Source organism: Burkholderia sp. FW306-1C-G01B (assembly GCF_058781685.1).
In genome coordinates this window covers 364,652-479,269 of record NZ_JBYSWZ010000002.1, presented here as the reverse complement: position 1 = coordinate 479,269, position 114,618 = coordinate 364,652, and the positions used below count along the sequence as shown (strand labels likewise).

Here is a 114,618-nt window from a genome sequence, read left to right as displayed (position 1 = left end):
GCCGCAGGCAACGGGATCTCCGTTGCCGCGTATGGTGGTCAGCACAACCTCGTCGCGCGGGCGATCCGTACGCATCGCGCCGATCTCGCATCGGTGGACGGGTTGCTTGCCGCGCTGTCCGTGTGCCGGCTCGACCGACTCGCCGGCGCGGGCAGCTTCTGGGCGTACTACCTGCTGACGGGCATCGTGATCGCCGCGCCGGACGCGGTGCGCGAAATCGGCCGTCGTTTTCATGGCGACACATGGCAGACGTGGCTCGACGACGTGCTCGCGTGGCCGGCGGTCAGCCGCTTCGGGCCGAAGGAGGATGTCGCGTTCGAACGCCTGCGCGACGCGATGAGCCTGACGTCGCGATGGAACCCGATCGTCCGCGCAAAGCGGATGCGGACGCGGGCCGTGGCGACTGCCAGGTTCGGCGAAGACGCGGAGAAGGCCCGCTGACACTCGGCTTTTGCCGACATGAAGCGACATGACCTGCGCGCGAGCACCCGTTCGCGCTGAAATACGGCACCCCATTCGCGCGCGCGAGTGGGGCATGAAGCGGCGGCGCCCCTAGCCGCCACGCGCGGTCGGCGCCTCCCGCCGACCGCGCGCCATGCGATCCTGACTGACAGCGCGGCGGCGGCAGATCCGGGCCGCATCGTCCGGACGCAGTATGATTCCGCAGACGATGCCGGCGATCGATCGATCCGGAGTTCCCAACCGCCCGCACCGCCGAAGATCCGCCAAGCTTGTTGAAAGCCGGAAGCGAGACGCAGTTGCGTGAGAGCGCCGCTGCCGAACCCGCGTCCGGATCACCTTCATCGAAACGGTCAGTCAGATGTCAAAGCACAACAAAAAAATCCTTCTCCTGAGCGTCAGCGCCGGCGCCGGTCATACCCGCGCGGCCGAAGCGATCCGCGCATTTGCCGACAGCCATCCCGCCGGCATCGAAGCCACGCACCTGGACGTGATGGATTTCGTGTCCACCGGCTTTCGCAAGCTGTACACCGACCTCTACATCAAGCTCGTCAGCAGCCAGCCGGCGCTGTGGGGCTACCTGTACCAGAAGACCGACGAGGTCGATCCCGCCGCGCCGTCGCAGAAGATCCGGCGCGCGATCGAGCGGCTCAATTGCCGGCAGTTGCTCGCGGAAATCGAACGGCAGCGCCCGGACGCGATCATCTGCACACACTTCCTGCCCGCCGAACTGCTGTCGCGCGAGATCCGCAAGGGGCGCGTCGACACGCCGGTGTGGGTGCAGGTCACCGATTTCGACCTGCACAGCATGTGGGTCGTGCCGAACATGCGCGGCTACTTCGCGGCCAACGACGAGATTGCGTGGCGCATGCACGCGCGCGGCATGGCGCCCGAAACGGTGCACGTCAGCGGTATCCCGATCATGCCGGCGTTCGGCCGGCCGCTCGATCGCGCGGCCTGCGCGGCCGAGTTCGGCCTCGATCCCGCGCGACCGACGTTCCTGATGATGTCCGGCGGCGCGGGCCTCGGCGGGCTCGACGTGCTGGCGACGCGGCTGCTGGAGATGGACGCCGATTTCCAGTTGATCGCGCTGGCCGGCAAGAACCAGACGATGCTGGCGTCGCTGCAGACGCTCGCCGCGCAGCATCCGGGCCGGCTCTTTCCGCAGGGTTTCACGCAGCAGGTCGAACGCCTGATGGCCTGCGCCGACCTCGTCATCACGAAGCCGGGTGGCCTGACGACGTCCGAATGTCTCGCGATGCAGCTGCCGATGATCGTCAACTCGCCGATTCCGGGCCAGGAGGAGCGCAATGCGGATTTCCTGCTCGAACAGGGCGTGGCGCTGAAGGCCATCGACGACGATGCGCTCGTCTACCGGATCCGCGCGCTGCTGCAGACGCCGGAGCGCCTGGCCGACATGCGCCGCCGTTTGGCCCCGCTCGGGCGGCCGCTGGCCGGACGCTTCGTGCTCGATCGCGTGCTGGGACTGGAGCCTGCCGCATGAGCGTCGCGCGTTTTGTGCCGACGCGTCATACGCTGTTCGTCGTCGCATGGGTCATGTTGCTCGCGTTCTTTTTCGCGAACGTCGAGATCCAGATCGAGGGCAGCGCGGGGTGGGCCGCCAACCTGCCGACCTGGCGCATCGACAAGCACTGGCTGCTCGACATCTTCTGGGGCGGGCGCCCGATGACCGGATACCACGCGTGGGTGTTCCCGTTCGTCGCGCTGTTCTTCCACCTGCCGCCTGTGTTCAACGGGCACTGGTCGTGGCGCATCGAAGCCCGCATCATCGCGTGCATCATGGTGTTCTGGCTGACCGAGGATTTTCTGTGGTTCGTGCTGAATCCGGCCTACGGTCTTGCCCGCTTCAACCCGGCGCACGTGCCGTGGCATATCCACTGGCTGGGCGTGGCACCCACCGACTACTGGACCATGAGCGCCGCCGCGATCGTCCTGTTCATCCTGTCGCGCGAGCGCAAGCGCGCATTCCACTGAACACCGAACCAACATGAAAATTGCCTTCATTGCCGCGATCGCCGTCACGCTTGCCGGGCTCGTGCAGCCGGCATACGCGGACGCGGTTTTCGGCGTTGCGGCCCGACCGATCGCGGCCCGACCGATCCAATGGGCGCAAAACATTGCCGATGCGCGCGTGAACAACCTGCATCGCATCACGCCGACGTTGTACCGCAGCGCGCAGCTCTCGCGGGAAGACGTGCCGGAATTGCAGAAGCTCGGCATCCGCAAGGTCATCAGCTTCCGCGCGTTTCACGCGGACGACAGCATCCTGGCCGGCACGCAGATCACGATGCAGCGCATCCGGATCAACACGTGGTACATCCGCGACGAAGACATGGTCGCCGCGCTGAAGGCGCTGCGGACCGCCGACCAGGACGGCCCGGTGCTGATCCATTGCCAGCATGGCGCCGATCGCACCGGGCTCGTGTCGGCTCTGTACCGGATGGTGTACCAGGGCTGGACGCGCGAGCAGGCGCTCGATGAGTTGCAGCACGGCGGCTACGGGTTCCATCCGATCTGGCAGAACATCACGAATTACCTGAAGCACGTCGACGTCGAGCGTTTGCGGCAAGAGGTCAACAACGGCTGAGCCGGAAAGGAAAAACGCCGCTGACGGTGATCGTCAGCGGCGTTTTTAGTGGGCGTTCGGGCAGTGCGCCCGCCGTCGTCAGACCGTCTCCGGCTGCCGCACCGCCTTCGCGACGAAGTAACGCACGACGAAGCACACGAGCGGCTTCCTGCCGCGAATCTGAAGCGTGGTCATGATTGGCGCCTTGTGGCCCGACAGACTTCCTTTCTTCAGAAGCGGGGGCGAACAAGGCCGTGCACTCGTGCAACATGCGATCTGACCTCCGCACTGCCCCGGATAGTCCGCGCAGCCCCGGGGCGGTCTGATCGGCCGCTTCTTTGGTGTGGAGCTGCTTAACTCCATTATATTGTGGCTATTTGCGTAATCTTTCCGATAAGGCGCGGAATTGAGGAATTACGCCTCTTGAACCAAGGTGACATTAATTCTATAATTTTGGGTGCTAACTGGCATAGAAGGGGGTAGATACACACTATGTTGGATTTAAGCTTTAGCAAGCCGAGTGAGGTCGTCAAGCGCCTCTGCGATCGCTTGCGCACAGAGCGTTTGGCTCTGGGCATGACACAGTCGGATCTGGCCGGGCGTGCCGGCATTGGGGCCAACACCGTGTCCAACCTGGAGGCCGGGCGCAATGTTGGCTTCGAGGCCGTGGTCCGGGTGGCGATGGCGCTCGGCCGAATCAAGGAGTTCGAAGGTCTGTTCCAGCCAAAGCTGGACAGCATCGAGGACATTCTGCGCTACGAGAAAACAGCCAAGCGCCTCCGTACAAAGAGAAAGTCCAGCAATGCCTGAACAAGTGAATGTCTTCTACGAGGGCTGGGGGGAGCGATGGCATTGGGGCACGCTGGTCTCCACGACTGCCCTGACCGGTCGCCCACTGATCGTGTTCGAGTACAGCAACGAGGCCAGGCAAAGGGGCCTGGAGCTGTCTTCGTACACGCTGCCGCTGGAGGGCCATCAGTTGCGGCGAGATTTCCCAGGCCATCAATTGCAACTTCCGGGGCCTGTCTATGACGCCTTGCCAGACGGGTGGGGCATGCTGCTGATGGACCGTATGTTCAGGCGCCGTGGACTCAACACGGCCCGCATTGGCGCCCTGGAGCGGTTGGCCTATATCGGTAGCAACGCGATGGGGGCCATGACGTTTGAACCCGTCGCACCCGAAGGAGAGGCGCCGGACGTCCACATCCCGCTGCAACAGCTTGCTGCCGAAGTGCAGGAAGTGCTCCATGGTGAAGGTAGTGAGTTCCTGCAGACGTTGCTGCGGGTGGGCGGCTCGCCCCAAGGTGCAAGGCCCAAGGCCTTGGTCTATCGCGATCCGCAAACCGGTGGGTTTACCACGGCCGTCACGCCGGGCTTCGACGCCTGGCTGGTCAAGTTCCCGGCCAGAGAAGAGCATGCCGAGGTGTGCGCCATCGAGATGGTCTACGCCGAATGTCTGCGCAGATGTGGCATCGAGACCCCGGACACGCAGTACTTCAGTTTGCCCAATGGGCTGGCGGCGTTCGCCAGCAAGCGCTTTGATCGGCATGACGGATTGCGCGTCCCCATGCAGAGTCTCGCGGCGTTTACGGGGGCCGATTACCAGATTGCGGGGTCGTTGGACTACTTCAACTTCTTGCGGGCGACCCAGATCTGTACCAACGATGTGCGAGAGATGGGGAGGGCCTTCGAGCGCGCCGTCTTCAACGTCGCGTTCAACAACCGAGACGACCATCCCAAGAACTTCTCCTACGTCATGGCGCCAAATGGTCAGTGGAGACTGGCGCCGGCCTACGATGTGACCTTCTGCGAGGGACCCGGTGGATATCACCAAATGGACGTGATGGGTGAGGCACTGGAGATTTCCCGCGCACACATGCTTCGGCTTGCCGAGGAAGCCGAAGTGCCCCAGGACGTTGCCAGCAGAATGATTGACGGCATTTGCGAAGTGGCCAGCCAATTCTCAGACACGGCCGAGAACATGCACCCGCGGATTATTACTCGAGATACCTTGCGCACGATCCAAGGCCGCATCAACGAGAACGTTGCTCTGCTACGCCAGGGTCCCGCGGGCCGCGCTCACCGGTGAAGATGAACCGGCCGACGAACGGTTCAGAAGTCCTCCAGCCGTTCGCCCGGTAGCGCGTACTGCATCCGCTGGTACGGCGGGAACACTGTGGAGTATCCGGGCACCGGCACCAGATCGGTGCCGGCCAGGTGCGGGAACACGTACATGACCAGATCGGGATTGGGCAGCCGATGGAACGGGCGGTAGATCTCGTTCTGAGCCGTGTGGGTGTGAGCGCTGCCGTCAATCGGTGCGTCCTGCTCAGGCAATGGCCGGCACAACTGCTGGCGGCGTCGAGCAGCAGGCGTGCGGACTGGCCGGCTTCCGCATTCGCCAAAAGAGCGCGACGTCTTCGCGGGTTTTCGTTCTACTTGCCGCTCGTCCGCGCTTTCGGCGGTGCAGTGGCATGCGTACTCGACTGTCGTCGGCTGGTCCGCTGCCCTGAACCCCGGCAGCCTCATTTCAAAGCGCGTGCGCCCGCGAACTCATCCGGCCGATGTGATCACATGGCTGCAAGTCGGGAACTCGCTTCCGCGCAAGTCACCGTAAAAGAAACGAAAACGCCGCCAACCATCACTGCCGGCGGCGTTTCGTCAATATGCCGATGAGCGGGCAGCACGCCCGCCGTTGTCAAACCGTCTCCGGCTGCCTCACCGCCTTCGCGACATCGCGCGCGAGCGCGCCGTTCGCGACGAAGTACGGCACATCGACGCGCGCGAGCGGCTGCTTCCCACGAATCTTGTCGGCGATCTTCTCGGCGATCATGATCGTCGGCGCGTTCAGGTTGCCGGTCGTGATGATCGGCATGATCGATGCATCGACGACGCGCAGGCCTTCCAGCCCGTGCACGCGACCCGCTTCGTCGACCACCGCCATGTCGTCGTAACCCATCTTGCACGAGCACGACGGATGGAACGCAGTCTCCGCGCGGGCTCGCACGAACGCGTCGAGCTCCTTGTCGCTCTTGCAGTCGGCGCCCGGGTTCAGCTCGCGGCCGCGATAGCGGTCGAGCGCGGGCTGCCGCATGATCTCGCGCGTCGCGCGGATCGCATCGCGGAACTCGCGCCAGTCGAGCGCTTCGGCCATGTAGTTGAACAGGATGCTCGGATGCTGGTTCGGATCGCGCGAGCGCAGTTTCACGCGGCCGCGGCTCGGCGAGCGCATCGAGCCGACGTGCGCCTGGAAGCCGTGCATCTCGATCGCGTTCGAGCCGTTGTAGTTGATCGCCACCGGCAGGAAGTGATACTGGATGTTCGGCCAGGGATCGTCGTCGCGCGTGCGGATGAAACCGCCCGCCTCGAAGTGGTTGCTCGCGCCGAGGCCCGTGCCGTTCAGCATCCATTCGACGCCGATCTTCGGCTGGTTCCACCATTTGAGCGCCGGGTACAGCGACACGGGCTCCTTGCACTCGTACTGGATGTACATCTCCAGGTGGTCCTGCAGGTTCTGGCCGACACCGGGCAGGTCGAGCACGACGGGGATGTCGAGTTCCTTCAGCCACGCGCCGGGGCCGACGCCCGAGCGCTGCAGCAGTTGCGGCGATGCAATCGCGCCGCTGCACACGAGCACTTCGCGGCGCGCCTGCGCGGTCGCGCGCTCGCTGCCGCGCAGGTACGTGACGCCCGATGCGCGCTTGCCGTCGAACAGGATGCGGTCGGCGAGCGCATGCGTGACGATCTCGAGGTTCGGCCGCGCACGCGCCTGGTCGAGATAGCCGCGCGCGGTGCTCGCGCGGCGGCCGCGCGGCGTGACGGTGCGGTCCATCGGGCCGAAGCCTTCCTGCTGATAGCCGTTCAGGTCGTCGGTGCGCGGATAACCGGCCTGCACGCCCGCGTCGACCATCGCCTCGAACAGCGGGTTCACGCCCGGCTTGCTGGTGGTGACCGACACGGGGCCGTTGCCGCCGTGATAGTCGTTCGGGCCGACGTCGCGCGTCTCGGCTTTCTTGAAGTACGGCAGGCAGTCGAGATACGTCCAGTTATCGAGACCCTTGTGCGTCGACCAGTTGTCGTAGTCGAGCGCGTTGCCGCGGATGTAGCACATGCCGTTGATCAGCGACGAGCCGCCGAGCCCCTTGCCGCGGCCGCATTCCATCCGGCGGTTGTCCATGTGCGGCTCGGGATCGGTCTCGTACGCCCAGTTGTAGCGGCGGCCCTGCAGCGGATAGGCGAGGGCGGCCGGCATCTGCGTGCGGAAGTCGAAGCGGTAGTCGGGGCCGCCCGCTTCGAGCAGCAGCACCGTGACGTCCGGATCTTCCGTCAGGCGCGTTGCGAGCACATTGCCCGCGGAACCTGCGCCGCAGATGATGTAGTCGTATTCGCGTGTCGTCATGACGGGTTGTCCTCCTTTAAAACACCGGGTTGTAGCGGCCGAGCTCGACCTGCACCGACTTGATCCGAGTGTAGTGCTCGAGCGTCGTGATGCCGTTCTCGCGTCCGACACCGGATTGCTTGTATCCGCCAACCGGCATTTCGGCCGGCGATTCGCCCCACGTGTTGATCCAGCAGATGCCGGCTTCGAGGCGATGGATCGTGCGGTGCGCGCGCGACAGGTTCTCGGTCACGACGCCGGCCGCGAGCCCGTAGTGCGTGTCGTTCGCGCGGGCGATCACTTCGTCCTCCGATTCGAAATCGAGGATGCTCATCACCGGCCCGAAGATTTCCTCGCGGACGATCTTCATGTCGTCGCGGCAATCGCCGAACACCGTCGGCGCGACGTACTGGCCGCTGCCGAAGTGGCCGTCGGTCAGGCGCGTGCCGCCGGCGAGCAGCTTCGCGCCTTCGGCCTTGCCGCTATCGATGAAGCCGAGCACCTTGTCGAGCTGCGCAGCCGACACGAGCGGGCCGAAGTTGGTGTCGGCATCGGTCGGCTTGCCGACGCGGATGCGCTTCACGCGCTCGAGCACGCGCTGCGTGAACGCGTCCTTGATCGAACGGTGCACGAATACGCGCGTACCGTTCGTGCAGACCTGGCCCGAGCTGAAGAAGTTGGCGGTCACCGCGATGTCGGCCGCGCGGTCGAGGTCCGCATCGTCGAACACGATCAGCGGCGACTTGCCGCCGAGCTCCATCGTCACTTCCTTCAGCGACGATGCGCCGGCCAGCGACATCACCTTCTTGCCCGTCTCGACGCCGCCGGTGAACGACACCTTCGCGATGTCCGGGTGGCCCGTGAGCAGCGCGCCGACCGAGCCGTCGCCCTGCACGACGTTGAACACGCCGGCCGGCACGCCGGCTTCCGTATAGATTTCCGCGAGCTTCAGCGCCGTCAGCGGCGTGACTTCGCTCGGCTTGAACACCATCGCGTTGCCGGCCGCGAGCGCGGGCGCCGTCTTCCAGCACGCGATCTGGATCGGGTAGTTCCATGCGCCGATGCCCGCGCACACGCCGAGCGGCTCGCGGCGCGTATAGACGAACGAATCGGCGCGCAGCGGCACCTGCAGCCCTTCGATCGCGGTCGCGAGGCCCGCGTAGTACTCGATCACGTCCGCGCCGGTGACGATGTCGACCGCGAGCGTTTCGCCGATCGGCTTGCCGGTGTCGCGCGTTTCCAGCGCCGCGAGTTCGTCGTTGCGCTCGCGCAGCAGGTCGACCGCGCGGCGCAGGATGCGCGAGCGCTGCATCGCGGTCATCGCGGCCCATTCGCGCTGACCTTCCTGCGCGGACGCAACCGCGCGGTCGACGTCGGCCGCGCTCGCCTGCTGCACCTGCGCGAGCAGCTCGCCGGTGGCGGGATCGAAGGTATCGAAAGTCTTGCCGCTCGTGGCGTCGACGTAACCGCCGCCGATGTAGAGGCGCTGCAAACCGAATACGGACATGAGGATCTCCTTGAGGGCGACTGCGTAGCGTCAGTCGGACGCGAGCAGCAGGTCGATGTAATCGTGGGCGAGCTTCAGCGCCGCCCGGGTGTCGATGGGGCCGCCGGCGAGCGCGCCGCGCAGCCACAGGCCGTCGATCAGCGCGGCGAGGCCGCTGGCGGCTTCGAGCGCCTTCGTGCGCGGCAACGCCTTCGCGAATTCCGCGCACAGGTTCGAATGAAGGCGCCGCGTGTTGACGTGCTGCAGGCGCTTGAGCATCGGGTCGTGCATGCTCTGCGACCAGAACGCGAGCCACGTCTTCATCACGGGCGCGCTGACCTGCGTCTCGTCGAAGTTTGCGGCGACGACTGCACGCAGCCGCGAACGCGGATCCTTGCGTGCCGCCACGCGGCGGCGCGTGGTGGCCGACCACAGGTCGCGCAGCACGTGCCGCATCGTCGCTTCGAGCAGGCCGTCCTTGTCGCCGAAGTAGTGGCTGACGATGCCCGTCGAGATCTTCGCGCGTTGCGCGACCGATGCGAGCGTCGTGCCGGGCAGGCCCGCTTCGTCGATCGAACGCAGCGTGGCGTCGATCAACTGTGCGCGGCGTATCTCCCGCATTCCGACTTTCGGCATCGCGACTCCCTTCGCCCGGACGGGCCATCCATGGAAGTCGAGAGCTTAGCGGTTTTTTATTGAACGATCAATCAACAAAAAATCGGGGTCTGACGATGGCAGGGTCTTGGCGGTATGACGGATCGACCACTTGCCGCGATGTGCAGATGCGTAAAAACGAATTGAAAGAAGGTTAAGTAAGCTGGAGTTTGTTTAAAACGGTTTGCGAAAAATGGTGCAATGCACTGGAAAATTTACGGCCGCGTTTCTATTACGAAATGAAAGAGTGTGGATGCCTGTAATATTATTCACGATGTGGAATGGCGAGTGGGGGTGGTGAAGATTGGTAAATTCAGGAAGTCCGTTTTAATCAATCGATTAAAATGGAATATCGCTTTGAATTTAAAGATAAATATTGGATTTCATTATGCCAAGGAGCGCTACTCGCAAACGATTGCCAACGCCTTTGTAGCGATCCCTCATACCATATAAATTGATAAAAAAATTTGAATCCGGTGTATTCCCGGGTCGAGTAGAGGGAATCGTTGGGTGACTTGAGTCAGTAATATTGTCCGTATTAGTATGGCGCCGCACTGCGAGGAATGAATTGGCGCCGCCGGTATTTGCCGCGGTGCGTCGGCAATGGGCGCGGCGAAGGATCGCGCGCGGGGCCGGCACCCGCCATTGCGCAGCTGCAGCATGCCGCGACGTCGAGACGCCGCATCCACCGGAGAACGACGATGCCGACCGAAAAACACGTGGTCCCGCTGCCGAATGGTCTGAAGGTCTACGTCGAACGGAACGTGTTCGACCCGGCGTTCGACACGGCGATGCTCGTCAACGGCGCGCTCGCGACGACCGCGTCGTTCGGGCAGACCGTCCAATATCTGGGCGAGCGGATGAACACGATCTGCTTCGACCTGCCGTACGCGGGGCAGTCGCGCCAGCACAATCCGGGCTGCGTCATCCTGACCAAGGACGACGAAGCCGCGATCCTCCAGCATCTGGTCGAGCGCTTCGCGCCGGCATTCCTCGTGTCGGTGTCGTGGGGCGGCGTCGCCTCGCTGTTCGCGCTCGCGCGCGGCTGCCCGAGCGTGCGGCGCGCGGCGATCTGCTCGTTCTCGCCGTTCCTGAACGACGCGATGGTCGACTACGTGACGCGCGCACGCGATCACATCGCGGCCGGCGAGAACCTGAAGGCCGCGCAGCTGCTGAACGACACCGTCGGCCGCTACCTGCCGCGCATCATGAAGCTGTACAACTACCGGTATCTCACGCGCCTGCCGCGCGACGAGCAGGACCAGGTCGCGTTCCACGTCGACCAGATCCTGTCGCTGCAGCCCGAGCGCTACTTCAGCGAGTTCTCGAACATCGGCTGCGAGCTGCTGTTCCTGAACGGCGAGCGCGACGAATACACGACGCCGGCCGACGTTCGCCAGCTCGGTGCGCACGTGCCGCGCGCGCGGTTCGCGACGGTGCCGGACGCCGGCCATTTCCTCGACATCGAAGGCCGCGCGCAGCGCGAACACACGCGTGCGGCGCTGCTCGACTTCTTCTGCGACGGGTCGCCGGTCGCGGCCGGCATGGCGCACGCCGCCGCGCATGCGTGCGTGCCCGCGCCGATCCACGCGCTGTCGTCGTGACGCCGCACGTCGTGCCGTGGGCCCGGCCCGCGCACCCGAATTCCCATCCCAACGAGGCAGGCCAGCCGTGAATATCGTTCAGACCATCGCCATCGTCGTTCCCTGGGCCGCATGGCTCGCGTACTGGATCGCCACGTCGCAGGGCGTGAAGACGACCGTGCGCAAGGAGGCGTCGCGCTCGCGCACGCTGCAGTCGATTCCGCTGATCGTCGGCGGCGCGCTGATCATCCTGCCCGATCCGGCATGGCAGGCGCTCGTGCCGGACTGGCAGCGCTTCGGCCTGCAGGCGCAGTGCGGGCTCGCGGTGCTGGTCGCGGGCCTGCTCTTCTCGGTGTGGGCGCGGCTGCATCTCGGCACGAACTGGAGCGTGTCGGTCACGCTGAAGGAGGACCACGAACTCGTCCGCACGGGGCCGTACGCGCTCGTGCGTCACCCGATCTACACGGGCTGCCTGCTCGCGCTCGTCGGCGCCGCGCTGATCGGCGGCGAATGGCGCGGCGCGATCGGCGTGCTGCTCGTGTTCGCGTCGCTCGCGTACAAGGTGCGCGTCGAGGAGAGCTGGCTGACCGGGCATTTCGGGCCAGCGTACACGCAGTACCGCCGCGAAGTCGCGGCGCTGATTCCCGGCTTCTACTGATTCCCGCGAGGCGCGCGATGACGAAGATGATCGTGACCGCGATCGGCTCGGCGGGCGACGTGCATCCGTTGCTCGGCGTCGCGCGCACGCTCGCGGCGCGCGGTCACGCCGTCGTGTTCTGCACGCACGCGCCGTTCGAGGCGGCCGTGCGCCGTTGCGGTTTCGCATTCGTGCCGGTCGGCACCGCGGCCGAATACGAGGCCGCGATGGCGAACCCTGCGCTGTGGGACCCGCGCACGTCGTTCCGCACGCTGTGGCAGGTGATCGCGCCGATGCTGCGCCCGCACTACGACGCGCTGCATGCGCTGACCGACGACGATACGGTGCTCGTCGGCACGCTGTGGGCGTTCTCCGCGCGCTTCATGCAGGAGCTGCACGGCACTCCGTACGTGTCGGTGCAGGTGTCGCCGTCGACGCTGCTGTCCGCGCATGCTCCGCCGACGCACCCGCGCCTGACGATTCCCGCGCGCTGGCCGCTGCCGGTGAAGGCGGCGCTGATGACGCTGATCGAGCGACAGGTGCTCGACCGCGTATGCGGCCCCGCGCTCGACGCGGTGCGTCGCGAACTCGGGCTCGCGCCCGCGCGGCGCGTGCTCGGCCGCTGGCTGCATTCGACCGACGGCGTGCTGTGCCTGTTTCCCGGCTGGTTCGCGCCGCCGCAGCCCGACTGGCCGTCGAATCATCTGCAAAGCGGCTTTCCACTGTTCAACGACATCGCGGCGCCTGACGAAGATGCGGAACTCGATGCGTTTCTTGCGGCCGGCGAGCCACCGGTCGTGTTCACGGCCGGCTCGACGCTCGTCGATCACGCGCCGTATGCGCGCGCGGTGGCGGACGCGCTGCGCGCGACGGGCGCGCGCGGGATCCTGCTGACGCCGCACGATGCCGCGCCGGACGGCAACCGGTTGGTCGTGCGCCGCTTCGTGCCGATGCGCACGCTGCTGCCGCGTTGCCGCGCGCTCGCGCATCACGGCGGGATCGGCACCGCGGCGCTCGCATACGAGGCCGGGATCGTGCAGGTCGTGACGCCGTTCGCGCACGACCAGTTCGACAACGCGCAACGCGTCGCGGCGAGCGGCTGCGGCGTGCGTGTCGACGGTCCCGTCGACGGCGCGCGTCTCGGTGCGGCGCTGGCGCACGTGCTCGGCGAACCCGCATTCGCGGTGCATGCCGAGCGCGCGCGTGCGCTGCTCGCCGCCGCGCCGGACGGCTGTCATGCGGCCGCCGATTTCATCGAACGGTTCGCGCCGAAGCGCGGGCGGGCGACCAAGCGGGCCGATGTCGCGGTGGTCGGCGCATGAGTACCGCGTCGCCGCTTCGCGATGCGCCAGGCGCGCCGTCCGCATTCGACGTGCCGGCCCCCGCGCCGGCCGCGCCGCCGCTGCGCGGCATCCGGCTCGCGCTGCTGACGTTCGCGCTGTCGCTCGCGACCTTCATCGAGGTGCTCGATTCGACCGTGACGAACGTCGCGGTGCCGGCGATCTCCGGCAGTCTCGGCGTATCGAACAGCCAGGGCACGTGGGTAATCAGTTCGTATTCGGTCGCGGCCGCGATCGCGGTGCCGTTGACCGGCTGGCTCGCGCGCCGCGTCGGCGAATTGCGGCTGTTCGTCGGCGCGGTGCTGTTGTTCACGCTGACGTCGCTGCTGTGCGGGCTCGCGCGCGACCTGCACGTGCTGGTGATCTGCCGCGCGCTGCAAGGGCTGTGCTCGGGGCCGATGGTGCCGCTGTCGCAGACGATCCTGCTGCGCACGTTCCCGCCGGACAAGCGCACGATCGCGCTCGCGCTGTGGGCGATGACGGTGCTGCTCGCACCGATCTTCGGGCCGGTGGTCGGCGGCTGGATCGTCGACAACTTCTCGTGGCCGTGGATCTTCCTGATCAATTTGCCGATCGGACTGTTCTCGTTCGCGGTGTGCACCGCGATGCTGCGCCCCGACGCGCAGCGCGGCGCGGCCGGCCCGATCGACGTGCCGGGCATCGTGCTGCTGGTGATCGGCGTCGGCTCGCTGCAGGCGATGCTCGATCTCGGCCACGATCGCGGCTGGTTCGATTCGCCGCTGATCGTCACGCTCGCGGTGGTCGCGGCGCTCGCGATCGTGTCGCTGCTGATCTGGGAGGCGGGCGAAGCGCACCCCGTCGTCGATCTCGGCCTGTTTCGCGACCGCACGTTCTCGTTCTGCGTGCTGATCATCTCGCTCGGGATGATGAGCTTCTCGGTGGTCGGCGTCGTGTTTCCGCTGTGGATGCAGGCCGTGATGGGCTACAACGCGTTTCATGCCGGGCTCGCGACCGCATCGCTCGGCGTGCTCGCGCTCGTGTTCTCGATCCTCGTCGGGCTGCATGCGCACCGCTTCGACGCGCGCGTGCTCGCGACGTTCGGCTTCCTCGTGTTCGCGGGCGTGCTCGCGTGGGACGCGCATTTCACGCTGAAGATGACGTTCGCGCAGATCGCCGCGCCCGGCCTGATCCAGGGGATCGGGCTGCCGCTTTTCTTCATTCCGCTGACCGCCGCGACGCTGTCGCGGATTCCGGACGACCGGCTCGCCGCCGCGTCGAGCCTGTCGAACTTCCTGCGCACGTTGTCGGCCGCGTTCGGCACCGCGATGAGCGTGACGCTGTGGGACAACCGCGCGACCTATCACTACGACGTCGTGTCGCAATCCGTCACGCATGCGTCGGCGAATACGCAGCGCTTCGTGCACACGCTGAACGCGATGGGCGTGGACGGCGTGCGCGAGCTGACGACGCTGCACCAGGTCGTGATGCAGCAGGCTTACATGATGGCGACGAACGACATGTTCTGGATGGCGAGCATGACCTGCCTCGTGCTCGCCGCGATGATGTGGCTGACGCGGCCGAAGCGCGGCGCGGCGGCGTCCTTCGGGCATTGAGGAGACGAACATGACCACACTCGGCGCACTCGTGATCCTGTATCACCCGAGCGACGCGCAGCTCGATGCGCTTGGCGCGTGGAGGCACGCGTGCGACGCGTTGCTCGTCGTCGACAACACGCCGCAGCCCGATGCGCGGGCGCGCGACCTGTGTGCGCGCGAAGGCATCGCGCTGCTGCATCACGGCAACCGCGGCGGGATCGCGGGCGCATATAACGCGGGGCTCGCGGCGCTGTTTCGCGATCGCATGGATGCGGTCGCGCTGTTCGATCAGGATTCGTCGGTGCCGGCCGCGTATTTCCCGGCGATGCGCGATGTCTGCGCGGGGCTCGCGGGGCGCGCATTCCTGGCCGGCCCGCGCATCTTCGACGAGAACGCGCGCAGCTTCCTGCCCGAGCTCTCGACCAACGGAATCGGGTTGCGCCGCCTGCGCATCGAGCCGGGTACGCCGCCGCAGCGCTGTGCATTCCTGATCTCGTCGGGCTGCGTCGTATCGCGCGACGCGTTCGACGTGCTCGGCCGGTTCGACGAGACGCTGTTCATCGATCACGTCGACACCGAGTACAGCTTCCGCGCGCTCGCGCGCAACGTGCCGCTCTACGTCGTGCCGTCGCTGGTGCTGCCGCACCGTATCGGCGCGAAGCAGCGTCATGCGATCGGCCCTTTTGAAATGACGTCGATGAATCACTCGTGGCAACGGCGCTACTACAGCGCGCGCAATGCGGTGCAGCTCGGGATGCAGTACGGGCTGCGCTTTCCGGTGGCGATCGTGCCGAACCTGCTGACCGTGTGGCAGGTCGTGCAGATCGCGCTCGTCGAGCGCGACAAGCGCGCGAAGCTCGCCGGCATCCTGTTCGGTGTCGCCGATGGCCTGTTCGGCCGGCTCGGCCCGCTCGAACGCACGCGGCCGCGGCTGGCTGCACGCGCGCAGCGCATTCAGCAGGGGTGAGGGGCGCGATGCGGCGTGTGAAGAAAGCGGCGGGTTTGGCGTGTGGCGTTCAACGCGGCTCGATGATCGCGGCGGCGGCCGTGCTGCTGGCATTGGGCGGATGCGTGCCGTCGGGCTTCCTGCCTTCGCTGTCGCTGCGCGCGCCGGCCGGCGATGCGCTCGCGCACACGGCCGGCCCCGGCGCGAACGGCGCGTGGCCCGCGCCCGACTGGGTGAAGCAGTTGCAGGATCCGCAGCTCGACGAGCTGGTGACGGAGGTATCGCAGAACAACCCCGATCTGCAGGTCGCGCAGGCGCGGCTGCGGATCGCGCAGGCACAGCTTCAGCAGTTCGATTCGCTGACGGGGCTGACAGGCACGGCTGGCGCCACGATCAGCCGCGCGCGGATGCCGAAGCCGGGCGACGACGTCGCCAACGTGTCGGTCAGCGGCTATCGCGTGCCGGTCGAGATTTTCGGCGATCCGAACGTATCGCCGTCGTCGGTGTTCGTCGGGCTGAACTACCAGCTCGACCTGTGGGGGAAGAACCGCGCGGCGACGAAGAGCCTGATGTCGCTGCACGACGCGGCCGGCGTCGAGGCCGAACAGGTGCGGCTCACGCTCGCCGTCGCGATCGTCACCGTGTACTGCCAGCTCGACCAGGCATACGCGGTGCGCGACCTGCTGCAGCAGAAGCTGAAGATCAGCCAGCGCGTGACGGCCGTGCTGCGCGAGCGCACCGCGCGCGGCCTCGACAACGCGTACGACGCGAGCGACGCATCGATCAAGCGCAGCCGCCTGCTCGAACAGATCGCGCTGAACGACGAGCAGATCAAGCTCGCGCAACTGCAGCTCGGCGTGCTGTCGGGCCGCGGCCCCGAGCGCGGGCTCGCGCTGCAGCGTCCGCGCGTCGGCGCGTTCGCGGGCAGCGCCGTGCCCGCGCGGCTGCCGGCCGACCTGCTCGGCCGCCGGCCCGACATCGTCGCCGCGCGGCTGCGCGTCGAAGCCGCGTTCGCGAACGCCGATTCGACGCGCGCGCAGTTTTATCCGGACGTGAACCTCGTCGCGCTCGGCGGCGTGTTCGCGCTCACGCCTGCGTCGCTGTTCTCGCGCGATTCGCTCGCGGGTTCCGTCGGCCCCGCGATCTCGCTGCCGATCTTCGATCGCGGTCGGCTCAAAGCGAAGCTCGGTGCGGATGTCGCGCAGGCCGACGTCGCGATCGGGCTGTACAACAAGACCGTCGACGACGCGCTCGGGCAGGTTGCGCAGATCGTCACGTCGCTGCAAACGTCGCAGACGCTCGTCGCGCAGCAGCAGGACGCGGTGGCGGCCGCGCAGAAGATCGTGCAGATCGCGGCCGACCGCCACCGGCGCGGCGTGCTGATGCAGAAGGATGTCGATGTCGCGGATCTCACGCTGATCGACGAGCGCGCGCAGATGATCGCGCTGCTCGGCCGGCAGCGGACGCTGCGCGTCGGGCTGATCGGCGCGTTGGGCGGCGGATTCGATGCGGGCGCAACGGTTGCGCAGGCGCCGGCCGTGCATCGGGCGCGCAGCGGGGCGGCGAGGCGCGTCGCAGCGACCGCTGCGGCCCTTGGCGCGGCTGCGAATCGGGCGGCGGCGGCGGGTACGTCGAACGACGCGCGCCCGGGGAGCGCGGCAGTGCCGCCGGTTACCGGCACGGCGAGTTCCGCCCCGGCACCGGCACCGGCACCGCGCGACGACGCGGCGCGCCCGTCGACGGTCGGTGCGACCAACCCCCGCGGCACGCCGGTTCTCGCGCGCACGGCATCGGCGAGCCCGGCGTCGGGCGCGTCGGTCATGCCGGCGATACCCGTCTTCCAGCACGATCGTCTGATCGTTACGCAAAGCGACTGATGCACCACGACAACCTTCATACCGCCGCGCAGCCGGCCGCGCTGAACGATCCGGCACTCGATGCGCGCCGCGCGACGCGCCGCAAGCGCTTCACCGTGTTCTTCGCGGTCGTGCTGCTGGCCGCGCTCGCATGGGTCGCGTACTGGCTGTTGAGCGACCGCTATTACGAAGATACCGACGACGCGTATGTCGCGGGCAGCATCGTGCAGGTCGCCGCGCAGATTCCGGGTGCCGTGACCGACGTGCTGGTTGCCGATACGCAGGCCGTGCGCGCCGGGCAGACGCTCGTGCGGCTCGACGACACCGAGGCGTCCGTCGCGTTCGCGCAGGCGAAGGCGCAGCTCGCTCAGGCGGTGCGGCAAGTCGCTAACGCGAAGATCTCGAACACGATGTACGTCGAGGCCGTGAACGCGCGGCGCGCCGACCTGTCGCTCGCGCAGCGTGCATGGGTTGCGCGCTCGGGCGCGTCGGTCGAGATCGTCGCGCCCGAGGAGCTGGCGCGTGCGCGTGCGGCGGTGGCCGGCGCGCAGGCGAATCTCGCAGCCGCGCAGGCGCAGCTCGATGCCGCGCGCGCGCTCGGCAGCAAGCTGCCGGTCGACGAAAGCCCGGCCGTCGTACAGGCGGCCGCGCAGTTCAAGCTCGCGTACCGGAACCTGAAGCGCACGACGATCGTCGCGCCCGTCGACGGCACGATCGGGCAACGTTCGGTGCAGGTCGGCCAGCAGGTCGGGCCCGGCGTGCCGCTGATGTCGGTCGTGCAGTTGAACCGGCTGTGGATCGAGGCGAATTTCAAGGAAGGGCAGATTCGCCACATGCGCGTCGGGCAGCCGGTCGAGATCGTGTCCGACCTGTACGGCACGCGTGTTGCCTATCGCGGCCGCGTGCAGGGCTTCTCGGCGGGCACGGGCAGTGCGTTCTCGATGCTGCCGTCGCAGAACGCGGCCGGCAACTGGATCAAGGTCGTGCAGCGCGTGCCGGTGGTGATCGCGATCGATCCGCGCGATCTCGCCGCGCATCCGCTGCGCGTCGGGCTGTCGATGCGTGCGACGGTCGACACGCACGACCGCAACGGCCATGCGCTCGACAGCGAGCCGCCGACGCCGGCCGTCAGCACGCGCGTGCACGACGGCGTCGCGAGCGAGGCCGAAGCGGCCGCCGCGGCGATCATCCGCGAGAATCAGGGCGGGTAACGCCTGCCGAAAAGTGGAGGGCAGGCCGCCATGGGCGGTCCGACCCCCGGTATATCCCGCCGCACACTGACTTTCCGTCGTTTCCCGCCCGGTTTTCGTATTTCCGCCATCGATGTCGGCGCCGTTCAAACGCATGTCGCGTTTGAGACATCGGCGCCCCTGCCTCCGGGACTACTCTCGAACAGCACGTTGCGTGCGCGCCGCATTCGCCGGCGTGCCGCCGCGCCATCCAACGAGACATGGAGACAATACGATGAGCAGCAATCGAGGTGTCGTCTATCTTGGACCGGGCCAGGTCGAAGTCCAGAAAATCGATTATCCGAAGATGGTCGATCCGAGCGGCCGCGCGATCGGCCACGGCGTGATTCTGAAGGTGGTCAGCACGAACATCTGCGGTTCCGACCAGCACATGGTGCGCGGCCGCACGACCGCGCCGGTCGGCCTCGTGCTCGGTCACGAGATCACGGGCGAAGTGGTCGAAGTCGGCCGCGACGTCGAGACGCTGAAGATCGGCGATCTCGTGTCGGTGCCGTTCAACGTCGCGTGCGGCCGCTGCGCGATGTGCAAGGACACCCATACCGGCGTGTGCCTGAACGTGAACCCGTCGCGTGCCGGCGGCGCATACGGCTACGTCGACATGGGCGGCTGGATCGGCGGCCAGGCCGAATACGTACTCGTGCCGTATGCCGATTTCAACCTGCTGAAATTCCCCGACCGCGACCAGGCGATGGCGAAGATTCGCGATCTGACTTGCCTGTCCGACATTTTGCCGACCGGCTATCACGGCGCGGTGAGCGCGGGCGTGAAGCCGGGCTCGACGGTCTATATCGCGGGCGCGGGCCCGGTCGGGATGGCGGCGGCCGCATCGGCGCGCCTGCTCGGCGCGGCCGTGACGATCGTCGGCGACATGAACGCGGAGCGCCTCGCGCATGCGAGGGCGATGGGCTTCGAGACGGTCGACCTGTCGAAGGACGCATCGCTCGGCGAACAGATCGAGCAGATTCTCGGCGTGCCCGAGATCGATTGCGCGGTCGACTGCGTCGGCTTCGAGGCGCACGGCCACGGTTCATCGGGCCACTCGGAGGAAGCGCCCGCGACGGTGCTGAACTCGCTGATGGAAATCACGCGGCCGGCCGGCGCGATCGGCATCCCGGGCCTGTACGTGACCGACGATCCGGGCGCGAAGGACAAGGCCGCGCAGCACGGCAGCCTGAGCATCCGCTTCGGCCTCGGCTGGGCGAAGTCGCATTCGTTCTTCACGGGCCAGACGCCGGTGCTGAAGTACAACCGCAACCTGATGCAGGCAATCCTGTTCGACCGGCTGCCTATCGCGAAGATCGTCAACGTCGAAGTGATCTCGCTCGACCAGGCGCCGGAAGGCTACAAGAAGTTCGACGGCGGCGCGCCGCGCAAATTCGTCATCGACCCGCACGGCTTGCTGGCGGCCTGATGCGCTAGCGTTCGACACGCGCAACGCGCAACGCGCAACGTGAAACGGGCGGCTCCGGAAACGGGCCGCCCGTTTTCGCTGTGGGCGCGAACGGCCGGACCGCACGCTCAGTGGCCGGCATAGAGCTTCGCGATGTCGGTTTTGTCGGATGCGTTGCGCCGCGCGTGGCCGTGGCCATGGCCATGGCCGGTGTGCAGGCTCACACGACGGATCGCATGCGTGCGATGCGCGGGATCGCGGCTGCGTCGCCAGTCTTTCACGCGAACTACCCTGGTGTGGGGCCGGCCGGGCTCGCGAATCGACGGCGCGGCCTGCGCAACCGGCATTCGGTTTGCGGGTTCGCCGGCGCTCGGGCCGTCGCGTTGTGGATTGGCCGCCAGTTGCGTTCCGTCAGTCGAATGAAACGGATAGACGGGCACCGGCAACACCGGCAACACCGGATCGGGCGATGCATGCAGGCCGGACTCGGCCGCTGACGCTGCAGGCGTATCGGAGCCGCGACAAACGGGATCGGTTTTGCATATCCGGTCGGCCGTCACGTAGCCACCGACCAGCAGCATGAGCGTCAGGATGCTCAGGATCGGTGCGCTCGATGCGCGAGGCTGCCGGAAGGCCGCGTTGCGCAGCGTACGCTCGACGCGCGACGACCACGTGTGGAAGGACCGTGGCGCACCTATGGCGTGAGCGTCGTCCGATGCGCGGCGAATCGGATCGAACGGCCAGTTCCATCGGCCGCAGACGGGGCAGTGTTCGAGTGCGCGAAACGCCACGAAGCCGCATGCCCTGCAGCGGCAGCAAGCGGTATGTCGTGATTCGGCACGCGTGTTCAGCACGGCGCGCCAGGCATCGCGCGCGCGGACGTTCCGGATGGGCAGGACTCGCATGGTTCGAAGCGGCACGTGTCATTAACGAGACGAACAGTCGCCGACGAGCGTGTTTTTTTCGAATGCGGCAATCGATCCACGCGCGCCGTCAGCCAGCGGAGCGCGCGTCGTCGACTGTCGTTCGCATGCGGTGCTCATGTGATTCTCCATAACATCGGACGCGTTGAACACGTTCGTCCGCGGCTGCCTTCCGCTTCATTTTTTGTCGCTCGCGCGCGAAACGCAAGGAGCATGTCGGTCTTCGCGATCCACACGTTCCACGCTAACCGTCGTGCCGCTGCCGGGCCGCCAGCGTTCCGATGGTTTCCATCGCGCGCTCGACGGCGGGCGTCCACGGCCGGCCGTAGTTGAGCCGCAGATAACGGCGGAATCCGCCGGTCGCGGAAAAGATCGGCCCCGGCGCGATGCTGACGCCGCTTTCCATCGCATCGCCGAACAGGTGCATCGCATCCACGCGCGGCGGCAGTTCGATCCACAGGAAATACCCGCCGTGCGGCGCGAACACTTCGGTGCCGTCCGGAAAATACGCGCGAACGGCGGCGAGCATCTGCGCCTGGTGCGCGGCGAGATTGCGCCGCAGTTTCCGCAGGAAGCGGTCGTAGGCGCCGTCGCGCAGGTAGCTCGAAATCGCCATCTGCGCGGGCACGTCGGCCGCCGGTGCGCTCGCGCCTTTCGCCTGCCGGATCTGCCGCACGTAGCGTCCGGCCGCGACCCAGCCGATCCGGAACCCGGGCGCGAGACATTTCGAGAACGAACCGCAATGCAGGACGAGCCCGCTGTTGTCATACAGTTTCGCGGGGCGCGTGGGCGCCGTGCCGAAATGCAGTTCGCCGTATACGTCGTCCTCGATCAGCGGAACGCCGCGCGACGCGAGCAGGTCGATCAGCGCGTGCTTGCGCTCGTCGGTCAACGTCGCGCCGGTCGGATTGTGGAATGACGTCATGAACCAGCACGCGCGCACCGGATGCGTATCGAGCGCTTCGGCGAGCGCGTCGAGATCGAGACCGGTGCGCGGGTCGACCGGGATCTCGACGGCTTTCAGGTGCAGGCGCTGCACGGCCTGCAGCACCGCGTAGAATGCCGGTCGCTCGATCGCGACGATGTCGCCGGGGCGCGTCAGCGCCTGCAGGCTGAGCGTCAGCGCTTCGAGCGCGCCGGTCGTGATGATGATCTCGTCCATCGGCAAGGCCGCGCCCGCGTTCAGGTAGCGCAATGCGATCTGGCGGCGCAGCGCGTCGTTGCCGGGCGGCAGGCCGGACAGCAGATTCGTGCGGTCCATGCTCCGGGCCGCCGACGCCACGTAGCGCCACAGGCTGCTCATCGGGAACAGCGAATAGCTGGCGAACGCCGAGCCGAGCGGGACGATGTCCTCGTGCTTCAGGGAGTCGAGCAGGCGGAACAGCGGATCGTCGTCGCCGGTTTGTGCGGCGGCCGGCTTGCGCGGGGGATCGTGACCGAATCGTACGTGTTTGTCTTCGAGGTTCGCAACGAAATAACCGGACCGCGCACGCGCGACGATCAGACCCTCGCTTTCGAGCGCGTAGTACGCGCGAAACACGGTGGACGGGCTCACGCGATGCGCACGGCACGCGGCCCGCACGGTGGGGATGCGCGCACCGGCCGCCAGGTCGCCGCGCCGGATTGCGTCGGCTATCGTCTGCGCCAGCGCCGCATATCGCTTCATGCCAGCCCTCCGGCCGCTCGGGCCTTGCTGAAAAAAGAGTAGCACGGCACCCGTCGCGCGCAATTGCGCCCCAATCGCTGATCCGCAAGTTTTTGATGGACTTTGATCCTTTTCTTTCGTCTGACAAGCGGGCATGCTCTCGCAAGTTCTATTCCCGACGTCTGACTATGAAGGAGTCCACGCTGCCCGGCGGCTGATCCGTGACTCTTGCGCGTCCTGCGCGCGACCTTGTCTGCGGCGTCCTTACCTTACCCGGAATCATTCAGCGTGAAATCGAAGACCCTCATCGCGGGCCTGGCGGCCGGCCTCGCCCTCAACCTGTTCAGCGGCGCCGCCACGGCGGCCTGCGTCAGCAATCCCGCGGCCCAGCCGAACGCGACGTTTCCCGCCGCGCTGACCGGCAAGCTCGTCTATCACAGCTACGTGAAGTACGGCGACGGCACGAGCCAGCTGTTCCTCTACGACTTCTCGGCCCGTACGCTGACGCAACTGAGCAAGAGCACGTGGGGCATTACCGATCCGATGAACGGCGTGTTCAGCCCCGACGGCAAGTGGCTCGCGTTCATGGGCATCAGCAATGGCGCATGGAACGTGTTCATGCTGCAGCTCGGCGCCGGCACGCCGCCCGTCAACATGACGAACAGCACGGGCGCCACGCGCAACGAGGACCCCAAGTTCAGCACGGACGGCAAGACGCTCGTGTTCAAGCAGAACGGCGACGTCAAGCAGGCCACGCTGTCGTACACGAGCGCGGGCCCGGCGTTCACGTCGGTCGTGAGCCTGACGAACGCACCGGCCGGCGCCGAATACTCGATGCCGTTTCTCGCGCCGGACGCGAGCGCCGTCTACTACGCGACCGGCACCGGCTCGAGCATGGGGCTGATGAAGCGCACGATCGCGACCGGCGCGACCGCCGTGTTCGATCGTCCGGCCGGGCTGCAGACGTACTACCCGATCGTGCGTGCGGACGGCATGGTGTTCTACGCGCGCTGGAAAGACAGCGGCGGGGCCGACCAGATCTATTCGAAGACCGCGGACCCGGCGTCGACGCCGAACGCGTTGTCGCTCAACGACTGCGTGAGCAACAACTCGGATCCGGCGCCGGTGAGCGGCACGAACTACCTGTTCTTCTCGTCGACGACGGCGGGCGGCTACCAGCTTTACGTCGGCGACGTGACGACCGGCCAGCGCTGGAGCCTGTCGCAGTTCGGCGTGAATGCCGATACGACGAAGGCCAAGCTCGGGTCGAGCTACTACGGCGGCCCGGCCGCCGCGCAGCCGACGCTGCTGTCGCAAGGGCGTCCGGCTGCCGCATCGGCGAGCTACAACGCGTCGCTCACGCCCGACAAGGCGTTCGACGGCAACACCACGAGCACGCGCTGGGATTCGCCGGAAGGCACCGGTGTCGATCCGCAATGGATCTCCGTGGATCTCGGCGCGCCGAAGACCATCAGCAGCATCGATCTCTACTGGGATGCGGGCGCGCTCGTCTACCAGATCCAGACCTCGAACGACAACGCGAACTGGACGACGATCTACTCGACGAACAACGGCGTATCGTACGGCCATGTGACGCTGCCGAACCTGAAGGCGAGCGGCCGCTACGTGCGGATGCTCGGCACGAAGCGCGCGACGCAGTGGGGTTATTCGCTCGACGAAATGCAGGTGTGGGGATCGTAAGCGCGAGCCGGAAGCGGCCTTCAAGGTCGCTGCATAGTGTCGGCACTGCTGGAGTGATCGCCGATACGTCGCAGATTCCGGTGTCTCGATGTTTTGGGAAGTCGATAGGTATGCATTCCATCAATCGCGGGAGCTAGGCTGGCCGGACGAATAGAGACGCGTGAGAACGCGCTGGAACGGCAGGAAGAAGGCGGCCCGCTTTGCGCGGGCCGGCAACTGCATCGTGTAACGTCAGTGCGTCTTAGGTATCGGGTTTAGGTTCGGGCAACAGTGGTCAGGGCATCCCGGACTAACGTTCACCTCGACACGCTGCCCCGATTGTCCGAACTCGTCCGGCTTGAAAATGTGACCCATGAAATCGCTTTTCTCGCCACGGATCGAAAACTGGCCTAGTGCAGTCATCACGTTTTCCGCCCGTCGCGTTGCAAGCTGCTGCGCGTCCTGCTCGTTTTTTTCGGCCAGTCCTACGAGCCACACCGTATCGATGATCGGAAAGCGCTTGTGCAAGTCGCTAGACCACGCCGATAACCTCGATAGTTCGGTCGGAAAAATAGCACTCGAATCAGTATCGAAAACAATGTCGATGTAATGGGCGGGCATGTTCGACGGACCGTCACACGCGAATGCCGTATGTGTGCAGCTCAACGCGAGCGCGACGGCAGTTACCAATTTAGTCAATGTCAACGACGTACCCCGCAATGCTGTCGGCGTTGGGATAAGAACGTTTGCATACGCGGACGTTTCGTTCCATGGTCGTCAATTGATGGCTTTACTTCGTGGCGTAACGCGTGGATCGTTACACATCCATGCACAGCTACCTTTACATATCGGTGTAAATTCCACGATTACCTGATGAATGTTGACTGTGCCGTCGGGCCGTTTCTCCACCATTTCATCGGTAAATGTCTTTTTGTCGACGAAAATATTTTCGGCGCTGATGCCAAGTTTTCGTAGGTAAGATATCGTATTCTCGGTGCGTGCATCCTTTAGCTTCTCAATGTCTTTTTCATGGATATAAGCGCCGGCAATTACGATTGCTTTAATTTTTACATCAGGCCATTTTTTGGCTTCAATAGCGCTATTCGCTATCGTCACTCTGTCTGCATTGGAAAATGTGGTTTTGTTGAATGGAAATTGCACCAGCGCTTCCTCGCCTATCGTACATGCAGTCGCAGCGCCGGACAGCATTGACGACAGCGCGAGAAGGTAGGCTGCAAAGCCGGATTTTAGTGGATTTCTGTTCATTATTTGACTATCTTGTCAAAGGTTGCAATGTAGCCGGTGATGCTGTCCGCGTTCGTGATGGCGAGATCTGGGTTCTGCATCGCAAATACTCGCATCCCAATTTCCGTGTCTCCATAGATGACGTCATCGGAATTGAATGTGTCGGTGTAGTGCGTACATTCGTGAATCAGAACCTTTATTTTTGCTGCATGGTACAGCTCGCCAAACGAATCGCTGCAAAATTTAGAATAGATGGCGATGACCCGTTTATGGGAGTCGGGTTTGCATACGGCGGCATGATTTCGGCCGTTGTCCGGTACGACCGAGCAAGTTAGATTCTTGCTAACTCGGCTGTCCCATCGAACAATTTTTTCAGGAACCAGATCGTGCATCGCGGCAAGCAATCGTGGTAGTCCGGAAGATAACGTGCTGCGAATCTGTGCGTCAGCACGTCCAAAATAGATAGTGGCGCGCGCTTGTTCGTTCGCGTCCCATCGCGCTACCGCTGCAATCCGGTCTTTAATCAGCCTGACGGCCGCGTCGCGTGCGCGCATAACGGTCTCTGCGAACTGCTCATTGCTCATGTTTGGGCATATCGGCGTCGTGTTGATGTCGACATATACCTTAGAGCCGGGCGTCGTGTTTGTCGTGACCGTGTTGTGTACCAACACGTAGTCGTCGTCAGGATTCGGCATTTCTGTTCCTCGCAATCTCGAACTTGAGCGATTCCGCATGCGCGGATATAACGCGCTGCGTATGGCCTGTTGCGTCTGTCTTGCCGGTAAATACCTTTCCGGATGATAAGCGAATCCGATAGCGGACATTCGCGAGCGGTCGTCCGCTATCTGCATCGCGCAACACGTATTGTTCGTCGTGGATGCTCGATGCCGGCGCGTGTCGCGTGGGCGCAAACACAGAGCGCGCGGCGAACGGGTTCGCCGCATTGCGGCCGCCGTCGCCACCGTAGAAGATTGTGCTGTCGCTACCCGCGATTAGTCGGTTTTGCCCGCATGGACAGAGTACGGCGTCACCCTCGAGAGCAACACATCGCCCGTGGTGAATCATGCGCTGCGCACTGCCCACTATCGGGAATGTCCCCTCGCAATTTCCGCATGTCGCCTTGTCGCCATCCAGGGCTACCTGTTTGCCGTGATTGAACATCGTCGACGTAACGGCGATGACGATGCCGCCCGTTGTCGTCGGGTCGCCGTTCCTGACTGCTCGTCGGCTCATAGTCGTTTCCTCAATCGAAGTTGGTAAAGACCCAATCGGCTGACTCGGGGTCATAGATCGCGAATTGATCGATCGCAGCGCCTTCAACAACGATGGTCGATGGCATATGTGCCAGTGCTTCGGCCTCTGCATCGGCTATCTGATCAGCGGTCCACGTATCCATTGCGTCAAGCGTCTCGCTGAACCCCGGATAGTCCGGCCCGTAGATACGCTGTTTCGATGCGTTCGACCACGCTATCGGGGAAGCGGATAGTGAAGTGGTCGCGATGTTCGACCGGTACATAGAAGGATGCAGACGTGTAGGTCATTAGCGGATGACCCGCATCGGAAACCACTAAGCGACCCTCGGTCGCTCCATAGGCATAGTTCACGGCGACCGACAGTCGGCCATGCTGTTTCATAAAACGGCGGGTATCGACTTGCCGGAAATCGATTGGCCAAAAGTGATCGTCGCCGAGCACGAGTGCTCGGGAGCCCATGACTGCGTCAAGGGGCGAAAGGTATGTGCAAATGAACGGATCGCCAGTGCAGATCATTTGCATGTTGCCGCTATACATTGGATCGGTTGCATTGGGCGAACGGATCTGCGTGGTATGTAGATGCTGCACCATCGCGTAAATCGGGATCGAAGAGTGAAGAAAATACGGACAATCGGTGTGTTCTTTTCCTGTCATAGGCTCGGACATCCTATGTATGAACGAGCTATGGAAGGTCGCCGGTAACGATTGGTTTGTATATAGGACGAGTATGATTTATCGTTAGGAATGCGACTAAAGATAAGATGAATTGCCGATCGGCAATGCTGAGGTGAAGGATGAACGATCGATCGAGTATGGACGTCCACGAACCGAACGGGATGGTATGCCGCAATCTCGGATCTGATCGTTTGCTGTCGGCACTGCATGTCCACAAGTGGATGCAACTTGGTTCATGGAGCGCCGACCCAACGCATTGGGGACTCGATATTCAGCGTGTGCGGCGGAATGGATCGACTGCGACTGCGACGACCTGGAGATGGGCATGCTGCGCCGCATCGACGAATCAATCGCAGCCAACGGTGTGCGCAACGCGGTCGTGATGGCGTTGTGTCCTGTTCACTCAATCGAGGTTCGCGCTGCGCTCGATGCCAGAGAGGTTGCGACTCCAAGCAGACTGCGAACGCATGGCCGATGTGATTGCGCCTGTCGTCGCGCCGGGCGACGGTGTATGCGATCAGGTTATGGACGCGGAATTTCTGCTTTCGGAAATTTCCGGGCTTGGACGGGCGGCGCTGATTGGCGCCGCCCGGATCCCCGGAGAACGCCTCCTCTCAAACGAAAATGCCGTTCAGTTGATTAACTGAACGGCATCAGGATTCAAGGCCGCATGATTTTTTACCGCGCAGCGCGCGGTTCACGCATGCAGCACATGCGTCGGAAACGCCGGGCTCGCACTGGCCGCACCCTGCGCGAGCGGCGCGACCTGCTTGCGGCGCTCCCTCGTCGGCGCGACGCCGAACGAGTCTCGATAGCTCTTGCTGAAGTGGCAAGCCGACTGGAAGCCGCATGCCATCGTGATGTGCATGATCGACATGTCCGTCTGCAGCAGCAGCTCGCGCGCGCGGCGCAGCCGCAGTGTCAGGTAGTAGTGCGTCGGCGTCATCCCGAGGTGTTCGCGGAACAGCCGCTGCAATTGCCGCTGCGACATGTTCGCGAGTCGCGCGAGTTCCTCGCGCGACAGCGGCTCCTCGATGTTGTTTTCCATCAGCGAGATCACTTCGAACAGCGACTTGTTCGCCGAGCCGAGGCGCGCGACGAGCGGCATGCGTTGCTGCGCGCTGGTGTCGCGCACGTGTTCGACGATGAACTGCTCGGCGATCTGCGTGACGCGCGCGGTGCCCACGCGCGCGGCGATCAGGTTCAGCATCATGTCGAGCGGCGCGACGCCGCCCGTGCACGTGATGCGGTCGCGGTCGATCACGAACAGTTCCTTCAGGAAGCGCGTATCCGGAAACTCTTCCTTCAGCGCCGACATGTTTTCCCAGTGGATCGCGCATGCATAGCCCGCGAGCAGCCCCGACTTTGCGAGTGCATAGGTGCCCGTGCACAGGCTGCCGAGCGGGATGCCGGAGCGCGCGAAGCGGCGCAGCGTCGACAGATGGGCAGGCGTGGTCGCGCGCTGTACGTCGACACCGCCGCACACGAACACGATGTCGGGCTGCCCGACGCATTCGGCCGGGCCCGTGTCGACCGTGAGGCCGTTGCTCGCCGTGACCGGGCCGCCGTCCGGGCTGATCACCGACCACCGGTAGAGCGGCTGGCCGCTCAGATAGTTCGCCATCCGAAGCACCTCGATCGCATTGGTGAACGCGATCATCGTGAAGTTCGGTAACGGCATGAACGCGAAGTGGGACAGCGACGCTGTGCGGTCGGGCGACATGGGGAGCTTCCTTGAATCTCTAATAGCTATAGGCCCGAGGCACCGATCGGGCTGCGGTATTGTGTGAGCGAGCGCAACAAGCGTGCCATACGGCTAAACCCTAGCTCCATACGTTGTCTGGGCGTAAGGCCGATGCTGCACTGCACCGTATCCGGGATACGTCGCACTTCGATCGGGCGGCACAGGCACTGCCGAAGTGCGTGTCCATAGGTGAACAGCCGTCGCCGTTTTTGTCGGTCACCCGAAAAAGCACGACCGATCACTTGTATAAAACGGACGCGCATGGCGGAAAAGGTAAAGAACGCGTCTAAATTCATCAATCCGCCGAAAATCCGAACGACAAGAATAGAGCCGTCGGCAGCCTTGCACTGGACAAGCAGGAAACCCAGGCAGAGCGGGCCTTGAGCTTCGGTTTCAGCCCTTTATTCTTCGTCACGGACGCACTATGTCGAACACCCAGTCTTTCTTCTCGCAGCCCCTTGCCGAGCGCGACGCGCCGGTGCGCAGCGCCATCCTGAAGGAACTCGAGCGTCAGCAGTCGCAGGTCGAGCTGATCGCGTCGGAAAACATCGTGTCGCGCGCCGTGCTCGAAGCGCAGGGCTCGGTGTTGACCAACAAGTACGCGGAAGGCTATCCCGGCAAGCGCTACTACGGCGGCTGCGAATTCGCGGACGAAGTCGAGGCGCTCGCGATCGAACGCGTGAAGCAGATCTTCAATGCCGGTTATGCGAACGTGCAGCCGCACTCGGGCGCGCAGGCGAACGGCTCGGTGATGCTCGCGCTGGCCAAGCCGGGCGACACGGTGCTCGGCATGTCGCTCGATGCGGGCGGCCACCTGACGCACGGCGCGAAGCCGGCGCTGTCGGGCAAGTGGTTCAACGCCGTTCAGTACGGCGTGAACCGCGACACGATGCTGATCGATTACGACCAGGTCGAGGCACTCGCTCACGAGCACAAGCCGAACCTGATCATCGCCGGCTTCTCGGCGTATCCGCGTGCGCTCGACTTCGCGCGCTTTCGCGCGATCGCCGACAGCGTCGGCGCGAAGCTGATGGTCGACATGGCGCACATCGCGGGCGTGATCGCCGCGGGCCGCCATGCGAATCCGGTCGAGCACGCGCACGTCGTCACGTCGACCACGCACAAGACGCTGCGCGGCCCGCGCGGCGGCTTCGTGCTGACCAACGACGAGGACATCGCGAAGAAGATCAACTCGGCGGTGTTCCCCGGCCTGCAGGGCGGCCCGCTGATGCACGTGATCGCCGGCAAGGCGGTTGCGTTCGGCGAAGTGCTGCATGCGGACTTCAAGACCTACATCGACAACGTGCTCGCGAACGCGCAGGCGCTCGGCGAAGTGCTGAAGGCCGGCGGCGTCGATCTCGTCACGGGCGGCACCGACAACCACCTGCTGCTGGTCGACCTGCGCCCGAAGGGCCTGAAGGGCGCTCCGGTCGAACAGGCGCTGGAGCGTGCGGGCATCACCTGCAACAAGAACGGCATCCCGTTCGACACCGAGAAGCCGACCGTCACGTCGGGCATCCGTCTCGGCACGCCGGCCGGCACGACGCGCGGCTTCGGCGTCGCGGAGTTCCGCGAAGTGGGCCGCCTGATCCTCGAAGTGTTCGACGCGCTGCGCGCGAACCCGGAAGGCGATCACGCGACCGAACAGCGCGTGCGCCGCGAGATCTTCGCGCTCTGCGAGCGCTTCCCGATTTACTGATCGACACCGACAAGACTCAAGCGAGAGGCAGATATGAGCACGCTGCATCAGGACAGCATCATCATCGACGGACTGAACATCTCGAAGTTCGAGAAGCCGGTGTTCGAAGACATGCGCAAGGGTGGCATCACGGCCGCGAACTGCACGGTGTCGGTTTGGGAGAACTTCACCAAGACCGTCGACAACATCGGCGTGATGAAGAAGAAGATCCGCGACAACGGCGAGCTGCTGACGCTGGTGCGCACGACGGACGACATCTTCCGCGCGAAGAAGGAAGGCAAGACCGGGATCATCCTGGGCTTCCAGAACGCGCATGCGTTCGAGGACAACCTCGGCTACATCGAGGCGTTCCACGACATGGGCGTGCGCGTCGTGCAGCTTTGCTACAACACGCAGAACCTGGTCGGCACGGGCTGCTACGAGCGCGACGGCGGGCTGTCGGACTTCGGCCGCGAAGTGATCACCGAGATGAACCGCGTCGGCATCATGGTCGACCTGTCGCATGTGGGCGGCAACACGTCGTCGGAAGCGATCGCGTTCTCGAAGAAGCCGGTGTGCTATTCGCACTGCCTGCCGTCGGGCCTGAAGGAGCATCCGCGCAACAAGAGCGACGAGCAGCTGAAGGAGATCGCCGATGCGGGCGGCTTCGTCGGCGTGACGATGTTCGCGCCGTTCCTGAAGCGCGGGATCGAGGCGACGATCGACGACTACATCGAGGCGATCGACTACGTCGTGAACCTGATCGGCGAAGACGCGGTCGGCATCGGCACGGACTTCACGCAGGATTTCGCGAAGGAATTCTTCGACATGCTGACGCATGACAAGGGTCGTTATCGCCAGCTGACGAACTTCGGCAAGGTGATCAACCCGGACGGCATCCGCACGATCGGCGAATTCCCGAACCTGACCGCGGCGATGGAACGCGCGGGCTGGAAGGAGTCGCGCATCCGCAAGATCATGGGCGAGAACTGGGTGCGCGTGTTCAAGGACGTGTGGGGCGCATAAGCGTCACGCCGGCCGGACAGCCCCCAGCGATTCAACAATAAAAATCGGGACGTGCCCGCGCAAGCCGCGCGGGCACGCGGACGATGTCATGCCTGCGCGCCGAGACGCGCGGCCATTTTCCTCACGGAGTCACCACGATGCAACCGCAACTGCCGATCAACGTCGATCCCGATACCGGCGTCTGGACCACCGACGCGCTGCCGATGCTGTACGTGCCGCGCCACTTCTTCACAAACAACCACGTCGCGGTCGAGGAAGCGCTCGGCGTCGAAGCGTATGCCGAGATTCTCTACAAGGCCGGCTACAAGTCCGCATACCACTGGTGCGACAAGGAAGCGAAGCTGCACGGCCTGACCGGCATGGCCGTGTTCGAGCACTACCTGAAGCGCCTGTCGCAGCGCGGCTGGGGCCTGTTCTCGATCATCGAGGCCGATCCGGCCAGCGCGCGCGCGAAGATCGAGCTGCGCCACTCGTCGTTCGTGCTCCAGCAGCCGGACAAGGAAGGCAAGCTCTGCTACATGTTCGCCGGCTGGTTCGCCGGTGCGATGGACTGGGTCAACGACACGACGCCGGAAGGCAAGGGCGCGCCGCGCGCGCAATCGAAGGAAGTGCAGTGCGCGGCCGAGCATCACGACCACTGCGTCTTCGAAGTGTCGCCGATCGCGCATTGATGCCCTGATTCACCGACACCGAACAACACCCGCAACACGAGACATTCGAACGCCAGAGGTCGCCTGCGATGCGTTATCCCCACCTGTTCAAACCCATGCAGCTGAACCAGCTGACGCTGCGCAACCGGATCGTCAGCACCGCGCACGCCGAGGTGTATGCCGAGCCGGGCGGCCTGCCGGGCGACCGCTATATCCGCTACTACGAAGAAAAGGCGAAGGGTGGCGTCGGCCTCGCGATCTGCGGCGGGTCGAGCCCGGTGTCGATCGACAGCCCGCAGGGCTGGTGGAAATCGGTGAACCTGTCGAACGACAAGATCATCGATCCGCTCACGCGTCTCGCCGACACGATGCACAAGCACGGCGCGAAGATCATGATCCAGGCGACGCACATGGGCCGCCGTTCGTCGTTCCACGGCGAGCACTGGCCGCACCTGATGTCGCCGTCGGGCGTGCGCGAGCCGGTGCACCGCGGCAACGCGAAGATCATCGAGATCGAGGAAATCCGCCGCATCATCGGCGATTTCGCAGCAGCCGCGAAGCGCGTGAAGGCCGCCGGCATGGACGGCATCGAAATCTCGGCCGCTCACCAGCACCTGATCGACCAGTTCTGGAGCAAGCGCTCGAACCACCGCACCGACGAATGGGGCGGCAGCCTGGAGAACCGCCTGCGTTTCGGCATCGAGGTGCTGACGGCGGTGCGCGAGGCGGTCGGCAAGGATTTCTGCGTCGGCCTGCGCATGTGCGGCGACGAATTCCACGAGGACGGCCTCGATCACGAGGCGCTGAAGGAAATCGCGCAGGCGATGTCGGAGACGGGCCTGATCGACTACCTGAGCGTGGTCGGTTCGGGCGGCGACACGCACAACACGATCGCCAACTGCATGCCGCCGATGGCATTGCCGCCGGAGCCGTTCGTGCACCTCGCGGCCGGCATCAAGTCGGTCGTGAAGATTCCGGTGATGCACGCGCAGAGCATCCGCGATGCCGGCCAGGCCGAGCGCCTGCTCGCGAACGGCATGATCGACCTGGTCGGCATGACGCGCGCGCAGATCGCCGATCCGCACATGGTGATCAAGATCCGCGACGGCCGCGAGGACGAAATCAAGCAGTGCGTCGGCGCGAACTACTGTATCGACCGCCAGTACAACGGCCTCGACGTGCTGTGCATTCAAAACGCCGCGACGTCGCGCGAAGCGACGATGCCGCACATCATCGAGAAGTCGCGCGGCCCGAAGCGCAAGGTGGTGGTGGTGGGCGCCGGCCCGGCGGGCCTCGAGGCGGCGCGCGTCGCGAAGCTGCGCGGCCACGACGTCGTGCTGTTCGAGAAGAACGCGGAAGTGGGCGGCCAGGTGATGATCGCCGCGAAGGCGCCGCAGCGCGAACAGATGTCGGGGATCATCCGCTGGTTCGACATGGAAACCAAGCGCCTGGGCGTCGATCGCCGCCTCGGCGTCGCCGCCGACGAGAAGATGATCATGGCCGAGAAGCCGGACATCGTCGTGCTCGCGACGGGCGGTTCGAGCTTCACGTGGCAGGTGCCGGGCTGGGGCGTGGCCGAGGGCCTGGCCGTCAGCTCGTGGGACATCCTGACCGGCAAGGTCGAGCCGAAGCAGAACGTGCTGCTGTTCGACGGCGTGAGCACCCATGCGGGCGCGGGCGTGGCCGACTTCATGGCGAGCCGCGGCTCGAAGGTCGAGGTCGTCACGCCGGACGTGAAGGTGGCCGACGATTGCGGCGGCACGACGTTCCCGATCTTCTATCGCCGCCTGTACGCGCTCGGCGTGATCCCCACGCCGAACACGATGCTCGACCGCGTCTATGAAGAAGACGGCAAGAAGATCGCCGTGCTGCGCAACGAGTACACGGAAGAACTGGAAGAGCGTGCGGTCGACCAGGTGGTGATCGAGAACGGTTCGTCGCCGAACGACGAGCTGTACTGGAAGCTCAAGCCGGAATCGCTGAACCGCGGCCAGATCGATCCGCACACGCTGTTTGCGGCCGAGCCGCAGCCGTGCCTGTCGGAAGAACTCGGCAACGGCCGCTTCCTGCTGTTCCGTGTCGGCGACTGCATCTCGATGCACAACGTCCACGGCGCGATCTACGACTCGCTGCGTCTCGTGAAGGATTTCTGAAGATGAATCCGTCCCTCCTCATTACCGCACTGTTGTGGCTGTCGGTGGCGGGGCTCGCGTTCGCGGTCGCGAAGCGTTCGTCCTACTGGCGTCTCGGCCGGGCCACGGCGCCCGGTTCGTTCGGCGTCGCGAACCTGTTCGCGATTCCGAAGCGTTATTTCGTCGACCTGCACCATGTGGTCGCCCGCGATCCGTACATCGCGAAAACCCACGTCGCGACCGCCGGCGGCGCGATCGGCGCGCTCGCGCTGGTATTCGTCAACTACGGTCTTGCGATCTATTCGCCGTGGCTCGACAAGCTGATCTTCCTCGCGGCGCTCGCGATGCTGGTCGGCGCGGTGTTCGTGTGGCGCCGGCGCGCGGCGAAGGACGTGCCCGCCCGCCTGTCGCGCGGCCCGTGGAATACGCTGCCCTGGATGCTCGGTTCGTTCGCGCTCGGCCTCGTGCTGTTCATGCTGGTGCCGACCGGCGCGATGTCGGGCGCGTTCGCGGTGCTCTGCGCGCTGCTGATCGGCATCGGCGCGTTCACGATGACGGTCGGCGCCGCGAAGGGCGGCCCGATGAAGCATGCGATCGCCGGCCTGCTGCACCTCGCCTTCCACCCGCGCCAGGAGCGCTTCGCGGCCACGCGCGAGTCGTTCACCGGCAACGGCACGGCCACGCCGCCGACCGCACTGAAGCTGCCGGACATCGAGCATCAGGAGTACGGCGTCGCAAAGCCGGTCGAATTCCGCTGGAACCAGCTGCTGAGCTTCGACGCGTGCGTGCAGTGCGGCAAGTGCGAAGCCGCGTGCCCCGCGTTCGCGTCGGGCCAGCCGCTGAACCCGAAGAAGCTGATCCAGGATCTCGTGGTCGGCATGGCCGGCGGCACCGATGCCGCGTACGCGGGCAGTCCGACTCCGGGCCTCGCGGTCGGCCAGCATCGCGGCGAGCCGAACGGTCCGATCGTGTCGGGCCTGATCGAAGAGCAGACGCTGTGGTCGTGCACGACCTGCCGCGCGTGCGTGCAGGAATGCCCGATGCTGATCGAACACGTCGACGCGATCGTCGACATGCGCCGCAACCGCACGCTCGTGCACGGCTCGGTGCCGGGCAAGGGCCAGGAAGTACTGGCGAACCTGCGCGAGACGGGCACGATGGGCGGCTACGACACGGCCGCGCGCTACGACTGGTCGGTCGACCTGAGCGCGCCCGTCGCGCAGCCGGGCAAGCCGGTCGACGTGCTGTTCGTCGCGGGCGAAGGCGCGTTCGACATGCGCTACCAGCGCACGCTGCGCGCGTTCGTCAAGGTGCTGAACAAGGCGGGCGTCGACTACGCGGTGCTCGGCTCGACCGAGACCGACACGGGCGACGTCGCGCGCCGGCTTGGCGACGAGGCGACGTTCCAGCAGATGGCAAAGCGCCTGATCGGCACGCTCGGCACGCTGTCGTACCAGCAGATCGTGACGGCCGACCCGCACGTGATGCACAGCCTGCGCAACGAATACCGTGCGCTCGGGCTGCGCGTGACGGTCAAGCACCACACGACCTATCTCGCCGAACTGGCCGACAGCGGCAAGATCGCGCCGAAGGCCGTCGAAGCGCTGCGCGAGAAGCGCACCACGTATCACGACCCGTGTTATCTCGGCCGCTACAACGGCGAGACGGAAGCGCCGCGCAAGCTGCTGAAGACGATCGGCATCCAGGTCGTCGAGATGGAGCGCAACGGCATGCGCGGCCGCTGCTGCGGCGGTGGCGGCGGTGCGCCGCTGACCGACATCCCCGGCAAGCAGCGCATTCCGGACATCCGCATCGCCGACGCACGCACGATCGGCGCGGACGTGGTCGCGGTTGCGTGCCCGAACTGCACGGCGATGCTCGAAGGCGTCGTGGGCCCGCGCCCCGACGTGCTCGACGTGGCCGAACTCGTTGCCGCCTCGCTGGAGTGAATCGATGAATACGATCAAACGAATCGATCCGCGCCGGCCGTTCATCATCACGGCCGCGGGCCTGAAGCGCATCACGCTCGGCGAGGAAGGCAGCGCCGACGCGAGCGCCGCGCATTGGTCCGCGCACGGCCACGCGGCTGCCGCGAAGCCGCGCCGCGCGGTGCAGGAGCCGAAGCACACGATGCTGGTGGTCGCGCACGGCGAACGCGGCGCGCTCGACGAGCATGCACGGCAGGCGATTGCTGCCGCAGCATTGCTCGCCGATGTCCAGACCGAAGTCGCGCTGCTCGCATTCGGCGAATTGAAGGACGACGTGGCCGAACTCGGCGTCGACAAGCTGGTTGAACTCGCCGGCTTCGATCGCCGCGCATTCGACCCTGAAAGCGAATTGCAAGCGTTGCAGGCGTGTGTTGCAGCACTCGCGCCGAAGCACGTGTTCGTGCCCGACAACGCGACGGGCGACGGCGATCTCGGCCGGCGTTACGCGGCGGTCGCCGGCGCGAGCGTCGCGACCCACGTGGTCGAGATCGACGCGAAGCATGTCGGCGCGTATGCGCAGGCCGGCCGCGCGTTCGCGACGCGCGGGCTGCCCGACGTGATCCTGCTCGCGCAGAACGCGGTCGACGCGAAGCTGCCGTTCGTCGGCGCGGGCGAACGCCTGGCCGCCGATTTCATCCGCCCGGCCCATGATGCCGCGCAGCCGTATCGCGATCTCGGCCTCGAGGAAATCGATGCGGCGCGGGTCGCGCTCGAGGAAGCCGATTTCATCGTGTCGGCAGGCAACGGCGTGTCCGACATCGGCGCGTTCGAGCGGCTGGCCGGTGCATTCGGCGCGGCGATCGGCGCGAGCCGCGTCGCGGTCGACAACGGCCACTTCACGCGCGACAAGCAGGTCGGCGCGACCGGCAAGACGGTCGAGGCGAGCGTGTATATCGCGTTCGGCATCTCGGGCGCGGTGCAGCATCTGCAGGGGATCAAGGACTGCCGCCACGTGATTGCGGTGAACCTCGACGGCAGCGCGCCGATCGCGAAGCGCGCGAACCTGACGGTGGTCGGCGATGCGCAGGCGACGATCGCCGCGCTGATCGAACAGGTGCAGGCCGCGCGGGTCGCGCGCGGACAATCGCCGGCCGCGGTCGGCAACCGTGAACCGGAAGGAGTCGCAGCATGAACGCCCCTCGCCAGTTGCAACGCATCGCGGTGCTCGTGTCCGTCGGCCGGCACCCGGTCAGCGGCGTCGCGCGCTACAGCCGCAACGACGCGGCTGCGCTCGAAACCGGCCGCCAGCTTGCGGAACGGCATCGCGCGCAGCTCGACGTGATCCACGCAGGCGACCCCGCGAACGCGGCGCTTGCCGAATATCTCGCGCTCGGCGCGCGGGAGGTCGAAGTGCTGGCCTGCCGCGACGGCGACGATGCCGTGCATGCGCTCGCCGCGCGCGTCGAAGGCTACGACCTCGTGCTGACCGGCACGCGCGCCGAGGGCGCGTACGACACCGGGATGCTGCCGTATCGCATCGCCGCAGCGCTCGGTTATCCGCTGGTCGGCTCGGCTGTCGACGTGACGGTCGACGGCGGTCGTGCAGCCGTGCGGCAATTTTTGCCGAAGGGGCTGCGGCGCCGCGTCGACGCCGCGCTGCCGGCCGTCGTCGCCGTCCATCCGCTCGCCAATGCCGAGCCGCGCTACGCGTATGCGCGGCTGCGTGCCGGCGCGATCCGGCCGGCGCTCGCGGCGCCCGGCGCGGACGCCGACGCGGCCGCGTGGGCGGTCGGTCCGATCGAGCGTAAACCCGTAAAACTGGTCGCCGCCGAGAAGCGCTCCGGGCATGCCCGGATGCTGTCCGCGACGACGACCGAAAGCCGTGGCGGCAACGTCGTAAATGAAGGGAGTTCGGTCGAAAAAGCACAAGTGATCCTCGCGTATTTGCGCGAGCATCAGCTCATCGACTACTGATTTTGATGCCTGTCGGCAAGAACCCAGGGATGCAAGGAATCCGGAGCAAACGATGAAAGTATCGGCAGACATTCGTGCACTGATCGAGCGGCGCAAGGTAGGGCACAGCCTCGACGCACCGTTTTACACGAGCGAGGAAATTTTCGCGCTCGACATGGAGGCGATTTTCCGCCAGCACTGGATCCAGGTGGCGGTCGAGCCGGACATTCCCGAGCCGGGCGACTACTTGACCGTGGAACTGGGGAGCGATTCGATCCTGATCGTGCGCGACGACGACATGGCGATCCGCGCGTTCCACAACGTATGCCGTCACCGCGGCGCGCGCCTGTGCAACGAGGACAAAGGCTCGGTCGGCAACATCGTGTGTCCGTACCACAGCTGGACCTACAACCTGACGGGCCAGCTGATGTTCGCCGAGCACATGGGCGAGCAGTTCGACCGCTGCAAGCACAGCCTGAAGTCGGTGCACGTCGAGAACCTCGCGGGCCTGATCTTCATCTGCCTCGCCGAAGAGCCGCCGGTCGACTTCGCGAAGATGCGCGCCGAGATGGAGCCGTACCTGCTGCCGCACGACCTGCCGAGCACGAAGATCGCCGCGCAGATCGACATCATCGAGGAAGGCAACTGGAAGCTCACGATGGAGAACAACCGCGAGTGCTATCACTGCGTCGCGAACCATCCGGAGCTGACGATCTCGCTGTACGAATACGGCTTCGGCTACCAGCGTTCCGACGCCAACGCCGAGGGCATGGACGCGTTTGCGGAGACGTGCGTCCGGCGCGGGAAGGAGTGGGCCGAGATGGGCCTGCCGTCCGCCGAGATCGAGAAGCTGCTCGACGTGACGGGCTTCCGCACGCAGCGCCTGCCGCTCGACCGCAGCGGCGAATCGCAGACGCTCGATGCGAAGGTCGCGTCGAAGAAGCTGCTTGGTGGATTCGAGAAGGCCGATCTCGGCGGGCTGTCGTTCTGGACGCAGCCGAACTCGTGGCACCACTTCATGAGCGATCACATCGTGACGTTCTCGGTGATCCCGCTGTCGGCCGGCAAGACGCTCGTGCGCACGAAGTGGCTCGTGCACAAGGACGCGAAGGAAGGCATCGACTACGACGTGAAGAACCTCACGGCCGTGTGGAACGCGACCAACGACCAGGATCGTGCGCTCGTCGAATTCTCGCAGCGCGGCGCGAACAGCAGCGCGTATGAGCCGGGCCCGTATTCGCCGTACACGGAAGGTCTCGTCGAAAAATTCTCGTCCTGGTACATCGGCCGGCTCGCCGAAAAAACCGGCGCGTAGTCGTCAGCGGAACAGCAAGCGGAGTTAGACATGATGCGAGATGCGGCCCAATTCGAGCCGACGGACAGCCGGGTGACGCGCCCGGCGTTCTGGAACGCTCTTCCCGAGCGCTGGACGAGCGACGTCGAGGAAACGCTGGTGTGCTGCCAGGTGCGGCAGGAAACGCACGACGTGAAGAGTTTCTTCTTCCGTTCGCCGCAGGGTCGCGCGTTCTCGTTCGAACCCGGGCAGTTCCTCACGCTCGAGCTCGACATCGACGGCGAAACGATCAACCGCTGCTACACGATCTCGTCGTCGCCCGCGCGGCCGCACACGGTGTCGATCACGGTCAAGCGCGTGCCGGGCGGCAAGGTGTCGAACTGGCTGCACGACAACCTGCAGCCGGGCGCATCGGTGCGGGTGCTCGGCCCTGCCGGCGAATTCACGTGCGCGCGGCATCCGGCGCGCAAGTACCTGTTCCTGTCGGCCGGCTCGGGCGTCACGCCGCTGATGTCGATGAGCCGCGCACACCATGATCTCGCGGAAGACCGCGACATCCTGTTCGTGCACAGCGCGCGTACGCCGGACGACATCATCTTCGCGCGCGAGCTCGACCTGATCGCGTCGAATCACACGAATTTCCGCACGTCGTTCGTCGTCGAGCGCGTGGGTGCGCGCACCAACTGGCCGGGCGTCACGGGTTTCCTGACGCTGCCGCTGCTGAAGCTGATCGCGCCGGATTTCATGGAACGCGAAATCTTCACGTGCGGCCCCGCGCCGTACATGAAGGCCGTGCGCGACCTGCTCGACGAAGCCGGTTTCGATCGCAAGCAGTATCACGAGGAGAGCTTCTCGTTCGAAACGCTTGCGCAGACCGCGAGCGACGAGCTGCTCGCCGATCTCGCGCCGCCGGCCGAAGGCGGCGACGCCGGGACGAAGCAGTACACGGTCAGCTTCGCGAAAAGCAACCGCGAGATCGCGTGCGGCTCGGAGCAGCATGTGCTCGACGCGGCGCGCCAGTCGGGCGTGCGGCTGCCGGCCTCGTGCACGCAGGGCATGTGCGGTACCTGCAAGGTGAAGCTCGTGTCGGGGCAGGTCGAGATGAAACACAACGGCGGCATCCGCCAGCGCGAGATCGACCAGGGGATGGTGCTGCTGTGCTGCAGCAAGCCGCTGACCGATCTCGTGATCGACAAGTAGTCAAAACGCGCCATCGGCTGTCCGGGCGCGTCGCGTCCGGACAAGCATCCGTCGGAAAACAACGATACCGCGGATTTGTGGTTGAAGAACCTAGAGAGGCAACGCGCGCAGGCGCATATCAAGGAGATCGACCATGAAGTTGTTCGGAAAACTGTTGTGGACCGGCGCACTGTCGGCAATGGTGGCATTGAGCGCGTCCGCGCTTGCCGATACGAAGCCGACGCTGAAGATCGGCTATGTCGAAGGCTGGGACGACAGCGTTGCCACGTCGAACGTCGCGGCCCGCGTCATCGAGAAGAAGCTCGGCTACCAGGTCCAGCTCGTGCCGGTCGCTGCCGGGATCATGTGGCAGGGCGTCGCGCGCGGCGATCTCGACGCGACGCTGTCCGCATGGCTGCCGGTCACGCACGGCTCGTACTGGGATGAGTACAAGAGCAAGGTCGTCGACCTCGGCGCGAATTTCCCGGATGCGAAGATCGGCCTGATCGTGCCCGCGTACGTGAAGGCGAAGAGCATCGACGACCTGAATGCGGAGAAGGCCAGTTTCGGCGGCCGGATCGTCGGTATCGATGCGGGCGCCGGCGTGATGCGCAAGACCGACGAAGCGATCAAGAGCTACGGGCTGAACTACACGCTGATGCCGAGCTCGGGCAGCGCGATGACGGCCGAGCTGTCGCGTTCGGTCAACGCGAACAAGCCGGTCATCGTGACCGGCTGGGCGCCGCACTGGATGTTCGCGAAGTGGAAGCTGCGCTTCCTCGAGGATCCGAAGAAGGTATTCGGCGGCGCCGAGCACGTCGACAGCGTCGCGAATCCGGGCCTCGAAACGAAGGCCAAGCCGGTCGTCGCGTTCCTGAAGAAATTCCAGTGGAAGCCGGGTGAAATCGACAGCGTGATGCTGGCGATCCAGAACGGTTCGAAGCCGGAAGCGGCCGCCGACGCGTGGATCGCGGCGCATGCCGACCGCGTGAATTCGTGGACGGAAGGCGCGCAGTAAGCACCAAGAGCTTTGTCATACGAAGCACCATAAAAAATACGCCGGGAATGGCATGCAGGAATCCGAAATAATCGTGAATTCATGCAGCCATATCCCGGTTTTCTTTTACTGATTCTGCAAAAAAGTGCTTAAGTTGTTACACTACGGCCCTTGTGCAGAGTCATCACAGGAGGATATGGATGAGTCAAGCAGGACTGCGTGCGAACCGCACCAGTGATGTTGAGGCAACGATCTCACATGATTCGACGGGCCACACGCTGCATCGTGGCCTGACTTGGAAAGACGCATTCTGGGTAACGAGCGGCGTGCCGGCAGGCGTGCTGTTCACGATCGGCGGCGTATGCGCGACGATCGGCCAGCCCGCGTGGGCGATCTGGATCGCCGCGATCACGATGGGTCTGATCCAAAGCGCGACTTATGCGGAAATATCGGGGCTATTTCCTCATAAATCGGGCGGCGCGTCGGTGTATGGCGCGATCGGCTGGGTCCGTTACAGCAAGCTGATTGCCCCGGTTTCCGTGTGGTGCAACTGGCTCGCGTGGTCGCCGATGCTTGCGCTCGGCTGCGGCCTCGCGGCGAGCTATGCACTCACGAGTCTCTTCCCCGCCAACGCGGCGGTGCTGCACTGGCAGCTCAAGTTAGCGGACCTGAGCTTTATCAAGCCTGGTCTGTCCCTGCGGATCAACGCGACGTTCATCATCGCGACAATCCTGCTTCTCATCACGTTCAAGCTTCAGCACAGCGGTGCATCGAAGGCTGCGCGCACGCAGCGCATTCTCGGCATCGCATCGCTCACGCCGCTGTTGATCGTCGGCATCGTGCCGTTCGTCACCGGTGACGTACCGATGTCGAACCTGCTCCCGCTGCTGCCGCTCGGTCACGACGCGCAAGGCAATCTCACGGCAGCGACGTTTGGTTCGTGGAACGGGCAGGGCGTCACGATGGCGCTCGGTGCGATGTTCATGGCCGGCTGGGCGTCGTACGGCTTCGAGACGGCTGTCTGCTACACGCGCGAATTCCGCGATCCGCGCCGCGACACCGCGAAGGCGATCTTCTGGTCGGGTGCGCTGTGTCTCGTCGTGATGACGCTCGTGCCGCTGGCGTTCCAGGGTGCACTCGGCACGCAGGCGATGCTCGATCCGGCGATCGGCGACGGCACCGGCGTCGCGGCCGCGATGGCGAAGATCGTCGGCGGCGGCGCGTGGGTTGCGAATGCGGTCGTCGTGATGCTGATGCTGTCGATCCTGCTGATCGTGATGACGTCGATGATGGGCTCGTCGCGCACGCTGTACCAGGCATCGGTGGACGGCTGGCTGCCGAAGTACCTGTCGCACGTGAACGAGCACGGCTCGCCCACCCGCGCGATGTGGACCGATCTCGGCTTCAACCTCGTGTTGCTGATGATGTCGGACTACATGACGGTGCTGTCGATCTCGAACGTCTGCTACATGCTGTTCGTATTCCTGAATCTTCAGTCGGGCTGGATCCACCGGATGGATCGCGGCAACTGGGATCGGCCGTTCCGCTGCCCGACATGGCTGCTCGTCGGCGGCGCGATCTGCGGCTATGCGAACCTCGTGTATGTCGGCGCGGGTGCGAACCTGCAGGGCGAGGGCACGCTGCGTAATGGTCTGATCGCGATGCTGCTGATCGTGCCGGTGTTTCTCTATCGCCACTACTGGCAGGATCGCGGCCGGTTCCCGGCGCAGATGCAGCGCGACATGGAGCTCGAGGTGCCGAAGCGCAGCATGTGGCTGAATCTGATGCCTTACGCGGCGCTGATCGGCGCGGGGTTGACGATCTGGTTGTCGTATTACTTTGCGTGGGTGAAGTGAGCATCTGACACGTCGTTCGCCGGGAACGGATACCGCACACGGTCCCGGCGAGCACGACACGATGTCGCGCAGCATGAAGAAAGCCCGACCGGTCGCACGACCGGACGGGCTTTCTTCATTCCGCGTCCGTGCGCTCAGCCGGCCGGCTCTGCGTCGCTGGCGCGCATGTCGTCGTCGAGGGTTCGCATGAAGCGCGTCGGCACCATCACGACCGGATGCGGCGTGGCGTCTCCGGCGTCGCCCGCATCGAGCAGCGCGAACGCTTCCGCGATCAGCCGCTGCACGTCCTGCCGCAGCATCGTGACGTCGAACGGCAGGCGCGCGGCGAACGGGTCCCAGTCGAAGCAGCCGACGGCCGTGCGCTGCCAGATGTCCCACGGCAGCTCCGACGCGAAACGCACGAGCCCTTCGAACGAGGTGATCGAGTTCGTCAGCATGCCGGCCGGCAGCCGGCCGAGCGTGTCGTAGCGCCGCGCCAGCGCCTCGCGCGCGGCTGCGGGCGCGTAGCCGCAGCGCTCGATCGCGTCGTGCGGCGGCGGCGGCAGGCCGCGCGCGGCGAACGCGTCGTGAAAGCCCGCGATCCGCATCTCGGTCGCATATTCGCCGGCGATGCCGCCGAGCAGGATCAGTTCGTCGGGCGCATTGCCGCGCGCGAGCATCTTGTCGATCAGCACGTCGGTCAGCGCCCGCGCGCCCGCGCGGTTGTCCGACACGACCGACGGCGCACCTGCTCCCGGCAGGTCGACGTTGATCGACGGGATACCGGCCGCGTCGCACAGCGCATTGAGCGGTGCCGGGTCGCGCACGCCGGCAATGAACAGCAGTTCGACACGCTGCGCGAGCAGCGTCTGCGCGACGTTCAGTTCGACGTCCGGGTCGCGCTGCGTGCCGACGACGATCGGGCACAGGCCGCGCCGGCGTGCCTCGTCCTCGAAGGTTTCGGCGAGCCCCGCGAAGAAGCGGTTGCGGTAGTGCGGAATGACCATGCCCGCCAGCCCGGAGCGCGACAGGCGCAGGCCGCGCGCGCTCAGGTTCACGTTGTAGCCGAGCGCCTTGGCGCTGTCGAGAATGCGCGTGGCCGTTTCCTCGCTGATCCGGTAGCGCGCCCAGTTGCCGTTCAGCACCATGCTGACCGTGGACGTGGACGAGCCGGTTGCTTTCGCGATGTCGTAGATCGTGGACTTGCGTCCGGTAGTCGTGCGGGCCATCTGCGTCGTCGCTCCCCTCGTGTGCGTTCTTGTGCCGATGATGCCGACGGTATGCGTTTCAGGGCGCGATGCCCTATCAGGGTTTTCCCATGCTTTCCGTCGAAGCTAAATGGATTCAGCATACACGAAACGGTTTGCTGAATGGATTTAGCAACTGACCGCCATGCCGGAGCCCGGAAGCCCGGCGACGGTCGCCTTCGGATGGAGGAGACATGTCGGTGAATTTCTTGCGCAAGGTATGCGCGGGCGTGGCTGCGTTCGCGCTCGCGACGGGCATCGCATCGGCGTCGCCGGACAAGCCCGTGATCGGGGTCGTCGTGAAGATCGGCGGCATTCCGTGGTTCAACGCGATGGACGCGGGCATCAGGAAGCGCGGCGAGCAACTCGGCGTGAAGGCGTTCATGGTCGGGCCGACCAGCGCGGACCCGGCGCTGCAGGTGCGTGCGATCGAGGACCTGATCGCGCAGAAGGTCGACGTGATCGGCGTGGTGCCGAACGATGCCGAGGTGCTCGAGCCGGTGCTGCAGCGCGCGCGGGCCGCAGGTATCAAGGTGATCACGCACGAATCGCCGAAGCAGAAGAACACCGACTGGAATTTCGAGCTGGCCTCCGCGAAGGGCTTCGGCGAGGCGTACGCGAAGAACCTCGCCGCGGCGGTGGGCGGCAAGGGTGAATACGCGGTGTTCGTCGGCTCGCTGACGGTGCCGCTGCATAACGCGTGGGCCGATGCCGCGATCGCGTATCTGAAGGCCAACTATCCGGACATGAAGCTCGTCGGCGATCGCTACGGCGTGGCCGAAGACGTGGACGCGTCGCGCAAGACCGCGCTCGACCTGATGCGCGCGCACCCGAACCTGAAGGCGATCCTGGCGTTCGGCAGCCAGGGGCCGATCGGCGCCGCGCGCGCGGTCGCCGAGAAGCAGGCGAAGGGCAAGGTCGTGGTGCTCGGGCCGTCCTCCCCGGGGCAGGGCCGGCGGCTCGTGCACGACGGCGTGCTGAACGGCGGCTACATGTGGAACCCCGCGCAGGCCGGCGAGGTGTTCGTCACGCTTGGCACGATGCTCGCGAAGGGGCAGCCGGTCAAGGACGGCATGACGATTCCGGGGCTCGGCGTCGTGCATCCGGAAGGCCACAACCTGATCGTGAACCAGCTCGTCGAGCTGAACGCGAAAACCGTCGACGATCTCGCGAAGCAGGGGCTGTGAGCGGCATGCACGCGGGCGCAACGCGCCGCGCGATGAAGTCGTTCGGTTCTCCCGATGTTTCATAGCAGGCCGCACCGGAGCGTAGCGATGATGTCTGCCCATTCCCGTGAATTCGCGGCGTCCGGCCGGGCGAGCCCGCCGCCGGCCGCGTTCGAGGCCGACGCGCCGTTGCTCGAACTCGACAACGTGTCGAAGACGTTCGGTGGCGTGCAGGCGCTGCAGCAGGTGCGGTTCGACGTGATGCCGGGCGAAGTGCTGTGCCTGGCCGGCGAAAACGGCTGCGGCAAGAGCACGTTGATCAAGATCGTGAGCGGCGTCCATCTCCCGGAGTCCGGCGCGGTGATGCGCTTCGACGGCAAGCCGGCCGGCGATCTCGATCCGGCGCGTGCGCGCGCGCTCGGCATCCAGGTGATCTGGCAGGACCTCGCGTTGTTCCCCGAGATGACGGTCGCCGAGAACATCGCGTTCGAGCAGAACCTCGGCGCGCGTCCACGGCTGGTCGACTACGGGCGGATGAAGGTCGCCGCGCGGCAGATTCTCGCGCGGCTCGGCGTCGAGCTCGATCTCGGCAGGCCGGTGCGTACGCTCACGATCGCACAGCGGCAGGTTGTCGCGATCGCGCGCGCGCTCGTCGCCCAGGCACGTCTCGTGTTCATGGACGAGCCGACCGCGTCGCTCAGCCATGCCGAGACGCAGGCGCTGCTCGCGATCGTGCGCCGCCTGTCGGCCGACGGCATCGCGGTGGTGTTCGTCAGCCATCGGCTCGCGGAAGTGCTCGACGTATGCGCGCGCGTGACGGTGCTGCGCGACGGCCGCTATGTCGGCACGTTTCCGACGGCGGGGATGACGCAGACGCGGCTCACCGAGCTGATGACGGGGCGCACTTTCGATTACGCGGTGCGCACGACCGACCTGTCGGCCGCGGCCGCGATGCTGCGTGTCGACGGGCTGTCGCGGCGCGGCGAATACGAGGCCGTGTCGTTCGAGGTGCGGCGCGGCGAGATCCTCGGCCTGACGGGGCGTCTCGGCGCGGGGCGCACCGAGCTTGCGCTGTCGCTGTTCGGGATGACGCGGCCGGACGCCGGCACGATCGCGCTCGACGGCCGGCCGCTGTCGCTGCGCTCCAATCGCGACGCGATTCGCGCGGGCATCGCGTACGTGTCGGAAGACCGCCTGCAACTGGGCCTCGTGCAGCCGCAATCGATCGGCGACAACACGGCGATCGCGGTGCTCGACGACCTGCTCGGTGCGGCACGGCTGATTTCGCCGCGGCGGCGCGATGCACTGATCCGCGACTGGGTCGCCCGGCTCGCGGTGAAGATCGGCGGCCCCGACGACGCGGTGTCGACGCTGTCGGGCGGCAACCAGCAGCGCATCGTGCTCGCGAAATGGCTCGCGACGCAGCCGAAGCTGCTGATCCTCGATTCGCCGACGGTCGGCGTCGACGTCGGCGCGCGTGCCGGCATCTTCGCGATCATTCACCGGCTCGCGGCGCAAGGCATGGCGATCGTGCTGATTTCCGACGAGATTCCCGAGGTGTACTTCAACTCGGACCGCATCCTGCACATGCGCGACGGCCGTATCGTCGCCGAGTACGTGCCGGGCGGCACGCCGATCGATCACATCGAGCGAGACGTCCATGCGTAAGCCCGGCATATTCGGCATCGGCTCGACCGAAGCGTGGCTGCTCGCGGTGATCGTCGCGATGGCGGTCGGCCTCGGCATCGCTACGCCGACCTTCCTGACGCTGTCCAACCTGTTCGACCTGCTCAACCAGAGTGCGGTCAACATCATCTTCGCGGTCGGGCTGCTGATCGTGCTGATCGCGGGCGGCATCGACATATCGTTCGCGGTCGGCGCATCGGTGGTGCAGTACCTCGCGGCGCTCACGCTGATGCGGCTCGGCGGCGGCAACTGGGCGCTCGGCTTCGCGGTCTCGGCCTGCTTCGGCATCCTGCTCGGCGCGGTGAACGCGACGATCATCTACCGGTTTCGCGTCGTGTCGATCGTCGCGACGATCGCGACCTTCAACATCTTCTTCGGCGGGCTGATGTTCGTGACGGGCGGCGTATCGATCTACGACCTGCCCGACTGGTGGACGAATCGCGTCACGCTTGTGCAGGCCGATACGCCGGGTGGCGTCGCATCGCTTGCGCTGCCGGTCGCGGTGATGGCTGCGGCCGTCGTCGCGACGTGGTTCCTGCTGCGGCGCACGACGCTCGGCCGCCAGCTCTATGCGACCGGCGACAACCCGGAAGCCGCGCGGCGCGTCGGCATCGATCTCGCGACGATGCATTACGTCGCATACGGCTGGCTCGGGATGATGGCGGGCATCGCGGGCCTGATGCAGGCGCACTACGTGCAGGAGATCGTGCCGAACGCGCTGTACGGCCGCGAACTGGACGTGCTCGCGGCCGTCGTGCTCGGCGGCGCGCGACTCGGCGGCGGGCGTGGCACGGTGCTCGGTGCGATTCTCGGCATTCTGCTCGTGTCGATCACCGCGAACGGGCTCAACCTGCTCGGCGTGTCGCCGTACGCATTCAAGATGATCGTCGGCGCGGTCATCCTGGTCGCGATCACCGTGTCGAGCGACGGCGTCGCGCGGCTGGTCGGCTCGCGCTTCCTGTCGCCGCGCGCGAGGACATGATCATGAGACACGCCGAATCCCGGCGCTTTCCGGCGCTGTCCGTTCCGGCCGACGTGGCCGGCCTGCTGGGTTTTCTCGCGTGCATCGTCGCGACGATGAGCGTCGCGTCCGACCGTTTCCTGACGGGCGGCACGTTTGCGTCGATCGCGTTCCAGCTGCCGGAGCTCGGCCTGTTCACGCTGGCGATGCTGATGCCGCTGGTGTCCGGCGGCTTCAACCTCGCCGTCACGTTCACCGCGAACATCGCGGGGCTCGCGATGGCGTGGGTGATCCAGTCGCACGGCGGCCCGGAGGCCGGCATCGCGGCGGTCGCGCTCGGCATCGCCGCGGCGCTCGCGACGGGCGCCGCGGCCGGCTGGCTGATCGGCGCGGTGATCGCGCATACGGGCGCGAGCCCGATCCTCGTGTCGCTGTCGGCGATGATCTTCCTGCGCGGTCTCGGCGAATTCCTGACGCGCGGCGGCGACATTTCCGGTTTTCCGCCGGTCGTCCGCGCGATGGGCAACGGGCAGTGGCTCGGCGTGCCGGCGCCGCTGTGGATCTTCGCGGGCTGCGCGCTGCTGTGGCACGTCGTGATGACGTATTCGCGGCTCGGCTTCGTCACGCGGATGATCGGCTCGAATGCGGAAGCGACGCGCTACTCGGGCATCTCGACCACGCGGGCGATCACGCGCATCTACATGCTGTCGGGGCTGATGTGCGGCGTGGCCGGCGTCGTGATGCTGTCGCGCTTCAACTCGGTGCGGGTCGGTCATGGCGAAGCGTTCCTGCTGATCTCGGTGCTCGCCTGCTTTCTCGGGCGCGTCGATCCGTTCGGCGGCTTCGGTCGCGTCGCGCCGGTCGTGATCGCGCTCGTGATCCTGCAGGTGATCGCATCGGGCCTCAACCTGCTCGGCGCGAGCCAGCACCTCGCGACCGCGCTGTGGGGCGCGTTCCTGCTCGCGGTGATGCTGGTGCGCTGGGCATGGGCCCGGCATGCGTCGCGGCCGCGCAATCGCAATCGAATCGCGACGCCGGCGCTCGGCGGCCTCGAACCCTCTCAACGGAAGGAGACGAAATGAACAAGCTTGGCGTACATGCGCTGGTCTGGGAGGCCGGCTGGAGCCGCGACGCATGCGCGCGCGCAATCGCGAATACGGCCGAGACGGGCTTCGATTTCATCGAGGTACCCGCGCTCGATCCCGATTCGATCGACGCCGCGTTCACGCGGCGCGAACTCGAACGGTACGGGCTCGGCATCACGTTCTCGCTCGGGCTCGATGCGCAATCCGACATTTCGAGCGGCGATGCGCAGAAGGCCGCGCGCGGCAAGCAGAAACTCGAGGCCGCGCTGCGTGTCGCGCGCGACTGCGGCGCGACGCATGTATGCGGGATCCTGTATTCGGCGTTCCAGAAGAATTTCACGCCGACGACGGCCGCCGGCGTCGCGATGTCCGCCGACATCCTCGCGCAGGTGGCGGACACGGCCGCGCAAAGCGGCATCACGCTCGGGCTCGAAGTCGTGAACCGCTACGAGTCGAACGTGCTCAACACCGCGTCGCAGGGTGTCGAGCTGTGCCGGCGCATCGGCCGGCCGAACGTGAAGGTGCATCTCGACACGTACCACATGCATATCGAGGAGTCGGACGTGACGTCGGCGATCCGCGACACCGGCGAGCAGCTCGGCTACGTGCACATCGGCGATTCGCATCGCGGGTATCTGGGGTCGGGCAACGTCGATTTCACCGCGGTATTTCGTGCGCTGGTGTTCGGCGGCTATACGGGGCCGATCGCGTTCGAGAGTTTTTCGTCGCGTGTCGTCGGCCAGCCGCTCGAAGGCATCCTCGCGATCTGGCGCAACCTGTGGGAAGACAGTCACGATCTCGCCGCGCACGCGCTGGCCTTTACGCGCGTGCAGCTCAAGTCCGCGCGCGAGGCGCTGAAGCAGGCCGAACGGAGTCGGTTGCCGTGAGCGGCGAATCGGCACGGCGCCTTCGCGCGTGCCGTCGGCTTCCGCGTGACGGGCGGTCGATCCCGCTTGCAGCGTACCGGCTTTACGAAAACACCACCGTCCGATCCCCGTTCAAGAACACCCGCCGTTCGATAAACGCCTTCACCGCACGCGCGAGCGTGATGCTTTCGACGTCGCGCCCCACCGCCAGCAATTGCTCCGGCCGCAGCGCGTGATCCACACGCTCGACGACCTGCTCGATGATCGGGCCTTCGTCGAGATCGTCGGTGACGAAGTGCGCGGTCGCGCCGATCAGTTTCACGCCGCGCGCATGCGCCTGGTGATACGGCTTCGCGCCCTTGAAGCCGGGCAGGAACGAGTGATGGATGTTGATCGCGCGGTTCGCGAGCTTCGCGCTCGTCTCCTGCGACAGCACCTGCATGTAGCGCGCGAGGATCACGAGTTCGGCGCCGCTCGATTCGAAGAAGTCGAGCCACTGCGCTTCCTGCTGCGCCTTGGTTTCGGCCGTGATCGGGAAGTGCCGGAACGGCAGCCCGTGCTGCGCGGCCATCGGCTCGAAATCGGGGTGGTTCGATACGATGCCGACGATGTCCATCTTCAGTTCGCCCATCCGCCAGCGGAACAGCAGGTCCGCGAGGCAGTGCTCGAGCTTCGACACCATGATCAGCACCTTCGGCCGCGCGTTCACGTCGTGGATCGCCCATTGCATGTCGCCGCCGAGGCCGGCCGCGATCGGCGCGAATTCCTGGCGCAGCGCGTCGATCTGCAGCGTTTCATCCGTCGGATGAAACACGCAGCGCACGAAGAAGCGGTTGCTGAGATCGTCGTCGAACACGTTCAGCGCATCGACATAGCAGCGATGGCGATCGAGAAAGCCGACGACGGCGGCGACCTGGCCGGCCGCGCTCGCGCACGACAGTGTCAGGACGAATTGATCGGGGCGGTGCTCGGCGGTCATGAGAATCCTCGGATGGCATGGGGTGCACGGCCGTGCGGCAGCGCACCAAAGCGCCGCGCCGCGCGGGTTGCGGGAGACTCAAGTAAATCAGGACGATTTTGGGGAGGATAGAACCAACGCGCCGTGTGGCTGGTATCGGTGCGCCAGCGCGCGGGGGGCAGGCGCGCTTCGTCAGGCGCTTGCGCACGCGTCGAGCAGCCAGCGCCGGAACACGTGGGTCGCGTCCGGCTCGGGGCGCTGCGGCGGCCGCACCAGGAAGTAGCCGCGCGACGTGACGACGGGCGCGTCGACGAGCTTCACGAGCTGCCCGGACGCGACGAGCTCGTCGACGAGCGGCGACCAGCCGAGCGCGACGCCTTCGCCGAGCAGCGCCGCGTGGATCACGAGCGCGTAGCTGTTGAAGGTCACGCCGCGCGCGGCGGCCGCCGTGTCGAGGCCGTGCGCGTCGAACCAGCCGGACCACGACAGCCAGCGCTCGGGGCGCGTCGGCTGCACGTGCAGCAGCGGCAGCGCGAGCAGTTGGTCGGCCCGCGCGACGTGCGGATGCGCGTCGCGGAACGCGGGCGAACACACGGGCGTGACGGATTCCGGAAAGAGCCGCGCGGCCGTGCACGACGGCCAGTGGCCGTCGCCGAACAGGATCGCGATGTCGCCGTGGTCGCGCTGCGCGTCGTAATCCTGCGACGTGACGACGCGCACGTCGACATCCGGCATCACGCGCTTCAGGCCGGCCAGGCGCGGCATCAGCCAGTAGGTCGCGAAGCCGAAGTCGGTGACGATCGTGAGCGCGCCGTGCTCGCGGCGCGCGCGCAGCGTCGCGGTGGCGCCGCGCAGCGTGTCGAGGCTCAGCCGCACGGCTTCGTACAGGCACTGGCCGTCGGCCGTCAGCGTGACGCCGCGCGGGCTGCGCTCGAACAGCGGCACGCCGAGTTCGGCCTCGAGCTGGAACACCTGCTGGCTCACGGCCGGCTGCGTCGAGCCGAGCTCGCGCGCGGCGGCCGTGAAGCTCGCGAGCCGGGCGGCCGATTCGAACGCGCGCAGCGCCTGCATCGACGGTAACGGTTCGGATTTCGACATAAGTCCTTCTAATGGCCCCATAAGGGCGGGACGCCTTCCCGCCCGAATTCGGGCGGGCGATAGTGCATCGGACGGTACGGCACACGCGCTTCACGGCCGCCGCGCCAGGCCTTTCAGCGATTCTAGCCAGTCGCGGCGGGCATGCGCGGCACTTTCTTCGGGCCGCATCCGTCATGCCGGACGTCTCGCTGCCAAAGCGGCGCGCCGTTCCATTCGAACATCGTTTTCCCCACGACCGCCGATGACGAACCCGACACCCAACATCCTGATCCTGATGGCCGACCAGCTCGCGCCGTTCGCGCTGCCGGCGTACGGCAACCGTGTCGCGCGCACGCCGACGCTCGACCGGCTCGCCTCGCAAGGCGTGGTGTTCGACGCCGCGTACTGCGCGAGCCCGCTGTGCGCGCCGTCACGTTTCTCGCTGCTGACCGGCAAGCTGCCGTCGGGGATCGGCGCCTACGATAACGCCGCCGAATTGCCGGCGCAAACGCTGACGTTCGCGCACTACCTGCGCGCGGGCGGCTACCGGACGATGCTGTCCGGCAAGATGCATTTCTGCGGGCCCGACCAGTTGCACGGCTTCGAGGAGCGGCTCACGACCGACATCTATCCGGCCGATTTCGGCTGGGTGCCCGACTGGGACAACCCGACCGAGCGGCCGAGCTGGTATCACAACATGAGCTCGGTGCTCGACGCGGGCCCGTGCGTGCGCACGAACCAGCTCGATTTCGACGACGAAGTCACGTTCGCCGCGAAGCAGAAGCTGTACGACGTTGCGCGCGAACGCGCGGCCGGGCATGACGCACGGCCGTTCTGCATGGTCGTGTCGCTGACCCATCCGCACGACCCGTATGCGATCACGCGCGAATACTGGGATCTGTATCGCGACGACGAGATCGACATGCCGGCCGTGCGGCTCGATGCAGCGGACAGCGACCCGCATTCGCAGCGGCTGCGCTTCGTCTGCGAGAACGACCGCACGCCGCCGACCGACGCGCAGATCCGCGCCGCGCGCCGCGCGTACTACGGCGCAACCTCCTACGTCGACGCGCAGTTCGGCAGCGTGCTGGCCGCGCTCGAGCAGTGCGGGTTTGCCGACGACACGATCGTGATCGTCACGTCCGACCACGGCGACATGCTCGGCGAGCGCGGGCTCTGGTACAAGATGACGTTCTTCGAAGGCGGCTGCCGCGTGCCGCTGATCGTCCATGCGCCGGGCCGCTTCGGCGCCGCGCGCGTGCGCGGGCCCGTGTCGCACGTCGACCTGTTGCCGACGCTCGTCGACCTGACCGGCGCCGCGCCCGCCGGCGGCTGGCCCGACCCGGTTGACGGCGCGAGCCTCGTGCCGCACCTGCACGGCACGCCCGCGCACGACGTCGCGCTCGGCGAATACCTGGCGGAAGGCGCGGTCGCGCCGGTCGTGATGATCCGCCGCGGCGACTGGAAGTACGTGCATTGCCCGGCCGATCCCGACCAGCTCTACAACCTCGCCGACGACCCGCGCGAACTCACGAATCTCGCCGGCTCGCCGGAAGCCGCCGGTGTGCTCGCGGCGTTCCGCGTTGAAGCCGCGCAGCGCTGGAACCTGCCCGAGCTGGACCGGCAGGTGCGCGCGAGCCAGCGGCGCCGGCGCTTCCATTACGTGGCGGCGACGCAGGGCCGCATCCACGCGTGGGACTGGCAGCCGTTCACCGACGCGAGCCAGCGTTACATGCGCAATCACATCGAACTCGACACGCTCGAGGCGATGGCGCGTTTTCCGCGGGTCGGGCGCTGAGCGCTCCGCATCGCGATCATTGACGAACGACGGAGGAAGCTGGCGATGGAACGGCAATGCAATGCAGCAATCCGGATCGGCGCGGCGCTCGCCGCGGCCGCCTGCTTGATGACGACGCAGGGCGCGCATGCGGCCGACCCGCAGACGTGCAGCGACGTGAAAATGGCGGCGCCCGGCTGGACCGACATCGACGCGACGAACGCGATGGCGGGCGTCGTGCTGAAGGCGCTCGGCTACCGGCAGGACGTGGCGAACCTGTCGGTGCCGATCACGTATCAGGGGCTCAAGAAAGGGCAGGTCGACGTGTTCCTCGGCAACTGGATGCCCGCGCAGGCGCCGCTCGTGAAGCCGTTCGTCGATGAAAAATCGATCGACGTGCTGCACGCGAACCTGAGCGGCGCGAAGTTCACGCTTGCAGTGCCCGACTACGTCGCGGCCGCGGGCGTGCATACGTTCGCCGATCTCGCGCGCTATGCAGACCGCTTCGGCGGCAAGATCTACGGGATCGAGCCCGGCGCGCCCGCGAACCAGAACATCAAGCGGATGCTGTCCGACCACGCGCTCGGTACGGCGAACTGGTCGCTCGTCGAATCGAGCGAGACGGGCATGCTCACGCAGGTCGAGCGCGCGGTGCGCGACAAGCGCTGGATCGTGTTTCTTGCGTGGGAGCCGCATTTGATGAACACGAAGTTCCATCTGACCTACCTGTCGGGCGGCGACGCGTACTTCGGACCGAACTACGGCGGCGCGACGGTCAACACAGTCACGCGCGCCGGGTTTGCCGGCCAGTGCGCGAACCTTGCGCGGCTGTTCCGGCAGATGACGTTCTCCGTCGACGTCGAGAACCGGATGATCGCCGACATGCTCGATAACAAAACGTCGCCCGCGCTCGCGGCGCAGCATGCGCTGAAGGCCGACCCGGCGCTGGTCGCCGGCTGGCTGGACGGCGTGACGACGGCCGCCGGCGCACCGGGCCTGCCGGCCGTGCGAACGGCCCTCGACGACCGTTGACCGCTCCCCGGGCGGCCGGTTTTTGCCGTGCCGCCCGTCTACGTGTTTTCCCGACCGGTCGCATCGTGACCATTTAGTGTCGCCTTCAGACGGGTGACGTGAAATATGGGTTTGTATTTTTCGCCAATGGCTGCGTTATTGCGAAAAACGAAATGCCGAAGCCAGCGGGCGTACCGAATTTGAATCCACCGGCGTATCGCGGCACGCGCCGGAACGAGATTCTTTCCATCGAACGGTTCAGGGAGGGTGGTCGATAATGAAGCACACGAAAGTCGCCGTAGCCGCCGCGCTTGCATGCGCGGCCTGTATTCCTGCCATCGGGCACGCGCAAAGCAGCGTGACGCTGTACGGGATTCTCGACGCGGGCATCACGTATGTGAACAACACCGGCGGTTCGCACGTGGTCAAGTTCGACGACGGCGTCGCATACGGGAACCGCTTCGGCCTGAAGGGCACGGAAGACCTGGGCGGCGGCTTGAAGGCCGTGTTCACCCTCGAGAGCGGCTTCCACCTCGGCAACGGGCAGCTCGGCTTCGGCGGCGCGGAGTTCGGCCGGCAGGCGTATGTCGGCCTGCAGAACGACTGGGGCACGCTGTCGTTCGGCAACCAGCTCGACATCACGAACGAACTCGTGTCGATCTACAACATCTCGGCGTGGGGCAGCGGTTATGCGATCCACCAGGGCGACTTCGACCGCTTCAACGGCGACCGCCTGCCGAATTCGGTGAAGTTCCTGTCGAACGACCTAAGCGGCTTCAAGTTCGGCGCGATGTACTCGTTCGGCAACGTCGCGGGCAACTTCCACCGCAACAGCGCATGGAGCGCGGGCGCGAGCTTCACGAAGGGCGACTTCTCGATCGGCGCCGCGTACACGCGCCTGAACAACCCGAACGGCATCTACGCGTTCGACCCGTACGCGATGATCGGCACGCATACGTTCCTCGGCCAGCAGACCGTCACCGTCGATCCGGCGACCGGCGCGCGCACCGACTTGTTCGCGAACACGCCGATGGACGTCGACAGCCAGGGCACGTTCGGCATCGGCTCGAGCTACACGATCGGCAAGCTGACGCTCGACGCCAACTTCTCGTACACGACGATCAAGGGTTTCGGCCAGTCGTCGCACATGCAGGTGTATGAAGGCGGCGGCTTGTACCAGTTCACGCCGGCGCTGAGCCTGATCGCGGGCTACCAGCATACGCGTTTCGAAGGCCATCACTGGAACCAGGGCACGGCGGGCCTGCACTACCTGCTGTCGAAGCGCACCGACGTATATATCTCCGGCGATTACCTGCGCGCGTCGCACGGCGTCGATGCGGTGGTCGGCTACAGCTTCACGCCGTCGACGACGCAGACGCAGGCCGACGTGCGGATCGGGATGCGGCATTCGTTCTGAGTGGGGTGGTTTGGAGCAGCGACGTCTTCAGCGAGGTCTCTCTTTGGCGCGAACTGCGGTTCGCGCTTTTTTTTGTTTCTTCGCGGATTTCCGGGGATGGGGCTGTTCGACCCACTTCGGCCCGTCGACCCAGCGCGACCTCAACGGCAGATTCCAAGCACACAAGCAGTCATCCGTGCCTAAGTGCTGGCGTGCAAGTGCTCGACCATCGGGATCCGACACCTGAGTCCGCGTCGACAATCGGGAATATCTGCTTCGCCCAGTCAGAAACGCGTGCCGCGCGGAACGTCGCCGACATTATTGGCGAGTTGCGATGCTCTACAGAACATATTCTGGATTGCACACGGTCTGATCGTAACGTGCCCGGCGTTGGGCAATGAGCGCTGGGCTGGTTGGGCTGGAACGCTCGTATTGCAGATGGTCGGCACATCCAGACTTTTCGCGCGAGGCGCGCAGCTGCATTGGCAGTCGCAAAGCATGTCAGGTGCGGCCACGAGGCCGCACCCGGATCGAGACGGGTGGCGTACGGGTATGCTGCTCACCGTACAACTCACCCTGTAACAGTCAGGCCAGCTTACGGCGCGTTGCCTCCTCCATTGTTCGCGCCGCCCCGACCGAGAGCGGGCCGGTTGGCTGAGATATCGCCGTATCCGCCCAGACCGCCGGTGCCATAGGTCAGGTCGACCGCCGACGATGTGAGGCCAATGTTGATTTTCACGGTCGGCGCCAGCGAGCCGCCGCGCCGTGGGCCGATCGCGTCGATGAAGGACTCGACCAGACCGCCGGGCATCACATAGTGCGAATACGACTGGAATGTCCGCGGATTCTGGTTCGGGTCCAACGCAAATGGAAAGCCGACCGGTTGAGTGAGGTCGGTCGGGTTTCCGAGCACCAGGCCGCTCCCCCTGTTCATCGGCAGGAAGTCGCTGCGAATGCCGTTGCCGACGAAGCCCATCACCCCATCCGGCCCGTCAACGCCGGTCGCATAGGTCGAACGGTGGGTGATCGTGAAAAGGTAGTACTTACCGTTGGACAGATAGATCTGCGGCCGCTCGGTCTGATCGTCCACGCAGTTCGCAGACAGAATCGGTGGGAGAAACTTCCATGCAGTGAGCTGAGGGTTCGTCGCGATCGCGAGGCCGACGTTCGCTTTCTGCAGTACCGCGCTTGACGCATTCACCGCAGCCACAGTCTCCGCGAACGGGTCCCCGGACACATAGCCGAGGTCGTCGGCAGTGCACGTGGGCGCCCCGCGCGGGCCGGCAGTGTTGCCCTCGAACACCATGTACGTATCGCCCGGATGAGCCGGATCGAGGAACACGTACGGGTCGCGGAAGTTGTAGAAATTATTTTGCGCACCATTCTGATACAGGACGCCGTCGGGTTGCAGCAGCGCCTGGTGGTCGTTGAAGCCGTCGAACCACACATGCGTGGCGTCCGCGTGGATATGGCCGTCCGCACGCGTGATGATCGCAACCGGCGGCGTGATGTCCGGGCCGCTCGGGGACGTCTTGTTAAACGCTAGCGCCGTATAGTAGATACTGAGGTTAGCGCCGTTGGTGAGGCGGGCCGAGCCGGACCATTCGGCGTTTTGCGTGATCGGCACGGTGGGGCCGAAGACCTTGATGCTCGAGCCATCCGGGAACAGATGGCCGCCGAAGGTCCACCCGCCGTTCGCGGGCCGCTGCGACGCGGGAATCCCGGTCTTGCGGTAGAAGAACCCGATCCGCGCATGCACGTGCCGGTCATCGAACGAATAACCGCCGTGGCGGTCGGCGGTCAGCGAGAAAATCACATCCCAGCCCTTGTAGCTGAGCTGCACCGCGTGCAGATCGGCGAGAGGCCAGGTATCCCATACCCAGAAATCGGCATTGGTATCAGGAAAGTCTGCGGGGATGTTCGGCATGGTGAGCGCAGGGGGAAGGGAGTTCCCGCCGACTGTGGTGGGAAGGGATATGGCCTTGATCTGGCGGGCATCCGCCCGTGTCCACCGGGAGGTGAAGTTGGTGGCCGGATCGAAGGCCTGCTGCGAATGTGGTGTCGGTGCCGGGAATTGCGCTTGAGCGGGTGCTGCGATGATGGCGAGGAGTGCGGCGGAAACTGCGTTGGTCAGTAGACGGGATTGGGCCAATCGGGTTCGTGGAGAGCAGCGATATACCATCATTTGTCTCCCAGGTAATGATCCTGATGATCAGTAGCACGCCATAATTCTTAACGACGCGCGACTCCAGTCAAGAACACGCGTTTGAACGTGTCAACCGATTGATTGTGTCAGTCCGAATGCCGATGGGATTGGCCCGGTGCTGGCATCGTCGGTATTACATGCATAGTTCAAAGTCGCGCCCATTCGTCGAGCGGGTGGACCATCCCGGACGCCTTGACGTTCGCGATGTGCGATGCGACGCGACTGATCGGGAGCCTTGAGCTTAGAGAGAGTCAGGCAAGTCCTTGTCGTAGATCCAGCATGCGATGCGTTGCGGCGGCGCCCCGTTTTCATCCGACCTTTCGCGCCAGCTTTTTGCACTATTGTTCCGCACCGCGCGGACCAGCGAGACGGGTAATCGTCATATCGATGAACGTCGCGTCGCCGTTGTCGGCGAAGACCGACACGCGATTGTCGTCGGGTGCCGGAAAGATGAGGTCCGTGATGACGGCATGGCCCTCGCCCGTAAACACTTCCACCGAATTCCGGTCAACCAGCACGGTAAGGTGCAACTTCCCGTTCTCCAGCGGCAAATTGACAACGTGCTGCTTGCTGAACGCGTTCGAGAACTGGGTGTCGCCGGACCTCGACCGGTCGAGCGTCAAGGTACGGTTTGCGGTGTCGTAGAAGATCCGAGTGCCCGTCTCACCATCGGCCGAGCCGCGCACGATGAGCCCGGCACGCCTGGCCGAATGCGGGCTGATCGTCACGTCGATGTTCTGCACGGCGCCGCGCGTGGCCGGCGCGAGTTCGCGGGTTGCCGACGACACCGTCAGCGTTTTCACGTGCGTCGCCGCAAGGCCTCGCACGAAGGACGCATACTGCGCGACCGGCGCGGACGTGAGCCGCGGCATTCCGTTAATGGTTTTCAGCGCGAGCACGCGGGGCAGCGCCATGGCGCCCCGCCACGGTGTGGTCGGGATCTGCGCCGCGTAGTCCCAGTTGCTCATCCAGCCGATCGTGATCGCCCGGCCGTCCGGCGCATTGGCGAACGTGCCAGCCGCGTAGTAGTCGGCGCCGTTGTCGAGCCACTGGTACTCGGCAGGATCCGAGCCGGCCGGCGCCACATGCTCCGGCGTGAACGTGCGGCCGTCGAAGTGGCCGACGAAATACATCACGCCGGAGCCGCCCGCAATCGACCACGGATTGACGTTGACGATCATCACCCACTTCTGCCTGCGACTGTCGCCGTCGAGTGGCAGCGGAAACAGGTCCGGCATTTCCCAGAGCGTTCCGTGATGGGGGATGTTGCGCAGCGTAAAATCACTGAGAAATTCCCAGTCGATCAGGTTGTGCGAGCGGTACATCTTCACGACGTGCGCGTCGGCGACCACGGTGGTCATCAGCCAGTAGCCGCCCGGCGCGTACCACGACACCTTCGGGTCGCGAAAGTTTTTTGATTCCGGGTTGAGGGTGAGCACCGGATTGTGTGCGTACTGCCGCCATGTCCGACCGCCATCGTTGCTGTAGGCAAGCGACTGCGCCTGGGTGCCGGGCGCATGGCCGGAGGCGGCCTTGTATACGCTTGTGTAAAGCGCGACGAGCGGCGCCGAACACGCGGTGCCCAGTCCGGAAGTGTTGTGCGCATCGACGACGATCGAGCCGGAGAAAAACTCCTCGGTCGGGTTCGCGCGCATCGCGACCGGCTGTTCCTTCCAGTGGAGCAGATCCCGGCTGGTGGCGTGTCCCCACGACATATCGCCCCATACGTTGGCATTCGGGTTGAACTGGTAGAACAGGTGGTACAGGCCCTGGTAGTAGACCAGTCCGTTGGGGTCGTTCATCCAGTTGCGCTGCGGTGTGTAGTGAAGTGCGGATCGCCACTGCGGTGTGTCTGGACCACCTTCGCGCGACGCTTCGGATGCCGCCGCACACGCCGTTGTCGCAACGGCCAGCATTGCAATCACACAAGCGGAGAGGAGCCTCAAGATGCGCATTATTTTCTGGTAACGCATGGGACAATCTCTCGTTCAATATAGAACTGGAAGTTCCCGGTTCCAATCACGTTGGAAGCGATCACGCCGCATTCTGGCCATGGAACCACGTCGATTCTCCGCTGTTACGCAGGTTCCTGTAGCGCTGTGCGCCCAGAATTGATTTAGCAGATGTTTGCTGGATACCGCTTCATGCAGAATCCCGGAAGGATTCCGATAGGGTATGAGTACTTCCGTAGCAATACCGGGTGGGTTGGTCGAATCGTTCATCAACGCAATCCGACTTCGGCGCGATGCTCTGGCAAGCCGGCCGCGTCCGTGTATGGGTTATTACACAACCGTCACCGCAGCACAGCCACCGCCCATACCATCGTGATCAGCAAAAGACGAACAGCCCAGTCCAGTTCGAAATCCCCGGTCAAACACGCGACGCGCGTTCAGCATGGGTAGCGTGCGCCGATTTGCTCCCGTCGATGACGCGATGAGCCTGACTGGTGCGTGACTGTCAGCTACCTGGTGCGGATCCGGCGTTCGACTGACCGCTCCACGAAACGGATGAACGGCGATAGATGGCCGATCCCCGACAGTCTGCCCCGCGTTCCCCGGAAATCCACGACGAACTTCTTTTTTGCGGTGCGGGACGGATGCGCCGGTGTAGTGCGCTCCTGCCTCGGCCGATCGAACGGCCGTTTTGCCGTGATTGGCATATCATCGCGATTTTGCCGCGTCTGCGCTGTCCAGCCGACTGTCTCCACGACCGGGGACCGATATCGCGTCGCGATGGGCAAGTCGTTGCGCAAGCACGCACATGCGCAGGTAGCCGCTCGTTGAGCGGTTGCGTCACGCACCGCCGATCGCCGAGACCCCGATGACCGCCCACTTACCCGAACCCGCTCCTTCCTCCCCGTTACCTGCCAACCTGTTCCGTCACGCGCCGTTCCAGCGCTTCTGGGGCACACGCGTGATGTCGTCGCTGGCTTTCCAGATCCTGTCGGTCGCGATCGGCTGGTACGTGTACGCGCTCACGCACAGCGCGTTCGCACTCGGTCTCGTCGGCCTCGCGCAGTTCGTGCCGATGTTCGCGCTGACGCTCGTCGTCGGGCAAGTAGCCGACCGCTACGATCGCCGGCGCATCGCGACGATCTGCCAGGGCGTCGAGGCGCTGGCCGCCGGCGTGTTCCTGCTCGGCGCCGTGCAAGGGTGGCTGGCCGCGCCGGCCGTGTATGCGCTCGCGGCGATCGTCGGCACGGCCCGTGCGTTCGAGTCGCCGTCGGTGTCGTCGCTGCTGCCGGCCGTCGTGCCTCGCACCGACCTGCCGCGCGCGACCGCGCTGTCGACGTCCGCGAACCAGGCCGCGCAGATCCTCGGGCCCGCGTTCGGCGGTCTGCTCTACGGTGTCGGTGCGCCCGTCGCGTTCGGCACAAGCGTCGTGGCATTCGCGATCGCGGCGGTGCTGAGCGGCACGATTCCGCTGCGCAGCGCGCCGCCTGCACGCGAGCCGGTCACGCTGCGTTCGGTGTTTTCGGGGATCGGGTTCATTCGGCGCGAACCGGCGATCCTCGGCGCGCTGTCGCTCGACCTGTTCGCGGTGCTGTTCGGCGGCGCGACCGCGCTGCTGCCGATCTACGCGCGCGACATTCTGCAAGTCGGGCCGTGGGGGCTCGGCGCATTGCGCGCGGCGCCCGCGGTCGGCGCGCTCGCGGGCACGCTGTGGCTTACGCGTTTCCCGTTGAAAGGGCGGCCGGGCCGCGCGATGTTCGGCGGCGTGATCGCGTTCGGCATCGCGACGATCGTGTTCGGGCTGTCGCGGCACTTCGCGCTGTCACTCGTTGCGCTGGCCGCGCTGGGCGCATCGGACGTGGTCAGTGTCGTCGTGCGCCTGTCGCTCGTGCAGCTTCGTACGCCAGACGACATGCTCGGGCGCGTGAGCGCAGTCAATTCGCTGTTCATCGGCACGTCGAACCAGCTCGGTGAATTCGAATCGGGCGTGACGGCCGCATGGTGGGGTGCGCCGACGGCAATCGTCGTCGGCGGTGCTGCGACGATTGCCGTCGCGATCGCGTGGATGCGGCTGTTTCCTCAGCTCACGAACATGAAGTCGCTCGAGCGCGACGTGTGATGGGCGTCACGCGTCCTGCGTCACACGCACGGCCGTGCCATAGCAGATCACTTCCGTGACGCCCGACCCGATCTCGGTCGAGTCGTAGCGCATCGCGACGACTGCGTTCGCGCCGAGTTTGCGCGCATCGGCGAGCATCTTGTCGAATGCCTGCTGGCGGGCTTTCTCGCACAGCGACGTGTAGAGCGTGATGTTGCCGCCGAAGATCGTCTGCAGCGATGCGCCGAACGAGCCGACGATCGAGCGCGAACGCACGATGATGCCCTGTGCGACGCCGAGCGAGCGAACGGTCGTATGGCCGGGCAGGTCGAATGCGGTCGTGACGCGAGCGGGCGACAGATCGTCGACGGAGCGGGTGGTGTCGGTCATGGGGGAAGCGTGTAGCGGAGTGATCGAACGACGATTCTATCCGGATGAGCACGCGTTCGCGGTTCGACGGGAGTCAAGCGTGCGACGGAGGTGACGCACGATGCCGGCGGCGGACCCTTCACGGAGGACGCGTGTGCGAGCCGCGAGCACATGCGTCCTTCGTTTCCGGATCGACGAACGACTTGCCCCCCTGCCGTCAGGGTTTCACGGCTACGGAGCCATCCCCGCCGAGATCGACCGCATAGGCCAGCGCCAGCTTGCCGAACTTCAGCGCGTGGTTTGCCTGGCGATCCGAGTTCTCCAGCGTGTCGTTCACGGTATGGATATACGGGCTGTCGTTCTGGTCGGCCTCGAACGGGAACGACGCCGGATAGCCCTGCGCATTCCACGACGCATGATCCGAGCACGCATACCCGCACTGCGACGTGCCGATCGCGAGTTCCGGCAGGTAGGTCTTCGCCAGATTCGTCAGGTAGGTGTTCTGCGACGCGTTCGTGTAATCGGTGATCAGGTAGATATCCTTCGGATCGCCCTTGTAGTTCGTCATGTCGAGCTGCAAAACGCCGACCACGTTCGCATTCTGCGCGCGGAACTGTTTCGCGATCGCCTTCGAGCCGAGCAGGCCGGCTTCTTCTGCCGCGTACCCGACAAACTTGATCGTCCGCTTCGGCCGGTAGTTGTTCGCGAGCAGCACGCGCAGCGCTTCGGTGAGGCTCGCGATGCCCGACGCATCGTCGTCCGCGCCGGGCGAGCGCGTGTTCTCCGTCGTGCGGCCGACGGTCGAATCGAGGTGGCCGCCCAGCACGACGGTGCCCGCGGCCGGATCGCTGCCGCGGATCGTCAGGATCACGGATTTCTGCGGAAAGCCCGTGTGCGCGAACTGTTCGACGGTGATGTCGGCGCGCGCGCCCGCCAGTTGCTTCCACTGCAGCGCGAGCCAGTCCGATGCGGCAACGCCGTGCGACGTCGTGTAGTAGCGGTTCGTGAAGCCCGACAGCGACGTGATCGTGCCGACGATGTTGCTGGCCTGCAGTTGCTGGATCCAGGTGCCGATCTGCGGCACGTTCGACACCTTGTACGCGGGTGCCGCGGCGTGCTTCGCGAGCGCCGGCGGCAACGGCTGCAGCGCCTGGCGCGCTTCGTCGAACGAATCGTGCACGACGTAGCCGGGCCCGTGGCCGCGCGTGCGGTGCACGGCGTGGGCCAGCTCGCCGAGTCGCGAATCGTCGATCTCGACGACATGAACCGTTTCGCGGCGCGCGGCGCCATCGGCCGTCTTGCCGGCATCGACGGTCGTGCTGTATTGCGCGGTCGCGCTCGCATCGATGCGTTGAAGCTGGCGGAACGCCGCATCGCCGAGCGTGATCCACACGGGGGCCGCATGCGCGGCTGCAGTCAACAGCATGCCGCCCAGCGCGGCGCTCAGATGAGTGAGTTTCAGAGTAGGCATGTTCGATCTCGCGAGGGTAACGATGTCGAGGAGGAGGGCGCGCCGCAGGTCGTGCGATGCGCCCCCGCCTGCTGCGGAACTACGATTTCTGCGGCACGGTCACGCCGTACGTGCAGCTCTTGTTGTACGCATTGCCGATCGCCGTGAGCTGCGCGCTGCTGTAGCCGAGCGCGGAGGCGGCCGTCAGCACGGCCTGAGCGGCGGCCTTCTGGTTGGTCGAGCTGTTGGTCATCGACAGCCCCTTCAGGAACGCCTTGTCCATCGCCTGCGCGCCGATCGCGTCGCGCGCGACGAGGTTGCACGATGCCCAATACTGGCCGGCCGTATGGATCTCGGCACCGCGCGCCTGCGCATAGGTGCGCCCGACGTTCCAGTTGGTCACGCGGCCGCCCCAGTACTCGTTGTGGCCGTCCCAGTTGAAGACCCAGTTGTACTGCGCGTCCGACGGGCTCCACTGGTTGAAGTCGCGGCTGTACGCGGCGGCGAGATAGTCGCCGGTGCCTTCGGACAGCCCCTCCTGCTGCGACAGGCCGCCGTTGGTCACCCAGTCGTGGATGCCGTGGCCGAGTTCGTGAATCACGACGTCCGCATCCTCGGCATCGTCGACACCGCCTTGTCCGAAGGTCAGCCGGCCGCTGCTCGACGAGTACGACGAGTTGTCGTCGCCCGATTCGCCGTGCGGATCGTACTGCACGCCGCCCGTGTACTGGTACGGCAACGCCTTGATGCCGAGCGTCTGGTTCACGTAGCGCAGGAACGTGTCGATGTGGTAGTACGCGTTCACAGCCTCGAAATACAGGTTGCCGCGCGTGAACTCGAACGCGGGCGTCGACTGCAGCGGGCACGCGTTGTCGCGCGGCGCATCGAAATCGACGCACGCCGCATACGGGCCCGACAGCGCGTAGCGCGCGCTCGACTGCCCGAGATCCTTCAGCGTCACGCGCACGCGCGCGGCCGTGAGCTGAGTCGAATCGGCGTCGCTGCTGTCCTTGTAGCCGGTGCTGCCGTAGCTGCTTTTCGTCGGCGACAGCGGATCCGGACGGAACACGAAGCCCGTGCCGTCGGTGGCATAGAACGCCTTGTCCTCGGCGCGCAGCACTTCGCCGCTGCCCGAGTCGATCAGCAGTTCCCAGTCGCCCTTCGGGCCGTCCTGCGGGCGGCCGCGCACCTTCCATGCGGTGTGCGTGCCGGCCTTGTCGACGAACGCGACGAGCTGCGCGTCGAGATTCGTGAAGCCGCTCACGCCGAGATACGCGCGCGCACGGTCGAGCGCCTGCTGCTGGTCGACCGCCTGAGACTTGCGCGACGTCGCGACCACGCCGTTGATCGTGTTGCTCGCAACGTACAGGATGCGACCGTCCTTCGCGACCGTCACCGCGATGTCGCTGCCGTACACGGGCAGCCCGGCGGCCTGCTGCTGCAGGCGCACGACAGTGAAGTCGGCATCGTCGCGCTCCGACGTGACGACGAGGCTCGCGAGCGCGGCCGCGTCGAGCCCGAGCTGCGTCGCCTGCGTTACGACGAAGTCGCGCGCGGTTGCAGCGGGTGTCGCGGCGGCCTTCTTCACGCGATACGCGGGGTTGTACAGCGTGACGGCGACGCCGTCCGCGCGGAACTGCCCGGCGGCCGTATCGGCTTTCGCGGCGGGCGGCGCGACGCCGCGCGTCAGGCTTTCGCGCAGGCTCGCTGCCTGCGGATTCGAGACCTTCGTATCGGCCGCGGCGCCGCCGACGATGCCGAAACCGAGCGCAAGGCCCAGGGCGAGCGGCAATGCTTTGCGTGATGTCTGCATACGTGATCCTCATCTCAACGGTTGGACACGCCCGCGTACTCGTGGCGCGCAGGCACGACACGGCCCGCGCGCCGGCTCGATGGAACCGGTGCGGCGAAGCGGTGTTGGGAGCGTCGACTGACTAAGGAAACCTAAATGTCAGGTCGAGAAGAAACAGGCGGGAGCAGCGGTGGGGAAGCGAACGGCAGGCAGGTGCGGCGACGGCGAAGCGAGCATCGTCATGTCAGACCCCTCGGATCGATACTGATATCGGTTGGATATCGGCCGGCAGCCTTGCGCGGATCGACATGCGTCGAATCCAGTCTCTCGTCTCGTTAGGCTGCCTATCTAATTGCGAGGTATGTTACAGAATATTTTCGGCGACATTGCAAATTATTTTCGACGATCGCTTCGGTCCGTCGATCGATCGCCGGCATTGTTCAGCGAGCGGCGGGAAACGCCGCCGGAACGCGCAATACCACGCAGGATTGTGATTAAAACCCGCGACGATCAGCGTGTTGCGCGACGGTCGCTGCGCGGGCTCAAGCCGAACCGCGCGCGATACGTGCGCGAGAAATGCGACGGCGATTCGAACCCGCACGCGACGCACACCGACGTGATGCTCATGTCGGTCTGCTGCAGCAGTTCGCGAGCACGATCGAGGCGCAGGTTCAGGTAGAAATGCGTCGGCGTATCGTTCAGCGTCGCGCTGAACAGCCGTTCGAGCTGGCGTCGCGTGATCGATACGTCCTGCGCGAGCGCGTCGGAGCCGAGCGGATTTTCCATGTGCTGCTGCATCGTGCCGATCACCTGGATCAGCTTGCGGTTGTGCACGCCGTAGCGCGCGGCGATCTCGAGCCGCTGGCTGTCCGAGCGCTGCCGGATGCGGCTGACGACGAACTGCTCGGAGATCGCCGCCGCGAGATCGGCGCCGTGCCGGCGCCCGATCAGGTCGAGCATCATGTCGATCGACGCGGTGCCGCCCGCGCACGTGATGCGCCGGTCGTCGATCTCGAACAGCTCCTGCGTCGCGTTCAGGCCCGGATAGCGCTCGCGGAACGCGGCCAGCGCTTCCCAGTGCAGCGTCAGCGGCTGCGACGCGTCGAACAGCCCGGCTTCCGCGAGTACGAAGCTGCCCGTGTCGATGCCGCCGAGCGTCGCGCCGTGCCGGTGCTGGCGGCGCAGCCAGTCGCCGAGCGCGCGCGTGTAGCACACGAGCGGATCGAAACCCGCGACGACGAACACCGTATCGACCTGCGCGACGTCCGCGCACGCGGCTTCGGCGGCGACGGGGATGCCGTTGCTCGCGGTGACCGGCGCACCGTCGGCGCTGATCACGTGCCAGCGGTAAAGCTCGGTGCGGAAGCGGTTCGCGACGCGCAGCGGCTCGACCGCGGACATGAAGCCGAGCGCGGAGAAGCCGGGCAGCAACAGGAAGTGGAAATCCTCGGGCATCGGGGCAGGGGATGGAATCCGGTGGTCGTCGCACATCGCACGGGATTGCGAACGGACGGGCACACGCCGCGGCCGGCTCGCAGGCGCCGAACGGTCAGCGTCAGCGGGAGATTATCGCGGGTTTTGCCCGGCTTCAGCGCGTTTTTGCGGTACGCACGGTCCGGCGCGCGGTGGTCGACGGCAGTTCGCCGGAACGACTTCCCGAATGAAAAAAAACGCCAGCCCGGCTGGGCTGGCGTTTCGCTTCGGGTATGCCGGTATCAGAACTGGTTCATCGTGTTGTCCTTACCCGCCGCCTTCAGCGCCGCTTCGCCGCTGAAATATTCCTTGTGGTCGTCGCCGATGTCCGAGCCGGACATGTTCTGGTGCTTCACGCAGGCGATGCCCTGGCGGATTTCCTTGCGCTGCACGCCGGCCACATAACCCAGCATGCCCTGGTCGCCGAAGTATTCCTTGGCCAGGTTGTCGGTCGACAGCGCGGCGGTGTGGTACGTCGGCAGCGTGATCAGGTGGTGGAAGATACCGGCTTCGCGCGATGCGTCGGCCTGGAACGTGCGGATCTTTTCGTCGGCGAGCGCTGCCAGTTCGGTCTGGTCGTATTCCACGCTCATCAGCTGCGCGCGGTCGTATGCCGACACATCCTTGCCCTCGGCCTTCATCGCGTCATACGCCTGCTGACGGAAATTCAGCGTCCAGTTGAACGACGGGCTGTTGTTGTACACCAGCTTCGCGTTCGGGATGACCTTGCGAATCTCGCTGACCATGCCGCCGATCTGCGCGATATGCGGTTTTTCGGTTTCGATCCACAGCAGGTCGGCGCCGTTTTGCAGTGCGGTGACGCAATCCAGCACGCAGCGCGCTTCGCCCGTGCCGGCGCGGAACTGGAACAGGTTGCTCGGCAGGCGCTTCGGACGCAGCAGCTTGCCGTCGCGCTTGATGACGACGTCACCGTTGCCCAGTTGGTCGGCCGACAATTCTTCGCAATCGAGGAACGAGTTGTATTGGTCGCCCAGGTCGCCCGGCGTGCTGGTCACCGCGATCTGCTTGGTCAGGCCGGCGCCCAGCGAGTCGGTACGGGCCACGATGATGCCGTCGTCCACGCCCAGTTCCAGGAACGCGTAGCGGATCGCGCGGATCTTCGCGAGGAAGTCCTCGTGCGGCACGGTGACCTTGCCGTCCTGGTGGCCGCACTGCTTCTCGTCGGACACCTGGTTTTCGATCTGGATGCAGCATGCGCCCGCTTCGATGAACTGCTTGGCCAGCAGGTACGTGGCTTCCGCGTTGCCGAAACCCGCGTCGATGTCGGCGATGATCGGCACGACGTGCGTTACGTGGTTGTCGATTTTTTCCTGGATGGCGGCCTTCGCAGCGCCTTCGGCTGCATCCAGCTCGCGGAACAGGCCGCCCAGCTCACGGGCATCGGCCTGGCGCAGGAACGTGTACAGCTCGCGGATCAGCGCGCTGACGGCGGTTTTTTCGTGCATCGACTGGTCCGGCAGCGGGCCGAACTCGGAGCGCAGCGCGGCCACCATCCAGCCGGACAGATAAAGGTAGCGGCGTTCGGTGCTGTTGAAGTGCTTCTTGATGGAGATCATCTTCTGCTGGCCGATGAAACCGTGCCAGCAGCCGAGCGACTGCGTGTACTTCGCCGGGTCGGCATCGTAAGCGGCCATGTCGGCGCGCATGATCCTGGCGGTGTACTTCGCGATGTCCAGACCCGTCTTGAACTTGTTCTGGGCACGCATGCGGGCGGCATACTCGGGGCTGATGGCATTCCACGCGCTGCCGTGGTTTTCTTTCAAACCGGCAACTGCCTTGATGTCGTCTTGATACTGGGCCATGTCAATCTCCTGAGAGCAAAGCGCGTTTGAGTAAATGGTCGAGCGTGGCGCTCCGTATGTCGAAGCGAACTGCATGACTGAATAGTAACGCCGCTCGATGCGCTTTTGATGATGTCTTATATAAGACATAAGACATAAATTTCCCTTGTTTTTCAATGAGATGCGTGGCGATTTTTGCGATGCAAAACAAGTTTTCAAGCGGCGAAAAAGGGATGCCGCGGGAATTCGACGCGAGTTCCGCAATGTGAAACGGTCTTTCGGCTGCTGGAGGAAGGGCAGCACGATGGTTCGAGCAACGATTGCTCGCGGGACGATCGTGTAGACGTCTGTTTCTACGAACGGACGGACGGCTTTCCAACGTACGATCAAGCGCGCTGTGGAAGTCGCCGGGCCGACCTGGTCAATACATCCGAGCGGCTCCAGCTTCGAGCCCGAAGCCGCATCGGCATCCCGTCCCTTCCCGACGGAATCGAAAGCCTCGCGCCGCATGCGGACAAGCCCGCTTCACCCAAAACACGCGGCAAAACCCCGTCCAACAAGCCTCTCCAAAACACTAGTGGTTTCCACCCATAGTCGCAAATAGTCAAGAACAGGTCGCCGCCGGTCTTCTCGCGGCCAATATGGCTCGTTACTTTTACTCCCACGATGCAGGCCGGCGCACACCCCGCGCACCGGCTGCGACGAGTCCCACCGGGAGGAACCGAACCATGAAGTCGACGAAGATCGCCGCGCTTGTCGCGGCCGTGCTGGCGACCGCCGCGTTCACGAACGCGGCGCGTGCCGAAACGGATGCCGCGACCTGCCGCACCGTGCGTTTCGCGGATATCGGCTGGACCGACATCACGTCGACCACGGCGCTTGCGTCGACCGTGTTCGAGGCGCTCGGCTACAAGCCGACCACGACGATCGCGTCGGTGCCGATCTCGTTCGCCGGCCTGAAGAGCAAGCAGCTCGACGTGTCGCTCGGCTACTGGTGGCCCGTGCAGCAGAAACAGCTCCAGCCGTTCCTCGACAGCAAGTCGATCAACGTCGTCGAAACGCCGAACCTGTCCGGCGCGAAGGCCACGCTCGCGGTGCCGAGCTACGAATACCAGGCCGGCCTGAAGACCTTCGAGGACATCGCGAAGCACCGCGCGGAACTCGACGGCAAGATCTACGGGATCGAGCCGGGCAGCAGCGCGAACGCGACGATCCAGAAGATGATCGACACGAACCAGTACGGGCTCGGCGGCTTCAAGCTGGTCGAATCGAGCGAGGCCGGGATGCTGGTGACGGTCGAGCGTGCGATCCGCGAGAAGAAGTGGGTCGTGTTCCTGGGCTGGGAACCGCATCCGATGAACATCCAGCTCAGCATGAACTACCTGTCCGGCGGCGACGCGTCGTTCGGCCCGAACTACGGCGAAGCGCGCGTGTACACGCTGACGGCGCCCGACTTCATCGCGCGCTGCCCGAACGCAGGCAAGCTCGTCACGAACCTGCGTTTTTCGACGCAGCTCGAGAACCAGCTGATGCAGTCGGTGATGAACAAGACGAAGCCGGCCGACGCCGCGAAGGCCTACCTGAAGAAGAACCCGCAGGTGCTCGATCCGTGGCTCGCAGGCGTCAAGACGTTCGACGGCAAGGACGGCTTGCCCGCCGTAAAGGCGTATCTCGGCCTGTAATGGCCTGCGCGCTGCACGACGCGTGCACCGAAAAAACATCAGCAATGCGAAATAACCAGAGTCAAGCGAGGCAATCAGCATGAACCATGAAGTCATCGTGACCTGCGCCGTCACCGGCGCGGGCGATACGGTCGGCAAGCACCCGGCGATTCCGGTCACGCCGAAGGAGATCGCGGCCGCCGCGATCGAAGCCGCGAAGGCAGGCGCCACCGTCGCGCACTGCCATGTGCGCGATCCGCAGACGGGGCGCGGCAGCCGCGACCCGAACCTGTACCGCGAAGTGGTCGACCGCATCCGCTCGGCCGACGTCGACGTGATCATCAACCTGACGGCCGGCATGGGCGGCGATCTCGAGATCGGCCCGGGCGAAGACCCGATGCGCTTCGGCAAGGGCACCGATCTGGTCGGCGGCCTCACGCGTCTCGCGCACGTCGAGGAACTGCTGCCCGAGATCTGCACGCTCGACTGCGGCACGCTGAATTTCGGCGACGGCGACTACATCTACGTGTCGACGCCCGCGCAGTTGCGCGCCGGCGCGAAGCGCATCCAGGAGCTCGGCGTGAAGCCGGAGCTGGAGATCTTCGATACGGGCCATCTGTGGTTCGCGAAGCAGTTGCTGAAGGAAGGGCTGCTCGACGATCCGCCGCTGTTCCAGCTTTGCCTCGGCATTCCGTGGGGCGCGCCGGCCGATACGGGCACGATGAAGGCGATGGTCGACAACCTGCCGCCGGGCGCGCACTGGGCCGGCTTCGGGATCGGCCGCATGCAGATGCCGATGGTCGCGCAGGCGATGCTGCTCGGCGGCCACGTGCGCGTCGGCCTCGAGGACAACATCTGGCTCGACCGCGGCGTGCATGCGACCAACGGCACGCTCGTCGAGCGCGCGCGAGAGATCGTCGAACGGCTCGGCGCCCGCGTGCTGACGCCAGCCGAAGGCCGCCGCAAGCTTGGCCTGCCCGCACGCGGCGAGCGACCGCTCGAACGCCGCGCGATCGCCGAATTCGCGTGAGTTTTGCCTGACCGATACGACATGGCGGCGCGCACAGGCGTGGTCGCCCACCAATTTCCCCTGAATTGAAGGATGCGTTGACATGGCTGTGAAGACCGACATCAAGACGTTCGCCGCCATCGGCACCGGCGTGATCGGCAGCGGGTGGATTTCCCGCGCGCTCGCGCACGGTTTGGACGTGGTCGTATGGGACCCCGCGCCGGGCGCGGAAGAACGGCTGCGTGCGAACGTCGCGAATGCGTGGCCCGCGCTCGAACGCGTCGGCCTCGCTCCGGGCGCCGATCCCGCGCGGCTGCGTTTCGTGCCGACGATCGAAGCGTGCGTCGCCGATGCCGATTTCATCCAGGAAAGCGCGCCCGAGCGCGAGGCGCTGAAGCTCGAACTGCACGAGCAGATCAGCCGCGCGGCGAAACCCGACGCGATCATCGCGTCGTCGACGTCGGGGCTGCTGCCGACGGATTTCTACGCGCGTGCGACGCATCCGGAGCGCTGCGTGGTCGGCCATCCGTTCAATCCGGTCTACCTGCTGCCGCTCGTCGAGGTGCTCGGCGGCGAGCGCACGTCGCCGGAAGCGGTCGAAGCGGCGATGGAGATCTATCGCAAGCTCGGCATGCGGCCGCTGCACGTGCGCAAGGAAGTGCCGGGCTTCATCGCGGACCGGCTGCTCGAAGCGCTGTGGCGCGAGGCGCTGCACCTGGTCAACGAAGGCGTCGCGACGACCGGCGAGATCGACGACGCGATCCGTTTCGGCGCGGGCATCCGCTGGTCGTTCATGGGCACGTTCCTGACCTACACGCTGGCGGGCGGCGACGCGGGCATGCGACACTTCATGCAGCAGTTCGGCCCTGCGCTCGAACTGCCGTGGACGAAGCTGGTCGCGCCGACGCTCACCGACGCGCTGATCGACAGCGTCGTCGAAGGCACGACCGAACAGCAGGGCACGCGCAGCATCAAGGAACTCGAACGCTATCGCGACGAGTGCATCACCGAGGTGCTGAAATCGATCGCCGCGGTGAAGGCGCGGCACGGGATGCGATTCGAGGACTAAAGGACAGGCGATGACGGGCGATACCCCGCTGACGATATACCGCGACGTGGTGCGGCCCGAATGGGTCGACTACAACGGCCACCTGCGCGATGCGTTCTACCTGCTGATCTTCAGCTTCGCGACCGATGCGCTGCTGGATCGCATCGGCCTCGACGACGCCGCGCGTCGCGAGCGGGGCCGCTCGGTCTACACGCTCGAAGCGCACGTGAACTACCTGCACGAGATCAAGGAGGGCACGCAGGTGCGCGTCGATGCGCGCGTGCTCGCGCACGACGCGAAGCGGCTGCACCTGTATCTCGAACTGTTCGCGGATGGGCACGACGACGCGGTATCGGCGAGCGAGCAGATGCTGCTGCACGTCGATACGCGCGACGGCGCGAAGTCTGCGCCGTTCGATGAAGACGTCGCCGCGCGCGTGGCCGAGCTTCATGCGTTGCAGCGCGATTGCGCGGAGCCGGCGTATGCGGGCCGCGTGATCGGGCTGCCGCCGCGGCGCTAGCGTCGATCTTCAACCGCGGAGGCATGCGATGCTCGAACCGGAAATCGCGGCGTTCGTCGCAGCCGTCGACACGTGGTATCCGGCCGACGCGGCGGCGCGCTCGCCCGGCGAGCAGCGCCGCCTCTACGACCGCTTCGCGGCCGAGTGGACACCGGCGGCTCTGCCGACCGGCATCGTGCAGCAGGATGCCGTGTGGCACGCACCGGACGGACGCGCGATCGCACTGCGGCGTTACACGGCCGCGCACGGTACGCCGCGCGGCACGGTGCTGTTTTTTCATGGCGGCGGCTTCGTCGTCGGCTCGCTCGACAGTCATGCACTGATCACCGCGCAACTGGCGGCCGACACGGGGCTCGACGTGATCGCGGTCGACTACCGGCTGGCGCCCGAACACCGCGCACCGGCTGCTCTTGAAGATTGCCTCGCGGTCACACGCGCCGCGCGTGATGCGCGCTGGCCGTTCGGGCCGTGCGCGTGGCCGCTGACGCTCGCGGGCGACAGCGCGGGTGGCATGCTCGCGGCGGCCGTCGCGACCGCGCTGCGCGATGCGGGCGAAGGCGGCATCGACGGCATCGCACTCGTCTATCCGATGCTCGGGTTCGAACCGCAATCGCCCGCGCGCGAAACGGAAGCGCATGCGCCGATGCTGACGCTCGACGACGTCCATCGCTATCGCGCGCTGTACTGGGACGACCGGTTGGACGGCCAGTTGGACGGCGACCTGCCCGATGCGCTGCTGGACGGCAACCCGCTGCTGCGTGCGTCGGTGCCGCTCGCGGCGTCGCGTTTCGACGGCTTGCCGCCCGTGCTCGCGATCGGCGCCGAGCACGATCCGCTGCGCGACGATGCGCGCGTGTACGTCGAACGGATTCGTGCGGCCGGCGGCGCTGCGCACTACTGGATGGGAGAGGGGCTGGTGCACGGCTGCTGGCGCGCGCTCGGGACGAGCCCGCAGGCGGCGCGGATGCACCGGACGGTCGGCGGGTTTCTGCTTGCACCACACGCGTAGCGGGCGTTTCCGGGAGGCAACGATGCAGGTAGCGCAACACCGTATCGAGGACTGGCGGACGTTTTCCGCCGACGCGGCCAATGCGGCCATTGCCGCGGTAGCAATCGGCGACGGAGCGGTGGACGTCGAATGGAGCGACGCGCGACGATCGCCGTTTCACTTCGACTGGCTGCGCGACAACTGCGCGTGCTCCGCATGCGTGCATGCGGTCACACGCGAACAGGTGTTCGAGATCGCCGACGCGCGCGAGGATCTGTCGGCGCTCACCGTACACGTCGAAACCGACGGCGCGCTGCATGTCGAGTGGAACGACGGGCATCGCAGCGCGTGGTCGCCGGGCTGGTTGCGCGCGCATGCGTACGACGACGCGTCGCGCGCCGAGCGCCAGGCCGCGCACGGGCGGCACGTATGGGCTGGCGACGATGCGACGGCGATCGGCGTGTTCGCGTGGCGCGACGTGATGGAGGACGACGGCGCATTGCTCGCCTGGCTCGCCGCGTTGCAGCGCACCGGGCTGACGCTCGTCGAAGGCGTGCCGGCCGAGCGTGGCCGCGTCGACGAGATCGCGCGCCGCGTGGGCCTGATCCGCGAGAGCAATTTCGGCGTGCTGTTCGACGTCGAATCGAAGCCGCGCCCGGACAGCAATGCGTATACGTCGCTGAACCTGCCGCCGCACACCGATCTGCCGACGCGCGAGCTGCAGCCGGGCGTGCAGTTCCTGCATTGCCTCGCGAACGACGCGACGGGCGGCGACAGCGTGTTCCTCGACGGCTTCGCACTCGCGGACGCGCTGCGGCGCGAGCATCCGGCCGATTTCGAGCAGCTTGCGTCGACGCCGTTCGAGTTCTGGAACAAGAGTGCGAACAGCGACTACCGCTGTTCGGCGCCGGTGATCGGGCTCGATGCGCGCGGCAACGTGACCGAGGTGCGTGTCGCGAACTTCCTGCGCGGGCCGCTCGATGCGCCGGCCGGATCGGTTGCGGCCGTCTATCGCGCTTATCGGCGGTTTCTCGCGCTCGCGCGCGAGCCGCGCTTTCGCGTGCAGCGTCGGCTGCGGGCGGGCGACATGTGGGCGTTCGACAACCGGCGTGTGCTGCATGCACGCACCGAGTTCGATCCGTCGACGGGCCGCCGGCATCTGCAGGGCTGCTATGTCGATCGCGACGAACTGCTGTCGCGGTGGCGGGTGTTGTCGCGTTCGGTGCCTGCCGCGGCCGTGCCGCGCTGACCGGCGGCGCACACGGCGTCATCTTGCACACACGCATGCTTCGCAGACGAAAAAGCGCCCGGACGCAAAGCGCCCGGGCGAAGCCACCCGCTGCCGGGCGGCGGAGGTATGCGTTTCACAAAAAAGGACGAGCCCCGCAAAGGGGCTCGTCCGGATACGGCTTCATCGCGCGACGCGCGGCGCCCGCCGGGGGCGCATCGGCTTACTGGCCGAAGAAGATCGAATCGCGTGCGTTCGACGACGCCGCGGCAGCCGGGGCGCCCGAGTGGACGAGCGGAGCCGGTTGCGCGCCGTAGCCGCTGGCGTCGGCGCCATGAACGCGTGCTTCCGCGCTCTGGATGTCGTTCGGGTAGTACGGGCTCGACACGCCTGGCTTGTAGCCGGCTTGTTCGAGCTGGACCAGTTCGTTCTTCACTTGAGCGCGGGTCACGGTGCTTTGCGCGAATGCGCCGAACGAAGCGGACAGGGCGGCAGCGGCAACGACTGCGGAAACGAGCGATTTCATGATGACCTCCGGTGTTTTATTGAGTTCGCTCTCGACACCATGTCTTAAGCGATTGATCAAATCTTAGTCATCGGATGGTTGAGGGTAAACGCTGATTTTGACGATAAATTGTTTCCTGGGCGGTAACAGTGGTGCGCCGAATCAGTCTTTCAGCCGGCTTTCTTTTCGGTTGATGTAATAAGTATGAAGAATGTTGCGGATCGCGACGCGCAGTTCAGTGCGCGTCGGCCGCCGTGTCGAACGGCCGGCCCGGCGAGCGCCCGGCCGGCGCGCCCGAGCTGAGGAAGCGCACGCCGGTCGCGGCTTCCGATGCTTCCCACAGCAGCGCCGCCGAAGCCACGTCTCGCGCCGAGCGCGGCACGCTCGCGGGCGCCGGCAGCCCGCGCGATTCGAACCAGCCGGACGGCCCGATATATGCGCCGCCGGCGAGATCGGGCGATGTCGCCGCGTGGATAGCGGGCAGTGCGCCCAGGTCGGCCGGCTGCGCGAGATAACGGTTCGCGGCGCGCATCAGCGCGGCGCGGGCGGGCGAACTGTCCATCGCCGGGCCCGCGAACTGCAGGTTGGTCGCCGCATACCCGGGATGCGCGGCGACGCTGATCCCGGCGAACGCGGCGCGCTCGAAGCGGCGCTGCAGTTCGATTGCGAACACGAGGTTCGCGAGCTTGCTGTCGCAATAGGCGAGATAACGGTTGTAGCGATGCTCGGCGCGCAGGTCGTCGACGCGAATCCGGCCGCCGCGGTTCAAGCCGCTCGACATCGTCACGACGCGTGCGCGTCGCGCGGCGCTCAGCGCGGGCAGCAAATGGCCGGTCAGCGCGAAATGGCCGAGGTGGTTGGTGCCGAACTGCATCTCGAAGCCGTCGCGCGTGTGCCGCAGCGGCAGGAACATCACGCCGGCGTTGTTGCAGAGGATGTCGACGCGGCCGTGGCGTTCGGACACGTCGGCCGCGAAGCGTTCGATCGACGCGAGATCGGCGAGGTCGAGCGCATCGACTTCGACATGCGCATCGGGATGGAGCCGGCGGATCGCATCGACGGCCTGCGCGGCGCGCGCGGCGTCGCGGCAGCCCATCACGACGGTTGCGCCTTTTGCGGCTAGCGTTTCCGCGAGCTGCCAGCCGAGGCCGCTGTTGGCGCCGGTCACGACCGCGACCTTGCCGCCCTGCGCCGGGACGTGGCGCGCGCTCCATGCATGCATGTCTGTCTCCATCGACACGGCCGATCGACCGCGGCACGTAATCGTTACATTGAGTGGTGTAACGATAGTGCGTGCGGACGTGGCAGACAAGCGGGGGAATTAGACCGGCGCTTCTAGGGTCGACGCGCGGCGTGGTGCAGCGGGCCGCGGTACGCGGCTGGCAGGATTTACCTGCCCCCGGCGAGGCCGAGCACTTCGGCGGCGGAGATCATCGCGGCCGCGTTCGCGGGCGCCGGGCGTTCGGCCGGGCGGAAGACTTCGTCGCCGCGATGGATGACCTGGCGCGACAGTGCGCAGGTGCCGGTGCGTTGCGCGAAGCGGCGGCGCCAGCGCTGTTCGCCGTAGTGACAGCGGCCGGGTTCGACCCAGCGGACGACGAGCAGCGTATCGGACTGTTCGAGGATTTCGACGTGGACGTCGGGGGGATCGAGCACAGGCAGGGATTGGGAGGCCTTCATTTTGCCGTTTCCTAAAGCTCGTGCGGTTCGGTCGTGGCAGTGGATGTCACTACCCGATGGCGAATCCGTAGCGGGTTCCATGAGTGGTGCGCTAAATGTAAGCGTCTGTGACCGGAAAAAACATCCTGTCTGGCTCAAATTACCTTTTGCCGATTTAGAAACAATCCACGCTCATTTTCTGGGGATCCACGGACAAAAACGCCCCGGACGGAACGTCCGGGGCGGAAAATCGGCCCGCGCGCCGTGTCTGCTCGCCCAGTCACGGGATACATCGCCGGGGGACGGAGTGCCCGCAGGGATCGAACGCGGGCGGGGAGGCGATGTATCGGAAACGCGGTCCGGCAAGGCCATGATGGCGCGCGCATCCCGTTGAGACGCTGACGCGAACATGACTTTTTTGCCAGTTTGGCGCGGCGGCCGCGTCGGGGTGCATGCGAAAAACCGGCCGAGAAGCCCGCCGGAATTGGGCTTGCGTGAATCCGAAAGCGCGCTGCCACGGCCGGTCGAGCACCGGATTCTTGTCCATCCGCCGAATTTACCTGCCCGGGTAAATACTGAATCCCAAATTCGTGACAAACGCGCAATCACTTCCTATGATTGGTTGGACCTTTAGTCCTTTGTGCCAATCGGCCGACTGGCGGCCGGCTTTTACGGGAGAGGTGCTCATGAGATTGCAGGGCAAGCGGGCGCTGGTGACGGCGGCCGGGCAGGGCATCGGCCGCGCGACCGCGCTGCGGTTCGCAAGCGAGGGCGCCGACGTGCTGGCGACCGATATCAACGAAGCCGCGCTCGTGCGGCTCGCGGCCGACGCCGAACGCGCGGGCGGCCGGCTGACCACGCGTCGGCTCGACGTCACCGATGCGAACGACGTCGCTGCGCTCGCCGCGAGCGAACGCGCGTTCGACGTGCTGTTCAACTGCGCGGGCTACGTGCATCACGGCTCGATCCTCGACTGCGACGACGACGCGTGGGCGTTTTCGCTGAACCTGAACGTCACGTCGATGTACCGGCTGATCCGCGCGCTGCTGCCCGCGATGCTCGCGGCGGGCGGCGCGTCGATCGTCAACATGTCGTCGGCCGCGTCGAGTGTGAAGGGCGTGCCGAACCGCTTCGTGTACGGCACCACCAAGGCGGCCGTGATCGGCTTGACCAAGGCGGTGGCCGCCGATTTTGTCGGTCAAGGCATTCGTTGCAACGCGATCTGCCCCGGCACGGTCGAGTCGCCTTCGCTCGAGGCCCGTATCGCCGAGCAGGCGCGGACGCAGAACACGACCATCGACGCGGTGCGCGCCGCCTTTGTCGCGCGCCAGCCGATGGGGCGCGTCGGTACGGCGGACGAGATCGCCGCGCTGGCGACCTATCTGGCATCCGACGAGTCCGCATTTACCACCGGCGCCATTCACCTGATCGACGGCGGCTGGTCAAACTGACCGTGTCAAACCGACCACGCCTTCCTCCCTACTTTCCGTTCAGACACCCCCATGAAACTGCTGAGATTTGGCGACAAACACCATGAAAAACCGGGCCTGCTCGATGCGCAGGGCCACATCCGCGACCTGTCCGGCGTGATCGACGACATCGCCGGCGACGCGCTGTCGCCGGCCTCGCTCGCGCGGCTGCGCGACATTCCGCCGTCGTCGCTGCCGCTCGTCGAAGGCACGCCGCGGCTCGGCGCGTGCGTCGGGCGCGTCGGCAAGTTCATCTGCATCGGGCTCAACTATTCCGATCACGCGGCCGAATCGGGGATGGAGGTGCCGAAGGAGCCCGTCGTGTTCGGCAAGTGGACGAGCGCGATCTCGGGGCCGAACGACGACGTCGAAATTCCGCGCGGCTCGGAGAAGACCGACTGGGAAGTCGAGCTCGGCGTGGTGATCGGCCGGGGCGGCCGCTATATCGACGAAGCCGACGCGCTGTCGCACGTCGCCGGCTACTGCGTCGTGAACGACGTGTCGGAGCGCGAATACCAGCTCGAACGCGGCGGCACGTGGGACAAGGGCAAGGGCAACGATACGTTCGGGCCGCTCGGCCCGTGGCTCGTGACGGCCGACGAAGTGCCCGATCCGCACGCGCTGCGGCTGTGGCTCGACGTCGACGGCCACCGCTACCAGAACGGCACGACCGCGACGATGGTGTTCCGCGTCCCGCACCTGATCAGCTACCTGAGCCGCTTCATGAGCCTGCAGCCGGGCGACGTGATTTCCACCGGCACGCCGCCGGGCGTCGGCCTCGGGCAGAAGCCGCCCGTCTACCTGCGCGCCGGGCAGGTGATCACGCTCGGCATCGACGGGCTCGGCGAGCAGCGCCAGCGCACCGTGCAGGCCTGATTTCCTTTAACGGACGGTTCGTCATGCCTATCATTCGATCGATGCGCGTCCTCGACGTGCGCTTTCCGACCTCGCGCCAGCTCGACGGCTCCGATGCGATGAATCCGGACCCCGATTATTCGGCGGCCTACGTCGTGCTCGAAACCGACCGCGACGGGCTCGAAGGTCACGGGCTCACGTTCACCATCGGGCGCGGCAACGAAATCTGCTGCGCGGCGATCGACGCGATGCGCCACCTCGTCGTCGGCCTCGACCTCGACTGGATCCGCGAGGACATGGGCCGCTTCTGGCGGCACGTCACGTCGGACAGCCAGTTGCGCTGGATCGGCCCCGACAAGGGCGCGATCCACCTGGCGACCGGCGCCGTCGTCAACGCGGTGTGGGATCTGTGGGCGAAGGCGGAGGGCAAGCCGCTGTGGCGGCTCGTCGCCGACATGAGCCCCGAGGAGCTGGTGCGCGCGATCGACTTCCGCTACCTGACCGACTGCCTGACGCCGGACGAAGCGCTCGACCTGCTGCGCCGGCAGGCGCCCGGCAAGGCCGCGCGGATCGCGGCGCTGGAGCGCGACGGCTACCCGTGCTACACGACGTCGGCCGGCTGGCTCGGCTACAGCGACGACAAGCTGCGCCGGCTGTGCCGCGAAGCGGTGGAAGCGGGGTTCGACTACGTGAAGCTGAAGGTCGGCGCGAACCTCGAGGACGACATCCGCCGCGTGACGATCGCGCGCGAGGTGATCGGCCCCGAGCGCAAGCTGATGATCGATGCGAACCAGGTGTGGGAAGTCGACGAGGCGATCGACTGGGTGCGCGAGCTCGCGTTCGCGCGGCCGTGGTTCATCGAGGAGCCGACGAGCCCCGACGACGTCGAAGGGCATCGCAAGATCCGCAAGGCGATCGCGCCCGTGCAGGTCGCGACCGGCGAGATGTGCCAGAACCGCGTGCTGTTCAAGCAGTTCATCGCGCGCGGCGCGATCGACGTCGTGCAGATCGACGCGTGCCGGCTTGGCGGCGTGAACGAGATTCTCGCGGTGATGCTGATGGCCGCGAAGTACGGGCTGCCCGTGTGTCCGCATGCGGGCGGCGTCGGGTTGTGCGAGTACGTGCAGCACCTGTCGATGATCGACTACGTGTGCATTTCCGGCACGAAGGAAGGGCGCGTGACCGAATACGTCGATCACCTGCACGAGCATTTCGTCGAGCCGTGCGTGGTGCGCGGCGCAGCCTACATGCCGCCGACGGCGCCCGGTTTCTCGATCGAGATGAAGCCCGAATCGCTGGAGCAGTACCTGTTCCGCGGCTGAAGCACGGCGACACACGACGCGCGTCGTGCGCGGCGAGAAAACATGAACGACGGAGACGCGAAGTGGATTTGAACCTGCAAGACAAGGTCGTGATCGTGACCGGCGGTGCCTCGGGCATCGGCGCCGCGATCTCGATGCGGCTCGCCGGCGAAGGTGCGATTCCGGTGGTGTTCGCGCGCCACACGCCCGACGACGCGTTCTGGCGCGAGCTTGTACAGAAGCAGCCGCACGCCGCGTGCGTGTCGGTCGAACTGCAGGACGACGCGCAATGCCGCGATGCGGTCGCGCAGACCGTCGCGCGTTTCGGCCGCATCGACGGCCTCGTCAACAACGCGGGCATCAACGACAGCATCGGCCTCGACGCCGGGCGCGACGCATTCGTCGCATCGCTCGAACGCAACCTGATCCACTACTACGTGATGGCGCACTACTGCGTGCCGCACCTGAAGGCGGCGCGCGGCGCGATCGTCAACATCTCGTCGAAGACCGCCGTCACCGGGCAGGGCAACACGAGCGGCTATTGCGCGTCGAAGGGCGCGCAGCTCGCGTTGACGCGCGAATGGGCCGTCGCGTTGCGCGACGACGGCGTGCGCGTGAACGCGGTGATCCCGGCCGAGGTGATGACGCCGCTTTACAGGAACTGGCTCGCCGGCTTCGACGATCCCGATGCGAAGCTCGCCGAAATCGCCGGCAAGGTGCCGTTCGGCAAGCGCTTCACGACGGCCGACGAGATCGCCGATACGACCGTGTTCCTGCTGTCGGCGCGCGCATCGCACACGACGGGCCAGTGGCTGTTCGTCGATGGCGGTTATACGCATCTCGACCGCGCGATCGGCTGAATGCACCGGAACCCCGACCCCATGCAACCCGACCCGAACCTGAACGCCGCGCCGCCGCTGATTGCGTTGAGCGGCATCGGCAAGCGCTTTCCGGGCGTACAGGCGCTCGACGACTGCCGTTTCGACCTGCATGCCGGCGAAGTGCATGCGCTGATGGGCGAGAACGGCGCCGGCAAATCGACGCTGATGAAGATCCTCGCCGGCGTCTACCAGCGCGACGACGGCGAGATCCTGATGGAAGGCCGTGCGGTGGAGATCGCCGACCCGCGCGCCGCGCAGGCGCTCGGGATCGGCATCATCCATCAGGAACTGAACCTGATGAACCACCTGAGCGTCGCGCAGAACATCTTCATCGGCCGCGAGCCGCGCGGCCGCTTCGGCGTGTTCGTCGACGAAGACAAATTGAATCGCGACGCGGCCGCGATCTTCGCGCGGATGCGGCTCGATCTCGACCCGCGCACGCCGGTCGGCCGGCTGACGGTCGCGAAGCAGCAGATGGTCGAGATCGCGAAGGCGCTGTCGTTCGACTCGCGCGTGCTGATCATGGACGAGCCGACCGCCGCGCTCAACAACGCGGAGATCGCCGAGCTGTTCCGCATCATCCGCGATTTGCGCGCGCACGGCGTCGGTATCGTCTACATCTCGCACAAGATGGACGAGCTGCGCCAGATCGCCGATCGCGTGACCGTGATGCGCGACGGCAAGTACGTCGCGACGGTGCCGATGGCGGAAACGTCGATGGACGCGATCATCGCGATGATGGTCGGCCGCCAGCTCGATGCGGAGCACCGCACGCCGCCCGATACGTCCGCGAACGACGTCGCGCTCGAAGTGCGCGAGTTGTCGCGCGGCCGCGCGATCCGCGATGTCGGCTTCACGCTGCGGCGCGGCGAGATCCTCGGCTTCGCGGGGCTGATGGGCGCGGGCCGCACCGAGGTCGCGCGCGCGGTGTTCGGTGCGGACCCGGTCGACGCGGGCGAGATCCGCGTGCACGGCAAGACCGTGACGATCCGCACGCCGGCCGACGCGGTCGCGCACGGAATCGGCTACCTGTCCGAGGATCGCAAGCACTTCGGGCTCGCGGTCGGGATGGACGTGCAGAACAACATCGCGCTGTCGAGCATGCGCCGCTTCGTGCGCCGCGGCTTGTTTCTCGATGCACGCAAGATGCGCGACACCGCGCAGGCGTTCGTGCGGCAGCTCGCGATCCGCACGCCGTCGGTCGCGCAGCCCGCGCGGCTGCTGTCGGGCGGCAACCAGCAGAAGATCGTGATTGCGAAGTGGCTGCTGCGCGACTGCGACATCCTGTTCTTCGACGAGCCGACGCGCGGCATCGACGTCGGCGCGAAAAGCGAGATCTACAAGCTGCTCGACGCGCTCGCCGCCGACGGCAAGGCGATCGTGATGATCTCGTCGGAACTGCCCGAGGTGCTGCGCATGAGCCACCGGATTCTCGTGATGTGCGAAGGCCGCGTGACCGGCGAATTGCGCGCGGCCGACGCCACGCAGGAAAAGATCATGCAGCTCGCGACGCAGCGCGAGTCGACCGTATTGTCCTGATTCAGACGCTTACCCGATCATGTCCAACGATACGCATCCCGTTCCGCCCCTCGCTTCCGGCGATTCGCCGGCCGGCGCATCCGGCTTCCGCGCCCGCTTCTTCAACCCGGCCGCGCGGCAGAAGCTGCTCGCGTTCGCGAGCCTCGTGCTGCTGATCGTGTTCTTCAGCATCGCGTCGCCGAACTTCCTCGAAGTCGACAACCTCGTCACGATCCTGCAGGCCACCGCCGTGAACGGCGTGCTGGCTGTGGCCTGTACCTACGTGATCATCACGTCGGGCATCGACCTGTCGGTCGGCACGCTGATGACGTTCTGTGCTGTGATGGCCGGCGTCGTGCTGACGAAGTGGGGGATGCCGCTGCCGCTCGGGATCCTGGCCGCGCTGTGCTTCGGCGCGTTGTCCGGCTGCGTGTCGGGCTTCGTGATCGCGAAGATGAAGGTGCCGCCGTTCATCGCGACGCTCGGCATGATGATGCTGCTCAAGGGGCTGTCGCTCGTGATCTCGGGCACGCGGCCGATCTACTTCAACGACACGCCGGGCTTCACGTCGATCGCGCAGGATTCGCTGATCGGCAACCTGATCCCCGCGCTGCCGATCCCGAACGCGGTGCTGATCCTGTTTCTCGTCGCGGTCGGCGCATCGATCGTGCTGAACCGGACGATCTTCGGCCGCTACACGTTCGCGCTCGGCAGCAACGAGGAAGCGCTGCGGTTGTCCGGCGTGAACGTCGATGCGTGGAAGATCGCGGTCTACACGTTCAGCGGCGCGGTGTGCGGGATCGCCGGGCTCCTGATCGCGTCGCGGCTGAATTCCGCGCAGCCCGCGCTCGGGCAGGGTTACGAGCTCGATGCGATCGCGGCCGTCGTGATCGGCGGCACGTCGCTGTCGGGCGGCGCGGGCAGCATCGTCGGCACCATCATCGGCGCGTTCATCATGAGCGTGCTGACCAACGGCCTGCGCATCATGTCGGTTGCGCAGGAATGGCAGACGGTCGTGACGGGCGTGATCATCATCCTCGCCGTCTATGTCGACATCCTGCGCCGTCGGCGCCGCTGACGCGCAAGAGCATCCGCTTCACCGCCGGCCCGGCCGGCATCCCAGCAGATACCAACCAAGGAGACGCGAAGTGATCAGGAGCAAGGTGTTGAACGCGATCGTCGGGCTGACGTTCGCCGTTGGCGTCACGGCCGGCGCGCAGGCGCAGGAAACCTACATCCCGCTGATCTCGAAGGGCTTCCAGCATCAGTTCTGGCAGGCCGTGAAATCGGGCGCGATGCAGGCCGCGAAGGACTACAAGGTGAAGGTGACGTTCGAAGGCCCCGAAACCGAGGCGATGGTCGACAAGCAGATCGACATGCTGTCGGCCGCGATCGCGAAGAAGCCGGCCGCGCTCGGCTTCGCGGCGCTCGACAGCAAGGCCGCGCTGCCGTTGCTGAAGAAGGCGCAGGCCGAGAAGATTCCGGTGATCGCGTTCGACTCGGGCGTCGACAGCGACATCCCGGTGACGACCGCCGCGACCAACAACAAGGCCGCCGCGTCGTTGGCTGCCGACAAGCTCGCAGCGCTGATCGGCGACGAAGGCGAGGTGGCCGTGGTCGCGCACGACCAGACGAGCCGCACCGGCATCGACCGCCGCGACGGCTTTCTCGAACGCATGAAGTCAGCGCACCCGAAGGTGAAGGTCGTGACCGTGCAGTACGGCGAAGGCGACCAGCTGAAGTCGACCGAGGTGACGAAGTCGATCCTGCAAGGGTATCCGAAGCTCAAGGGGCTGTTCGGCACCAACGAAGGCTCGGCGATCGGCGTGGTCAACGGCGTGCGCGAAATGAAGCGCAAGGTCGTGATCGTCGGCTACGATTCCGGCAAGCAGCAGAAGGACGCGATTCGCAGCGGGCTGATGGCCGGCGCGATCACGCAGAACCCGGTCGGGATCGGCTACAAGACGGTCGAGGCGGCCGTGAAGGCGATCAAGGGCGAGAAGCTGCCGAAGGTCATCGATACCGGTTTCTATTGGTACGACAAGACCAATATCGACGATCCGAAGGTCGCGGCGGCGTTGTACGACTGATTGCCGTGTCATGGCGTCGCCGCCCGCGGCGGGTAGCGTGTGCGGCGGCGCGTGACGGCATGTGACGGCGGAACACGAGGACACCATGGGCGCAGTGCGTATCGATTCCCATCAGCACTTCTGGCGTTATCGCGCGGCCGACTATCCGTGGATCGGCGCCGGGATGGGCGTGCTGGCGCGCGACTACCTGCCCGACGCGCTGTGGCCGCTGATGCGTGCACAGGCGCTCGGCGCGTCGATCGCGGTGCAGGCGCGCGCGGGGCGCGACGAGACGGCGTTCCTGCTCGATCTCGCCCGTAACGATGCGCGCATCGCGGCGGTGGTCGGCTGGGAGGATCTCGGTGCGCCGCAGCTTGCCGACCGTGTCGCCGAATGGCGCAGCCCGAAGCTGCGCGGCTTTCGCCACCAGGTGCAGGACGAAGCCGATGTCGGTGCGTTCGTCGCGGATGCCGGTTTCAACCGCGGCGTCGCGTGGCTGCAGACGAACGGCTATGTGTACGACGTGCTCGTGTTCGAACGCCAGTTGCCGGACGTGCGCGCGTTCTGCGCGCGGCACGACGCGCACTGGCTCGTGCTCGATCACGTCGGCAAGCCCGCGCTGGCCGAGTTCGAGCGCGACGGAACCGCACTGCCGCGCTGGCGCGCGGCGTTGCGCGAACTGGGCGCGATGCCGCATGTCGCGTGCAAGCTGTCGGGTCTCGTGACCGAGACCGACTGGCGGCGCGGCCTGCGCGCGCAGGACGTCCGGCATATCGAGCAGTGCCTCGATGCGGCGCTCGACGCGTTCGGGCCGCAGCGGCTGATGTTCGGGTCGGACTGGCCCGTGTGCCTGCTTGCTGCTTCGTATGACGAAGTGGCGTCGATCGTCGAGCGCTGGGCCGAATCGCGGCTGTCGGCCGCCGAGCGCAACGCGCTGTGGGGCGGCACGGCCGCGCAGTGTTATGGGGTGCCGGCGTGAGTGCGCGGCTTCGTCGGACGAAGGCCGGCGGGCACCATGGCGTTCGATGGTTGCAGCCGCATCGATGCGCAGACCGGCGCACGGGCCCCGGCATATAAAATAGGCGCGAACGGTCTGCGCGATTCGTCGGACCGAAACCGATTACCAGCGTCAAACGTATGTCCATCCAGCCGATTCAAAACCGCCGCCTCTACCAGCAGATCGCCGACAAGCTCAGTGCGATGATCGAGTCCGGCGATTTTCCGCCAGGCAGCTATCTGCCGCCCGAGCGCGAACTGGCCGAACGGTTCGGCGTGTCGCGCACGTCGGTGCGCGAGGCGCTGATCGCGCTCGAAGTGAGCGGGCTCGTCAGCGTGCGCGTCGGCGACGGCGTGAAGGTGCGCCATCCCGAAACGGTTGCCGCGCCCGAGCCCGAACCCGATGCGAAGGCCGCGCCGTTCACGGTCGTGGAGATCGATCCCGAACTCGGCATCGCGCTCGACCTCGACACCGAAATCCCGCCGTTCGCGCTGTTGCAGGCGCGCCGGCTGATCGAGCCGGAAGCCGCGTCGCTCGCCGCGAAGCATGGCTCGGACGAGCAGATCGAAGGGATCCACGAAGCGTTCCTGCGCAACCAGGAAGACAACCGCAGCGGCTCGCTCACGCATCCGGGCGACCGGCTGTTCCATATCCGCATCGCGGAGGCGAGCGACAACCCCGCGTATGCGCTGATGATCAAGCAGTTGCTCGCGCACAAGTACGACCCGATGTTCCAGCGGCTGCAGTCGCTGTACATGCCGAACGACATGCCGCACCGGTCGGAACTGGAACACCGCGCGATCCTCGACGCGATCCGCGCGCGCGACCCGGAGGCCGCGCGCCGCGCGATGGCCGACCATCTCGACGAAGTGATCCGCATCTTCGGCCGCGCGCTCGACTGAGCGCGTGCGTTGATTTTCTACGCGTTCAGAATCAGAAGCGGTCGGCGCGATACGGCGCCGGATCGGTGAAGGGCGTCTCGCCCGTCATCATCTCGGCCAGCAGGCGGCCGGTGACGGGGCCGAGCGTCAGTCCGTGATGGTTGTGCCCGAACGCGAACCACAGCCCGCGATGCGCGGGCGCGGGGCCGATCACCGGGCGCATGTCGGGCGTGCACGGCCGGAAGCCGAGCCACGGCTGCGGGTCGAGCCGCTCGCCGAAGCCGAACACGGGCCGCGCGACGCGTTCCGCGCGTTCGAGCTGCACGCCGGTCGGCGGCACGCGGCGCCGCGCGATCTCGACGCCGGTCGTCAGCCGCAGCCCGCGCCGCATCGGCGCGATCACGTAGCCGTATTCGCGATCGACGATCGGCGCCGACGGCACGCCGCGCGTGGACGGCGCGTAGTGCATGTGATAACCGCGCTTCTCGCGCAGCGGGATCTTGTAGCCGAACTTGCCGAACACCGTGTCGGACCACGGGCCGAGCGCGACGACGACGGCCGGTGCGGCGGCCGTGCCGTCCTGCGTGCTGACCTGCCAGCCGGGCGACAGCGCGTGAAGGCTCGCGGCGTCGCCGGTCAGCAGCGTGCCGCCGCCTTGCACGAAGAGCTGCGCGTACGCTTTGACGAGCGCGGACGGATCGACGACGCTTTTCGGATCGAGCCAGTGCAGCGCGCCGCAGAAGCCGGGCGCGAGGCTCGGTTCGTGCGCGAGCAGCGCGGCGGCATCGAGCGGCGTGATGCCGAGCCCGTGGCGGCGCGCGGTGAGTCCGGCCTCGGCTACGCCGCGTTCGAACGCGGCCGGCGTGCGAAAGGCTTCGAGCCAGCCGCTCGCGCGCACGAGTTCCCCGGCGCCGGCGCGTGCGATCAGCGCGTCGTGTTCGACGAGGCAGCGCTCGATCAGCGGCAGCATGTCGCGCGAGGCTGCCGCATGACGCAGCGGCGCCGATTCCCACCAGAACCGCGCGAGCCACGGCGCGAACGCGGGCAGCGACGCGCTGTGCCAGTAGAGATCGGTCGAGCGGTTCAGCGCATAGCGCATCAGCGTGAACGGGCTGCGCGGGAACGGATACGGTTCGACCGACGAGCGCTCGATCAGCCCCGCGTTGCCGAAGCTCGTGCCTTCGCCGGGCGCGCCGCGATCGACGAGGGCGACCTTGCGGCCGCGATCCTGCAGGTGCAGCGCGGCGCAGACGCCGACGATGCCTGCGCCGAGAACGATGACGTCGAAATCCATGGGGTGGAGATGGCGATTGATGGAGGTTGTACGTTAATGAATGGGCGAGACCCATGCCCAAAGGTTACGCCGACGTGCGACTGTCCGTCAGGATACTCTCGATGCCGTTCGATCTGCAGAACCAGGTCATGGCTTACCGGATTGGTGCTTCACGATTCGCGACATTGTGGAACGCGCCAATGCGCGGAGTTCCTGGCGGCATTCTCGTCTTTCTGGCGTATGTCGACGATGGACAGTCGTCTCGCAAACGCGTAACTCCATGATTTAGAATGGGTTCGCCTGACCGGTAGAGGACGGTGGCCCAAGCCGCGGCCGGCGCGGGCGTTTCGTACGCGTTGGACGCACCGGCGGTGAGCGGGAGCTGCATCTGTCATGCTGACGATATTGGCCTCTTGAATTGATAGAGAAACAGGGATGAAACGAGAACCCGTGGCAGGCGTGCAGCCGGAAGTGTTGAGTTGGGCGAGGGAAACGGTCGGGCTGTCGATCGATGAAGTCGCGACCATGCTTCGGATTCCGTCGAGCGAAGTGGCCGATTGGGAGGCGGGAACAGCCGCACCGACATACACCCAGCTCGAGAAGCTCGCGTATCAGATTTTCAAGCGGCCGCTCGCCGTTTTTTTCCTTCCCGCTCCGCCCGACGAGAAAGTACCGCAGCGCGAATTTCGGACACTTCCCGAAGCGGACATGCGGTCGCTTGCCCGCGATACCTATCTGCAGATCCGACAGGCGCAGGCATTCCAGCTATCGCTGCGAGAGGTGTTCGATGGGCGTAATCCCGCGCGTGACATGATCTGGAAATCACTGGCCCTGTCGTTGTCGGAGCCCGTGCCCTTACAAGCCGGGCGCGTTCGCGATGCGCTCGGCATCACGCTGGTCGAGCAGACATCCTGGCGCAACGACGAGCTCGCTCTCAAGCAATGGAGAAGGGCCGTAGAGGAAGCAGGCGTCTTTGTCTTCAAGTCGTCATTCAAGCAGCGCGAGATCTCGGGTTTCTGCTTGATGGACGATGCATTCCCGATCATCTATCTGAACAACGGCACGACGAAGACGCGCCAGATATTCAGTCTGCTGCATGAACTCGCGCACTTGCTCTTGAACATGAACGGCTTGAGCAAGCTCGCTCCCGGCTACATCGATGCGCTTCCTCAAACCGAGAGGAAGATCGAGCGATTCTGCAACGCGATAGCGGCGGAGGTACTGATCCCGCACGCAGCTTTTGACACGTTCGTGGTACGGCTTCCCGTCGATGTCGAGTCTGCCTCCGACGAGGCGTTCGCCGAGCTGGCGAGTCATTTCGGCGTGAGCCGTGAGGCCGTGCTGCGGCGATTGCTGGATCAGGGCCGAGTTGGCCAGGCTTTCTATGAACATAAGGCCGGGATCTGGTCAGCCCAGCAGAGAGAGGCAACGGGCGGGAGCTACTATGCGAATCAAGGCGCCTATCTGAGCGACCGCTTTGCCCGGGAGGTCGTCGGCCGTCACTATCGGCATCAGATCACGCTGGAGCAGGCTGCCGATTTTCTTGACATCAAGCCGAAAAGCTTTGCCGGATTTGAAGAGCACGTTCTTCACGGGGCCGGTGCATGATCTATGTGTTCGACACCAGCTCCATTCGATCACTTCAGCATTTCTATCCGCGTGTGTTCAGAAGCATCTGGGACGGCATCGAAAAACTCGTTGGCCAACGGCGTTTGATTTCGACCAGAGAAGTCTTGAACGAGATCGAGCGACAGGCACGTCAGTGCAGATGTATTGGCGTGGGCGAAAGGCCATCGATCATTGTTCACGATGCCGAACGCGGATGAGCTGCGGTTTGTCGCCGCGATCTTTCGGGTCAAGCATTTTCAGGCGCTGATTGGCCAACAGCAGCGTCTCAAGGGAACACCGGTTGCCGATCCGTTCGTCATCGCCTGCGCGAAGATCCGCCAGGGGACGGTCGTGAGCGAGGAAGGATGGCAGCACGCGAATGAAGGGCTTGTCGTCAAACCTCATGCGGCGAAGATACCCAATGTCTGCGCGCATTTCGAGATTCCATGTATCGATCTCGAGGAATTCATGCACCAGCAGGATTGGCGGTTCTGATCGATGCAACTCCCGAACAACGGCGGTATGTCGCGCGCGGCCGCCGGCCGCCGGTTGGCGTTGCGGCGCGGATGCAAAGTCTCTGCTCCGCCGGGATGAGGGCGGGGTAGTGTGTGAGCTAGCCGCGCGCCCAATCTGCTGATCAATTCGCTGCCGTCCATGCCGAACCGACGATGGATGCCGTGCTTATCACCATCGTCGCGCGCAGCGCAAATTCTCCATACGTTCCGACGTTTCTAGCGGGTGTTTCCCACTGGTTGGTCGCGCGACTTTGTACCTAAGATGAAGAAATCATGCTCGTGATACGGCGCCTGCGCGCGCATGGTTGAAGGCAGAGGGTAACGCCGGGGGCAACGCCAGCGGATGTTTCCATCATGGATGCGAGAGTGTGCGCGGCGGCTGCCAGTCTTGCGACTGCAACGACGCCAACGGGCGCGGCGGCAATCGCCGCGCGGACGACGTCCGGCCGGCCCGGCCGGGCTGCTTCGCTGCGCCATGCGCTGATCGCAATCGTTTGCGTGTTGGGTGCGGCATCCGCCGTGCTCGTCGAGGATCCCGCCGATGCGGACGGTTCGCCTGACACAATGCGCATCGTCGCCACCGCGAGCCCCGCCGATCCTGCCGTTTCGTCACACGACTCCGCCGTGCGTCAGGTCGTGCTGGGCATCATCAGCTTCACGCGCTGGCCGACGACGCCCGTCCGCCTGCATCTGTGCGTCACCGGCCGGCCCGACTACGCGCGCGGCCTGACCGACACGCTGCAGGCCGGCTCGACGCTGCTCGACGTGCAGCGCGTCCGCTTCGACGATCCCTCACTAGGCATGGCCTGCGACGTCGTCTACCTCGGCACCCTGAGCGACGACGAGAGGACGCGGGTGAGAGCCGCGGTGGCCGGCCATCCAGTTCTGACGATCTCGGAACACGATCCGTCCTGCACCGCAGGCGGCATGTTCTGTCTCAATGTCGACGGCGAACGCGTGTCGTTCGACATCAATCTCGACGCCGTGGCGCGCAGTGGCGTGCGTGTGCACCCGAACGTGCTCAATCTCGCGCGCCGGCCGGGGGCGCCATGACACGGTTCGCGCCTCACTTTTCCCCTTCGCGCGTGCCGCGCCCGACGCTGCAAAGCGTGTTGCGCCGCGCGCACCTGCGCCTCGCGTTCGTTGCCGTCGCGATGGCCGCCGTGTCGTTGATCGTGGTCGCCGTGATCGCATTGCGCGCGTATGCCGGCAACAACCTGAACCTGCTGGCGCGCTCGCTCGGTTATACGGTCGAGGCGGCGCTCGTGTTCGGCGACCGCGTCGCGGCGAACGAGGCGATCGGCTTGATCGCCAGCGATGAGGACGTGGCGCAGGTGGTGGTCACGGACAGCAATGGCCAACTGTTCGCGACGTGGCAACTGCCTGCCGGAAACGGGATCGCCCGGCTCGAGCGCGGCGTCGCCGACTTTGCGCTGCCGGGGCCCGTGACGGTTCCGGTGATGCACGACGGCATCATCGTCGGCCACGTCGTCGTGCGCGGCCGCGGGCACCAGTTCTTCGGCTTCCTGCTCGGCGGCGTGGGCGGCATTCTCGGCTGTCTTGTCGTCAGTGTGTTCGGTGCCTATGTCAGCTCGAAGCGTCTGCTGCGCAACATCGTTTCGCCGCTGCGCGCGCTGGTCAGCGTGGCGCACGCCGTGCGGCGCGAGCGCGCGTTCGCGCAGCGGGTCGAGCCCGTCGCGATCGCGGAGCTGAACGAACTCGGCGACGACTTCAACGCGTTGCTCGACGAACTCGAAGACTGGCAGAACATGCTGCGCGACGAAAACGCGTTGCTCGAATACAAGGCGACGCACGATGCGCTCACGGGCCTGCCCAACCGCGTGCAGTTCGAGTCGCGCCTGGCGCTTGCACTCGGCGAAGCCAGGGTGACGGGCCAGCGGGTCGGCATCCTGTATCTGGACTGCGACCGCTTCAAGGAGATCAACGATTGCCTCGGCCACGACGCCGGCGACGCGGTGCTGGTCGGCATCGCGGCGCGGCTGCGCGCACAGGTGCGCGAGTCCGATCTGGTCGCCCGCCTGGGCGGCGACGAATTTGCGGTGATGCTGGCGGCAGCACGCGAAACGGGCAGCGTGTGTCGCATCGCCGACGAGATATTGTCCGGTATGGCGCCGTCGATCGAGTTGTCCGACGGCCGCATGGTGGCCACCATGATGAGTGTCGGCATTGCGCTGTATCCCGACCATGCGTCGGACGCGAGCGGCTTGCTGCGCGCGGCGGATGCGGCAATGTACCGGGCCAAGCGTGCTCGGCCAGGATCGTGGCAGTTGGCCGAAGGAGTCGCAGGACCGGTTTGATTGATCGCTTCGCGCTGCGGGCGAGGCCGCGGCAGCGGATGACAAAAAGTGCGCCCAATGCGGGCGCACTCGAAGGGGATGCGAAATGAACAACTCTTTTCCCGCGAGCGTGGGGCGGATGTGCGTCGCGAGCGCGCTGCTGCTGCTGTGTTTGCTGCTGGGGGGCTGCAAGACACCGCCGCTTCATCGTGGGCTGACGCAGACGCAAGTCACGACGCTCAAGTCGGCCGGTTTCCAGGAGACCGAACAGGGTTTCGAGTTCGGCTCGGCCGGGCCGATCCTGTTCGATTTCGATCGCTATAACCTCAAGCCGGATGTGCGGCGGATCGTCGAAAGGATCGGGCGCACGCTCAAGTCGGCAGAGATTAACGGGGTTCGGGTTTATGGGTACTCGGATGGGGAGGGGGCGGACGATTACGACTTCGAGTTGTCGAGGCGGCGAGCCGAGGTCGTGGCGATCGAGCTTGTCGATGTCGGGCTCGATGCGAAGCGCATTGCGATCGTCGGGAAAGGGAAGCGCGATCCGGTGGGGGACAACCGGACGCCGGCGGGGAGGGCGCAGAATCGGCGGGCGGCGATTGTGGTTTCGCCGCGGTGAGGGGGCGGCTCTCTTTATTTCGGGGAGGTAGTCGGACCACTTCCCCGAGAGAACAGCCCGAATCGTGAGCAACCCGGAGTAAAAAAACAGTGGCTCACAAACGAGCAAGCCGGAAATGAACGCGGCTAATACAGCTAATCGTTCGGGGCAGGTTGAGCAATGAGAACAGCGCCACAGGTTGTTTTATGCCCCTCCAAGGCCATCGGTTGTCCGAAATCCTCGTACCCGTCCAGCCCCTCGGCAATTTCAAAGAGATGTGGCGCGCAAAGCGGACAAGTCACCTGATCCCCCTTGCGGGCAATGGGAATCTTGGCGGAACTCCAGGTGGAGGACGGACTACCTGAAATCACTTTGCCGCCGTGGCTCGTTGCGTCGCCAACTACGATCTGTGCACGCCCGTGTAAGCTTGCTCGTTGCATCGATTGCCCCCTCCAGATCAATGGGCGTTATCTGCTTTGGCCGAGAAGTCCGGGGCTTCGAACGGCGGGGGCTGATACGTCGCGTCGATCGTGTAGCCCAGAGCCTTCAGTTCAGCTTCTTTCTTCGATCGCTCTTCCCTTGCCGGTTTCAACTCGTCGGATATGAATTTTTTCCATTTTTTTCTGCGCTCAACGCTATCTGTAAAATATGGGGTGTAGTGATCAGATGCAGTGCTGACCTGGATGTCAGTCAAGTAGTAACCCATGTCGGGAGAGCCCGATGATTGATAAGATAGCGATAAAGTCAGAAATACACCGTCGGCGTAAAAAATCCATCTCGGTTCAATAGTAATCAAATTCTTCCACTCAACTATCGTCGGTGTGTATGTCGAATCCAGCGAATAAAGAGCCCCGGATTCTGATGAGGCATACGTCATAGCCTCTCTTCCAACAAGCCGGGGAGACGCAGCATATACATATCTTTTCCATCCGGCGGCCCGCAATCTGCCAAGTAGGGACATGACTTTGTCGCGTCCCTCTTCATATGAGGTTGTTTTTGATGAAGAGATATTGAAATTAACATCCCAATTATCAACCCCGTCCTCGGGACTGTCTTTGTCACCCAATCCAGTTGCAATCATGACGTTATCGACATCAAAAGAATGCTGCCCCTGAATGTACTTTACTGTTCCAAGTTTCGCTGAGTCAGCCCAGTGAATTTGGTAGCGATATACGCCAGACGGGTGATTCATCATGGAGAATCCCTGATTTTGGGCATCTAGCCTTCCATCAGTTCCGAACTTTATCGTGACAACTTGTGGTGTCATTGCTCCATCCTTTTTTCCTTGAGTGGTTGTCCATGCCAGAATGGCAAGGTATAGAAAAAGTGCCGCTAAAACCCACCACAATATTTTCGTCGACTTTAGCATGAGCGATATGAGTATAATTTATCAATTCAAAAAGTGATTATGTCAATCCGCCCATTGCGGCAATTGATTTTAATTCGCTCAGCATGTATTTGCGCTGTTTTTGCATGAGAAAATGAAATAATTTCCCTGTGTCATTGATCCATGGTTTGCTGAAATTTCAGCTTGCTGATGAATGCTTGGTCATTATAGATCAACCCTTGCAACACCTCGCCTTGCTCATGTTGTGCCATTGCCCAAAGATGATTGAAGGAAAAATTATTCTTAAATGTATTGTCCGCTGTTGCTTCCCATTGCTTAACCAGACTGAATCCAATGGATACTCACGGGGTCCATTGAAAATAACCTGGACTTTCGGATCCTGAGCCAACGAATTTGCCAGACCCGGCATCGTCCATCGAGGCGCTCGCTTCATTGGTCACCGGACACTTTCCTCCGCCCATTGCTGTCGCATCAAGTTTTTCTGTACGGTGGGATGGAACTGCCGACTATCGCGTTGTTTGGCACACTCCTGGAATGCCGTCGGGTCTGCCGCATAGCCGTAGCACCAGGGGCGGAGATCGTTATATCCCGCGCCTGCACCAGATGCTGTACCGTCTCTCTGATGTCTTTTACCGCGGACACCGTGCCCGAACGTGTCTCGGTCATCACCAACAGCTTAATAGCTGGGGCTTACCCCGGGCAGGATTGTCGTGCAGGTCAACAAATCCGCCTGTTGCCAGTCGTGCAGTCTGCGCCGGCAGTTCATACCCGAGCCACAGCCCATTTCCTGCGGAAGCATTTCCCAGAGGATGCGGGACTGCAGCACGAACAGGATGCCGGTCAGCACCGCACGATCGCCGAGAGGCTTGTATCCCGGGTATCGCGTCCGGCGCGGCTTCGGTGGTGGCAGAAACATTGGATCAGTGACCACAGTTCGTCATCGAGTATCGGTATTGCTATGACCTTCTCGTCAGCGAAACAACGAAGGGGCTACAGAGCGAGCGGTGGCTCATCAGTCCCGGCAAATCATTTTGTTCGTGCTGTTTAGTCTTGGCGGGTTCGCGCACGTCGTGGCGAAGTGCTTCGCTCCCTACGTACCTGTCACAAGCTTCGTGCAGATTGTGCTGTTTTAAGCGCAAACCGGCGCGCCGCTGCGCCGCGGCCAACCCTGCCCCGGTGTCCAGCCGCTGGTCTAGTTTTTTCGATTTTCGGGGCGCGAACGGAAACGTTTGCGGGTGCCTTTCGCGCGGTCGGAATTTGTCCTACATTAACGGGGCTTCGGGCCGGCCAGCCGGCCCACGGAACCTGAGATCACAAGCAAGGAACAAGAATGAGTTTCGCTCCGAACGGGGGTATTCCCAATGGTTTGGGCGGCAGCGCGCTCGGCTCCTTGAGCGCGCTCGGCGGCCTGGCAGGCCCGGTCGCCTCGAGTGTTGCCGGGAGCCTCGGGCCGCTCGCGGGCCTGGCCGGGCACGTCGACACCGTCCAGCGTGCGATGCAGCTCGCGCAGACCGGCTTCTCGCTGATGGACAAGACGCCCGGCGCGGTTGCCGAGGCGATCAACGGCGCCGCCAACCCCGCGCGCCTGACCCAGCTCAATCGATACGTCACGCTCGACACGCCGCTCGGGCCGGACGTGCTCCTGGTCAGCGCCGCCGTCGTCGACGAGTACGTGAACCGGTTGCCGGAAATCCACCTCGACCTGCTGTCGCATCGCCACGACCTTCGCCCCGACGACCTGATCGGCCAGCAGGTCAAGATCCGGTTCGATCAGCAGGCGCGCTTGTCGACGCTTGAACGCGTCGTTGCAACCGGTGCCGGCGAGAACGACCGTTATTTCGACGGCTACGTCGCGTCGTTCGACCGCGCCGGCAATCCCGGAAATGTCACGCAGTACCACCTGACGGCGGTGCCGTGGTTCTGGTTCCTGACGCGCTCGACCGACTGCCGGATTTTCCAGAACAAGACCGCGCAGGACATCCTCACCGAGATTTTCCAGGAACACGGGTTTTCCGATTTCGTGTTCGACATCCGGACGAGCCAGAAACCGCTCGAATACGTGGTGATGTACCAGGAGTCCTACTACAACTTCTGCGCGCGGTTGATGGAGCAGGAAGGGCTGGTCTGGACGCACCGCTACGAGAAGGACAAGCACTTTCTCGTGATCGGCGACACGAATTTGCTGTTCCGCCCGATCGACGGGCTGGCAACCGTGCCGTTCGCCGCCACCGAGGCGAGCGAGGACAGCGGCATCGACCAGCTGCACGAAGGCCGGCGCTTCGGCGTCGGCAAGGTCACGTTCCGCGACTTCAATCATCAGAATCCGTCGTCGCCGCTGATGCTGGTGGAAGCCGGCCCGCAGAACCTCAAGCACGCGCGGCTCGACTCCACCGAGCGGTTCGAGCACCAGTCGCTGTACGACCACGGCGACGACGGCAACCGCTATGCGCGTTTCGCGATGGAGGCCGAGGAGGCGCTGGCCCATCGCTATACCGGCGGCGGCTACGCGTGGCGCATGACCACCGCCGGCGCTGTCAACGTGGCGAATCACCCGGTCCTCGAGAACAACCAGGAATACGTGATCCTGCACGTGCGTCACGAGGCGGTGAACGACTACACGCAGCACAGCGCAAAACTGCCGTACCGCAACAGCTTCGCGTTGCTGCCGAAGAAGATTCCGTATCGTGCGCCGCGCGCCACGCCGAAACCGGTGATTCATGGCACGCAGTCGGCGATCGTCGTCGGCCCCAAGGGCGAGGAAATCTACACCAACGGGAGCGCCGTGAAGGTGAACTTCCCGTGGGACCGGCGCGGCAAGAAGGACGGCTCCGACTCGATGTGGGTGCGCGTGTCGCAGCCGTGGGCGGGTGACGGCTGGGGCGCGGCCGCGATTCCTCGGATCAAGCAGGAAGTGCTCGTGGCGTTCAATCAGGGCGATCCGGATAACCCCGTGATCGTGGGCCGCGTGTTCAACGGCGAGCAGGGCAACCCGTACCACGGTGCCGCCGGCCAGACGATGGGGATCAAGAGCCAGACGCACAAGGGGCAGGGGTCGAACGAGATCCGCATGACCGACACGAACGGCATGCAGGAATTCTTCATGCACGCGCAGAAGGACATGAACACCGTCGTCGAGAACAACGAGACGCATAAGGTGTTCGGGCCGATGCGTACCGTCCTGGTGGCGACCGGTAGCGAAGAAAAGCAGATTCCGCAGGGCAACCTGACCGAGACGATCGCCGAGAAGCGCAGTACGACCGCGACCACCGTCGAGGTGACGACGCCTGCCAAGGACGGGGGCGGCGGCACGCAGGTCTACGTGGCCGAGCGCGGCATCCTGCTGAAGGTGCAGGACAGCTCGATTTCGCTCGCGCCTGAAGGCATTCGCCTCGAGCACAAGGGCTCCGTGATCCTGATGACCGACGACGGCGTGATGGTCAACGGCCAGCGCATCGATCTCAACAAATAACACGAACACAACCATGCACTACGCTATCCACGAAGGCACGTTCGAACTGCCGGACGCGGCGCTCGACCGCACCGTCAACATCCTCGTGATGAACGCCGGCCCCGGCGGCCTCAACCTCGTGATCGCCCGTGGGCGGCTGCGCGACGGGGAAGATATCGACGCGTTTGTCATGCGCGAATGGGAAGTGGCGTCGCGCGATGCGAAGATGCTCACCGAGAAGGCGCGCCGGGCTGTGACGGTGGTGGGCCGTTCGGGCATCCAGATCGATTCCACACTCGAGCGGGATGGCCGGCTCTGGCATCAACTGCAGACCATGTTTCCGTCGGACGACGCCGGCCGCGTGCTGGTGATGACGTTGACCAGCGCGGCACCGCTGACCGAAGAGCAGCAGGCGATCGCCGATCGTATGCTCGCCAGTTTCCAGCCGCGCGCGGCTCGACCGACCCTGCTCGGACCGGGTGACGCGTCGTGAGCGCGGAACACTTCGCGGCCGCGCGCTTCGAAGACCCGATCCAGCACACGTCGTTCTGGGGTGAGCTTGCAGGCACGGTTGGGTCGGTGATCGGCGGTGCTGTTGTCGGTGCATTGGTGGCGGAGGCGATGGAAGGTCTCGTGTTCGTCGGCCTGGCCGCGCTCGAAATCGGTACGGCAGGGCTGGCGACGCCGCTGGTGATCGCGATCGGTGTGGGCGTGGCGGTCGGCTCGGGCGCACTGATGGAAGCGAGCGGTATGAACGAAGCGATCGACGACGGCGCCAAGGCGCTGGCGGACTCGATCGCGCCGCCCGAGATCAAAGGCAAGATCGCCAGTGGTTCGGGGAACGTTTATGTCAATAACAAGGCGGCGGCGCGGGCGGCGCGGCCGGGGGATCTCGATACCGTCGCGTGCCTGGATCACTCCAGCCCGCAGATGATTGCTGATGGGTCGGGGAGCGTTTACATCAATGATCATCCGGCCGCGCGCGTCGGCGACAAGACAACTTGTGACGGGACGATTGCCGAAGGTTCTGACAACGTTTTCATCGGCGGTGGTACGCAGAGGGTGCGGGACGTCAAGTCGGCGAGCCGGCTCGGGTGGTTGGGCGCGGCGCTCGGTATTGCGCTGGCGGTTTGTGGCCGCGGGAAGATGAGTTGGGGGCAGTTTCTGAAAGGCAAGCTGCCTTGCCTCGCGATCAATTTTGCGGCCGGTGCCTTCGGTACGTGGCTCGGCAGTTTGGCGAGGCCGTCAGCCGGTCACCCGGTCAACGTGATTACCGGCGGCAAGTTTCTCGACGGCACGGACGATACCGACTTCACATTGCCCGGGCCGCTGCCGATCGTGTGGCGGCGTTTTTACAGCAGCCATGATGATCGTGCTGACAGTTTGTTCGGGCCGGGCTGGAGCGTGCCGATCAGCGTCGAGCTGCGGCTTGCGTGTGAACATGGCGAGGTCACGTCGATCACGTATTGGGACGAGCAGGGCCGCGACATCGTGTTCCCGGCGGTGCCACCGGGTGAGAGCCATTTCAGCGTTCCCGAAGGCATTTACCTGATATGTACTGCCGGCGGTCACTATGTGGTTGAGACGGTCGACGGTATGTATCGCGATTTCGGCCGTGCCCGTACCGATGCGGACAGCGAGACGCTCAAGCTGTGGCGTCTTGAGGATCGCAACGGTAACTGGATTGAGGTGGAGCAAGAAGCGGCCGATGCGGTTGTGCGGCCTGCGCGGCTGCATGACAGCGCTGGGCGCATGCTGACGCTGGCCTACGATGAGTCGCACCCTCGACGCATTGCCACGATCGAGCTGACTCGTGGCGTGGACGGTGAGCAACCCGACACGCTGGTGCGTTATGCGTACAACGATGCCGGCGAACTGGTGGCCGTTACCGATCGCAGTGGCCACACCGGGCGACGCTTCGCATACGAACACGGACTGATGGTCCAGCACACGTTGCGCGGCGGCCTGCAGTGCTTTTATGCGTGGCAGGGCGTCGGCCGCGACGCGCGTGTCGTGCGCCATTGGACCGATGATGGTGAGACGTACACGTTCAATGCGGACCTTGTTCAGCGTACGGTGACGATCACCGACCAGATCGGTCGCGTTACGCACTGGACGTGGAACGAGGATCAGCAGCCGACGAGCCATACGGATGCCGAAGGCCACGTTTGGAAATTCGAGTGGAATGCGATGCGGCAGTTGGTCAGTACGATCGATCCGGCAGGGCATACGACCCGCTTCGAATATGACGAGCGGGGGCGGCAGACGCAGCGCATCGATGCGCTCGGGCAGGTTGAGCGGACCGAGTGGAACGCTTACTACGACCTCCCTGTCGCGGAAACCGATCCGGCCAACTTGCGCTGGATCTACCGCTACGACGATCGCGGCAACCTGACGATGACGCGCGATCCGGCAGGCTTCGCGACCGAGTATCACCGGGACGAGCGCGGGCTGGTGCACACGATCCGCGATGCGCGGGGTGGTTACAAGTTCCTCGAATGGAATGGCCGTGCGCAGTTGACCTCGTATACAGATTGTTCCGGCAAGGTCACGCGGTTCGGGTATGACGCACGTGGCGCGCTTGCGCGTGTGACCGATGCGGCGGGCCAGTCTACCGTGTACGAAGCGGATGCAATGGGGCGAGTCACAGGGATCGGGATGGCCGATGGCGCGCGTCAGATGTTTCGATACGATGCGGCCGGGCGTCTTGTCGAGGTCATTGACGCGAATCAGCGCAGTACGCGCTACGAGATCAATGCGCGTGGATTGCTGCTGTCACGGACGGACGCGGCTAATCGTGTCGTGCGGTTCGGCTACGACGATGCGTTCAGGCTCGCGAGCCTGACCAACGAAAATCGCGAGGCTTATCGCTTTCAGTATGACCGTCGCGATCTGGTTTCCGCGCAGATCGGCCTCGATGGCCACAAGCGCACGTACGAATACGATGTGTGCGGCCAAGGCACGATCGTACGGGATGGGCAGATCGAGACGCGATACGAGCGCGACGCAATCGGGCGACTGACGGCGAAGCAAGCTACGCATGAGCGTTGTGAGTATCTGTACGACAAGGCGAGCCGAATCGCATCTGCCGAGTTGTACACGCTGGCAGCTCGTGGCCCGTCGCTGAAGAATCGGGTCAGCTTGAAATACGACGCGCGCGGAGCGGTTCTCGAGGAATACACGCCGACCGGCTGGCTCGCGCATACGTACGACGAGCTTGGCAACCGTGTCAGCACCACAATCTCGGGCGAGCGCACGATCGACTGGCTGCATTACGGCTCGGGACACGTGCACCAGATCCGTTTTGACGGTGCTGCAGTTGCCGACATAGAACGCGATGATCTGCATCGGGAGGTGCTACGAACGCAGGGCAAGCTGACCAGTCATTTCGGATATGACGCGGTTGGGCGTCGTGCGCGGCACGCTGCGCAGCGAGGCCGGGCGGCTGACGATCTGCTTGCTAAGCAGTGGCAATACGATGCAGCGGGCGACGTGATCCAGAAGCGCGATCAGCGTCACGGCACGACGAGCTATCAATATGACCCGACTGGTCGCATTGAACAGGCGGCGGGGCCGGGATTGCCGTCTGAAGTGTTTCGCTGGGACGCGGCGGCCAACCTGGTGTCGAGCGATCACCCTGGCGGCTACGTCGAGCACAACCGGCTCAAGATGTTCGAGGACAAGCGCTTCGAGTACGACTCGTATGGACGGCTGGTTCGCAAGCTGAGCGGTCACGGGCCTGCGAAAGAGCTGGTTCTTGAATACGACGATTGGAGTCAGTTGAAGACCGTCGTGACGAAGGACCGTCTTGGCATCGCGACGACGCACTTCGAATACGACGCGTTCGGCCGCCGGATTCGTAAGCTCAATGGCGGCTACGCGAGTACGGATTTCCTGTGGGACGGCATGCGACTCGTGCAGGAGACGTATCACGACCGTCAGGGTGAGGAAGCGCTGACGTACTTGTACGAGGCCAATAGCTATGTGCCGCTCGCACGGATCGATCAGGGCAAGCCGGCGGCTAACGATGCCGATGCAAGGGACGCGGTCTACTATTTCCACAACGATGTGTCGGGGTTGCCGGAGGAGTTAACCGACGCAGACGGAGAGTTGATCTGGCAGGCCCGCTACAAGGTTTGGGGTAACGCGGTGCAGGAGGAGTGGATCGCGCGGGCGCCGCAGTTTCCAATACCGGAGTGGGGAAATGTGCAAGCGTCGGCGCCGGCACCAACTCACGTGCCGCGACCACAGAATCTGCGTTTCCAGGGGCAGTATCTGGATCGCGAGACGGGGCTGCATTACAACACTTTCCGGTTCTACGATCCGGACATTGGGCGCTTCATCAATCCGGACCCGATTGGATTGCTGGGTGGAACGAATCTCTATCGGTACGCAGCCAATCCATTGGCGTGGATCGATCCATGGGGTTGGGCTTGCGGTGAACTTAGCGGTAAAGCACAGGAAGTTCACAATTTGGCCGGTGGCGGGGATGCGCGCTCAATACGCAATTCAACGGTATCAATCGTCGAGGCCAAGGTGAATGGCAAGCCACAGTTGTTTGCGGCGGGAAGTGGAGGTCGGTTAAGTCCAGCACAACGGCAAGCACTTATGAAGATGGGCGTACCAGAAGAAAACATCTTCTATGGCAAGAAGTCTATCGATGGTTTTGATAAGCTCGAAAACCATGCGGAACGAATTATTTTGCGCAATCTGCCTGAAGGTGCCGAAGTTAGTCGCTGGGGTATCTCTTGGGGTGGATTGCAACGGAATGCATCGTGTCCATCATGTCAGCCTCATGTGGACCAGGCTGGTGGGATTTTTGATTAGGAGATGAGTATGTTGGATATCGAGGAGCATAAAAAATATCTCGAATCAGTTCTAGCTGGAGCGAAGCTCGATAACCTTGCTCGTTTTGGCGTGTGGTGCTGTGTTGGTCTCGCTCACGATGAGTCAATATTCGAATTCCTGTCGAAGCAAGCAGGGGGTACAAGTACGCAGCTCAGGCACCGAGTAGGCGATTACTTGGATCAAGTCTGGAATGGAAAAGAAAACTCCAATCCACTAAGCGACTTAGAGCAAATTGATTGGGACCCTGATGCAGTCGAAATCGACGACGACGCTGCGGCCCAGGGAGCGACCGATTTGCTGGCGGGACTATCTTTTTTGGCGAAATGGTGTGCAGAACATAAGATGGAGCGACTGGTCGCATGCGCCGAGGTTTTGATAAACCGAATCGACTACTTGGAGAGTTTTGAGTTGATTGGAGGACATGTTGCGAATCCAGTTGATCATGAGATGAACGTGCAGAAGGATTTTGCTCGTGAACTCGTTGCAGGTACCTTGACTGATCATGACAAGATGAAATATCACGAGTGGTTATTCAATCTCGGTACCCCCTGAATCATGAGCTCAAGGAACAAGCGTGCAAACGATTGACCTGTTGATCTCCCATAGTCAAATCGTAGTTCGATCCAGGCCGTACGATGAGGGTTTGAGCCAATGGGGAGCGGGCAACATTGATCAGGGCGCGGTGTTGCACGCCGACTACCTCATTTTCGATCCGCTTCCGGACGATGCCTTCGGTGCAAAGGTGTACTTGCGGGTGGTGGATAAGTTCGAGATGGACGAGCGGGCCGCACGGTGCATTGTTGCGCCGTTTCGTATTGAAGATCGCAATTCGCTCGAAGTCGCCTCGGCGACTGAAAAATTCAAGATTATGCTGGAGCTGCCGCTTAACTCGTACGACGTGTATTACGAGGTTTGCGAGGGGGAAGAGGTTTTCTACAAATTCACGTTTGCTTCAGAAGCGGGTCATCGGCAAGCAATGTATTTGCGTGATGACCCTTGGGGGGGGCAAGAAAGACAAGCCGCTTGTAGCAGGGAGGTTTGACAGATAACTTAGATTCGGTTGCTCCTTGGGTTAACTGGACCAAATTCGCAGTGATCTTGCCGGAGCGACTGACAGCAAAGGAGTCCGGGCGCGAGCGCTGCGAATACGTGAGCACGGATTGTCTGTGGGATGGCGTGCGGCTTGTACAGGAGATGTATCACTACAGGAGCGGCGAAGAGGCGCTGACCTACCTGTACGAGTCGGGCATACGGATGAGAAAAACAGGAACGGGAGCAAGAATGCATATCGGCGCATCGGCGTCCAGCCCCCATCGCGTAGCGTTCGGCGTCGCCATGGCGCTGACATTGTCGTGGTTTACCGCTGCGCAAGCGCAGAGTTGCGCACCTGATAGCGTGGCGCCCGAGTGCTTGCTGCAGCGTAGTCAAGATGAATTTCAGCAAGCAGACGACGAATTGAACCGCACTTACCAAAAGGTTTTGAAGTCGATGTCTCGGTCACGTGACGAGTACGTCAACTATCCGGTACTCAAGGTGAAATTTGTCGAGGCTCAGCGGCAATGGGTCCGTTTTCTCGGCAACGAATGTACCGCTTGGTATCTGATAAACGAGGCAGGTGCAGATCGCAATCTTGATCTACTGACTTGCGAAATCGACAGAACACGTGATCGAACGCGTGAATTAAACGCGTGGCTTAAGCAAGTGAGTCATGATTAGCGAAACCGACTACACACAGCTAACTATGGCGGCGCAATTTCGTGACGAACTGCCCGTGCGTGACCATCATTTCAAGTTACCAGTGTTATCCGGACTTTACCGATTAACGCTCCGGCAGTTGGTGTCGCCTACGGAAAATACGAGGGCCTCATCGATTGAGCTGGTCGTTACCTCCTGCCCGAACAATCAAAACGATGCTCATTTTGATTCGGTGCCGTGGTTTGGATATAGGTCTACCAATGATTAATCTCGAACGCGACCAGTCCCGCACCTACGGATCAGAACAGGAGCTGCTTTCCGAAATAGCCCAATTCAGTCCGGAAGACGGGAACTGGTTGCCGTTGGAGCGTCTTTTGGAGGCGCTTTGGACCGTTGGGATTTCGGAGGAATCGTTGAACGTTCTATTCAATCTCTTCGAGCGATTTCCTGATAGCGATGGGGCCGGCGTGCTGTGGGACATTGTCCATGCCTTGGAGTATCTCGCTGTTCCTTATGAGCAAGCGTTGGCGAAGTCGATAGCTCGATGCCCGTCTCTCATGGGTGAAATCATGATGTCGCGGTTGCTGCGGTCGCAATGAATTGCAATCTACCGGCCAGGAACGGTCACTGGTACTCGGTGCCAGAATCGTCGACAATCCGACGATGGAGCATCTATCGGAACCGGTTAGACGCACAATAGAATTCGGAGTAGCGCGATGACGAAAGTGTTCGTAGACACGACTAAAATTACGGACTGGCCTTCATTCCATCGGGTCTTCTCACATATCTTTGGTTTTCCCTCGTTTTATGGCAACAACATGGACGCGTTGGTTGACTGTTTGAGTTACCTCGATGAGCCCGAGGCCGCGATGACGAGCTTGCATGTCAGGCCGGGAGAGACGCTGGCGATACAGCTTGGCGCCGTCATCAGTTTCAGGAGGCGCTGTCCAGACCTATTCGAGGCTTTGCAAGACGCGTGCGCTTTCGTGAACTGGCGTCGTACGCGCGAGCATGGAGCCGCTTTGGTCGCACTGTCGTACTACGATTGATTCGAAGGACAACCACAGGCGCACTGCGGCCATGAACGGCCGGTCGACACCGTCGAGTAGATCGTCGACAATCAACGCACTCGCGAACCGAGATTCGCTCCGCATCCGTCTAGGCGCAACATGCGAAATGACCTAAACCGCGCAGCTTACTGGATTGCGTTCACCCTCGAACGCTGCCAGTTTCCGAATCGCGAGGCGCTCGCAGCGCAATTCGCGAATGCTGAAATCGGCGAGCTTTGTCAATGCGGGTGCAACAGTTTCGCGCTATCAATGGCTGCGCCCGATGGCGTGCCGAGAATATCTACGAGCGGACACGGTTACGGTCTGGTGTTTGAAGCTCACTTTCGGGACCTAAGCGAACCCGACGAGTCACGATCGCTTGAAATTCTATTGTTCGCCGATGATTCGGGTCATTTGAGCTACGTTGAGATCGACTACTGCGGAAACGGGCTACCAATCCCCGAGCGCATGAACCTCGAGTCGGCTCCCTATCACCTTTTCCAAGGTGACACTCTGATCCGCGCATAGATCACAGCCGTGTCCATTCAACGTACGTTCGTCGCGGCATGCCGACACACCGATGATGTCCGCTCCGTAGAGCGTCGAGCGGCCGGTTCGGGTCGAGATCGGACTGAGCGAGATGCTGAACTCCGACATCATTGCAAGCAATTTCTGGTGCTCCCATACGACAACAAAGATTGAGCGGTCGCATCCATATCGAGACGAACTCATACAGTTCGTCCGATCCAATCGAACTGTTTCGAATCGTCAAGTTCTGATTAATCGCTCACTGTGACGGATCGACGTTCGCCATCAGCGCTCGCAATGACCTTGAGCATTGACGTCATTGTGCGCCTATAACCAACGGTTAACGTGTGCCCAAGCAACGAACACTGTCTAATAGGCAATGTCCAGCGATGATGATCGCGCGTGCGGATGGATACGCCGCATGCCCTGATTCATACGTCGAAGCCCCATTTCCACCGAACCACCAAGAAAGGAGGAATCCGAACCATCAAAACACCGCAGTAAACGAGCGCGGGCCGCAAGTGCTACCAACACTCACGACCCGCTAACCACAGCCAATTACAGTGGAGTTGCCCATGGCTAAGGCGAATCATAAAGCACGACCACCGAAGACGGAACGATTCGTAACGATCCAGGAAATGTGGGGTACGCCGAAAACGGACCTCAAGCCGGAGAAGTTCTACCCGTACATGAAGATTGGTGGAATGTGGCTGATCAGCGATGCGTGTTTTGTCCCGGGCCGAAAGGCACGAATCGATATTGAGCCGGGCAGGCTGATCATCACGCAGTTGTAAGAGCGACGCCGCAGGATGCGGCCGCGCTGCGCGACGTCGCGCAGCGCGCCGGGTAGGGCGACTGCTATCAGCCGCTCCAGCGCATCACCAGGCGATATTGCAAGACGACCGCGACGTCCCGGCCCCACCCGTTGCCGTGCAATGCGTGCCCGCGCCGTTGTCGTAGAACGTGCGCGTTTCAGGTTGCGGCACAGACGGATCAAACGGATTAGGCGCGCCGTGCGGACCACGTGCGGCATCGTATGGGCGCTGCGGCGCATACGAGCCGCCACTGCCAGCCGGCCACGAGCCGTTGGCCCGCAGATATTCATTCCAGTTCTGCTCGCGCTGTTCGTATCCAGGCAACGCGCGACCGAGACTATCGCTGCCACCCGCGCCGAGCGCGACGCGATTCGCGGGCAATACCAAATCGGGTTCGTGTTCCGACGAAGGCTGCGGTGCCACGAGCCTATCGCCCGACACACGCAGCGGCCGCGTATCCGGCGTATCGAACGGACTGCGCTCCACGGGCGCAGCGTACTGCACGCGGCGTCGGCTCAGACGTGCCGCATGCCCGTCATCACGAGCAGCAGCACGCCGCTCGGAGCGAAACACATTGGCACCTGCCGACCGATCGGCCAGCGCATCGCGGCCCGACGCATCGGAGGTGGAAACAGAAAGCGCACACGCAAACGCGGCGGCGGAAGAAAGACGGAAGGGATGATTCATCAGCGATCCAAATCAGGTGATGTGCATTGAAAAAAACGGCAGATCACTGGCTGGCGGCTGGGCAACGGACGGCCGTCGAAGCGGCCTTGAAGCGGCTCCGAGGCGCGGCGGACGCGGCTCGGAGGAGGGCTGGCTGGATTGCAGAGGCGAATCCGTATTATTTCACAATATTAACAATTGCCTTTCGTGAAGGCGAAAGTCGTCGGCAAACAGTATGTTTGAGCCGCTCCACCCGACGCACCGCAATGGTGCCTACCAAACAAATCATCAGTCGATTGAGGCGCGAGGATTCGACCCTGTACCCGCCCCGACACACGCCGCGCAAGATCGCCTATCGCCAGACATCAATCCCAACAAGGCACAGCGCTAAAAAAGCCTCACCAATAGCAACCAAATTGCACCACCAGCAAACGTTCTCGCCCCCCAGAGGTTGCGCCGTCATTGCTACCGACTGCCACCCCATCCCTACGTGTTTTCCCTCACTCGACCGGCATTTTTGACAGACGATTTAAAAACGCCCATATAATTTCGGCTGCCTTGCCAATGGCTGTCGGACCATCCCTCCGATCAAGCGATTTGGCAAGCGGGGCAGGCGAAACGCTTGCGCAATGCAAGACGCATCACGATGTCTTTCCGAACCAGACGTCCCCTTCGGGGACTGCAAGAGCCGGGCCCCGCTACGCAACATTCCGCCGGAGTTCCGTCTTCTATGTGTCTCGGGCGTGTCCCATGTCCTCGCCCCCGGGTGCTGTTCGATTGCGCAAGTCATGCCGCCTTTGCCCGTATGACTAAACAACATCGAGGAGCTCCCAGATGACGCTGTCCCGTCTTACGTCCATTTCCGTCGCCGCCGTGCTGTTCGCCGCGGGCGCCGCCGCCGCGCAAGCGGAAACCGTGAAGATCGCCATCGCTGGTCCGATGAGCGGCTCGGTCGCCCAGTATGGCGACATGGTGAAGGCCGGCGCGCTGACCGCGATCGAGCAGATCAACGCGGCAGGCGGCGCGGGCGGCAACAAGTTCGAAGTGGTGATGATGGACGACGCATGCGAACCGAAGCAGGCCGTCGCCGTCGCCAACAAGATCGTCAGCCAGAAGATCAAGTACGTGATCGGCCACGTGTGCTCGGGTTCGACGATTCCCGCGTCCGACATCTACGAGAACGAAGGCATCGTGATGGTCACGCCGTCGGCCACCGCGCCGCAGCTGACCGAAGGCAAGAAGCGCCACTTCATCTTCCGCACGATCGGCCGCGACGACCAGCAAGGCCCGGCCGCCGCGCATTACATCATCAACAACGTGAAGCCGAAGAAGGTCGCCGTTCTGCACGACAAGCAGTCGTACGGCCAGGGCATCGCGTCGTCGGTGAAGAAGGACCTCGAAGCCGCGAAGATCCCGGTCGTGCTGTTCGAAGGCGTCAACGCCGGCGATTCGGATTACTCGGCGATCGTCACGAAGCTGAAGTCGCAAGGCGTCGATTTCGTCTACTTCGGCGGCTACCACCCGGAAATGGGCCTGCTGATGCGCCAGGCGCGCGAGCAGGGCGTGAAGGCCACGTTCATGGGCCCTGAAGGCGTGGGCAACAAGGACGTGACGGCGATCGCCGGCCCGGCTTCGGAAGGCATGCTCGTCACGCTGCCGGCCGACTTCTCGGCCGACCCGGCCAACGCGGCGCTCGTGAAGGCGTTCGCGGACAAGAAGCGCGATCCGAACGGCCCGTTCCAGATGCCGTCGTACGCAGCGGTGAAGATCATCGCCGACGCGATCGCGGGAGCGAAGACGACCGATCCGACCAAGGTCGCCGCGTACATGCACAAGACGACGTTCGACACGCCGATCGGCAAGGTGTCGTATGACGCGCAGGGCGACCTGAAGGCGTTCAAGTTCGTCGTGTACACGTGGCACAAGGACGCGACGAAGACCGCCGCCAAGTAATACGGAGTACCCGCCCCGCGCACCCGCTCTGCCCGTCACCCGGGCGGAGCGTGTGCGCATTTGGCCGTTCCGCGGCCAACGGACGGCCCGAGACGACACCGTGCGTTGCGCGCGGCCGAACGCCGTGATCCGGCGACGGCATGCGACCCAGCGCCAACGGGAGCTTCCCGCACATGACTGACTTCTTTCCGCAATTCGCCCAGCAACTGGTCAACGGCCTGACGCTGGGTGCGATCTATGCGCTGATCGCCATCGGCTATTCGATGGTCTACGGCATCATCGGCATGATCAACTTCGCCCACGGCGAGATCTACATGATCGGCGCGTACGTGGGCCTCGTGACCCTGACCGCGATCGGCGTCTCCGCCGGTTATCCGCTGCCGCTCGTGCTCGGCGCCGCACTGATCGTGTCGGTGATCGTCACGGGCCTGTACGGCTTCGCGGTCGAGCGCGTCGCGTATCGGCCGCTGCGCGGCGGCCCGCGCCTGGTGCCGCTGATCTCCGCGATCGGCATGTCGATCTTCCTGCAGAACTACGTGCAGATCGGCCAGGGCGCGCGCGACGTGTCCGTGCCGGTGCTGATCTCCGGCGCGTTCGACATCCATCTCGGCGGCGACTTCGACGTGACCATCCCGTATTCGCGCCTGATGATCGTCTGCGTGACGCTCGTGCTGATGATCGCGCTCACGCTGTTCATCTCGCATTCGCGGATGGGCCGTGCGTGCCGCGCGTGCGCCGAGGACATGAAGATGGCGAACCTGCTCGGCATCGACACGAACCGCGTGATCTCGTTCACGTTCGTGCTCGGCGCGATGCTGGCCGCCGTCGGAGGCGTGCTGATCGGGCTGACGATCGGCAAGCTGAATCCGTATATCGGCTTCGTCGCGGGCATCAAGGCGTTTACCGCCGCGGTGCTCGGCGGGATCGGCAGCATCCCGGGCGCGATGCTCGGCGGCGTGCTGCTCGGTCTCGCGGAAACTTTCGCCGCAGGCTACATGCCGGCCGAGTACAAGGACGTCGTCGCGTTCGGCCTGCTCGTGCTGATCCTGCTGTTCCGCCCGACCGGCCTGCTCGGCAAGTCGGACATCGAAAAGGTTTGACGGAGACGCAGATGAGTACAGTCATTTCCGTTCGCCGCCCGGCCGCCGACGCATCGTTCGGCCAGGCGCTGAAAAATGCCATGGCCGCCGCGTTCCTGACGGCGATCCTCACGATCCCCGTGCTCGGGCTGCAGTTGAAGCTCGACGGCTACCAGGTCGTGCTCACGCCGCACTGGCGGCCGGTGTGGATCGCGGTCGCGGCCGTGTTCCTGTTCCAGTTGTTCAAGCCGTGGCTCGTGCGCGCGAAATCGGCGGTGAAGCTGCCGGCAATGCCCGCGATGGGCGCGCAGCAGCAGCGCGTGGTCGTGTGGGTGCTGCTCGCGGTCGGGCTCGTGTGGCCGTTCTTCGGTTCGCGCGGCGCGGTGGACGTCGCGACGCTCGCGCTGATCTACGTGATCCTCGGCCTCGGGCTGAACATCGTGGTCGGTTTCGCGGGGCTGCTCGATCTCGGCTATGTCGGGTTCTACGCGGTCGGCGGCTATACGTACGCGATGCTGAACCAGTACTTCGGGCTGTCGTTCTGGGAATGCCTGCCGCTCGCCGCGATCGCGGCGGCGACGTTCGGTTTCCTGCTCGGCTTCCCGGTTCTGCGGCTGCGCGGCGACTATCTCGCGATCGTCACGCTCGGCTTCGGCGAAATCATCCGCCTGCTCGCGAACAACCTGACGAGCCTCACCGGCGGCCCGGACGGCATCTCGGGCATCGCGAAGCCGACGGTGTTCGGCTTCGAGATGGCGCGCTCGGCGAGCGTCGAGGGCGCGAAGACCTTCCATGAGCTGATCGGGCTGGAATACAGCGGCGAGCACATGGTGATCTTCCTGTACCTGATCGCGCTGGTGCTGGTCGGCTTCACGCTGTTCGTGACGAGCCGCCTGATCCGCATGCCGATGGGCCGCGCGTGGGAAGCGCTGCGCGACGACGAGATCGCGTGCCGGTCGCTGGGCCTGAACCCGACGCGCATCAAGCTGTCGGCGTTCACGCTCGGCGCATCGTTCGCGGGGATCGGCGGCGCGTTCTTCGCGGCGCGCCAGGGTCTCGTGAATCCTGAATCGTTCACCTTCATCGAATCGGCGCTGATCCTCGCGATCGTCGTGCTCGGCGGGATGGGCTCGCAGCTCGGCGTGATCCTCGCGGCGATCCTGCTGACCGTGCTGCCGGAAGTCGCGCGCGGCTTCGCCGAGTACCGGATGCTGATCTTCGGTCTGGTGATGGTGTTGATGATGATGTGGCGTCCGCAGGGCCTGCTGCCCGCGAGCCGTCCGCACGTGGAGCTGCCGCAATGAGCACGAATGCAGAACTGTTGAAGGTCGCCGGGCTGCAGATGCGCTTCGGCGGGTTGCTCGCGGTGGACGGCATCGATTTCGACGTGCGCCGCGACGAGGTGTTCGCGATCATCGGGCCGAACGGCGCGGGCAAGACCACGGTGTTCAACTGCGTCGGCGGCTTCTACAAGCCGACCTCCGGCGCGGTCGAACTCGACGGCCACCCGATCGCCGGACTGCCGAGCCACAAGATCGCGGTGAAGGGCCTGGTGCGCACGTTCCAGAACATCCGCCTGTTCAAGTCGCTGACGGTCGTCGAGAACCTGCTCGTCGCGCAGCATCGCAAGGTGAAGGCAGGGCTACTGCCCGGCCTGTTCTCGACGCCCGCGTATCGCCGCGCCGAGAAGGAGGCGCTCGAACGCGCGGCCGTGTGGCTCGAACGGATGGGGCTGAAGTCGGTCGCCAACCGGCCGGCCGGCACGTTGTCGTACGGGCACCAGCGGCGTCTGGAGATCGCGCGCTGCATGATCACCGAGCCGCGTCTCTTGATGCTCGACGAGCCGGCGGCTGGCCTCAACCCGCAGGAAAAGATCGAGCTGCAGCACCTGATCGACAAGCTGCGCCGCGAGTTCGGCGTGTCGGTGCTGCTGATCGAACACGACATGAGCCTCGTGATGGGCGTGTCGGACCGCATC

At 64.8% G+C, this 114,618-nt stretch carries 101 protein-coding genes and 2 pseudogenes (2 of these 103 only partly in view); 71 read left to right on the top strand and 32 right to left on the bottom strand.

Translation table 11 applies throughout. The annotated features are described in order from the left end of the window. The 6 genes from AC3WLY_RS06485 to AC3WLY_RS06460 all read left to right on the top strand — a co-directional run. Positions 1-441, top strand: partial view of a hypothetical protein gene (locus AC3WLY_RS06485; RefSeq protein ID WP_492309905.1) — the end only. The gene continues 681 nt to the left of window position 1, outside the view; 441 of the gene's 1,122 nt are visible here — the last part of the coding sequence; its start codon lies off the left edge, out of view; its stop codon occupies positions 439-441. A gap of 379 nt (positions 442-820) precedes the next feature. Continuing rightward, positions 821-1,963: an MGDG synthase family glycosyltransferase gene (locus AC3WLY_RS06480; protein WP_072442013.1), complete on the top strand. Its 1,143-nt coding sequence runs from the start codon at positions 821-823 to the stop codon at positions 1,961-1,963. Beyond that, positions 1,960-2,454, top strand: a complete 495-nt coding sequence (locus AC3WLY_RS06475; RefSeq protein ID WP_175962208.1) for a hypothetical protein — start codon at positions 1,960-1,962, stop codon at positions 2,452-2,454. Before AC3WLY_RS06480 ends, AC3WLY_RS06475 begins: the two co-directional genes overlap by 4 nt. A gap of 13 nt (positions 2,455-2,467) precedes the next feature. Then, entirely contained in the window at positions 2,468-3,067 is a 600-nt protein-coding gene (locus tag AC3WLY_RS06470; protein WP_175962209.1) for a dual specificity protein phosphatase family protein, read from the top strand. A gap of 471 nt (positions 3,068-3,538) precedes the next feature. Further along, the gene (locus tag AC3WLY_RS06465) at positions 3,539-3,856 is read left to right on the top strand and encodes a helix-turn-helix domain-containing protein (RefSeq protein ID WP_072442007.1); all 318 of its coding nucleotides are present in this window, start codon (positions 3,539-3,541) and stop codon (positions 3,854-3,856) included. Then, positions 3,849-5,135 (top strand): type II toxin-antitoxin system HipA family toxin, encoded by a 1,287-nt coding sequence (locus AC3WLY_RS06460; protein WP_492309906.1) that lies wholly within the window; start codon positions 3,849-3,851, stop codon positions 5,133-5,135. Before AC3WLY_RS06465 ends, AC3WLY_RS06460 begins: the two co-directional genes overlap by 8 nt. 23 nt (positions 5,136-5,158) lie before the next feature. On the opposite strand, the pseudogene AC3WLY_RS06455 reads toward AC3WLY_RS06460, so the two are convergent. The 4 genes and pseudogenes from AC3WLY_RS06455 to betI form a co-directional block, all read right to left on the bottom strand. Beyond that, positions 5,159-5,445: pseudogene (locus AC3WLY_RS06455) on the bottom strand (TIGR03751 family conjugal transfer lipoprotein); the annotation flags it as partial. A gap of 299 nt (positions 5,446-5,744) precedes the next feature. Beyond that, the gene (betA, locus tag AC3WLY_RS06450; protein ID WP_492309907.1) at positions 5,745-7,445 is read right to left on the bottom strand and encodes a choline dehydrogenase; all 1,701 of its coding nucleotides are present in this window, start codon (positions 7,443-7,445) and stop codon (positions 5,745-5,747) included. Positions 7,446-7,461: 16 nt separating this feature from the next. Continuing rightward, positions 7,462-8,931 carry a betaine-aldehyde dehydrogenase gene (gene betB / locus AC3WLY_RS06445; protein ID WP_065501270.1) on the bottom strand — a complete coding sequence of 490 codons (1,470 nt, stop codon included), beginning with the start codon at positions 8,929-8,931 and terminating at the stop codon, positions 7,462-7,464. 30 nt (positions 8,932-8,961) lie between these two features. After that, complete coding sequence (betI, locus tag AC3WLY_RS06440) at positions 8,962-9,546, bottom strand: transcriptional regulator BetI (RefSeq protein ID WP_072441997.1); 585 nt, start codon at positions 9,544-9,546, stop codon at positions 8,962-8,964. 719 nt (positions 9,547-10,265) lie between these two features. Between betI and AC3WLY_RS06435 the strand changes: the two genes are divergently transcribed. From AC3WLY_RS06435 to fdhA, 8 genes are all read left to right on the top strand, one after another. Further along, positions 10,266-11,168, top strand: coding sequence for an alpha/beta fold hydrolase (locus AC3WLY_RS06435; protein ID WP_425130081.1), 903 nt, complete (start codon positions 10,266-10,268; stop codon positions 11,166-11,168). Positions 11,169-11,235: 67 nt separating this feature from the next. Then, a complete protein-coding gene (locus AC3WLY_RS06430) occupies positions 11,236-11,805 on the top strand; it encodes a methyltransferase family protein (RefSeq protein WP_204421824.1) in 570 nt (189 codons plus the stop codon). Positions 11,806-11,822: 17 nt separating this feature from the next. Next, positions 11,823-13,106 (top strand): glycosyltransferase, encoded by a 1,284-nt coding sequence (locus AC3WLY_RS06425; protein ID WP_492309908.1) that lies wholly within the window; start codon positions 11,823-11,825, stop codon positions 13,104-13,106. Beyond that, a complete protein-coding gene (locus AC3WLY_RS06420) occupies positions 13,103-14,698 on the top strand; it encodes a DHA2 family efflux MFS transporter permease subunit (RefSeq protein ID WP_492332650.1) in 1,596 nt (531 codons plus the stop codon). Before AC3WLY_RS06425 ends, AC3WLY_RS06420 begins: the two co-directional genes overlap by 4 nt. A gap of 10 nt (positions 14,699-14,708) precedes the next feature. Then, positions 14,709-15,647: a glycosyltransferase family 2 protein gene (locus AC3WLY_RS06415; protein WP_492308051.1), complete on the top strand. Its 939-nt coding sequence runs from the start codon at positions 14,709-14,711 to the stop codon at positions 15,645-15,647. A gap of 8 nt (positions 15,648-15,655) precedes the next feature. Then, positions 15,656-17,503 (top strand): efflux transporter outer membrane subunit, encoded by a 1,848-nt coding sequence (locus tag AC3WLY_RS06410; RefSeq protein WP_492308052.1) that lies wholly within the window; start codon positions 15,656-15,658, stop codon positions 17,501-17,503. Beyond that, positions 17,503-18,693 (top strand): HlyD family secretion protein, encoded by a 1,191-nt coding sequence (locus AC3WLY_RS06405; protein WP_492308053.1) that lies wholly within the window; start codon positions 17,503-17,505, stop codon positions 18,691-18,693. Before AC3WLY_RS06410 ends, AC3WLY_RS06405 begins: the two co-directional genes overlap by 1 nt. A gap of 253 nt (positions 18,694-18,946) precedes the next feature. Continuing rightward, positions 18,947-20,143: a formaldehyde dehydrogenase, glutathione-independent gene (fdhA, locus tag AC3WLY_RS06400; RefSeq protein WP_027781331.1), complete on the top strand. Its 1,197-nt coding sequence runs from the start codon at positions 18,947-18,949 to the stop codon at positions 20,141-20,143. Positions 20,144-20,250: 107 nt separating this feature from the next. On the opposite strand, the gene AC3WLY_RS06395 is transcribed toward fdhA, so the two are convergent. After that, positions 20,251-21,027, bottom strand: coding sequence for a hypothetical protein (locus tag AC3WLY_RS06395; protein WP_175962221.1), 777 nt, complete (start codon positions 21,025-21,027; stop codon positions 20,251-20,253). Positions 21,028-21,289: 262 nt separating this feature from the next. Beyond that, positions 21,290-22,711: an aminotransferase-like domain-containing protein gene (locus AC3WLY_RS06390; protein WP_175962222.1), complete on the bottom strand. Its 1,422-nt coding sequence runs from the start codon at positions 22,709-22,711 to the stop codon at positions 21,290-21,292. Between the two features lie 267 nt (positions 22,712-22,978). On the opposite strand from AC3WLY_RS06390, the gene AC3WLY_RS06385 reads away from it, so the two are divergent. Next, positions 22,979-24,391, top strand: a complete 1,413-nt coding sequence (locus AC3WLY_RS06385; protein WP_492308054.1) for a discoidin domain-containing protein — start codon at positions 22,979-22,981, stop codon at positions 24,389-24,391. Positions 24,392-24,622: 231 nt separating this feature from the next. On the opposite strand, the gene AC3WLY_RS06380 is transcribed toward AC3WLY_RS06385, so the two are convergent. The 6 genes from AC3WLY_RS06380 to AC3WLY_RS06355 form a co-directional block, all read right to left on the bottom strand. Continuing rightward, on the bottom strand, positions 24,623-24,991 hold the full coding sequence (locus AC3WLY_RS06380; protein WP_347062842.1) for a hypothetical protein: 369 nt from the start codon (positions 24,989-24,991) through the stop codon (positions 24,623-24,625). Between the two features lie 156 nt (positions 24,992-25,147). Beyond that, positions 25,148-25,636 (bottom strand): hypothetical protein, encoded by a 489-nt coding sequence (locus AC3WLY_RS06375; protein ID WP_492308055.1) that lies wholly within the window; start codon positions 25,634-25,636, stop codon positions 25,148-25,150. After that, positions 25,636-26,310, bottom strand: a complete 675-nt coding sequence (locus AC3WLY_RS06370; RefSeq protein WP_492308056.1) for a M35 family metalloendopeptidase — start codon at positions 26,308-26,310, stop codon at positions 25,636-25,638. The genes AC3WLY_RS06375 and AC3WLY_RS06370 overlap by 1 nt, the downstream gene beginning before the upstream one ends. Beyond that, entirely contained in the window at positions 26,297-26,848 is a 552-nt protein-coding gene (locus AC3WLY_RS06365; RefSeq protein ID WP_425130067.1) for a PAAR domain-containing protein, read from the bottom strand. Before AC3WLY_RS06365 ends, AC3WLY_RS06370 begins: the two co-directional genes overlap by 14 nt. Before the next feature lie 10 nt (positions 26,849-26,858). Further along, a complete protein-coding gene (locus AC3WLY_RS06360; protein WP_492308057.1) occupies positions 26,859-27,011 on the bottom strand; it encodes a hypothetical protein in 153 nt (50 codons plus the stop codon). 4 nt (positions 27,012-27,015) lie between these two features. Then, positions 27,016-27,522 (bottom strand): hypothetical protein, encoded by a 507-nt coding sequence (locus AC3WLY_RS06355; protein ID WP_492308058.1) that lies wholly within the window; start codon positions 27,520-27,522, stop codon positions 27,016-27,018. 488 nt (positions 27,523-28,010) lie between these two features. Between AC3WLY_RS06355 and AC3WLY_RS06350 the strand changes: the two genes are divergently transcribed. Beyond that, on the top strand, positions 28,011-28,190 hold the full coding sequence (locus AC3WLY_RS06350) for a hypothetical protein (protein WP_146120860.1): 180 nt from the start codon (positions 28,011-28,013) through the stop codon (positions 28,188-28,190). Positions 28,191-28,240: 50 nt separating this feature from the next. Here the strand turns inward: AC3WLY_RS06350 and AC3WLY_RS06345 are convergent, their stop codons facing one another. Further along, on the bottom strand, positions 28,241-29,266 hold the full coding sequence (locus tag AC3WLY_RS06345; RefSeq protein ID WP_175962228.1) for a GlxA family transcriptional regulator: 1,026 nt from the start codon (positions 29,264-29,266) through the stop codon (positions 28,241-28,243). Between the two features lie 445 nt (positions 29,267-29,711). Here AC3WLY_RS06345 and AC3WLY_RS06340 point away from each other — a divergent pair, with 445 nt between their 5' ends. From AC3WLY_RS06340 to AC3WLY_RS06290, 11 genes are all read left to right on the top strand, one after another. Next, complete coding sequence (locus tag AC3WLY_RS06340; protein WP_072441970.1) at positions 29,712-30,986, top strand: serine hydroxymethyltransferase; 1,275 nt, start codon at positions 29,712-29,714, stop codon at positions 30,984-30,986. Between the two features lie 33 nt (positions 30,987-31,019). Beyond that, positions 31,020-31,991: a dipeptidase gene (locus AC3WLY_RS06335; protein WP_174417596.1), complete on the top strand. Its 972-nt coding sequence runs from the start codon at positions 31,020-31,022 to the stop codon at positions 31,989-31,991. 137 nt (positions 31,992-32,128) lie between these two features. Next, positions 32,129-32,662, top strand: coding sequence for a DUF5943 domain-containing protein (locus tag AC3WLY_RS06330; protein ID WP_059686987.1), 534 nt, complete (start codon positions 32,129-32,131; stop codon positions 32,660-32,662). Between the two features lie 68 nt (positions 32,663-32,730). Beyond that, positions 32,731-34,794: an NADH:flavin oxidoreductase gene (locus AC3WLY_RS06325; protein ID WP_034180747.1), complete on the top strand. Its 2,064-nt coding sequence runs from the start codon at positions 32,731-32,733 to the stop codon at positions 34,792-34,794. 2 nt (positions 34,795-34,796) lie between these two features. Continuing rightward, on the top strand, positions 34,797-36,722 hold the full coding sequence (locus AC3WLY_RS06320) for a (Fe-S)-binding protein (RefSeq protein ID WP_175962230.1): 1,926 nt from the start codon (positions 34,797-34,799) through the stop codon (positions 36,720-36,722). A gap of 4 nt (positions 36,723-36,726) precedes the next feature. Then, on the top strand, positions 36,727-37,893 hold the full coding sequence (locus AC3WLY_RS06315) for an electron transfer flavoprotein subunit alpha/FixB family protein (protein WP_175962231.1): 1,167 nt from the start codon (positions 36,727-36,729) through the stop codon (positions 37,891-37,893). After that, on the top strand, positions 37,890-38,675 hold the full coding sequence (locus tag AC3WLY_RS06310; protein ID WP_492308059.1) for an electron transfer flavoprotein subunit beta/FixA family protein: 786 nt from the start codon (positions 37,890-37,892) through the stop codon (positions 38,673-38,675). Before AC3WLY_RS06315 ends, AC3WLY_RS06310 begins: the two co-directional genes overlap by 4 nt. Positions 38,676-38,727: 52 nt before the next feature. Beyond that, positions 38,728-39,969: an SRPBCC family protein gene (locus AC3WLY_RS06305; RefSeq protein WP_310132328.1), complete on the top strand. Its 1,242-nt coding sequence runs from the start codon at positions 38,728-38,730 to the stop codon at positions 39,967-39,969. A gap of 30 nt (positions 39,970-39,999) precedes the next feature. Next, a complete protein-coding gene (locus tag AC3WLY_RS06300) occupies positions 40,000-41,148 on the top strand; it encodes an FAD-binding oxidoreductase (protein WP_310132329.1) in 1,149 nt (382 codons plus the stop codon). A 133-nt stretch (positions 41,149-41,281) separates the two neighbouring features. Beyond that, entirely contained in the window at positions 41,282-42,145 is an 864-nt protein-coding gene (locus tag AC3WLY_RS06295) for a glycine betaine ABC transporter substrate-binding protein (protein ID WP_310132331.1), read from the top strand. A 179-nt stretch (positions 42,146-42,324) separates the two neighbouring features. Beyond that, positions 42,325-43,980, top strand: coding sequence for a trimethylamine N-oxide permease (locus AC3WLY_RS06290; RefSeq protein ID WP_175962235.1), 1,656 nt, complete (start codon positions 42,325-42,327; stop codon positions 43,978-43,980). 134 nt (positions 43,981-44,114) lie between these two features. Here AC3WLY_RS06290 and AC3WLY_RS06285 read toward each other — a convergent pair whose 3' ends face one another. Further along, positions 44,115-45,188: a substrate-binding domain-containing protein gene (locus AC3WLY_RS06285; RefSeq protein ID WP_492308060.1), complete on the bottom strand. Its 1,074-nt coding sequence runs from the start codon at positions 45,186-45,188 to the stop codon at positions 44,115-44,117. Between the two features lie 212 nt (positions 45,189-45,400). On the opposite strand from AC3WLY_RS06285, the gene AC3WLY_RS06280 reads away from it, so the two are divergent. The 5 genes from AC3WLY_RS06280 (at position 45,401) to AC3WLY_RS06260 (ending at position 50,991) form a co-directional block, all read left to right on the top strand. Then, positions 45,401-46,393, top strand: coding sequence for a substrate-binding domain-containing protein (locus tag AC3WLY_RS06280; RefSeq protein WP_492308061.1), 993 nt, complete (start codon positions 45,401-45,403; stop codon positions 46,391-46,393). An 87-nt stretch (positions 46,394-46,480) separates the two neighbouring features. Then, complete coding sequence (locus AC3WLY_RS06275; RefSeq protein ID WP_492308062.1) at positions 46,481-48,040, top strand: sugar ABC transporter ATP-binding protein; 1,560 nt, start codon at positions 46,481-46,483, stop codon at positions 48,038-48,040. After that, complete coding sequence (locus tag AC3WLY_RS06270; RefSeq protein ID WP_492308063.1) at positions 48,033-49,040, top strand: ABC transporter permease; 1,008 nt, start codon at positions 48,033-48,035, stop codon at positions 49,038-49,040. The genes AC3WLY_RS06275 and AC3WLY_RS06270 overlap by 8 nt, the downstream gene beginning before the upstream one ends. 2 nt (positions 49,041-49,042) lie before the next feature. Next, complete coding sequence (locus tag AC3WLY_RS06265; protein WP_175962240.1) at positions 49,043-50,101, top strand: ABC transporter permease; 1,059 nt, start codon at positions 49,043-49,045, stop codon at positions 50,099-50,101. Beyond that, on the top strand, positions 50,098-50,991 hold the full coding sequence (locus AC3WLY_RS06260) for a sugar phosphate isomerase/epimerase family protein (protein WP_174378555.1): 894 nt from the start codon (positions 50,098-50,100) through the stop codon (positions 50,989-50,991). The genes AC3WLY_RS06265 and AC3WLY_RS06260 overlap by 4 nt, the downstream gene beginning before the upstream one ends. An 82-nt stretch (positions 50,992-51,073) precedes the next feature. Here the strand turns inward: AC3WLY_RS06260 and purU are convergent, their stop codons facing one another. Both purU and AC3WLY_RS06250 read right to left on the bottom strand, forming a co-directional pair. After that, a complete protein-coding gene (gene purU, locus AC3WLY_RS06255; protein ID WP_175962241.1) occupies positions 51,074-51,949 on the bottom strand; it encodes a formyltetrahydrofolate deformylase in 876 nt (291 codons plus the stop codon). Between the two features lie 171 nt (positions 51,950-52,120). After that, entirely contained in the window at positions 52,121-53,026 is a 906-nt protein-coding gene (locus AC3WLY_RS06250) for a choline sulfate utilization transcriptional regulator (RefSeq protein WP_065501307.1), read from the bottom strand. A gap of 241 nt (positions 53,027-53,267) precedes the next feature. Between AC3WLY_RS06250 and betC the strand changes: the two genes are divergently transcribed. From betC to AC3WLY_RS06235, 3 genes are all read left to right on the top strand, one after another. Beyond that, the gene (gene betC / locus AC3WLY_RS06245) at positions 53,268-54,803 is read left to right on the top strand and encodes a choline-sulfatase (RefSeq protein ID WP_492308064.1); all 1,536 of its coding nucleotides are present in this window, start codon (positions 53,268-53,270) and stop codon (positions 54,801-54,803) included. A gap of 45 nt (positions 54,804-54,848) precedes the next feature. Next, a complete protein-coding gene (choX, locus tag AC3WLY_RS06240) occupies positions 54,849-55,814 on the top strand; it encodes a choline ABC transporter substrate-binding protein (RefSeq protein WP_492308065.1) in 966 nt (321 codons plus the stop codon). Positions 55,815-56,070: 256 nt separating this feature from the next. After that, positions 56,071-57,210, top strand: a complete 1,140-nt coding sequence (locus tag AC3WLY_RS06235; RefSeq protein ID WP_492308066.1) for a porin — start codon at positions 56,071-56,073, stop codon at positions 57,208-57,210. Positions 57,211-57,784: 574 nt separating this feature from the next. Here AC3WLY_RS06235 and AC3WLY_RS06230 read toward each other — a convergent pair. Then, on the bottom strand, positions 57,785-59,371 hold the full coding sequence (locus tag AC3WLY_RS06230) for a glycoside hydrolase family 68 protein (protein WP_425130125.1): 1,587 nt from the start codon (positions 59,369-59,371) through the stop codon (positions 57,785-57,787). A 362-nt stretch (positions 59,372-59,733) separates the two neighbouring features. Next, complete coding sequence (locus AC3WLY_RS06225) at positions 59,734-61,368, bottom strand: GH32 C-terminal domain-containing protein (RefSeq protein ID WP_310132361.1); 1,635 nt, start codon at positions 61,366-61,368, stop codon at positions 59,734-59,736. An 847-nt stretch (positions 61,369-62,215) separates the two neighbouring features. Here AC3WLY_RS06225 and AC3WLY_RS06220 point away from each other — a divergent pair. Then, positions 62,216-63,466 carry an MFS transporter gene (locus AC3WLY_RS06220; protein ID WP_492308067.1) on the top strand — a complete coding sequence of 417 codons (1,251 nt, stop codon included), beginning with the start codon at positions 62,216-62,218 and terminating at the stop codon, positions 63,464-63,466. A gap of 6 nt (positions 63,467-63,472) precedes the next feature. Here the strand turns inward: AC3WLY_RS06220 and AC3WLY_RS06215 are convergent, their stop codons facing one another. The 5 genes from AC3WLY_RS06215 to AC3WLY_RS06195 form a co-directional block, all read right to left on the bottom strand. Next, positions 63,473-63,835 (bottom strand): YbjQ family protein, encoded by a 363-nt coding sequence (locus AC3WLY_RS06215; RefSeq protein ID WP_072441940.1) that lies wholly within the window; start codon positions 63,833-63,835, stop codon positions 63,473-63,475. Between the two features lie 196 nt (positions 63,836-64,031). Continuing rightward, positions 64,032-65,285, bottom strand: a complete 1,254-nt coding sequence (locus AC3WLY_RS06210) for a M20/M25/M40 family metallo-hydrolase (protein ID WP_310132368.1) — start codon at positions 65,283-65,285, stop codon at positions 64,032-64,034. Positions 65,286-65,364: 79 nt separating this feature from the next. Then, positions 65,365-67,077: a M36 family metallopeptidase gene (locus AC3WLY_RS06205; protein WP_492308068.1), complete on the bottom strand. Its 1,713-nt coding sequence runs from the start codon at positions 67,075-67,077 to the stop codon at positions 65,365-65,367. Between the two features lie 489 nt (positions 67,078-67,566). Then, on the bottom strand, positions 67,567-68,511 hold the full coding sequence (locus AC3WLY_RS06200) for a GlxA family transcriptional regulator (RefSeq protein ID WP_175962289.1): 945 nt from the start codon (positions 68,509-68,511) through the stop codon (positions 67,567-67,569). Between the two features lie 260 nt (positions 68,512-68,771). After that, positions 68,772-70,352, bottom strand: coding sequence for an isocitrate lyase (locus AC3WLY_RS06195; RefSeq protein WP_175962290.1), 1,581 nt, complete (start codon positions 70,350-70,352; stop codon positions 68,772-68,774). Positions 70,353-71,059: 707 nt separating this feature from the next. Between AC3WLY_RS06195 and AC3WLY_RS06190 the strand changes: the two genes are divergently transcribed. The 6 genes from AC3WLY_RS06190 (at position 71,060) to AC3WLY_RS06165 (ending at position 76,806) form a co-directional block, all read left to right on the top strand. Then, a complete protein-coding gene (locus AC3WLY_RS06190) occupies positions 71,060-72,013 on the top strand; it encodes a choline ABC transporter substrate-binding protein (RefSeq protein WP_072441929.1) in 954 nt (317 codons plus the stop codon). Positions 72,014-72,092: 79 nt separating this feature from the next. Beyond that, a complete protein-coding gene (gene cdhC / locus AC3WLY_RS06185; RefSeq protein WP_175962250.1) occupies positions 72,093-73,022 on the top strand; it encodes a 3-dehydrocarnitine:acetyl-CoA trimethylamine transferase CdhC in 930 nt (309 codons plus the stop codon). A gap of 82 nt (positions 73,023-73,104) precedes the next feature. After that, positions 73,105-74,070: an L-carnitine dehydrogenase gene (locus AC3WLY_RS06180; RefSeq protein ID WP_034180716.1), complete on the top strand. Its 966-nt coding sequence runs from the start codon at positions 73,105-73,107 to the stop codon at positions 74,068-74,070. A gap of 10 nt (positions 74,071-74,080) precedes the next feature. Then, positions 74,081-74,569: a thioesterase family protein gene (locus AC3WLY_RS06175; protein WP_425130050.1), complete on the top strand. Its 489-nt coding sequence runs from the start codon at positions 74,081-74,083 to the stop codon at positions 74,567-74,569. Between the two features lie 28 nt (positions 74,570-74,597). Further along, positions 74,598-75,578, top strand: coding sequence for an alpha/beta hydrolase (locus tag AC3WLY_RS06170; protein WP_492308069.1), 981 nt, complete (start codon positions 74,598-74,600; stop codon positions 75,576-75,578). A 22-nt stretch (positions 75,579-75,600) separates the two neighbouring features. After that, positions 75,601-76,806, top strand: a complete 1,206-nt coding sequence (locus AC3WLY_RS06165; protein WP_492308070.1) for a TauD/TfdA family dioxygenase — start codon at positions 75,601-75,603, stop codon at positions 76,804-76,806. A gap of 202 nt (positions 76,807-77,008) precedes the next feature. On the opposite strand, the gene AC3WLY_RS06160 is transcribed toward AC3WLY_RS06165, so the two are convergent. From AC3WLY_RS06160 to AC3WLY_RS06150, 3 genes are all read right to left on the bottom strand, one after another. Continuing rightward, on the bottom strand, positions 77,009-77,311 hold the full coding sequence (locus tag AC3WLY_RS06160; protein ID WP_034180712.1) for a DUF4148 domain-containing protein: 303 nt from the start codon (positions 77,309-77,311) through the stop codon (positions 77,009-77,011). Positions 77,312-77,525: 214 nt separating this feature from the next. After that, a complete protein-coding gene (locus tag AC3WLY_RS06155) occupies positions 77,526-78,512 on the bottom strand; it encodes an oxidoreductase (protein WP_492308071.1) in 987 nt (328 codons plus the stop codon). 167 nt (positions 78,513-78,679) lie between these two features. After that, positions 78,680-78,970 carry a DUF3331 domain-containing protein gene (locus AC3WLY_RS06150; RefSeq protein ID WP_034180711.1) on the bottom strand — a complete coding sequence of 97 codons (291 nt, stop codon included), beginning with the start codon at positions 78,968-78,970 and terminating at the stop codon, positions 78,680-78,682. A 665-nt stretch (positions 78,971-79,635) separates the two neighbouring features. On the opposite strand from AC3WLY_RS06150, the gene AC3WLY_RS06145 reads away from it, so the two are divergent. The 9 genes from AC3WLY_RS06145 to AC3WLY_RS06105 all read left to right on the top strand — a co-directional run bounded on the left by AC3WLY_RS06145 (position 79,636) and on the right by AC3WLY_RS06105 (position 88,941). Next, positions 79,636-80,400: an SDR family oxidoreductase gene (locus tag AC3WLY_RS06145; RefSeq protein ID WP_175962255.1), complete on the top strand. Its 765-nt coding sequence runs from the start codon at positions 79,636-79,638 to the stop codon at positions 80,398-80,400. A gap of 51 nt (positions 80,401-80,451) precedes the next feature. Further along, on the top strand, positions 80,452-81,294 hold the full coding sequence (locus AC3WLY_RS06140; protein WP_111018759.1) for an ureidoglycolate lyase: 843 nt from the start codon (positions 80,452-80,454) through the stop codon (positions 81,292-81,294). Positions 81,295-81,317: 23 nt separating this feature from the next. Next, positions 81,318-82,595 (top strand): L-fuconate dehydratase, encoded by a 1,278-nt coding sequence (locus tag AC3WLY_RS06135; protein ID WP_175962257.1) that lies wholly within the window; start codon positions 81,318-81,320, stop codon positions 82,593-82,595. Between the two features lie 62 nt (positions 82,596-82,657). Continuing rightward, positions 82,658-83,434: an SDR family oxidoreductase gene (locus tag AC3WLY_RS06130; protein ID WP_492308072.1), complete on the top strand. Its 777-nt coding sequence runs from the start codon at positions 82,658-82,660 to the stop codon at positions 83,432-83,434. A gap of 21 nt (positions 83,435-83,455) precedes the next feature. Beyond that, the gene (locus AC3WLY_RS06125) at positions 83,456-84,994 is read left to right on the top strand and encodes a sugar ABC transporter ATP-binding protein (RefSeq protein WP_492308073.1); all 1,539 of its coding nucleotides are present in this window, start codon (positions 83,456-83,458) and stop codon (positions 84,992-84,994) included. Positions 84,995-85,013: 19 nt separating this feature from the next. After that, complete coding sequence (locus tag AC3WLY_RS06120; protein ID WP_175962260.1) at positions 85,014-86,051, top strand: ABC transporter permease; 1,038 nt, start codon at positions 85,014-85,016, stop codon at positions 86,049-86,051. 70 nt (positions 86,052-86,121) lie between these two features. Then, positions 86,122-87,063, top strand: coding sequence for an ABC transporter substrate-binding protein (locus AC3WLY_RS06115; protein WP_204421785.1), 942 nt, complete (start codon positions 86,122-86,124; stop codon positions 87,061-87,063). 85 nt (positions 87,064-87,148) lie between these two features. Further along, positions 87,149-88,021, top strand: a complete 873-nt coding sequence (locus AC3WLY_RS06110) for an L-fucono-1,5-lactonase (RefSeq protein ID WP_492308074.1) — start codon at positions 87,149-87,151, stop codon at positions 88,019-88,021. Positions 88,022-88,179: 158 nt separating this feature from the next. Then, a complete protein-coding gene (locus tag AC3WLY_RS06105; protein WP_492308075.1) occupies positions 88,180-88,941 on the top strand; it encodes a FadR/GntR family transcriptional regulator in 762 nt (253 codons plus the stop codon). A gap of 31 nt (positions 88,942-88,972) precedes the next feature. On the opposite strand, the gene AC3WLY_RS06100 is transcribed toward AC3WLY_RS06105, so the two are convergent. Beyond that, a complete protein-coding gene (locus AC3WLY_RS06100) occupies positions 88,973-90,214 on the bottom strand; it encodes an NAD(P)/FAD-dependent oxidoreductase (RefSeq protein ID WP_492308076.1) in 1,242 nt (413 codons plus the stop codon). A gap of 101 nt (positions 90,215-90,315) precedes the next feature. On the opposite strand from AC3WLY_RS06100, the gene AC3WLY_RS06095 reads away from it, so the two are divergent. The 7 genes from AC3WLY_RS06095 to yfiB all read left to right on the top strand — a co-directional run bounded on the left by AC3WLY_RS06095 (position 90,316) and on the right by yfiB (position 95,232). After that, positions 90,316-90,477, top strand: a complete 162-nt coding sequence (locus AC3WLY_RS06095; protein WP_175962265.1) for a hypothetical protein — start codon at positions 90,316-90,318, stop codon at positions 90,475-90,477. A gap of 151 nt (positions 90,478-90,628) precedes the next feature. Beyond that, a complete protein-coding gene (locus AC3WLY_RS06090) occupies positions 90,629-91,801 on the top strand; it encodes an ImmA/IrrE family metallo-endopeptidase (RefSeq protein ID WP_492308077.1) in 1,173 nt (390 codons plus the stop codon). Further along, entirely contained in the window at positions 91,798-92,019 is a 222-nt protein-coding gene (locus AC3WLY_RS06085) for a DUF4411 family protein (protein ID WP_425130038.1), read from the top strand. Before AC3WLY_RS06090 ends, AC3WLY_RS06085 begins: the two co-directional genes overlap by 4 nt. Continuing rightward, a complete protein-coding gene (locus tag AC3WLY_RS06080) occupies positions 92,003-92,296 on the top strand; it encodes a DUF4411 family protein (protein WP_492308078.1) in 294 nt (97 codons plus the stop codon). Before AC3WLY_RS06085 ends, AC3WLY_RS06080 begins: the two co-directional genes overlap by 17 nt. Positions 92,297-92,670: 374 nt before the next feature. After that, a complete protein-coding gene (gene yfiR, locus AC3WLY_RS06075) occupies positions 92,671-93,369 on the top strand; it encodes a regulatory sequestration protein YfiR (protein ID WP_175962267.1) in 699 nt (232 codons plus the stop codon). Further along, positions 93,366-94,634, top strand: coding sequence for a diguanylate cyclase DgcN/YfiN (gene dgcN, locus AC3WLY_RS06070; protein ID WP_492308079.1), 1,269 nt, complete (start codon positions 93,366-93,368; stop codon positions 94,632-94,634). Before yfiR ends, dgcN begins: the two co-directional genes overlap by 4 nt. An 85-nt stretch (positions 94,635-94,719) precedes the next feature. Continuing rightward, on the top strand, positions 94,720-95,232 hold the full coding sequence (gene yfiB / locus AC3WLY_RS06065; RefSeq protein WP_175962269.1) for an outer membrane lipoprotein YfiB: 513 nt from the start codon (positions 94,720-94,722) through the stop codon (positions 95,230-95,232). A gap of 134 nt (positions 95,233-95,366) precedes the next feature. Here the strand turns inward: yfiB and AC3WLY_RS06060 are convergent, their stop codons facing one another. The 4 genes and pseudogenes from AC3WLY_RS06060 to AC3WLY_RS06045 all read right to left on the bottom strand — a co-directional run. Then, positions 95,367-95,651 carry a PAAR domain-containing protein gene (locus tag AC3WLY_RS06060; protein ID WP_175962270.1) on the bottom strand — a complete coding sequence of 95 codons (285 nt, stop codon included), beginning with the start codon at positions 95,649-95,651 and terminating at the stop codon, positions 95,367-95,369. A 17-nt stretch (positions 95,652-95,668) separates the two neighbouring features. After that, positions 95,669-96,478 (bottom strand): hypothetical protein, encoded by an 810-nt coding sequence (locus tag AC3WLY_RS06055; protein WP_175962271.1) that lies wholly within the window; start codon positions 96,476-96,478, stop codon positions 95,669-95,671. A gap of 233 nt (positions 96,479-96,711) precedes the next feature. Beyond that, a complete protein-coding gene (locus AC3WLY_RS06050; protein ID WP_492332656.1) occupies positions 96,712-96,882 on the bottom strand; it encodes a DUF2515 family protein in 171 nt (56 codons plus the stop codon). Between the two features lie 404 nt (positions 96,883-97,286). Beyond that, positions 97,287-97,519, bottom strand: a pseudogene (locus AC3WLY_RS06045) (transposase); the annotation flags it as partial. Positions 97,520-97,889: 370 nt separating this feature from the next. Between AC3WLY_RS06045 and AC3WLY_RS06040 the strand changes: the two are divergent. The 9 genes from AC3WLY_RS06040 (at position 97,890) to AC3WLY_RS06000 (ending at position 108,921) form a co-directional block, all read left to right on the top strand. After that, positions 97,890-100,028 carry a type VI secretion system Vgr family protein gene (locus AC3WLY_RS06040; RefSeq protein ID WP_492308080.1) on the top strand — a complete coding sequence of 713 codons (2,139 nt, stop codon included), beginning with the start codon at positions 97,890-97,892 and terminating at the stop codon, positions 100,026-100,028. A gap of 13 nt (positions 100,029-100,041) precedes the next feature. Beyond that, positions 100,042-100,500: a DcrB-related protein gene (locus tag AC3WLY_RS06035; protein WP_492308081.1), complete on the top strand. Its 459-nt coding sequence runs from the start codon at positions 100,042-100,044 to the stop codon at positions 100,498-100,500. Next, entirely contained in the window at positions 100,497-104,834 is a 4,338-nt protein-coding gene (locus AC3WLY_RS06030; RefSeq protein ID WP_492308082.1) for an RHS repeat-associated core domain-containing protein, read from the top strand. The genes AC3WLY_RS06035 and AC3WLY_RS06030 overlap by 4 nt, the downstream gene beginning before the upstream one ends. 9 nt (positions 104,835-104,843) lie before the next feature. Further along, the gene (locus AC3WLY_RS06025; protein WP_492308083.1) at positions 104,844-105,407 is read left to right on the top strand and encodes a hypothetical protein; all 564 of its coding nucleotides are present in this window, start codon (positions 104,844-104,846) and stop codon (positions 105,405-105,407) included. Between the two features lie 22 nt (positions 105,408-105,429). Beyond that, entirely contained in the window at positions 105,430-105,897 is a 468-nt protein-coding gene (gene comJ / locus AC3WLY_RS06020) for a competence protein ComJ (RefSeq protein ID WP_492332649.1), read from the top strand. Next, positions 105,894-106,571 (top strand): lysozyme inhibitor LprI family protein, encoded by a 678-nt coding sequence (locus AC3WLY_RS06015; protein WP_492308085.1) that lies wholly within the window; start codon positions 105,894-105,896, stop codon positions 106,569-106,571. The genes comJ and AC3WLY_RS06015 overlap by 4 nt, the downstream gene beginning before the upstream one ends. Before the next feature lie 194 nt (positions 106,572-106,765). Beyond that, complete coding sequence (locus AC3WLY_RS06010; protein WP_492332648.1) at positions 106,766-107,149, top strand: hypothetical protein; 384 nt, start codon at positions 106,766-106,768, stop codon at positions 107,147-107,149. A 117-nt stretch (positions 107,150-107,266) separates the two neighbouring features. Then, a complete protein-coding gene (locus AC3WLY_RS06005; protein ID WP_492308087.1) occupies positions 107,267-107,599 on the top strand; it encodes a barstar family protein in 333 nt (110 codons plus the stop codon). Positions 107,600-108,702: 1,103 nt separating this feature from the next. Next, on the top strand, positions 108,703-108,921 hold the full coding sequence (locus tag AC3WLY_RS06000; RefSeq protein WP_051983704.1) for a SymE family type I addiction module toxin: 219 nt from the start codon (positions 108,703-108,705) through the stop codon (positions 108,919-108,921). 84 nt (positions 108,922-109,005) lie between these two features. Here the strand turns inward: AC3WLY_RS06000 and AC3WLY_RS05995 are convergent, their stop codons facing one another. Beyond that, the gene (locus AC3WLY_RS05995; RefSeq protein WP_492308088.1) at positions 109,006-109,629 is read right to left on the bottom strand and encodes a hypothetical protein; all 624 of its coding nucleotides are present in this window, start codon (positions 109,627-109,629) and stop codon (positions 109,006-109,008) included. 813 nt (positions 109,630-110,442) lie between these two features. On the opposite strand from AC3WLY_RS05995, the gene AC3WLY_RS05990 reads away from it, so the two are divergent. From AC3WLY_RS05990 to livG, 4 genes are all read left to right on the top strand, one after another. Then, positions 110,443-111,561: a branched-chain amino acid ABC transporter substrate-binding protein gene (locus AC3WLY_RS05990; protein ID WP_492308089.1), complete on the top strand. Its 1,119-nt coding sequence runs from the start codon at positions 110,443-110,445 to the stop codon at positions 111,559-111,561. Positions 111,562-111,734: 173 nt separating this feature from the next. Next, a complete protein-coding gene (livH, locus tag AC3WLY_RS05985) occupies positions 111,735-112,661 on the top strand; it encodes a high-affinity branched-chain amino acid ABC transporter permease LivH (protein ID WP_175971608.1) in 927 nt (308 codons plus the stop codon). Positions 112,662-112,672: 11 nt separating this feature from the next. Continuing rightward, complete coding sequence (locus AC3WLY_RS05980) at positions 112,673-113,944, top strand: high-affinity branched-chain amino acid ABC transporter permease LivM (RefSeq protein WP_492308090.1); 1,272 nt, start codon at positions 112,673-112,675, stop codon at positions 113,942-113,944. Continuing rightward, positions 113,941-114,618, top strand: partial view of a high-affinity branched-chain amino acid ABC transporter ATP-binding protein LivG gene (livG, locus tag AC3WLY_RS05975; RefSeq protein ID WP_492308091.1) — the 5' portion only. Its footprint extends 96 nt past the window's final position; only the first 678 of its 774 coding nucleotides appear in the window; the start codon lies at positions 113,941-113,943; its stop codon lies beyond the right edge, outside the window. Before AC3WLY_RS05980 ends, livG begins: the two co-directional genes overlap by 4 nt.

What these genes read in the sequence shown, in the direction of transcription:
- AC3WLY_RS06475 (WP_175962208.1), top strand. Translation starts at nt 1,960, where the DNA reads ATGAGCGTCGCGCGTTTTGTGCCGACGCGTCATACGCTGTTCGTCGTC.
- AC3WLY_RS06270 (WP_492308063.1), top strand. Translation starts at nt 48,033, where the DNA reads ATGCGTAAGCCCGGCATATTCGGCATCGGCTCGACCGAAGCGTGGCTG.
- AC3WLY_RS05980 (WP_492308090.1), top strand. Translation starts at nt 112,673, where the DNA reads ATGAGTACAGTCATTTCCGTTCGCCGCCCGGCCGCCGACGCATCGTTC.
- choX (WP_492308065.1), top strand. Translation starts at nt 54,849, where the DNA reads ATGGAACGGCAATGCAATGCAGCAATCCGGATCGGCGCGGCGCTCGCC.
- AC3WLY_RS06125 (WP_492308073.1), top strand. Translation starts at nt 83,456, where the DNA reads ATGCAACCCGACCCGAACCTGAACGCCGCGCCGCCGCTGATTGCGTTG.
- AC3WLY_RS06060 (WP_175962270.1), bottom strand. Translation starts at nt 95,651, where the DNA reads ATGCAACGAGCAAGCTTACACGGGCGTGCACAGATCGTAGTTGGCGAC.
- AC3WLY_RS06325 (WP_034180747.1), top strand. Translation starts at nt 32,731, where the DNA reads ATGCGTTATCCCCACCTGTTCAAACCCATGCAGCTGAACCAGCTGACG.
- AC3WLY_RS06155 (WP_492308071.1), bottom strand. Translation starts at nt 78,512, where the DNA reads ATGCATGCATGGAGCGCGCGCCACGTCCCGGCGCAGGGCGGCAAGGTC.
- AC3WLY_RS06370 (WP_492308056.1), bottom strand. Translation starts at nt 26,310, where the DNA reads ATGCCGAATCCTGACGACGACTACGTGTTGGTACACAACACGGTCACG.
- AC3WLY_RS06470 (WP_175962209.1), top strand. Translation starts at nt 2,468, where the DNA reads ATGAAAATTGCCTTCATTGCCGCGATCGCCGTCACGCTTGCCGGGCTC.
- AC3WLY_RS06335 (WP_174417596.1), top strand. Translation starts at nt 31,020, where the DNA reads ATGAGCACGCTGCATCAGGACAGCATCATCATCGACGGACTGAACATC.
- AC3WLY_RS06000 (WP_051983704.1), top strand. Translation starts at nt 108,703, where the DNA reads ATGGCTAAGGCGAATCATAAAGCACGACCACCGAAGACGGAACGATTC.
- AC3WLY_RS06260 (WP_174378555.1), top strand. Translation starts at nt 50,098, where the DNA reads ATGAACAAGCTTGGCGTACATGCGCTGGTCTGGGAGGCCGGCTGGAGC.
- AC3WLY_RS06410 (WP_492308052.1), top strand. Translation starts at nt 15,656, where the DNA reads ATGCGGCGTGTGAAGAAAGCGGCGGGTTTGGCGTGTGGCGTTCAACGC.
- yfiB (WP_175962269.1), top strand. Translation starts at nt 94,720, where the DNA reads ATGAACAACTCTTTTCCCGCGAGCGTGGGGCGGATGTGCGTCGCGAGC.
- AC3WLY_RS06460 (WP_492309906.1), top strand. Translation starts at nt 3,849, where the DNA reads ATGCCTGAACAAGTGAATGTCTTCTACGAGGGCTGGGGGGAGCGATGG.
- AC3WLY_RS06200 (WP_175962289.1), bottom strand. Translation starts at nt 68,511, where the DNA reads ATGCCCGAGGATTTCCACTTCCTGTTGCTGCCCGGCTTCTCCGCGCTC.
- dgcN (WP_492308079.1), top strand. Translation starts at nt 93,366, where the DNA reads ATGACACGGTTCGCGCCTCACTTTTCCCCTTCGCGCGTGCCGCGCCCG.
- AC3WLY_RS05995 (WP_492308088.1), bottom strand. Translation starts at nt 109,629, where the DNA reads ATGAATCATCCCTTCCGTCTTTCTTCCGCCGCCGCGTTTGCGTGTGCG.
- AC3WLY_RS06165 (WP_492308070.1), top strand. Translation starts at nt 75,601, where the DNA reads ATGCAGGTAGCGCAACACCGTATCGAGGACTGGCGGACGTTTTCCGCC.
- AC3WLY_RS06135 (WP_175962257.1), top strand. Translation starts at nt 81,318, where the DNA reads ATGCCTATCATTCGATCGATGCGCGTCCTCGACGTGCGCTTTCCGACC.
- AC3WLY_RS06345 (WP_175962228.1), bottom strand. Translation starts at nt 29,266, where the DNA reads ATGTCGCCCGACCGCACAGCGTCGCTGTCCCACTTCGCGTTCATGCCG.
- AC3WLY_RS06395 (WP_175962221.1), bottom strand. Translation starts at nt 21,027, where the DNA reads ATGCGAGTCCTGCCCATCCGGAACGTCCGCGCGCGCGATGCCTGGCGC.
- AC3WLY_RS06010 (WP_492332648.1), top strand. Translation starts at nt 106,766, where the DNA reads ATGCTCATTTTGATTCGGTGCCGTGGTTTGGATATAGGTCTACCAATG.
- AC3WLY_RS06210 (WP_310132368.1), bottom strand. Translation starts at nt 65,285, where the DNA reads ATGCCTACTCTGAAACTCACTCATCTGAGCGCCGCGCTGGGCGGCATG.
- AC3WLY_RS06160 (WP_034180712.1), bottom strand. Translation starts at nt 77,311, where the DNA reads ATGAAATCGCTCGTTTCCGCAGTCGTTGCCGCTGCCGCCCTGTCCGCT.
- purU (WP_175962241.1), bottom strand. Translation starts at nt 51,949, where the DNA reads ATGACCGCCGAGCACCGCCCCGATCAATTCGTCCTGACACTGTCGTGC.
- AC3WLY_RS06365 (WP_425130067.1), bottom strand. Translation starts at nt 26,848, where the DNA reads ATGAGCCGACGAGCAGTCAGGAACGGCGACCCGACGACAACGGGCGGC.
- AC3WLY_RS06280 (WP_492308061.1), top strand. Translation starts at nt 45,401, where the DNA reads ATGTCGGTGAATTTCTTGCGCAAGGTATGCGCGGGCGTGGCTGCGTTC.
- AC3WLY_RS06195 (WP_175962290.1), bottom strand. Translation starts at nt 70,352, where the DNA reads ATGGCCCAGTATCAAGACGACATCAAGGCAGTTGCCGGTTTGAAAGAA.
- AC3WLY_RS06005 (WP_492308087.1), top strand. Translation starts at nt 107,267, where the DNA reads ATGACGAAAGTGTTCGTAGACACGACTAAAATTACGGACTGGCCTTCA.
- AC3WLY_RS06340 (WP_072441970.1), top strand. Translation starts at nt 29,712, where the DNA reads ATGTCGAACACCCAGTCTTTCTTCTCGCAGCCCCTTGCCGAGCGCGAC.
- AC3WLY_RS06180 (WP_034180716.1), top strand. Translation starts at nt 73,105, where the DNA reads ATGGCTGTGAAGACCGACATCAAGACGTTCGCCGCCATCGGCACCGGC.
- AC3WLY_RS06140 (WP_111018759.1), top strand. Translation starts at nt 80,452, where the DNA reads ATGAAACTGCTGAGATTTGGCGACAAACACCATGAAAAACCGGGCCTG.
- AC3WLY_RS06480 (WP_072442013.1), top strand. Translation starts at nt 821, where the DNA reads ATGTCAAAGCACAACAAAAAAATCCTTCTCCTGAGCGTCAGCGCCGGC.
- AC3WLY_RS06170 (WP_492308069.1), top strand. Translation starts at nt 74,598, where the DNA reads ATGCTCGAACCGGAAATCGCGGCGTTCGTCGCAGCCGTCGACACGTGG.
- AC3WLY_RS06120 (WP_175962260.1), top strand. Translation starts at nt 85,014, where the DNA reads ATGTCCAACGATACGCATCCCGTTCCGCCCCTCGCTTCCGGCGATTCG.
- AC3WLY_RS06035 (WP_492308081.1), top strand. Translation starts at nt 100,042, where the DNA reads ATGCACTACGCTATCCACGAAGGCACGTTCGAACTGCCGGACGCGGCG.
- fdhA (WP_027781331.1), top strand. Translation starts at nt 18,947, where the DNA reads ATGAGCAGCAATCGAGGTGTCGTCTATCTTGGACCGGGCCAGGTCGAA.
- AC3WLY_RS06250 (WP_065501307.1), bottom strand. Translation starts at nt 53,026, where the DNA reads ATGTCGAAATCCGAACCGTTACCGTCGATGCAGGCGCTGCGCGCGTTC.
- AC3WLY_RS06175 (WP_425130050.1), top strand. Translation starts at nt 74,081, where the DNA reads ATGACGGGCGATACCCCGCTGACGATATACCGCGACGTGGTGCGGCCC.
- AC3WLY_RS06110 (WP_492308074.1), top strand. Translation starts at nt 87,149, where the DNA reads ATGGGCGCAGTGCGTATCGATTCCCATCAGCACTTCTGGCGTTATCGC.
- AC3WLY_RS06290 (WP_175962235.1), top strand. Translation starts at nt 42,325, where the DNA reads ATGAGTCAAGCAGGACTGCGTGCGAACCGCACCAGTGATGTTGAGGCA.
- AC3WLY_RS06420 (WP_492332650.1), top strand. Translation starts at nt 13,103, where the DNA reads ATGAGTACCGCGTCGCCGCTTCGCGATGCGCCAGGCGCGCCGTCCGCA.
- AC3WLY_RS06150 (WP_034180711.1), bottom strand. Translation starts at nt 78,970, where the DNA reads ATGAAGGCCTCCCAATCCCTGCCTGTGCTCGATCCCCCCGACGTCCAC.
- AC3WLY_RS06225 (WP_310132361.1), bottom strand. Translation starts at nt 61,368, where the DNA reads ATGCGTTACCAGAAAATAATGCGCATCTTGAGGCTCCTCTCCGCTTGT.
- AC3WLY_RS06405 (WP_492308053.1), top strand. Translation starts at nt 17,503, where the DNA reads ATGCACCACGACAACCTTCATACCGCCGCGCAGCCGGCCGCGCTGAAC.
- AC3WLY_RS06310 (WP_492308059.1), top strand. Translation starts at nt 37,890, where the DNA reads ATGAACGCCCCTCGCCAGTTGCAACGCATCGCGGTGCTCGTGTCCGTC.
- AC3WLY_RS06305 (WP_310132328.1), top strand. Translation starts at nt 38,728, where the DNA reads ATGAAAGTATCGGCAGACATTCGTGCACTGATCGAGCGGCGCAAGGTA.
- AC3WLY_RS06230 (WP_425130125.1), bottom strand. Translation starts at nt 59,371, where the DNA reads ATGGTATATCGCTGCTCTCCACGAACCCGATTGGCCCAATCCCGTCTA.
- cdhC (WP_175962250.1), top strand. Translation starts at nt 72,093, where the DNA reads ATGAACCATGAAGTCATCGTGACCTGCGCCGTCACCGGCGCGGGCGAT.
- AC3WLY_RS06145 (WP_175962255.1), top strand. Translation starts at nt 79,636, where the DNA reads ATGAGATTGCAGGGCAAGCGGGCGCTGGTGACGGCGGCCGGGCAGGGC.
- AC3WLY_RS06350 (WP_146120860.1), top strand. Translation starts at nt 28,011, where the DNA reads ATGGCCGATGTGATTGCGCCTGTCGTCGCGCCGGGCGACGGTGTATGC.
- AC3WLY_RS06415 (WP_492308051.1), top strand. Translation starts at nt 14,709, where the DNA reads ATGACCACACTCGGCGCACTCGTGATCCTGTATCACCCGAGCGACGCG.
- AC3WLY_RS05990 (WP_492308089.1), top strand. Translation starts at nt 110,443, where the DNA reads ATGACGCTGTCCCGTCTTACGTCCATTTCCGTCGCCGCCGTGCTGTTC.
- yfiR (WP_175962267.1), top strand. Translation starts at nt 92,671, where the DNA reads ATGGATGCGAGAGTGTGCGCGGCGGCTGCCAGTCTTGCGACTGCAACG.
- AC3WLY_RS06080 (WP_492308078.1), top strand. Translation starts at nt 92,003, where the DNA reads ATGCCGAACGCGGATGAGCTGCGGTTTGTCGCCGCGATCTTTCGGGTC.
- AC3WLY_RS06330 (WP_059686987.1), top strand. Translation starts at nt 32,129, where the DNA reads ATGCAACCGCAACTGCCGATCAACGTCGATCCCGATACCGGCGTCTGG.
- livH (WP_175971608.1), top strand. Translation starts at nt 111,735, where the DNA reads ATGACTGACTTCTTTCCGCAATTCGCCCAGCAACTGGTCAACGGCCTG.
- AC3WLY_RS06205 (WP_492308068.1), bottom strand. Translation starts at nt 67,077, where the DNA reads ATGCAGACATCACGCAAAGCATTGCCGCTCGCCCTGGGCCTTGCGCTC.
- AC3WLY_RS06315 (WP_175962231.1), top strand. Translation starts at nt 36,727, where the DNA reads ATGAATACGATCAAACGAATCGATCCGCGCCGGCCGTTCATCATCACG.
- AC3WLY_RS06390 (WP_175962222.1), bottom strand. Translation starts at nt 22,711, where the DNA reads ATGAAGCGATATGCGGCGCTGGCGCAGACGATAGCCGACGCAATCCGG.
- betC (WP_492308064.1), top strand. Translation starts at nt 53,268, where the DNA reads ATGACGAACCCGACACCCAACATCCTGATCCTGATGGCCGACCAGCTC.
- AC3WLY_RS06025 (WP_492308083.1), top strand. Translation starts at nt 104,844, where the DNA reads ATGTTGGATATCGAGGAGCATAAAAAATATCTCGAATCAGTTCTAGCT.
- AC3WLY_RS06275 (WP_492308062.1), top strand. Translation starts at nt 46,481, where the DNA reads ATGATGTCTGCCCATTCCCGTGAATTCGCGGCGTCCGGCCGGGCGAGC.
- AC3WLY_RS06295 (WP_310132331.1), top strand. Translation starts at nt 41,282, where the DNA reads ATGAAGTTGTTCGGAAAACTGTTGTGGACCGGCGCACTGTCGGCAATG.
- AC3WLY_RS06055 (WP_175962271.1), bottom strand. Translation starts at nt 96,478, where the DNA reads ATGACACCACAAGTTGTCACGATAAAGTTCGGAACTGATGGAAGGCTA.
- AC3WLY_RS06355 (WP_492308058.1), bottom strand. Translation starts at nt 27,522, where the DNA reads ATGACAGGAAAAGAACACACCGATTGTCCGTATTTTCTTCACTCTTCG.
- AC3WLY_RS06105 (WP_492308075.1), top strand. Translation starts at nt 88,180, where the DNA reads ATGTCCATCCAGCCGATTCAAAACCGCCGCCTCTACCAGCAGATCGCC.
- AC3WLY_RS06220 (WP_492308067.1), top strand. Translation starts at nt 62,216, where the DNA reads ATGACCGCCCACTTACCCGAACCCGCTCCTTCCTCCCCGTTACCTGCC.
- AC3WLY_RS06235 (WP_492308066.1), top strand. Translation starts at nt 56,071, where the DNA reads ATGAAGCACACGAAAGTCGCCGTAGCCGCCGCGCTTGCATGCGCGGCC.
- AC3WLY_RS06190 (WP_072441929.1), top strand. Translation starts at nt 71,060, where the DNA reads ATGAAGTCGACGAAGATCGCCGCGCTTGTCGCGGCCGTGCTGGCGACC.
- AC3WLY_RS06095 (WP_175962265.1), top strand. Translation starts at nt 90,316, where the DNA reads ATGCCGTTCGATCTGCAGAACCAGGTCATGGCTTACCGGATTGGTGCT.
- betB (WP_065501270.1), bottom strand. Translation starts at nt 8,931, where the DNA reads ATGTCCGTATTCGGTTTGCAGCGCCTCTACATCGGCGGCGGTTACGTC.
- AC3WLY_RS06265 (WP_175962240.1), top strand. Translation starts at nt 49,043, where the DNA reads ATGAGACACGCCGAATCCCGGCGCTTTCCGGCGCTGTCCGTTCCGGCC.
- AC3WLY_RS06040 (WP_492308080.1), top strand. Translation starts at nt 97,890, where the DNA reads ATGAGTTTCGCTCCGAACGGGGGTATTCCCAATGGTTTGGGCGGCAGC.
- AC3WLY_RS06215 (WP_072441940.1), bottom strand. Translation starts at nt 63,835, where the DNA reads ATGACCGACACCACCCGCTCCGTCGACGATCTGTCGCCCGCTCGCGTC.
- AC3WLY_RS06380 (WP_347062842.1), bottom strand. Translation starts at nt 24,991, where the DNA reads ATGCCCGCCCATTACATCGACATTGTTTTCGATACTGATTCGAGTGCT.
- betA (WP_492309907.1), bottom strand. Translation starts at nt 7,445, where the DNA reads ATGACGACACGCGAATACGACTACATCATCTGCGGCGCAGGTTCCGCG.
- AC3WLY_RS06100 (WP_492308076.1), bottom strand. Translation starts at nt 90,214, where the DNA reads ATGGATTTCGACGTCATCGTTCTCGGCGCAGGCATCGTCGGCGTCTGC.
- AC3WLY_RS06090 (WP_492308077.1), top strand. Translation starts at nt 90,629, where the DNA reads ATGAAACGAGAACCCGTGGCAGGCGTGCAGCCGGAAGTGTTGAGTTGG.
- AC3WLY_RS06435 (WP_425130081.1), top strand. Translation starts at nt 10,266, where the DNA reads ATGCCGACCGAAAAACACGTGGTCCCGCTGCCGAATGGTCTGAAGGTC.
- AC3WLY_RS06375 (WP_492308055.1), bottom strand. Translation starts at nt 25,636, where the DNA reads ATGAACAGAAATCCACTAAAATCCGGCTTTGCAGCCTACCTTCTCGCG.
- AC3WLY_RS06300 (WP_310132329.1), top strand. Translation starts at nt 40,000, where the DNA reads ATGATGCGAGATGCGGCCCAATTCGAGCCGACGGACAGCCGGGTGACG.
- AC3WLY_RS06320 (WP_175962230.1), top strand. Translation starts at nt 34,797, where the DNA reads ATGAATCCGTCCCTCCTCATTACCGCACTGTTGTGGCTGTCGGTGGCG.
- AC3WLY_RS06360 (WP_492308057.1), bottom strand. Translation starts at nt 27,011, where the DNA reads ATGGATACGTGGACCGCTGATCAGATAGCCGATGCAGAGGCCGAAGCA.
- AC3WLY_RS06285 (WP_492308060.1), bottom strand. Translation starts at nt 45,188, where the DNA reads ATGGCCCGCACGACTACCGGACGCAAGTCCACGATCTACGACATCGCG.
- AC3WLY_RS06085 (WP_425130038.1), top strand. Translation starts at nt 91,798, where the DNA reads ATGATCTATGTGTTCGACACCAGCTCCATTCGATCACTTCAGCATTTC.
- betI (WP_072441997.1), bottom strand. Translation starts at nt 9,546, where the DNA reads ATGCCGAAAGTCGGAATGCGGGAGATACGCCGCGCACAGTTGATCGAC.
- AC3WLY_RS06465 (WP_072442007.1), top strand. Translation starts at nt 3,539, where the DNA reads ATGTTGGATTTAAGCTTTAGCAAGCCGAGTGAGGTCGTCAAGCGCCTC.
- AC3WLY_RS06425 (WP_492309908.1), top strand. Translation starts at nt 11,823, where the DNA reads ATGACGAAGATGATCGTGACCGCGATCGGCTCGGCGGGCGACGTGCAT.